100 protein-coding genes and 3 pseudogenes (2 of these 103 only partly in view) are annotated in these 114,915 nt (G+C 67.2%); 58 read left to right on the top strand and 45 right to left on the bottom strand.

Annotated elements, in window-relative coordinates:
* Positions 1-121, top strand: the 3' end of a protein-coding gene (locus WS64_RS30985) for a LysR substrate-binding domain-containing protein (RefSeq protein WP_060968824.1). Its footprint begins 755 nt before the window's first position; the window shows 121 of its 876 coding nt (coding positions 756-876); the start codon falls outside the window, past its left edge; its stop codon occupies positions 119-121.
* A gap of 49 nt (positions 122-170) precedes the next feature.
* On the opposite strand, the gene WS64_RS30980 is transcribed toward WS64_RS30985, so the two are convergent.
* On the bottom strand, positions 171-1,889 hold the full coding sequence (locus WS64_RS30980; protein WP_060968823.1) for a SulP family inorganic anion transporter: 1,719 nt from the start codon (positions 1,887-1,889) through the stop codon (positions 171-173).
* A gap of 454 nt (positions 1,890-2,343) precedes the next feature.
* Between WS64_RS30980 and WS64_RS30975 the strand changes: the two genes are divergently transcribed.
* Positions 2,344-3,585: a mechanosensitive ion channel family protein gene (locus WS64_RS30975; RefSeq protein WP_059639590.1), complete on the top strand. Its 1,242-nt coding sequence runs from the start codon at positions 2,344-2,346 to the stop codon at positions 3,583-3,585.
* Between the two features lie 36 nt (positions 3,586-3,621).
* Here the strand turns inward: WS64_RS30975 and WS64_RS30970 are convergent, their stop codons facing one another.
* Complete coding sequence (locus WS64_RS30970; RefSeq protein ID WP_060968822.1) at positions 3,622-5,043, bottom strand: aminotransferase-like domain-containing protein; 1,422 nt, start codon at positions 5,041-5,043, stop codon at positions 3,622-3,624.
* A 153-nt stretch (positions 5,044-5,196) separates the two neighbouring features.
* Between WS64_RS30970 and WS64_RS30965 the strand changes: the two genes are divergently transcribed.
* Positions 5,197-7,521, top strand: a complete 2,325-nt coding sequence (locus tag WS64_RS30965) for an FdhF/YdeP family oxidoreductase (RefSeq protein ID WP_060968821.1) — start codon at positions 5,197-5,199, stop codon at positions 7,519-7,521.
* A gap of 129 nt (positions 7,522-7,650) precedes the next feature.
* On the opposite strand, the gene WS64_RS30960 is transcribed toward WS64_RS30965, so the two are convergent.
* Positions 7,651-9,681, bottom strand: coding sequence for an FUSC family protein (locus WS64_RS30960; RefSeq protein ID WP_060968820.1), 2,031 nt, complete (start codon positions 9,679-9,681; stop codon positions 7,651-7,653).
* Positions 9,682-9,827: 146 nt separating this feature from the next.
* Between WS64_RS30960 and WS64_RS30955 the strand changes: the two genes are divergently transcribed.
* Positions 9,828-10,730, top strand: coding sequence for a LysR family transcriptional regulator (locus WS64_RS30955; protein ID WP_060310833.1), 903 nt, complete (start codon positions 9,828-9,830; stop codon positions 10,728-10,730).
* A gap of 40 nt (positions 10,731-10,770) precedes the next feature.
* Here WS64_RS30955 and WS64_RS34765 read toward each other — a convergent pair whose 3' ends face one another.
* Positions 10,771-11,136 carry a hypothetical protein gene (locus tag WS64_RS34765; protein ID WP_155720519.1) on the bottom strand — a complete coding sequence of 122 codons (366 nt, stop codon included), beginning with the start codon at positions 11,134-11,136 and terminating at the stop codon, positions 10,771-10,773.
* On the opposite strand from WS64_RS34765, the gene WS64_RS30950 reads away from it, so the two are divergent.
* The 3 genes from WS64_RS30950 to WS64_RS30940 all read left to right on the top strand — a co-directional run bounded on the left by WS64_RS30950 (position 11,135) and on the right by WS64_RS30940 (position 15,025).
* Positions 11,135-12,694: a DHA2 family efflux MFS transporter permease subunit gene (locus WS64_RS30950; RefSeq protein WP_060968819.1), complete on the top strand. Its 1,560-nt coding sequence runs from the start codon at positions 11,135-11,137 to the stop codon at positions 12,692-12,694. The genes WS64_RS34765 and WS64_RS30950 overlap by 2 nt on opposite strands.
* Positions 12,695-12,976: 282 nt before the next feature.
* The gene (locus WS64_RS30945) at positions 12,977-13,309 is read left to right on the top strand and encodes a hypothetical protein (protein ID WP_060968818.1); all 333 of its coding nucleotides are present in this window, start codon (positions 12,977-12,979) and stop codon (positions 13,307-13,309) included.
* 126 nt (positions 13,310-13,435) lie between these two features.
* On the top strand, positions 13,436-15,025 hold the full coding sequence (locus WS64_RS30940; protein WP_060968817.1) for an ABC transporter substrate-binding protein: 1,590 nt from the start codon (positions 13,436-13,438) through the stop codon (positions 15,023-15,025).
* A 111-nt stretch (positions 15,026-15,136) separates the two neighbouring features.
* Here WS64_RS30940 and WS64_RS30935 read toward each other — a convergent pair whose 3' ends face one another.
* From WS64_RS30935 to WS64_RS30920, 4 genes are all read right to left on the bottom strand, one after another.
* On the bottom strand, positions 15,137-16,444 hold the full coding sequence (locus tag WS64_RS30935; RefSeq protein WP_060968816.1) for an Nramp family divalent metal transporter: 1,308 nt from the start codon (positions 16,442-16,444) through the stop codon (positions 15,137-15,139).
* Between the two features lie 97 nt (positions 16,445-16,541).
* Positions 16,542-17,798, bottom strand: a complete 1,257-nt coding sequence (locus WS64_RS30930) for an oxalate decarboxylase family bicupin (RefSeq protein WP_060968815.1) — start codon at positions 17,796-17,798, stop codon at positions 16,542-16,544.
* Positions 17,799-18,136: 338 nt separating this feature from the next.
* On the bottom strand, positions 18,137-19,471 hold the full coding sequence (locus WS64_RS30925; RefSeq protein ID WP_060968814.1) for a type II toxin-antitoxin system HipA family toxin: 1,335 nt from the start codon (positions 19,469-19,471) through the stop codon (positions 18,137-18,139).
* A 3-nt stretch (positions 19,472-19,474) separates the two neighbouring features.
* Complete coding sequence (locus WS64_RS30920) at positions 19,475-19,723, bottom strand: XRE family transcriptional regulator (protein WP_059584978.1); 249 nt, start codon at positions 19,721-19,723, stop codon at positions 19,475-19,477.
* Positions 19,724-19,978: 255 nt separating this feature from the next.
* Here WS64_RS30920 and sapR point away from each other — a divergent pair, with 255 nt between their 5' ends.
* From sapR to WS64_RS30875, 9 genes are all read left to right on the top strand, one after another.
* The gene (sapR, locus tag WS64_RS30915; protein ID WP_059584977.1) at positions 19,979-20,866 is read left to right on the top strand and encodes a sap1 transcriptional regulator SapR; all 888 of its coding nucleotides are present in this window, start codon (positions 19,979-19,981) and stop codon (positions 20,864-20,866) included.
* Between the two features lie 17 nt (positions 20,867-20,883).
* Positions 20,884-21,447 (top strand): D-alanyl-D-alanine dipeptidase, encoded by a 564-nt coding sequence (gene ddpX, locus WS64_RS30910; protein ID WP_060968812.1) that lies wholly within the window; start codon positions 20,884-20,886, stop codon positions 21,445-21,447.
* A 70-nt stretch (positions 21,448-21,517) separates the two neighbouring features.
* Positions 21,518-23,119, top strand: coding sequence for an ABC transporter substrate-binding protein (locus tag WS64_RS30905; protein WP_060968811.1), 1,602 nt, complete (start codon positions 21,518-21,520; stop codon positions 23,117-23,119).
* Positions 23,120-23,129: 10 nt separating this feature from the next.
* A complete protein-coding gene (locus WS64_RS30900) occupies positions 23,130-24,200 on the top strand; it encodes an ABC transporter permease (RefSeq protein ID WP_059584974.1) in 1,071 nt (356 codons plus the stop codon).
* A gap of 66 nt (positions 24,201-24,266) precedes the next feature.
* On the top strand, positions 24,267-25,181 hold the full coding sequence (nikC, locus tag WS64_RS30895) for a nickel transporter permease (protein WP_060968810.1): 915 nt from the start codon (positions 24,267-24,269) through the stop codon (positions 25,179-25,181).
* Position 25,182: 1 nt separating this feature from the next.
* Complete coding sequence (locus WS64_RS30890; protein WP_060968809.1) at positions 25,183-26,097, top strand: ABC transporter ATP-binding protein; 915 nt, start codon at positions 25,183-25,185, stop codon at positions 26,095-26,097.
* Complete coding sequence (locus WS64_RS30885; protein ID WP_060968808.1) at positions 26,094-26,870, top strand: ABC transporter ATP-binding protein; 777 nt, start codon at positions 26,094-26,096, stop codon at positions 26,868-26,870. Before WS64_RS30890 ends, WS64_RS30885 begins: the two co-directional genes overlap by 4 nt.
* A gap of 128 nt (positions 26,871-26,998) precedes the next feature.
* Positions 26,999-27,253, top strand: coding sequence for a GlsB/YeaQ/YmgE family stress response membrane protein (locus WS64_RS30880; RefSeq protein ID WP_059639606.1), 255 nt, complete (start codon positions 26,999-27,001; stop codon positions 27,251-27,253).
* Between the two features lie 364 nt (positions 27,254-27,617).
* The gene (locus tag WS64_RS30875) at positions 27,618-27,947 is read left to right on the top strand and encodes a fimbrial protein (RefSeq protein WP_060968807.1); all 330 of its coding nucleotides are present in this window, start codon (positions 27,618-27,620) and stop codon (positions 27,945-27,947) included.
* 21 nt (positions 27,948-27,968) lie between these two features.
* Here WS64_RS30875 and WS64_RS30870 read toward each other — a convergent pair whose 3' ends face one another.
* The 3 genes from WS64_RS30870 to WS64_RS30860 form a co-directional block, all read right to left on the bottom strand.
* Complete coding sequence (locus tag WS64_RS30870; RefSeq protein ID WP_060968806.1) at positions 27,969-28,841, bottom strand: LysR substrate-binding domain-containing protein; 873 nt, start codon at positions 28,839-28,841, stop codon at positions 27,969-27,971.
* Between the two features lie 106 nt (positions 28,842-28,947).
* Complete coding sequence (bla, locus tag WS64_RS30865) at positions 28,948-29,847, bottom strand: class A beta-lactamase (RefSeq protein ID WP_060968805.1); 900 nt, start codon at positions 29,845-29,847, stop codon at positions 28,948-28,950.
* 206 nt (positions 29,848-30,053) lie between these two features.
* On the bottom strand, positions 30,054-30,926 hold the full coding sequence (locus WS64_RS30860) for a peptidoglycan DD-metalloendopeptidase family protein (protein WP_060968804.1): 873 nt from the start codon (positions 30,924-30,926) through the stop codon (positions 30,054-30,056).
* A 495-nt stretch (positions 30,927-31,421) separates the two neighbouring features.
* Here WS64_RS30860 and WS64_RS30855 point away from each other — a divergent pair, with 495 nt between their 5' ends.
* From WS64_RS30855 to WS64_RS30845, 3 genes are all read left to right on the top strand, one after another.
* The gene (locus WS64_RS30855; RefSeq protein WP_060968803.1) at positions 31,422-32,318 is read left to right on the top strand and encodes a LysR substrate-binding domain-containing protein; all 897 of its coding nucleotides are present in this window, start codon (positions 31,422-31,424) and stop codon (positions 32,316-32,318) included.
* A gap of 46 nt (positions 32,319-32,364) precedes the next feature.
* Positions 32,365-32,751: an ester cyclase gene (locus WS64_RS30850; RefSeq protein ID WP_060968958.1), complete on the top strand. Its 387-nt coding sequence runs from the start codon at positions 32,365-32,367 to the stop codon at positions 32,749-32,751.
* A 500-nt stretch (positions 32,752-33,251) separates the two neighbouring features.
* The gene (locus tag WS64_RS30845) at positions 33,252-35,414 is read left to right on the top strand and encodes a hypothetical protein (RefSeq protein WP_060968802.1); all 2,163 of its coding nucleotides are present in this window, start codon (positions 33,252-33,254) and stop codon (positions 35,412-35,414) included.
* A gap of 83 nt (positions 35,415-35,497) precedes the next feature.
* Here WS64_RS30845 and WS64_RS30840 read toward each other — a convergent pair whose 3' ends face one another.
* Positions 35,498-36,238, bottom strand: coding sequence for a sulfite exporter TauE/SafE family protein (locus tag WS64_RS30840; RefSeq protein ID WP_060968801.1), 741 nt, complete (start codon positions 36,236-36,238; stop codon positions 35,498-35,500).
* Between the two features lie 131 nt (positions 36,239-36,369).
* On the bottom strand, positions 36,370-37,371 hold the full coding sequence (locus tag WS64_RS30835; protein ID WP_060968800.1) for an aldo/keto reductase: 1,002 nt from the start codon (positions 37,369-37,371) through the stop codon (positions 36,370-36,372).
* A gap of 141 nt (positions 37,372-37,512) precedes the next feature.
* Between WS64_RS30835 and WS64_RS30830 the strand changes: the two genes are divergently transcribed.
* The gene (locus WS64_RS30830) at positions 37,513-38,424 is read left to right on the top strand and encodes a LysR family transcriptional regulator (RefSeq protein WP_059639613.1); all 912 of its coding nucleotides are present in this window, start codon (positions 37,513-37,515) and stop codon (positions 38,422-38,424) included.
* 41 nt (positions 38,425-38,465) lie between these two features.
* On the opposite strand, the gene WS64_RS30825 is transcribed toward WS64_RS30830, so the two are convergent.
* Positions 38,466-39,620: a porin gene (locus WS64_RS30825; protein WP_060310814.1), complete on the bottom strand. Its 1,155-nt coding sequence runs from the start codon at positions 39,618-39,620 to the stop codon at positions 38,466-38,468.
* A gap of 381 nt (positions 39,621-40,001) precedes the next feature.
* On the opposite strand from WS64_RS30825, the gene WS64_RS30820 reads away from it, so the two are divergent.
* From WS64_RS30820 to WS64_RS30810, 3 genes are all read left to right on the top strand, one after another.
* On the top strand, positions 40,002-41,099 hold the full coding sequence (locus WS64_RS30820; RefSeq protein ID WP_059585128.1) for an OpgC domain-containing protein: 1,098 nt from the start codon (positions 40,002-40,004) through the stop codon (positions 41,097-41,099).
* Between the two features lie 61 nt (positions 41,100-41,160).
* Positions 41,161-42,096 (top strand): alpha/beta hydrolase, encoded by a 936-nt coding sequence (locus WS64_RS30815; protein WP_060968799.1) that lies wholly within the window; start codon positions 41,161-41,163, stop codon positions 42,094-42,096.
* A gap of 187 nt (positions 42,097-42,283) precedes the next feature.
* Entirely contained in the window at positions 42,284-43,042 is a 759-nt protein-coding gene (locus WS64_RS30810) for an SDR family oxidoreductase (RefSeq protein WP_060968798.1), read from the top strand.
* A 106-nt stretch (positions 43,043-43,148) separates the two neighbouring features.
* On the opposite strand, the gene WS64_RS30805 is transcribed toward WS64_RS30810, so the two are convergent.
* Positions 43,149-43,523 carry a hypothetical protein gene (locus WS64_RS30805; RefSeq protein ID WP_059639618.1) on the bottom strand — a complete coding sequence of 125 codons (375 nt, stop codon included), beginning with the start codon at positions 43,521-43,523 and terminating at the stop codon, positions 43,149-43,151.
* A gap of 317 nt (positions 43,524-43,840) precedes the next feature.
* On the opposite strand from WS64_RS30805, the gene WS64_RS30800 reads away from it, so the two are divergent.
* The 5 genes and pseudogenes from WS64_RS30800 (at position 43,841) to WS64_RS30780 (ending at position 51,521) form a co-directional block, all read left to right on the top strand.
* Complete coding sequence (locus tag WS64_RS30800) at positions 43,841-44,764, top strand: LysR family transcriptional regulator (protein ID WP_060968797.1); 924 nt, start codon at positions 43,841-43,843, stop codon at positions 44,762-44,764.
* A 21-nt stretch (positions 44,765-44,785) separates the two neighbouring features.
* A pseudogene (locus WS64_RS30795) lies at positions 44,786-45,458 on the top strand (response regulator transcription factor).
* A gap of 154 nt (positions 45,459-45,612) precedes the next feature.
* The gene (locus tag WS64_RS30790; RefSeq protein WP_060968796.1) at positions 45,613-48,867 is read left to right on the top strand and encodes an efflux RND transporter permease subunit; all 3,255 of its coding nucleotides are present in this window, start codon (positions 45,613-45,615) and stop codon (positions 48,865-48,867) included.
* On the top strand, positions 48,857-50,062 hold the full coding sequence (locus tag WS64_RS30785; RefSeq protein ID WP_060968795.1) for an efflux RND transporter periplasmic adaptor subunit: 1,206 nt from the start codon (positions 48,857-48,859) through the stop codon (positions 50,060-50,062). The genes WS64_RS30790 and WS64_RS30785 overlap by 11 nt, the downstream gene beginning before the upstream one ends.
* Positions 50,055-51,521 carry an efflux transporter outer membrane subunit gene (locus WS64_RS30780; protein ID WP_060968794.1) on the top strand — a complete coding sequence of 489 codons (1,467 nt, stop codon included), beginning with the start codon at positions 50,055-50,057 and terminating at the stop codon, positions 51,519-51,521. Before WS64_RS30785 ends, WS64_RS30780 begins: the two co-directional genes overlap by 8 nt.
* A gap of 85 nt (positions 51,522-51,606) precedes the next feature.
* Here WS64_RS30780 and WS64_RS30775 read toward each other — a convergent pair whose 3' ends face one another.
* A complete protein-coding gene (locus WS64_RS30775) occupies positions 51,607-52,782 on the bottom strand; it encodes a porin (protein WP_060968957.1) in 1,176 nt (391 codons plus the stop codon).
* Between the two features lie 323 nt (positions 52,783-53,105).
* Between WS64_RS30775 and WS64_RS30770 the strand changes: the two genes are divergently transcribed.
* Both WS64_RS30770 and WS64_RS35045 read left to right on the top strand, forming a co-directional pair.
* Entirely contained in the window at positions 53,106-53,378 is a 273-nt protein-coding gene (locus WS64_RS30770) for a DUF4148 domain-containing protein (RefSeq protein ID WP_060968793.1), read from the top strand.
* A 93-nt stretch (positions 53,379-53,471) separates the two neighbouring features.
* Positions 53,472-53,627 carry a hypothetical protein gene (locus WS64_RS35045; RefSeq protein ID WP_167351653.1) on the top strand — a complete coding sequence of 52 codons (156 nt, stop codon included), beginning with the start codon at positions 53,472-53,474 and terminating at the stop codon, positions 53,625-53,627.
* Between the two features lie 75 nt (positions 53,628-53,702).
* Here the strand turns inward: WS64_RS35045 and WS64_RS30765 are convergent, their stop codons facing one another.
* The 4 genes from WS64_RS30765 to WS64_RS30750 form a co-directional block, all read right to left on the bottom strand.
* Positions 53,703-54,386, bottom strand: a complete 684-nt coding sequence (locus WS64_RS30765) for a response regulator transcription factor (RefSeq protein WP_059639624.1) — start codon at positions 54,384-54,386, stop codon at positions 53,703-53,705.
* Between the two features lie 58 nt (positions 54,387-54,444).
* Positions 54,445-55,776 carry a sensor histidine kinase gene (locus tag WS64_RS30760; RefSeq protein WP_230961890.1) on the bottom strand — a complete coding sequence of 444 codons (1,332 nt, stop codon included), beginning with the start codon at positions 55,774-55,776 and terminating at the stop codon, positions 54,445-54,447.
* A gap of 79 nt (positions 55,777-55,855) precedes the next feature.
* Positions 55,856-56,533, bottom strand: a complete 678-nt coding sequence (locus WS64_RS30755; protein WP_059585125.1) for a response regulator transcription factor — start codon at positions 56,531-56,533, stop codon at positions 55,856-55,858.
* Between the two features lie 255 nt (positions 56,534-56,788).
* On the bottom strand, positions 56,789-56,998 hold the full coding sequence (locus WS64_RS30750) for a hypothetical protein (protein ID WP_059584949.1): 210 nt from the start codon (positions 56,996-56,998) through the stop codon (positions 56,789-56,791).
* A 264-nt stretch (positions 56,999-57,262) separates the two neighbouring features.
* Here WS64_RS30750 and WS64_RS30745 point away from each other — a divergent pair, with 264 nt between their 5' ends.
* Positions 57,263-57,568, top strand: coding sequence for a DUF4148 domain-containing protein (locus tag WS64_RS30745; protein WP_059584948.1), 306 nt, complete (start codon positions 57,263-57,265; stop codon positions 57,566-57,568).
* A 416-nt stretch (positions 57,569-57,984) separates the two neighbouring features.
* Positions 57,985-59,154 (top strand): porin, encoded by a 1,170-nt coding sequence (locus tag WS64_RS30740; RefSeq protein WP_060968792.1) that lies wholly within the window; start codon positions 57,985-57,987, stop codon positions 59,152-59,154.
* A 209-nt stretch (positions 59,155-59,363) separates the two neighbouring features.
* Here the strand turns inward: WS64_RS30740 and WS64_RS30735 are convergent, their stop codons facing one another.
* Positions 59,364-60,365 carry an alcohol dehydrogenase catalytic domain-containing protein gene (locus tag WS64_RS30735; RefSeq protein WP_060968791.1) on the bottom strand — a complete coding sequence of 334 codons (1,002 nt, stop codon included), beginning with the start codon at positions 60,363-60,365 and terminating at the stop codon, positions 59,364-59,366.
* Between the two features lie 135 nt (positions 60,366-60,500).
* Here WS64_RS30735 and WS64_RS30730 point away from each other — a divergent pair, with 135 nt between their 5' ends.
* Complete coding sequence (locus WS64_RS30730; RefSeq protein ID WP_059639630.1) at positions 60,501-61,385, top strand: LysR family transcriptional regulator; 885 nt, start codon at positions 60,501-60,503, stop codon at positions 61,383-61,385.
* A gap of 145 nt (positions 61,386-61,530) precedes the next feature.
* Here WS64_RS30730 and WS64_RS30725 read toward each other — a convergent pair whose 3' ends face one another.
* Positions 61,531-62,448: a LysR family transcriptional regulator gene (locus WS64_RS30725; RefSeq protein WP_059639631.1), complete on the bottom strand. Its 918-nt coding sequence runs from the start codon at positions 62,446-62,448 to the stop codon at positions 61,531-61,533.
* Between the two features lie 117 nt (positions 62,449-62,565).
* Between WS64_RS30725 and WS64_RS30720 the strand changes: the two genes are divergently transcribed.
* Positions 62,566-63,339, top strand: a complete 774-nt coding sequence (locus WS64_RS30720) for an alpha/beta fold hydrolase (protein ID WP_060968790.1) — start codon at positions 62,566-62,568, stop codon at positions 63,337-63,339.
* Here the strand turns inward: WS64_RS30720 and amiE are convergent.
* Positions 63,329-63,460, bottom strand: a pseudogene (amiE, locus tag WS64_RS30715) (aliphatic amidase); the annotation flags it as partial. The gene WS64_RS30720 and the pseudogene amiE sit on opposite strands and share 11 nt — an antisense overlap.
* A 3-nt stretch (positions 63,461-63,463) precedes the next feature.
* On the opposite strand from amiE, the pseudogene WS64_RS35455 reads away from it, so the two are divergent.
* From WS64_RS35455 to WS64_RS34760, 5 genes and pseudogenes are all read left to right on the top strand, one after another.
* A pseudogene (locus tag WS64_RS35455) lies at positions 63,464-63,580 on the top strand (LuxR C-terminal-related transcriptional regulator); the annotation flags it as partial.
* Between the two features lie 655 nt (positions 63,581-64,235).
* Complete coding sequence (locus WS64_RS30710; protein WP_060968788.1) at positions 64,236-65,651, top strand: sugar porter family MFS transporter; 1,416 nt, start codon at positions 64,236-64,238, stop codon at positions 65,649-65,651.
* Positions 65,652-65,706: 55 nt separating this feature from the next.
* Positions 65,707-66,435: an HAD family hydrolase gene (locus WS64_RS30705; protein ID WP_060968787.1), complete on the top strand. Its 729-nt coding sequence runs from the start codon at positions 65,707-65,709 to the stop codon at positions 66,433-66,435.
* A 24-nt stretch (positions 66,436-66,459) separates the two neighbouring features.
* Positions 66,460-66,831, top strand: coding sequence for a hypothetical protein (locus tag WS64_RS30700; RefSeq protein WP_060968786.1), 372 nt, complete (start codon positions 66,460-66,462; stop codon positions 66,829-66,831).
* Positions 66,832-67,024: 193 nt separating this feature from the next.
* Complete coding sequence (locus WS64_RS34760) at positions 67,025-68,017, top strand: hypothetical protein (RefSeq protein WP_155720518.1); 993 nt, start codon at positions 67,025-67,027, stop codon at positions 68,015-68,017.
* A 129-nt stretch (positions 68,018-68,146) separates the two neighbouring features.
* On the opposite strand, the gene WS64_RS30695 is transcribed toward WS64_RS34760, so the two are convergent.
* From WS64_RS30695 to WS64_RS30670, 6 genes are all read right to left on the bottom strand, one after another.
* Positions 68,147-70,471, bottom strand: a complete 2,325-nt coding sequence (locus WS64_RS30695) for a hypothetical protein (protein ID WP_060968785.1) — start codon at positions 70,469-70,471, stop codon at positions 68,147-68,149.
* 58 nt (positions 70,472-70,529) lie between these two features.
* Complete coding sequence (locus tag WS64_RS30690; protein ID WP_060968784.1) at positions 70,530-72,827, bottom strand: LamG-like jellyroll fold domain-containing protein; 2,298 nt, start codon at positions 72,825-72,827, stop codon at positions 70,530-70,532.
* 378 nt (positions 72,828-73,205) lie between these two features.
* Positions 73,206-74,396: a M20 aminoacylase family protein gene (locus tag WS64_RS30685; RefSeq protein ID WP_060968783.1), complete on the bottom strand. Its 1,191-nt coding sequence runs from the start codon at positions 74,394-74,396 to the stop codon at positions 73,206-73,208.
* A gap of 85 nt (positions 74,397-74,481) precedes the next feature.
* Positions 74,482-75,816, bottom strand: a complete 1,335-nt coding sequence (locus tag WS64_RS30680; RefSeq protein ID WP_060968782.1) for a DUF3100 domain-containing protein — start codon at positions 75,814-75,816, stop codon at positions 74,482-74,484.
* A gap of 48 nt (positions 75,817-75,864) precedes the next feature.
* Entirely contained in the window at positions 75,865-77,382 is a 1,518-nt protein-coding gene (locus WS64_RS30675; RefSeq protein WP_060968781.1) for an aldehyde dehydrogenase family protein, read from the bottom strand.
* A gap of 54 nt (positions 77,383-77,436) precedes the next feature.
* Positions 77,437-78,309 carry an NAD(P)-dependent oxidoreductase gene (locus WS64_RS30670; RefSeq protein ID WP_059639640.1) on the bottom strand — a complete coding sequence of 291 codons (873 nt, stop codon included), beginning with the start codon at positions 78,307-78,309 and terminating at the stop codon, positions 77,437-77,439.
* Positions 78,310-78,452: 143 nt separating this feature from the next.
* On the opposite strand from WS64_RS30670, the gene WS64_RS30665 reads away from it, so the two are divergent.
* Positions 78,453-79,361 (top strand): LysR family transcriptional regulator, encoded by a 909-nt coding sequence (locus tag WS64_RS30665; RefSeq protein WP_059584929.1) that lies wholly within the window; start codon positions 78,453-78,455, stop codon positions 79,359-79,361.
* A 160-nt stretch (positions 79,362-79,521) separates the two neighbouring features.
* Here the strand turns inward: WS64_RS30665 and WS64_RS30660 are convergent, their stop codons facing one another.
* Both WS64_RS30660 and WS64_RS30655 read right to left on the bottom strand, forming a co-directional pair.
* Positions 79,522-80,616, bottom strand: coding sequence for a potassium channel family protein (locus WS64_RS30660; protein WP_059639641.1), 1,095 nt, complete (start codon positions 80,614-80,616; stop codon positions 79,522-79,524).
* Between the two features lie 60 nt (positions 80,617-80,676).
* A complete protein-coding gene (locus WS64_RS30655) occupies positions 80,677-82,011 on the bottom strand; it encodes an NAD(P)/FAD-dependent oxidoreductase (protein ID WP_060968780.1) in 1,335 nt (444 codons plus the stop codon).
* A gap of 212 nt (positions 82,012-82,223) precedes the next feature.
* On the opposite strand from WS64_RS30655, the gene WS64_RS30650 reads away from it, so the two are divergent.
* Entirely contained in the window at positions 82,224-82,871 is a 648-nt protein-coding gene (locus tag WS64_RS30650; protein ID WP_059584926.1) for a hypothetical protein, read from the top strand.
* 64 nt (positions 82,872-82,935) lie between these two features.
* Here the strand turns inward: WS64_RS30650 and WS64_RS30645 are convergent, their stop codons facing one another.
* Together WS64_RS30645 and WS64_RS30640 are read right to left on the bottom strand one after the other, a co-directional pair.
* Positions 82,936-83,211 (bottom strand): hypothetical protein, encoded by a 276-nt coding sequence (locus WS64_RS30645; protein WP_060968779.1) that lies wholly within the window; start codon positions 83,209-83,211, stop codon positions 82,936-82,938.
* A 132-nt stretch (positions 83,212-83,343) separates the two neighbouring features.
* Complete coding sequence (locus WS64_RS30640; protein ID WP_059584925.1) at positions 83,344-83,553, bottom strand: hypothetical protein; 210 nt, start codon at positions 83,551-83,553, stop codon at positions 83,344-83,346.
* Between the two features lie 476 nt (positions 83,554-84,029).
* Between WS64_RS30640 and WS64_RS30635 the strand changes: the two genes are divergently transcribed.
* Both WS64_RS30635 and WS64_RS30630 read left to right on the top strand, forming a co-directional pair.
* Positions 84,030-84,884, top strand: coding sequence for a helix-turn-helix domain-containing protein (locus WS64_RS30635; RefSeq protein WP_059639645.1), 855 nt, complete (start codon positions 84,030-84,032; stop codon positions 84,882-84,884).
* A gap of 123 nt (positions 84,885-85,007) precedes the next feature.
* Positions 85,008-86,681, top strand: a complete 1,674-nt coding sequence (locus WS64_RS30630) for an ATP-binding domain-containing protein (protein ID WP_060968778.1) — start codon at positions 85,008-85,010, stop codon at positions 86,679-86,681.
* A gap of 51 nt (positions 86,682-86,732) precedes the next feature.
* Here WS64_RS30630 and WS64_RS30625 read toward each other — a convergent pair whose 3' ends face one another.
* Positions 86,733-88,292 (bottom strand): methyl-accepting chemotaxis protein, encoded by a 1,560-nt coding sequence (locus tag WS64_RS30625; protein ID WP_060968777.1) that lies wholly within the window; start codon positions 88,290-88,292, stop codon positions 86,733-86,735.
* 146 nt (positions 88,293-88,438) lie between these two features.
* Positions 88,439-89,437, bottom strand: coding sequence for a quinone oxidoreductase family protein (locus WS64_RS30620; protein WP_060968776.1), 999 nt, complete (start codon positions 89,435-89,437; stop codon positions 88,439-88,441).
* A 132-nt stretch (positions 89,438-89,569) separates the two neighbouring features.
* Between WS64_RS30620 and WS64_RS30615 the strand changes: the two genes are divergently transcribed.
* The 4 genes from WS64_RS30615 to WS64_RS30600 all read left to right on the top strand — a co-directional run bounded on the left by WS64_RS30615 (position 89,570) and on the right by WS64_RS30600 (position 93,045).
* Positions 89,570-90,442: a LysR family transcriptional regulator gene (locus WS64_RS30615; RefSeq protein ID WP_060968956.1), complete on the top strand. Its 873-nt coding sequence runs from the start codon at positions 89,570-89,572 to the stop codon at positions 90,440-90,442.
* 80 nt (positions 90,443-90,522) lie between these two features.
* On the top strand, positions 90,523-91,083 hold the full coding sequence (locus tag WS64_RS30610; protein WP_059584920.1) for a GNAT family N-acetyltransferase: 561 nt from the start codon (positions 90,523-90,525) through the stop codon (positions 91,081-91,083).
* Positions 91,084-91,092: 9 nt separating this feature from the next.
* On the top strand, positions 91,093-91,941 hold the full coding sequence (locus tag WS64_RS30605; RefSeq protein ID WP_059584919.1) for a MerR family transcriptional regulator: 849 nt from the start codon (positions 91,093-91,095) through the stop codon (positions 91,939-91,941).
* A gap of 123 nt (positions 91,942-92,064) precedes the next feature.
* Positions 92,065-93,045: a sulfonate ABC transporter substrate-binding protein gene (locus tag WS64_RS30600; protein ID WP_060968775.1), complete on the top strand. Its 981-nt coding sequence runs from the start codon at positions 92,065-92,067 to the stop codon at positions 93,043-93,045.
* Positions 93,046-93,131: 86 nt separating this feature from the next.
* On the opposite strand, the gene speB is transcribed toward WS64_RS30600, so the two are convergent.
* Complete coding sequence (gene speB, locus WS64_RS30595; protein ID WP_060968774.1) at positions 93,132-94,100, bottom strand: agmatinase; 969 nt, start codon at positions 94,098-94,100, stop codon at positions 93,132-93,134.
* Positions 94,101-94,457: 357 nt separating this feature from the next.
* On the opposite strand from speB, the gene WS64_RS30590 reads away from it, so the two are divergent.
* From WS64_RS30590 to WS64_RS30570, 5 genes are all read left to right on the top strand, one after another.
* Entirely contained in the window at positions 94,458-95,129 is a 672-nt protein-coding gene (locus tag WS64_RS30590) for a lysoplasmalogenase (RefSeq protein ID WP_060968773.1), read from the top strand.
* Positions 95,130-95,375: 246 nt separating this feature from the next.
* A complete protein-coding gene (locus tag WS64_RS30585) occupies positions 95,376-96,956 on the top strand; it encodes a flavin-containing monooxygenase (RefSeq protein ID WP_060968955.1) in 1,581 nt (526 codons plus the stop codon).
* 21 nt (positions 96,957-96,977) lie between these two features.
* A complete protein-coding gene (locus tag WS64_RS30580) occupies positions 96,978-97,901 on the top strand; it encodes an SDR family NAD(P)-dependent oxidoreductase (RefSeq protein ID WP_059584915.1) in 924 nt (307 codons plus the stop codon).
* Complete coding sequence (locus WS64_RS30575) at positions 97,898-98,803, top strand: metal-dependent hydrolase (RefSeq protein WP_059639653.1); 906 nt, start codon at positions 97,898-97,900, stop codon at positions 98,801-98,803. Before WS64_RS30580 ends, WS64_RS30575 begins: the two co-directional genes overlap by 4 nt.
* Positions 98,804-98,807: 4 nt before the next feature.
* Positions 98,808-99,746 carry an alpha/beta fold hydrolase gene (locus tag WS64_RS30570; RefSeq protein ID WP_060968954.1) on the top strand — a complete coding sequence of 313 codons (939 nt, stop codon included), beginning with the start codon at positions 98,808-98,810 and terminating at the stop codon, positions 99,744-99,746.
* On the opposite strand, the gene WS64_RS30565 is transcribed toward WS64_RS30570, so the two are convergent.
* The 3 genes from WS64_RS30565 to WS64_RS30555 form a co-directional block, all read right to left on the bottom strand.
* Positions 99,707-100,261: a putative glycolipid-binding domain-containing protein gene (locus WS64_RS30565; protein WP_060968772.1), complete on the bottom strand. Its 555-nt coding sequence runs from the start codon at positions 100,259-100,261 to the stop codon at positions 99,707-99,709. The two genes, WS64_RS30570 and WS64_RS30565, sit on opposite strands and share 40 nt — an antisense overlap.
* Positions 100,262-100,513: 252 nt before the next feature.
* Positions 100,514-100,924: a type II toxin-antitoxin system VapC family toxin gene (locus WS64_RS30560; RefSeq protein ID WP_059584912.1), complete on the bottom strand. Its 411-nt coding sequence runs from the start codon at positions 100,922-100,924 to the stop codon at positions 100,514-100,516.
* Entirely contained in the window at positions 100,915-101,169 is a 255-nt protein-coding gene (locus WS64_RS30555) for a type II toxin-antitoxin system Phd/YefM family antitoxin (protein ID WP_059584911.1), read from the bottom strand. Before WS64_RS30555 ends, WS64_RS30560 begins: the two co-directional genes overlap by 10 nt.
* A gap of 458 nt (positions 101,170-101,627) precedes the next feature.
* Here WS64_RS30555 and WS64_RS30550 point away from each other — a divergent pair, with 458 nt between their 5' ends.
* From WS64_RS30550 to WS64_RS30535, 4 genes are all read left to right on the top strand, one after another.
* Positions 101,628-102,518, top strand: coding sequence for an urea transporter (locus WS64_RS30550; protein ID WP_060968771.1), 891 nt, complete (start codon positions 101,628-101,630; stop codon positions 102,516-102,518).
* Positions 102,496-103,269: a class II aldolase/adducin family protein gene (locus WS64_RS30545; RefSeq protein ID WP_060968770.1), complete on the top strand. Its 774-nt coding sequence runs from the start codon at positions 102,496-102,498 to the stop codon at positions 103,267-103,269. The genes WS64_RS30550 and WS64_RS30545 overlap by 23 nt, the downstream gene beginning before the upstream one ends.
* A 65-nt stretch (positions 103,270-103,334) precedes the next feature.
* Positions 103,335-103,523, top strand: coding sequence for a 4-oxalocrotonate tautomerase (locus tag WS64_RS35730; RefSeq protein WP_060968769.1), 189 nt, complete (start codon positions 103,335-103,337; stop codon positions 103,521-103,523).
* A 197-nt stretch (positions 103,524-103,720) separates the two neighbouring features.
* The gene (locus tag WS64_RS30535; protein WP_060968768.1) at positions 103,721-108,562 is read left to right on the top strand and encodes an NAD-glutamate dehydrogenase; all 4,842 of its coding nucleotides are present in this window, start codon (positions 103,721-103,723) and stop codon (positions 108,560-108,562) included.
* Positions 108,563-108,584: 22 nt separating this feature from the next.
* Here WS64_RS30535 and WS64_RS30530 read toward each other — a convergent pair whose 3' ends face one another.
* From WS64_RS30530 to WS64_RS30505, 6 genes are all read right to left on the bottom strand, one after another.
* Positions 108,585-109,445: a class I SAM-dependent methyltransferase gene (locus WS64_RS30530; RefSeq protein ID WP_060968767.1), complete on the bottom strand. Its 861-nt coding sequence runs from the start codon at positions 109,443-109,445 to the stop codon at positions 108,585-108,587.
* 7 nt (positions 109,446-109,452) lie between these two features.
* Positions 109,453-109,803: a VOC family protein gene (locus WS64_RS30525; protein ID WP_060968766.1), complete on the bottom strand. Its 351-nt coding sequence runs from the start codon at positions 109,801-109,803 to the stop codon at positions 109,453-109,455.
* Position 109,804: 1 nt separating this feature from the next.
* The gene (locus tag WS64_RS30520) at positions 109,805-109,981 is read right to left on the bottom strand and encodes a ribbon-helix-helix protein, CopG family (RefSeq protein WP_059639659.1); all 177 of its coding nucleotides are present in this window, start codon (positions 109,979-109,981) and stop codon (positions 109,805-109,807) included.
* Positions 109,982-110,081: 100 nt separating this feature from the next.
* Positions 110,082-110,912: an arylamine N-acetyltransferase family protein gene (locus WS64_RS30515; protein ID WP_060968765.1), complete on the bottom strand. Its 831-nt coding sequence runs from the start codon at positions 110,910-110,912 to the stop codon at positions 110,082-110,084.
* A gap of 126 nt (positions 110,913-111,038) precedes the next feature.
* Positions 111,039-111,728 (bottom strand): hypothetical protein, encoded by a 690-nt coding sequence (locus WS64_RS30510; RefSeq protein WP_060968764.1) that lies wholly within the window; start codon positions 111,726-111,728, stop codon positions 111,039-111,041.
* A 327-nt stretch (positions 111,729-112,055) separates the two neighbouring features.
* The gene (locus tag WS64_RS30505) at positions 112,056-113,540 is read right to left on the bottom strand and encodes an amidase (protein WP_060968763.1); all 1,485 of its coding nucleotides are present in this window, start codon (positions 113,538-113,540) and stop codon (positions 112,056-112,058) included.
* Positions 113,541-113,900: 360 nt separating this feature from the next.
* On the opposite strand from WS64_RS30505, the gene WS64_RS30500 reads away from it, so the two are divergent.
* Both WS64_RS30500 and WS64_RS30495 read left to right on the top strand, forming a co-directional pair.
* Positions 113,901-114,335 carry a universal stress protein gene (locus tag WS64_RS30500; protein WP_060968762.1) on the top strand — a complete coding sequence of 145 codons (435 nt, stop codon included), beginning with the start codon at positions 113,901-113,903 and terminating at the stop codon, positions 114,333-114,335.
* Positions 114,336-114,811: 476 nt separating this feature from the next.
* Positions 114,812-114,915: the start of a hypothetical protein gene (locus tag WS64_RS30495; RefSeq protein WP_059584900.1), read on the top strand. 145 nt of this gene lie beyond the right edge of the window; only the first 104 of its 249 coding nucleotides appear in the window; it begins with the start codon at positions 114,812-114,814; its stop codon lies beyond the right edge, outside the window.

Genomic DNA, 114,915 nt, shown 5'->3' with positions numbered 1-114,915 from the left:
GCCCGCCCTGCCGAATTTCTCGATCAACCTGCACGTGCCGCGCGGCCAGCACACGCCGGCCGTGACGGAACTGGCCCGCTGCCTGCGCAACGGTTTCGCGCGCCTGCGCGCGCTCGCGTAGCGCCGCCGCGCCAGGGCCTGTTCATGCCAATGACAGGCTTGCGCAGGCCCTACACCGTGCCCGGCTCCTGCGGCGCGGGCGTCGTGCCCGCCGCCTCCAGCGCCTGATGCAGCGTGGCAAAGATGCACGACGCGCCGACCACGTCGGTGATCCCGTGACGATCCATGTCAGCGCGCAGATAGCGGCTCACGCGCCCGAACAGCACGCCGACGCCGCGCGCATGCAGCGTCGCGACGAGATCGATCAAGGTCCGCGCGGCCGAATAGTCGACATCGGTGATCGCGCCCGCATCGACGACGAACCAGCGAGGCGGCACCGGCGCCGCCTCGACGAGCGCGGTCACTTCGGCAGCGAACAGATGATCGTTCGCGAAGAACAGGTCGGAGCCGAACCGGTAGACGATCAGCCCGGGCGCCGTCATCGCGCCGCGCCGGGCGGGCACCGGCTGCCACCGCCCGTTGCCGGCGACGGGTTCGAGCACCATCGTGTGCGGCTGGTAGCTGTGACGCACGTGCCGCATTAGCGACAGCGCGACGGCCAGCAGGATGCCCTGCTCGACGCCGACGGTCACGACGGCCGCGGCCGTGACCAGCGCGAGCGTGAATTCGCCAGGACTTTCCCGGCGGATCGCCGCGAGGCTGCGCATGTTGATCAGCCCGAGCGCGATCGTGAACACGATGCCCGCCAGCACCGCGTGCGGCAGGTACTGCAGCGTCGGGCTGAAGAACAGCAGCACGACGGCGACGACCGCGGCGAACGCGAGATGCCCGATCTGGCTGCGCACGCCCGCGCCGTCGGCCATCGCCGTCTGCGTCGGGCTGCCGTTGACGACGAACGCACCGCCGAGCGCCGCCGCCGCGTTCGCGGCCGCGAGGCCGAGGATGTCGGCATTGGTATCGACGGCCTCGCCGTACTGCTGCGCGAACACGCGCGCGGCGGCCGCGCTCTGCGCGATGATCATCACGAAGCACGAAGCGGCGACCGGCACGAGATCGAGGCACTGTTGCCATGTGACGGACGGCCAGCGCAGCGGCGGCAGCCCGCCCGCCACGGGCCCGATCACCGCGATGCCGTGCGCGGCGAAGCCGAATGCGGCGCTCGCGGCGATGCTGCCGGCGACCGCGATCATCGGCATCGGCACGCGCGGCAGGAACCGCTTGCACGCGAGAATCGCGGCGACGACGAGCGCCGCGAGCGCGAACGTCGGCCGGTGCGCGTGAACGAGGTGCGTGACGACGTAGTCGAGTTGCGCGAGGCTGCGCGACGCCGGGTACGGCACGGACAGGCCGAGCATGTCGCCGAGCATCGCGATCGACACCTGCACGCCGACGCCGGCGAGGAAGCCGACCAGCACCGTGCGCGACAGGAAATCGGCGAGAAAGCCGAGCTTGAAGATGCGCGCGAGCAGCAGCATCGCGGCGGTCAGCAACGCGACCATGCCGGCCAGCGCCGCATAGTCGGCGCTGCCGGCCGGCGCCATCGACGACAGCCGGCTCGCGAAAATCGTCGCGGTCGCGGAATCGGCGGCGACGACGAGATGGCGTGATGCGCCGAAGCACGCGAACGCAACGAGCGGCAGGAACACCGTATAGAGCCCCGTGACGGCCGGCATGCCGGCGATGCGCGCGTAGCCGAGCACCTGCGGGATGTCCATCGACGCGAGCGACATGCCCGCGAAGATGTCGCGGATGGCGCCCCCGCGACGGACCGGGAGGATGCCTTTCAGCAGCCGCACGCGCGACGGACGGCTTTCGTTGGAATCTTGCATGCGTGAAATGCGTCAGATCGAAGTGACGGGAGCCACGAACGGGTGCGCGACGGTGTTGCCTGTCGCTCACCGTCGCCGGACGGACTGCGCGCCAATGCGAACGGCATGCCGGCAGCGCCTGCGACGTCCGCATGATTGCATGGATCGCCCATCGAGCGCATCGACGCGCGAAGGCCTGCGTCATGACGTCCGGCCGATCGCCCTCCTGCGTCCGCCATGCCGGGCAACCGGCTCGCACGTCAGCGTGCGGTGATGCGGATTGCCTCTTCCTTCACGTCGATGCAGAGGATACCTGCGCAATGGTGAGCCGATACGGGAGCCGCTCGACATGTATTTGCGATACGCATCCGGAACCCGATGGCACAATCACGGTTCCTTTTTCATATGCCCTTCATCGGGCGCGCGCCGCGTCGCGGCGCCGATTCAACGCACAAGAAGGACCCAGCCTGCCCCTATGACCCTGAACGAATTCTGGCTTTCGCCGCTCGTCGGCATCGTCGTCCTGCTCGCCGCCGCCGGTGCAATCACCGCCGTCGTCCATTTCCTGCTGTTTCGCGTGGTCGCGCGGCTCGCGCGGCTGTCCGCCACGCGCGTCGACGACGCGCTGTTCGAATTCGGCGCCTTCAAGTGGCTGAACCGCATCGTCCCGTTCGTCGTGATCAAGCTCGGGCTCGGCGCGGTGCCCGGCGTTCCCGGCTTCGTCGTGCAGGTCGTCGACAAGGTGCTGTTCGCGTTGATCGTGTTCCTCGTGACGATGACCATCAGCGCGACGCTGTCCGCACTCGAGCATACGCACCGCACGTCCCGACGCGACCAGCCGCGGCTGTCGCTGAAAGGCGCGATGCAGCTCGTCAAGCTCGTGATGTTCATCACGGCCGCGCTCGTCGTGATCGGCGACGCGACCGGCAAGCAGATCGGCCTGCTGCTGTCCGGCATCGGCGCGATGTCCGCGGTGCTGATGCTGATCTTCAAGGACACGCTGCTCGGCCTCGTCGCCGGCGTGCAGTTGTCGTCGAACGACATGCTGCGGATCGGCGACTGGATCACGATGCCGTCGGCCGGCGCGGACGGCACGGTCATCGACATCACGCTGAACACCGTCAAGGTCGCGAACTTCGATCACACGATCATCACGGTGCCGACCTGGAAACTGATCACCGAGAGCTACCAGAACTGGCGCGGGATGACCGAAGCGGGCGGTCGCCGCATCAAGCGCGCGCTGTTCGTCGATGCGACGAGCGTGCGCTTTCTCACGAACGACGAGATCGAACGGCTCGAACGCCTGACGCTGCTGAAGGACTATCTGGCGGACAAGGTCGATGCGATCGAGCAATGGAACGGTACGCTCGGCGCGGCCGGCGAGTGCCCGGCGAACCGCCGCCAGCTGACGAATCTCGGCACGTTCCGCGCATACGTCGCGAACTACCTGAAGGGCCATCCGCGCATCCGCCGCGACATGATGAACATGGCGCGACAGTTGCCGCTCACGGCCGAAGGCATCCCGCTCGAGCTGTACTGCTTCACCGATACGACGACATGGGTCGACTACGAGACCATCCAGGCCGACCTGTTCGACCACCTGATCGCGGTGCTGCCCGAGTTCGGGCTGCGCGTGTATCAGCATCCGTCGGGCTTCGACATGCGGCAGATGGTCGACGCCGCGCAAGCCGGGCCGCACACGCGGCGCGCGGCCTGATACCAGCGGCGGCGGCCGGCCGCCGCGCGGCAACGCTCAGCGCGCCGCGCACTCCGAGGCGAGCCGCCCCAGCACCTTCAGCGCGTCCTCGATCTGCCGCGACCACGGGTAGCTGTAGTTGAGCCGGATGAAGTGCCGGTAATCGGTGCCGGCCGAGAACATGTGCCCGGGCCCGACCGTGATCCGCTGCGCGAGCGCGAGCGTGTACAGCTTCATCGCGTCGACCCGCGGCGGCAGCTCGACCCATAGCACGTACCCGCCCTGCGGCTGCGACAGCCGCGTGCCTTCGGGGAAGAAGCGCCGCACCATCGCGCTCATCAGGCTTGCCTGCTGCGCATACTGCTTGCGCATGCGCCGTAAATGAAAATCGTAGCCGTCGTGTTTCAGATACTCGGCGATCGCGAGCTGCTCGATCGCGGGCGTCGCGAGCGTGTTCAGGAATTTCAGCTTCTCGACCTGGTCCCGGTAACGGCCCGGCATCGCCCAGCCGATCCGGTAGCGCGGCGACAGGCTCTTCGTGAACGACGCGCAATGCAGCACGAGCCCGTCGCGGTCGAACGACTTCAGCGCGCTCGGCGCCGTGTCGCCGAAGTGCAGCTCGTGATAGACGTCGCTCTCGATCGCCGGCACGTCGTGCTTCGCGAGCAGCTCGACGAGCGCGCGCTTGCGCGCATCGGGCATCTGGAAGCCGAGCGGATTCTGGAAATTCGGCATCACCATGCATGCGGCGATGCGCTCGCGCGCGAGGATCCGCTCCAGCGCGTCGAGATCGATGCCGTCGCCCGGGTGCGTCGCGACTTCCAGCGCGCGCATGCCCATCCGCTCGATCGCGTGCAGCATCGCGTAGAAGGTCGGCGACTCCACCGCGATCGTGTCGCCCGGCTTCGCGACCGCCTGCAGGCACAGGTTGATCGCCTCGGTCGCGCCGATCGTCATCACGACCTCGCCCGGCTCGACCGCGACCCCGCGCTCCGCATAGCGCCGCGCGATCTGGCGGATCAGTTCCTGGTTGCCCGGCGGCAGATCGTCGATCACGCCCCAGCGCGTGCGGCGCCGCCCGATCGCCTGCGCGTAGCGCGCGAGGCGCTGCACCGGAAATTGCGATGCGTCGGGGTACGGCGAGCCGAGCGGCACCGCGTCGTCGCGCGCGATCGAGCGCAGCGTCGACAGCACGAGCCGGCTCACGTCCACGGCCGACGGCTCGGCGGCCGGCGCGGAGACATGCAGCTCGGCCTCGGCCGGCGCCGCCGTGCGCGCCCGCACGAAATAGCCCGACTGCGGCCGGCTCTCGATCAGGCCGCGGCTTTCCAGCACGAGGTACGCGCGCAGCACGGTCGTGACGCTGAGCTGCTGCTGCCGGCTCGCGTGCCGCACCGACGGAATCCGCTCGCCGGGCCGGTACACGCCCCGCTCGATCTGCGCCTGGAGATCGTCGGCCAGTTGTTCGTAACGCTTCACGCGCCTCCCTTTCAACTTCCCTTCAGCAACACAGTTGCGATCCGCACGGGATGAATGGCCGAAACTGTACTCTTTTTTGAAGTGAACAGGTGTACACACAGCCGCACGGGCGCCGCGCGTACTCTGCACGCATCGACCCCGACACCCGGCATCATGAAAAAAAAATCCGCCACCGCGCGCATCGAACCGTACACCCACCCGGCCGCCGGCTGGGGCGCGCTGAAAGCCGTCACGATCAACCTGATCAAGGAAAAGGTCGCCGGCGGCAACTACCGTACGCTGCTGCGCCAGAACCAGCCGGACGGCTTCGACTGCCCGGGCTGCGCGTGGCCGGACCGCCAGCACGCATCGACGTTCGAATTCTGCGAGAACGGCGTGAAGGCCGTGGCCGCGGAAGCGACGAGCAAGCGCGTGACACCCGAATTCTTCGCCGCGCACACGGTGACCGAACTGCTCGAACAGTCGGATTTCGAGCTGGAGCAGCACGGCCGGCTCACCGACCCGATGGTGTACGACGCGCGGACCGATCGCTACGTGCCGATCGCGTGGGACGATGCGTTCGCGCTGATCGCGCGCCATCTGCGCGCGCTGCCCGACCCGAACCAGGCCGCGTTCTACACGTCCGGCCGCGCAAGCAACGAAGCCGCGTTCCTCTATCAGTTGTTCGTGCGGCTGTACGGCACGAACAACTTCCCCGACTGCTCGAACATGTGCCACGAGGCGACGAGCCGCGGGCTGCCGGCGTCGGTCGGCGTCGGCAAGGGCACGGTCACGCTCGACGATTTCGAGCATGCGGACATGCTGCTGATCTTCGGCCAGAACCCCGCGACCAACCACCCGCGGATGATGGGCGAGCTGCGCGAGTGCGCGAAGCGCGGCGCGACGATCGTGTCGATCAACCCGCTGAAGGAGCGCGGCCTCGAACGCTTCGCCGATCCGCAAAGCCCGTTGGAGATGCTGACGATGTCGGGCACGAAGATCGCGTCGACGTTCATCCAGCCGACGATCGGCGGCGATTTCGCGCTGATCAAGGGGATGGCCAAGCGCGTGCTCGAACTCGACGACGCCGCGCGCGCCGCCGGGGCGCCGCGCGTCGTCGACACCGCGTTCATCGGCGAGCACACGGCCGGCTTCGACGCGTTCGCCGACGATCTGCGCGCCGAAAGCTGGGCCGCGCTGACCGCCGAAAGCGGCGTGCCGTACGAGCAGATCGATGCGCTCGCGCAGCGCTACGCGCGCAGCGAACGCGTGATCGCGACGTGGGGGATGGGCATCACGCAGCACAAGCATTCGGTCGCGACGGTGCAGATGCTGACCAACCTGATGCTGATGCGCGGCAACATCGGCCGCCCCGGCGCCGGCCTGTGCCCGGTGCGCGGCCACTCGAACGTGCAGGGCAACCGCACGGTCGGCATCGAGGAAAAACCGTCGCAGGCGTTCCTCGACCGGCTCGGCCACGTGTTCGGTTTCGAACCGCCGCGCCATCACGGCTACGACGTCGTCGAGACGATCGAAGGGATGCTCGACGGCCGCGTGAAGGTGCTGATCGGCCTCGGCGGCAACTTCGCGATGGCGACGCCCGACACGCCGCGCACGTGGGAAGGCATGCGCCGCTGCGAACTGTCCGTGCACATCACGACCAAGCTGAACCGCAGCCATCTGATCCACGGCCGCGACGCGCTGATCCTGCCGACGCTCGGCCGCACCGAGATCGACCTGCAGGACAACGTCGCGCAGGGCGTGACGGTCGAGGATTCGATGAGCATGGTCCACGTGTCGTACGGGATGAACAAGCCGGCGTCGCCGAACCTGATGTCGGAGCCCGCGATCGTCGCGCACATGGCGCACGCGCTGTTCGGCAGCGACAAGATCGACTGGCTCGCGTACAAGGACGACTACGCGAAGATCCGCGACGCGATCGAGGCGACGCTCGACGGCTTCTACGACTACAACGCGCGCATCGCGCGGCCGGGCGGCTTCCACCTGCGCGTCGCGTCGCGCGACCGCGAATGGCTGACGCCGACGGGCAAGGCGAACTTCATCGCGCATGCGCTGCCGACCGACACGCCGATCCAGCGCGCCCGCGCGCTGCACGGCGAGCGGCTGATGACGCTGATGACGACGCGCTCGCACGACCAGTACAACACGACCGTCTACGGGCTCGACGACCGCTACCGCGGCGTGTTCGGCCAGCGCCGCGTGGTGTTCGTCAACCGCGACGATCTCGCGATGCTGGGCCTTGCGGCCGGCGAATGGGTCGACATGGAAACCGTGTGGCACGACGGCATCGAGCGCCGCGCGAACGGCTTCCTGCTCGTCGAGTACGACATTCCGCGCGGCTGCATCGGCGCGTACTACCCGGAAACCAACCCGCTCGTGCCGCTCGACAGCGTCGGCGACGTGTGCAACACGCCGACGTCGAAGTCGGTGCCCGTGCTGCTGCATCGCGCGGCCGCGCCGGCCTCGATCGCCGCCTGACGGAGCGCGGCGAGGATCGTTCGTCCGCGCGGGCACCGGCTGCGGAGGCTGCCTGCCCCGAACCGCGAGCCGCTGCCGGCGGAGGCGACGCCCCGGCCCGCCCCACCCGTGTCACCTGACCCACGCCGCTCAATCGCGACGGCCACGCAGGAAGTCGCCATGCTCGGCGGCCGCGTCCGCGATCCGATGCAGCAGGACCACGCCGCTCAGCAACGCATGCGCGGCGTCGCCGTCGCGCGCGGCCGCGCGACGCCGCAACACGCGGGCCGCTGCGGCGCACGTGTGTTCGAGCCGCGCGAAATCCGCCTGCGCGATGCGCCCACGCACCACCGCTGCCGCACGGCGCACGGCCGGTTCGTGCGTGGCCAGTCCGGCGAGCGACAGCAGGCTGTCGCCGAGTCCCCAGATCGCGAGCAGATCGCGCATGTCGCGCTCGATCAGCGTCTGCGGCAGGCTGCCCGCGAAGCCCAGCTCGCGCGCGAGACGGTCGGCCGTGCGGCTCAACCATGCACTCGCGGGCCACGCAAGCGGATCGCGCGCGATCCCGGCCAGATCGCGGCGCACCGCGCGATGCAGGCGGCGCCGGCTGGTGCCGGGATCGCCGGGAAACACCAGCGCGAAGATCAGCGCGCCGAACGCGATACCGAGCAGCGTCGCGAGCGCGCTGTTCAGGAACGCGGTATCGCCGATGCGCGTCGTGTTGTCCGGCGACGTGAAATTCCAGAAGAAGATCGAGAACGCACTGCCCATCGCTGCCGTGCGCGGATGGCGCATCGCGATCCCGGTGCCGATCAGGAATACGCCGAGGATGTAGGCGAGCATCTCGAAGCCCGACACCGCGGGCAGCAGCGCGAAGTTGCAGACGACGCCCGCGACCGCCGCGCATGCGGTGCCTTTCAGAAAACCGACGATCGCCCGCACCGAATTGGGACGTGTCGAGAACAGTGCGCTCACCACGGCCGTGATCGCGACGAACCCGCCGCCCGCCGGCCATGCGGTGAAGATCCAGATCGCCGACGCGGCCAGCACCGCGATGAACGCACGAACGCCGTTGTGGCACGCGAGCACCGGATCGCGGTGGAACGCATAGCGCACGCGCGCGGGCGGCGGCACCGGACGGTCGAGCAATGCCTGGCTCGCGAATGCGCGGCCGAAACCGCCGAGCAGCGCCGACAGCCGGTCGAGCGTGAGCAGGCGCGACGTGTCCGTGCCGGCCGGCACGGCCGCTTCGACACGCAACGCGTCGTCCACGCGCGCGCGTAGCGCCACCATCTCGTGCCCCGAGTCGCCCGACACGGCGACCCGGTCGAGCACGCTTGCCGCCTCGTCGACGAGCGGTTCCCGTGCGTCGCCGCTGCGCGCCGCATGCTCGCGGATCGCCTGCCCGGCGGCCTGCGCGGCGAGCACGCCCAGCGCCGCCACGCGCAGATGGCCGATCATGTTACGCACTGGCGGTGCGCCAGCCGCCGCATATTCGGCTGCCGTATCGAGTTCGAGCGCGTCCGCGAACAGCCGGTGGACGGCCGCGTCGTTCGGCTCGCGGCGCAGCGCGCCCGCGCCGACCGCCGCCGCGCGGTCGAGATAGCGCGCGAGCCGCGTGCGGACCTCCTTCAGCGGCGCGCCCGGCGCGAAGACCGTTTCAAACAGCGCACCGCACAGGATGCCGACCACCACGTACAGAAACCGCGCGACCGCGATGTCGAACGCATGCAGCGGCGCGGATACCGCGTCCATCGCGACGATCGCGGCCGTATAGCCGGCGAGCACCGCCGCATACGCACGAAAATTCCGCTGGAACGTCGCGATGCCCGCGCACAGGCCGATCCACGCGGCGAGCGCGGGCAGGAACAATTGCGGCGTCTGCGCGAATGCGCTCGTCAGCGCGAGCGCCACGGCCGCACCGATCGCGGTGCCGAGAATCCGGTACTGGCTCTTCGACAGCCCCATCCCGCGGCTGCCCTGCGCGACGATCCACACGGTCGACGCGGCCCAGATCGGATCGTCGAGATTCATGCGGAACGCGATATGGAGCGCGAGCAACGACGCGGCGGTATTGCGCAATGCGAAGCCGAGCGCGCCCGGCGGCAAGGTGGGCCACGCATCGCGCAGCGCGGCGCGGATCGCCGCGAGCGACGGCATGCTGGGGAATGCGAATTTCATGCGGGGAGCATACGGTCGCGCGCCGGCCGCCACTACGGGGCAGCGGTGGAATGCGTTATTGCGCCGGGCGGGATAATTGGCTCGACCCGCGGCGATCCGGCCCACAACGGTAAGATGCGCGCATCCCGAACACTGAAACGAATCGCATGGACCTCCAGAGCATCCGGATATTCCTGCGCGTGGTGGAACGCGGCAGCTTCACCGCCGCCGCCACGCAACTCGACATGCCGCTCAGCCGCGTGAGCCGCAAGATCAGGCAGCTCGAGGACGACCTCGGCGTCCAGTTGCTGTACCGCACGACGCGCCGCGTGTCCGTCACCGAAGCCGGGCGCGACTATTACGAACGCTGCCTGCGCGCCGAGGAAATCCTGCTCGACGCGGATCGTCAGGTGCGCGCGCTGCGCACGGAACCCGAAGGCACGCTGCGCGTGCTGGTGCCCTACGCGATCGGCCTGTTCGAGCTGGAACCGGCGCTCGCCGAGTTTCGCCGGCGCTACCCGCTGGTCCAGCTCGTGCTGATCTACGACAACAGCGCGCTCGACCTCGTCGAACACGGCTTCGACGTCGCGCTGCGCACCGGCGTGCTGAACGATTCAGGCTATGTCGCGCGCTCGCTCGGCTGGTCGCACGCGAAGTTCGCGGCAAGCCCGCACTATCTCGACCGCGCCGGCCGGCCGCACACGCCGCAGGATCTCGCCGGTCACGACATCCTGTTCGTCGGCCGCGACACGCCCGGCCTGACCCTGCGCCTCACCAACGCGGCCGGCGACGTGGCCGAAGTACCAGTACGGCCGGTGCTGATCTCGAACGAATCGGTCACGGTGCTGCGCCAAGCCGCGAGCGGCGGCGGCATTGCGCTGATTTCGACCCACTTCACCACCCGGCGAATCGAGAACAACGAGCTCGAAATCGTGCTGCCCGACTGGCATCGCACCGACGACGTCGAACTGCACGCGCTCTACCCGAAGCGCGCGACGCTCGACAGCAAGGTGCGCGCATTCGTCGAGTTCCTGACGGAAGTCTTCACCGCGTGGCGGACCGCACCGTAACGAGCCCGGCACGACCGACAATCGATGCGCGCCCGCTGCATTATTGCGGCGCAAGAAAGGAATTAATGAGCACGCAGGCGTTGATCGCCGTTCGCCGCATCGTTAGCCTGTGGCGATGAAAAACGACCACACATGCTACGGCAGCCACGTGAACGCTGCCCGCCGACGCGTCACGCGCGTCGCGCCTTCCTGACCGGCCTGCCTGCTTGCCGAAGCCCGTCACGGCTTCGCCGATCCGCTTGAACGCCTGAACCGCACGCTGCGCGCGGACGGCCCTCCGCTTGCCGGGCCGCTCGCACGCCGTGCGTGTCCGCCCGCAACGCGGCTCGCCCGCGCCGGCGCCGCACGCGCGTGCGCGACCGCTGGCGCGCACGGCCGGCTCCCTTTCATCACGCAGGAACCCCATGTCATCTCCGTCACCCCAGGCACCGCTGTCGGGCGGCAAGCTCGCGATCGGCACGATCGCGGTATCGCTCGCCATGTTCATGAACGTTCTCGATTCGTCGATCGCGAACGTCGCGATCCCGACGATCTCGGGCGACCTCGGCGTGTCCGTCGATGAAGGCACGTGGGTGATCACGATCTTCGCGGCCGCGAACGCGGTATCGATTCCGCTGACCGGCTGGCTCACGCAGCGCTTCGGCCAGGTACGCCTGTTCGTCGCGTCGATCCTGCTGTTCGTGTTCGCGTCGTGGCTGTGCGGGATCGCGCCGAACCTGCCGACGCTGCTCGCCGCGCGGATCCTGCAAGGCGCGGTCGCGGGGCCGCTCGCGCCGCTGTCGCAGGCGCTGCTGCTCGGCGCGTGGCCGCGGCAGAAGTCGTCGACCGCGCTCGCGCTGTGGTCGATGACGGCGCTCGTCGGCCCGATCGCCGGGCCGTCGCTCGGCGGCTGGATCACCTACGACTACAACTGGTCGTGGATCTTCTACATCAACATCCCGGTCGGCTTCTTCGCGGCGGCCGTCACGTGGTTCGTGTTCCGCGATCGCGAATCGGCCACGCGCCGCCTGCCGATCGATACGGTCGGCCTGCTCCTGCTCGTGCTGTGGGTCGCGTCGCTGCAGATCATGCTCGACAAGGGCAAGGATCTCGACTGGTTCAATTCACCCGTCGTCGTCGCGCTGGGCATCGTCGCGCTGATCGGCTTCGCGTTCTTCCTCGTGTGGGAGCTGAACGAGGCCAACCCGATCGTCGACCTGCGGCTCTTCACGCAGCGCAACTTCGCGGGCGGCACGATCGCGATCTCCGTCGCGTACGGGATGTTCTTCGGCACGCTCGTGCTGCTGCCGCAATGGATGCAGGGCTATCTCGGCTACCGGGCGGTCGATTCGGGGCTCGCCACCGCGCCGCTCGGGCTGTTCGCGATCCTGCTCACGCCGGTCATGGGGCGTCTGCTGCCGCGCACCGATCCGCGCTATATCGCGACGCTTGCGTTCGTCGGCTTCGCGGTCGTGTTCATGATGCGCACGACGTTCTACACCGACGTGTCGCGCTGGGATCTGGTGCTGCCGACGCTGCTGCAAGGCATTCCGATGGCGATGTTCTTCGTGCCGCTGACGTCGATCATCCTGTCCGGGCTGCCGCCTGAGAAGATTCCGGCCGCGGCCGGCCTGTCGAATTTCGGCCGCACGTTCTGCGGCGCGGTGGGGACGTCGCTGATCAGCAATGCGTGGAACGACCGCACGATCCTGCATCACGTGCGGCTCACCGAACAGGCGAGCGTCACCAATCCGGTCTTCACGCAGCAGCTCGACACGACCCGTTCGCTGCTGCACCTGAGCCCCGATTCGGCGCTCGCGTTCTTCAATGCATCGGTCGATTCGCAGGCGGCCGTGATGGGATTGAACGACATCTTCTACGTGTCGGCGGTCATCTTCATCGCGATCATCCCGCTGATCTGGATCACGAAACCGGTGCGCTCGGGCGGCGGCGATGCCGATGCGGCCGCGGCCGGCGCGCATTGATCGGCGTTCGCTGCGCGGGACGCAGCGCCTGCGTCGCGAGGGCGGCGGGACTCGCCCGTCATGGCGGCACCATCGTCAGGCGCCCGTGCGGCAGCGAGCCCGTGTTGTATCGAATCGTTTCAACGCGCCAACGGCGTCGGATGCTGCGGGTATACTCCGTCGTCAGCCGCCTGCCGTCTCGTCGTCCGTCAAAAGCGGCCCGATTCCGGGCGGTTTCGTCGCGAAGCTTCGCGTTTCGCCACCCCGCGCCCCAGCCTCGACACGAGACATCCGACGCCGACCATGAAACGATTCCTGCTGCTCCTTCCCGCCGCGCTGCTCGCCGCCTGCGGTTCCGCGCCCTCGTCCGACTCCGCCGACTCGGGCGCCGCACCGATGATCTACGTGTCGTCGCAACGTCCGGCCTACGCGGTCGCGAACTGCCTCGACAGCCGCCTGTCGGGCACCGAGCAATCGCAGCACAACGGCGTGACCGACATCGCCGTCGGCTCGAATTCCTACTTCGTCACGCTGACGCCGTCGGGCAGCGGCTCGGTGATCAAGGTCGTGCGCGGCTCCGGCAACGAGCCGGCCGAGGAAGCGATGCGCTTCGCGATCGCGCGCTGCGCGATCTGACGCCCCCGGCGCCGGGCGCTCGCCCGGCCCGCCGCTGTGCGCCACCCGGCGCACCTGCCGAATATTTTCATCCGGGTGCCCGTCGATGAGAGAATCGCACCACGATTCCCTTTCGATGGAGCCCGCATGAAGCACCTGCTGTCCCGGCTGTTCGTCAGCGCCGCGCTCGTCGCGCTTGTTCCGGCGCTGCCGGCGCAGGCAGCCACGCCGCCCGGCATCTTCGTCGTCGCCACGCAGCTCGGCGAATTCACGACCCTCGACCCGAGCGGGATCTACGAGCTGGTGCCGTCCGAATACGTCGCGAACACCTACGAGCGGCTGGTGCGCGTCGACCTGAAGGACCCGACGCGCTTCGACGGACAGATCGCGCAATCGTGGACGGTCGGCGCCGACGGCGTGACCTACACGTTCAAGCTGCGCCCCGGCCTCACGTTCCATTCCGGCAACCCGATCACCGCCGACGACGTCGCGTGGTCGCTGCAGCGCACCATCCTGCTCGACAAGGGGCCCGCCGGCGTGCTCGCCGATCTCGGCCTCACGAAGGCGAACGTGACGCAGAAGGTACGCGTGGTCGATCCGCAAACCGTCGTGCTAGAAACCGACCGCAAGTACGCGCCGAGCTTCGTGCTCAACGTGCTGAGCGCATGCCCGGCATCGGTTTTCGACAAGAAGCTGCTGCTGTCGCACCAGCAGGGCAACGATCTCGGCAGCGGCTGGCTGCGCACGAACGACGCGGGCTCGGGCCCGTACCAGCTCGTCAAGTGGACGCCGAACGAGACCATCGTGCTGCAGCGTTTCGACAAATACCGCACGCCGTACCCGATGAAGCGCGTCGTGCTGCGCCACGTGCCCGAAGCCTCCGCGCAACGGCTGCTGCTGGAGAACGGCGACGCCGACGCCGCGCGCAACCTGAGCCCCGACAGCCTCGCCGCACTGTCGAAGGCCGGCAAGATCAAGGTCGCGTCGTGGCCGGTGTCCGCCCTGCTGTACCTGAGCCTGAACACGAAGAACCCGAACCTCGCGAAGCCCGAGGTGCAGCAGGCGATGAAGTGGCTCGTCGATTACGACGGCATCCAGCGCAACATCGTCAGCACGACCTACAAGGTGCATCAGACCTTCCTGCCCGAAGGCTTCCTCGGCACGCTGAACGCACGGCCGTACCGGCAGGACGTCGCGAAGGCGAAGGCGCTGCTCGCGAAGGCCGGCTTGCCGAACGGCTTCGACGTGACGATGGACATGCCGAACGACTATCCGTACCTCGAGATCGCGCAGGCGCTGCAGGCGAACTTCGCGCAGGCGGGCATCCGCGTGAAGCTGATCCCGGGCGACGCGAAGCAGGCGATCGGCAAGTACCGCGCACGCCAGCACGACATCTTCATCGGCGAATGGTCGCCCGACTACATGGACCCGAACAGCAACGCGCGCGGCTTCGCGTGGAATCCGGACAACTCGGACCAGTCGCCGACCAAGATGCTCGCATGGCGCAACGGCTGGGACATTCCGCAACTGACGAAGGACACCGAGGCCGCGCTCGTCGAGCCGTCGCCCGCGAAGCGCGCGCAGCGTTACGAGGCGCTGCAGAAGGCCGTGCTCGCGAACTCGCCGTTCATCATCATGTTCGAGAAGGTCGTGCAGGTCGCCACGCGCCCCGGCGCGACCGGGCCCGAAATCGGGCCGATCAACGACCTCGTGTCGTACCGCACGCTCGCGAAGTAATCGCGGCCGCCCGCGCTGGCCGCGACGCGCGTCGGCGGCCGGCAGTGCCACGCGATCCGGCGGCCGCGCGGGGCGCCGGACATGCGGCAGCAGGCGGCCGCCCGCACCCGTTCAATTGAATGCCGCCCACGCCAGGTATGCATTCAGCCCGACGATCACGACCGTCGCCGCGCCGGCGACGATCCGCAGCGGCATCCGCATCGCGTAAGCGCCCATCACATCCGTGCGCGCCGACAGCAGCAGCAGCGCGATCATCGGCATCGGCAGCACGAAGCTCAACACGACCTGGCTCGCCACCATCGCGCGCGTGACGTCGCAGCCCAATGCCACCACCACGAACGCGGGCGCGATCGTCACCGCGCGCCGCACCCAGATCGACATCCGGCGGTGGATGAAGCCCTGCATCACGACCTGCCCCGCCATCGTGCCGACCACCGAGCTCGACACGCCCGACGTCAGCAACGCGACGAGAAACAGCGCGCCGGCCGCCGGCCCGAGCACCGGGATCAGCGTGTGATAGGCGTCGCCGATGTCGGTCATGCCCGGCGCGGCCGCATGAAACGCGGACGACGCCATCATCACCATCGCGAGATTCACGAACCCGGCGAGCCCGAGCGCGACCACGACCTCGCGGTTCGAAAAACGCACGAGCCGCCGCCGCTCGGCGTCGTCGCGCGGCGCGGTGCGATCCTGCGTGAGGCCCGAATGCAGATACAGCGTGTGCGGCATGATCGTCGCGCCGATGATGCCGACCGCGATCGTCAGCGCCGCATGATCCGGAATCTGCGGGACCACCAGATGGAACGCGGCCGCATGCCAGTCCTGCGGCGCGATCAGCAGTTCGCCGAGATAGCACGCGCCGATCACTCCGACCAATGCGGCGATCGCCGCCTCCAGCGGCCGGAAGCCGCGTTTTTCGAGCGCGAGGATCGCGCAGGTCGCGAACGCGGTCGCGATCATCCCCGCGAACAGCGACAGGTGACACAACAACCCGAACGCGAGCGCGCCGCCGAGGAATTCGGCGAGATCGGTCGCCATCGCTGCGATCTCCGACGCCACCCACATGCCCCACACGACCGGCGCGGGAAAGCGGTCGCGGCACAGCTCGGCGAGATTGCGGCCGGTCACGATGCCGAGCTTCGCCGACATCGCCTGGAACAGCATCGCGATCGCGTTCGCGGCCAGTACGACCCACAGCAGCCGGTATCCGTACGCGGCGCCGGCCTGGATGTTGGTCGCGAAGTTGCCGGGATCCATGTAGCCGATGGATGCGATCACGGCCGGGCCGACGAACGGCAGCAACGCGGCGACGCCGGTGCGGCGCCCTTCCAGCGCGGCACGCGCCGCGCCGTCTGTATGCTCGGTGGACAGGCCCGGCAGCGCAAAGCCGCCGGCAGGTTTGCTCGGGACGGGAATCATGGCAAGTGTTCCGTTCGAATGAGGACGGCTGACTCAGGGATCGCGCCCCGCCACAACCGGCATGCCGCGTGCCGGCCATGGCAGGACGCCGGCGGCGTCACAGCGGCACGACGTCGGGACGGTTGCGCGGAAACCGTGCGATCACGTCGGGCGCGATGTTCAGGTGCGCTTCGACGAGCTTCGGCGGCGTGTGCGCGAGCCAGTCGGACAGCGACACCTCCGCATAGCGGTCGGTCTTGAAGATCTCGAGGAATACGAGGTCGGTCTTGCCGGTGTTCTGCACGTAGTGCCCGAGGCTCTTCTTCACGTAGCCGACGTCGCCCGCGCGGAAGTCGGCCGTCTGCGCCTTCGGCCCCGTGTCGAACACGGTCATCCGCGCCTCGCCTTGCAGGTAGTACTGCCATTCGTCGGCGTTCGGGTGCCAGTGCAACTCGCGCATGCCGCCCGGGTGCACGGTGACGAGCGCCGCCGCGACGGTCGTGGACACGTTGAAGTTGGTGCTGTCCGCGATCCGCACCTCGCCGCCGCGCGTCTTCCTGACCGGTTTCATGTCGCCGAGCGAAAAGACGAACGGATGCGGCGGCGCGCCGGCCGACGCGGCCGACGCACGCTGCGCGTCCGCGAGCGGGCCCGGTTCGTCGCCCTGGAAGATCCACAGGTTGTCGAGCGGCACGTTCCGGAACGCATCGGCCGGCACGCCGAAGTTCAGCGCGAGCACGTCGGGCGGCGTATGCGCGATCCAGTCGGTCAGCAACAGCGTGTTGAATTCCGATGCGCGGCCGTTATCGAATGCGAGCAAGAATTCGGCGCCGTCGCTGCCGATGCCCTGCAGCGAATGCGGCAGGCCGGGCGGGAAATACCAGAGGTCGCCGGTCTTGACGTCCTGCACCGACGGGCGCCCGAGTTCGTCCAGCACCGTGATCCGGCAGCGGCCGTCGAGCATGATCGCCCACTCGGCCTGCTGGTGCCAATGCATCTCGCGAATGCCGCCGCGCGTCAGGCGCATGTTGACGCCGGAAATGGTTTCGGAAATCGCGAAATCGTCCTGCGTGACTTCGCGCGCCCATCCGCCATTTTGAATGCGTTTATGCGCATTATTGAAAGACGCCCAGAATAACGGCATCCCGTTGATATCGGTAGCCGGCGGATCCTGAAAAGACGGGAATTGATTGGCGATGGCCGGATTTTTAGGCCCGGGATCGGTCAGGCTCTGGCGGTTGCGCACATTCACCGCGCCTTCCGGCGGGCTGTCCGGATTACCGAACGAGGCGGCCTTCGCGGTTACCGCGATGCCCGCGGCGGCAATCGCGCCGGCCGTGCTCGTCAACATCTTGCGTCGAGAAAGATTCGTCATGATTTCCTCTTATTCGTGCAATCGAGAGAATTTCCATTACGGAATACTTGCCGCTTTTTCGAATTACCGAAAATCAAACATCCCGTGACGCAAGTTAAATACAAAACCATCTAAAAATTAAATGAATTATTAATCTTGATTGATGAGTTAAACTGATCGACTTTAATTTTGTAATTATTGCGATGCAGCAGGCACTGTAAATGGCGGCAGCTGTGCTCGATATGCGCGCCGCGCGATTTCCGCCCGATGCCATCGATTCGGGTTTCCTGGCGCGCAAACCGGAACGGAAAAATGCGGATGCGCCGGCTTTCACCGGCCCGGAGCGGAACCGGGGCGGGTCACTCCCGCGGCATGTCGGCGAGTCGTTGCGCGGCGAAGCGCAATCCGCCGAGAATGCGTTCGGCGATCCTCGCCGGAAATCCGGCCGGCAACGTCGCGCCGACCGATTCGATCACGTGCGGCGTCATCGCGACGAGCCGTTCGACGATCGGTGTCGCGATATCGCCAAGCAGGCAATGCTTCGCCATCGCAGTGAAGTGCCGGCGCGTGATATCGCGCATCGCGTAGTGCTTGCGCTTGCCGTGCACCGCCATCGCGAGCTTCGCCTTGTGCCACGACCACTGGTTCGCGCCATCTCCCTCGACCGGCCAGATCGACATCACGTCGTAGAGCGGCGTCAGACGGAAGCGGCCGCCCGGCAGCAGGCGCAGACTGAAGTTCTTCGCATGCCCGTCCGGTGCGGCAAGCATCCAGAACACCACCAACGCGGTGAACAACGTGTCGAGGTCGGCCTGCGCCGTTTCCGACCGGCGCAGGATGCCGGCCAGATCGGGCACCCCGGGGCCACCCTGCGATTCGTATTTCAGATGCGGCGGCACGCCGAGCGCCTGACAGAAATCTTCTTGCGGCAAGCGCAACAGCCAGCCGCCGTCACGATGCAGCGCGCGATCGAAGCGCGTGACCGACAGCACCTTGTGTGCGCCGAAACGCACGATGTCGGCCTCCGCCGTCGGCAGGCCGAACGCACGCAGGATCGCGAGGCACAGCCATTCGTTTTCGACGGATGTCGTCAGATCCGCACGCTTGTTGCCGACCAGCCCGAGCGGCAACTTCAGAATATGCGTCGTCGGGGTCGCGCCATGCGGACGCATCCATCGCCCGTCGTGAAACAGCAGCGCGGTCTTTTCCTGCGCGCCGGCCAGCGACAGGCGGAAATCGTCGTCGTCCTGCGCACCGCCCGCCGCCCCGCTCGCCTGATCGAGCACGCGCGCCACCTCGTCGTCGGACAACGGCGTGCCGTCGATCCGGTCATGGCCTGCCGGGGTTTCATCCTCGCCGAGCAACTGCACCGCGCCGACGCAGTCCCGGCCGAGCGCGGCGAGCAGATCGAACGGCTCGATCGTCGCCGTGCCGAACCGCGATGCAAGCCGCCGACGAATTGCATCGCTGTCCGGCAGCAGATTGTCGAAGTAGTGATTGACGCGCGCGCCGCGCAACGGCGCATCGCCGACGCCGAACGGCAGCGACAGCGACAGCGGGCGGCCGGCGTCCGACTGTTTCCATCCGGCGTCGTACAGCAGTTCCATGTCGCCGCGCGCGGGAATCCGCCAGATTCCCACCCGCACGCCGTTGGCCCAGATCGATAGCGCGCGGCCGTGCGATTTGCGTCCCATCGATTACCAGTCGACGTTGGCAGCGTCGCGCCCGTCCTTCGTGCGGATGCTGAGTTCGAGACCGTACAGCGCGGTCAATTCGAGCAACTGCCTGAGCGACAGGCTTTCGGTGCGAGTGGTTTCGAGCGACGACAGGCGCGACTGGCCGACGCCGATGCGCGCCGCCGCTTCGGCTTGCGTCAGCCCCTTGGCCTGACGTGCGGACGACAGGATTTCAGCCAGTTGCACGGGGGTATTGACGATGAGATTCACGGGGCATGGGCTCGGTATACGATCCATGCAGTATATCTCTGTGAGAAATAAACGCAAATTATTCCTGTCAGGCATAAACGCGTAATATGTCTATCAGCAATAATCCGTCATGCGGGCCACCCGTCTCCGCTCATCGGGTGTTTCTCCGCCCCTATCATCGTGAGCCAGCCATAGTTTTTATTCGCTGGCGCCAATGATTTTGGTTTTGTCAGATAGATGACATCGAATCATCAAATGACAACGATCTAACAGCCGATGACCTGCGCGTTCGCCCATACCGTCGAGTCCCGCTATGCCGAGCTGACGCCGACCGCCAAGCGCATCGCGAGCTACATGCTCGCGAACCTCGATCGGCTCGGCCTCGAGACCGCCGACCAGATCGCGCAGCAAGCCGGCACCAGCGGCATTTCGGTCGGGCGTTTCCTGCGCAGCGTCGGCTACCGCAATCTCGACGACCTGAAACGCGAACTGCGCGGCGGCGGCGATCGCCCGTGGATGATCACCGACCGGCTCGACGAGTACCGCCGCGCCAGCGCCACGCAAACGACCGCCGGCGAGCGCGACAGCAACAGCAATGGCAGCACGCTCGCGTCGTCGCTCGAGCGCGAGCTCGACGCGATCCGCCACGTGTACCGCCTGGCCGAAGGCCCGGTGTTCGCGCAGGTGGCCGACCGGATCGCGCATGCCGACGCCGTGTTCATCCTCGGCATCCAGTCGACGCGCGGCATCAGCAACGCATTCAGCAGCTACCTCGAATACCTGCGCCCGCGCGTGTTCTATTCCGACGGCCAGTCGGGTTCGTACGTCGATTCGCTGAATTCCGAGTTCGAACGGCCGTACTGCATCGTCACCGACACGCGCGCGTATTCGCGCAGCGCGCGCCGCTATTGCCAGGCGGCCGCCGAGCGCGGGCAGCCGTTCGCGCTGGTCACCGATCTGTATTGCCCGTGGGCGCGCGAATGGCCGGCGGATCTGCTGCAGGTGAAAACCGACGTCGGTCAGTTCTGGGATTCGCTCGCACCGCTCACCTGCCTGTTCAACCTGCTGATCACGGCCGTGGTCGACCGCCTCGGCCCCGCGATCGACCGGCGCGTCGCGCGCAACCGCGAACTGCAGCGCACGTTCGACCAATTCGAATCCTGAGCGAAGCCGCCCCGCCGATGAACGATCACCGCCTCGTCGAAATCACGCCCGCCACGCATCGCGTCGACATCGATCTCGTCTATGCGACCGACCGCAACCTGACCGGCAAGCCGATCTACCGCCGCGCGCACTGCCTGCTGCTGGCGCCGGCCGAAGCCGCATTGCGCCGCGCGGTCGACGTCGCCGCGCAGGCCGGCTTCACGCTGCGCATCTACGACGCCTACCGGCCGCCGCAGGCGCAGCAGGTGCTGTGGGACTTCCTGCCCGATCCGAATTTCGTCGCCGATCTCGGGCGCGGCTCGAATCACAGCCGCGGCACCGCGCTCGACCTGACGCTCGTCGGCGCGGACGGCAAGCCGCTCGACATGGGCACGGGCTTCGACGAGATGGTCGCCGCGTCGGGTCATTTTCACGCGGGATTGCCCGAACACGTGCAACGCAACCGGCTGCTGCTGCTCGGCGTGATGCACGCGGCCGGCTTCGCGCACATCGACAGCGAATGGTGGCACTACGAACTGCCCGGCTCGCACGCGTTGCCGCAGATCGACAATGCGGCGAGCGGCCCGTGGCGCCTGATGTAGCGGCAGCGCACGCCCCCTTTTTCATGCACGTTCACGTTCAACGACTCAAACGACAGATGGAGAAGCGCCCATGAAATTCCCGACCTCCCGGCTCGTCGCGGCGCTGGCCGCCGCGTCCGTATTCGCCGCCGTTCCGCTTGCCGCCGCCCACGCGGAAACGCCGAAGGACATGTTCGTGATGGCCACGCTGCTCGACGAATTCACGACGCTCGACCCGGGCGAAATCTACGAACTGGTGCCGGAGGAATACGTCGCGAACACGTACGACCGACTCGTGCGCGTCGACCTGCGCGATCCGTCGAAATTCAACGGCGACGTCGCGCAATCGTGGACGGTGAGCCCCGACGGCCTGACCTACACGTTCAAGCTGCGTACCGGCCTGAAGTTCCACTCGGGCAACCCGCTGACGGCCGACGACGTCGCGTGGTCGATCCAGCGCGCGGTGCTGCTCGACAAGGGTCCGGCCGCCGTGCTGACCGGCATCGGCCTCACGAAGGCGAACGTCGTCGCGAACGTGAAGAAGCTCGACGACGCGACGGTGTCGGTCACGACCGACCGCAAGTACGCGCCGACCTTCGTGCTGAACGTGCTCGGCTCGTGGCCCGCGTCGGTGCTCGACCGGAAGCTGCTGCTGTCGCACCAGCAAGGCAACGACTTCGGCAACGCGTGGCTGAAGACCAACGAAGCCGGCTCCGGCGCATACAGGCTCGTCAAGTGGACGGCCGGCGACAGCCTCGTGCTGCAACGCTTCGACGGCTACCGGCTGCCGCTCGCGATGAAGCGCATCGTGCTGCGCCACGTGCCCGAGGCGGCAAGCCAGCGCCTGCTGCTGGAAAACGGCGACGTCGACGCGGCGCGCGACCTGAGCCCCGACGATCTGGCGTCGGTCGTGAAGTCGGGCAAGGCGAAGGTGGCGGCATCGCCGCAGGCGACGCTGCTGTATCTCGGCCTGAACACGAAGAACCCGACGCTCGCGAAACCCGACGTGCAGGAAGCGCTGAAATGGCTCGTCGACTACGCGGGCATCCAGGGCAACGTCGTGAAGACGACCTACAAGGTTCACCAGACCTTCCTGCCCGAAGGCTTCCTCGGCACGCTGAACGCGAACCCGTACAAGCTCGACGTCGCGAAGGCGAAGGCGCTGCTCGCGAAGGCCGGCGTGCCGAACGGCTTTTCGGTGACGATGGACGTGCGCAACGACTATCCGTACACGGAGATCGCACAGGCCGTGCAGGCGAACTTCGCGCAGGCCGGCATCAAGGTGCAGTTGATCCCCGGCGACAACAAGCAGACGCTCGCGAAATACCGCGCGCGCCAGCACGACATCTACATCGGCGAATGGTCGGCCGACTACATCGATCCGCACAGCAACGCGCAGGGTTTCGCGTGGAATCCGGACAACGCCGACAAGTCGAGCTATAAAATGCTGGCCTGGCGCAACAGCTGGGACATCCCGCAACTGACGAAGCAAACCGACGCCGCGCTGGCCGAACCGGCCGCCGCGAAACGCGCGCAGCTTTACCAGACGATGCAGAAGGAAGTGCTCGCGCGCTCGCCGTTCGTGATCATGTTCGAGAAAGTCGCGCAGGTCGCGACGCGGCCCGGCGTGAGCGGGCTCGAAGTCGGGCCGATCAACGATCTCGTGTCGTACCGCAACCTGAAGAAGCAATAAGATTCGCCGCATGTCGACTCCCGCCTCCTCCCTCGAAGCGCTGCGCACGCTGCCTGCGCGGCGCCCGGCCGTACGCTGGGCGCTGCGCGTGCTGCGCTGGGCGATCACGCTCGCCGTCACGTTCGCGGGGCTGCTCGCGCTGACGTTCGTGATCGGCCGCAAGGTGCCGATCGACCCTGTGCTCGCGATCCTCGGCGATCGCGCGTCGGCCGAAGCGTACGCGGCCGAGCGCATCGCGCTCGGGCTCGACAAGCCGCTCGCCACGCAATTCCTGATCTACGCGCGCGACGTGCTGCACGGCAATCTCGGCGTGTCGCTGCTGACCGCGAACCCGGTGCTCGACGATATCCGGCGCGTGTTTCCGGCCACGCTCGAACTGGCGACGATCGCGACGCTGATCGGCATCGCGATCGGCGTGCCGCTCGGCGTCGCGGCCGCGGTGAAGCACAACCGGCCGATCGATCACGTCGCGCGCTTCGTCGGGCTGATCGGCAATTCCGTGCCGGTGTTCTGGCTCGGGTTGATGGGGCTGCTGCTGTTCTATGCGCGGCTGCACTGGGTCGGCGGCCCCGGCCGGCTCGACCCGGTGTACGACGGCATGGTCGATCCGCGCACCGGCAGCCTGCTGCTGGATGCGGCGCTCGCGGGCGAGTGGGACGTGTTCCGCAACGCGGTATCGCACATCGCGCTGCCGGCCGCGATCCTCGGCTACTACTCGGTCGCGTATCTGAGCCGCATGACGCGCTCGTTCATGCTCGACCAGCTGAGCCAGGAATACATCGTCACCGCGCGCGCGAAGGGCCTGTCCGAGCGCCGCGTGATCTGGCGGCACGCGTTCGGCAACATCATGGTGCCGTTGCTCACCGTGATCGCGCTCACGTACAGCAACCTGCTCGAAGGCTCGGTGCTGACCGAGATCGTGTTCGCGTGGCCGGGGCTCGGCTCGTACCTGACCGGCGCGCTGCTGAACGCCGACATGAACGCGGTGCTCGGCGCGACGCTCGTGATCGGCGCGATGTTCATCACCGTCAACCTGCTGACCGACGCGCTGTACCGCGTGTTCGATCCGCGTGCGCGCTGAGGGCCGCTTCGACATGACCGTTTCCATCCTGCTTGTTGCTCCCCCCATGCCGAAGGCGACCCGACCATGAATGCCGAGCGTCTCACCCTGCGCGCGTGGCTGCTTTCCGATGCGCCCGCGTCGCGCTCGCAGGCCGCGTTCGGCCTCGCGTACCGGCGCTGGCGCCGGTTCGCCACGAATCCGCTCAACCTGTTCGGGCTGGCGATCCTGCTTGCGCTGATCGTCGTCGCGATCGTCGGCCCGCTGATCATGCCGCACGATCCGCTGCGCCAGGTGCTGTCCGACCGGCTGCTGCCGCCCGGCTCGCCGTCGCACTGGTTCGGCACCGACCAGCTCGGCCGCGACATCCTCTCTCGGCTGATCGCCGGGTCGCGCCTGACGCTCGGCATCGCGCTGCTCGTCGTCGCGATCGTCGTGCCGATCGGCCTCCTGATCGGCACGACGGCCGGCTATTGCGGCGGCTTCGTCGACAGCGTGCTGATGCGCATCACCGACATCGCGCTCGCGTTCCCGAAGATCGTGCTCGCGCTCGCGTTCGCGGCCGCGCTCGGCCCCGGCGTGATCAACGCCGTGGTCGCGATCTCGATCACCGCGTGGCCCGCGTATGCGCGGCTCGCGCGCGCGGAGACGATCCGCATCGCGCAAGCCGACTACATCCATGCCGCGCGGCTGCAAGGCGCGTCGGGCCCGCGCATCCTGCTGCGCTACATCATGCCGCTGTGCATGTCGTCGGTGATCGTGCGCGCGACGCTCGACATGGCCGGCATCATCCTGACCGTCGCGGGCCTCGGCTTTCTCGGCCTCGGCGCGCAGCCGCCGAGCCCAGAGTGGGGTTTCATGGTCGCGTCGGGCCGCAACGTGCTGCTCGACGCGTGGTGGGTCGCGACGCTGCCCGGCATCGCGATCCTGCTCGTGAGCCTCGCGTTCAACCTGCTCGGCGACGGGCTGCGCGACGTCTTCGATCCCCGTCATGGAGCGTGACATGCCGATGAATTCCACTACCGCGCCGGCGCCGCTCTGCGAGATCGACGGGCTGAAGATCGGCTTTCGCGGGCACGACGGCAGCGTGACCGACGCCGTGCGCGACCTGTCGCTGACCCTCGCGCCCGGCGAACGGCTCGGCATCGTCGGCGAATCGGGCTCCGGCAAGTCGCTGACGGGCCGCGCGCTGCTCGGCCTGCTGCCCGACGCCGCGCGCTTTTCGGCGCGCACGATGCGCTTCGCGGGGCACGACCTGCTCGCGATGTCGCCGCGCGAGCGCCGGCGGCTGTGCGGCAGCCAGATGGGGATGATCCTGCAGGACCCGAAATATTCGCTGAACCCGGTGATGACGGTCGCGAAGCAGATGGGCGAAGCGTTCCGCCTGCACGAGCCCGGCTTGCGCGGCCGCGCGCTGCGCGAACGGATCGTCGAGGCGCTCGCGGCCGTGCAGATCCGCGATCCGGCGCGCGTCGCCGATGCGTATCCGCACGAGCTGTCGGGCGGCATGGGCCAGCGCGTGATGATCGCGATGATGGTGTCGACCGGCCCGCGCCTCTTGATCGCCGACGAGCCGACGTCCGCGCTCGACGTCGCGGTGTCGATGCAGGTGCTCGCGGTGCTCGACGCGATGATCGCGCGCCACGGCACGGGCCTGATGTTCATCAGTCACGACCTGCCGCTCGTGATGTCGTTCTGCGATCGCGTCGCGGTGATGTATGCGGGCCGCGTGGTCGAAACCTGCGCCGCGCGCGACCTGCGCGACGCTTCGCATCCCTATACGCGCGGCCTGCTCGCGGCCAACCCGCCGCTCGCGAACCCGCCCGACGAACTGCCCGTGCTGCGGCGCGATCCGGCGTGGCTCGATTCCGCACCGCCCGCCTTCGCGCCCGCCAACCGACAGGAGCCCGCACGATGATCGACGTCGATCACGCATCGATCCGTTTCCCGACCCGCACGGGTCACGTCGACGCCGTGCGCGACGCGAGCTTCGCGGTGCGCGACGGCGAAGTGTTCGGGCTGGTCGGCGAATCGGGTTCCGGCAAGTCGACGCTGCTGCGTGCGCTGACGGGCCTCGTGCCGCTCGCGTCCGGCAGCCTGTCGATCGACGGCCGCCCGGTGGGCGGCACGCCCGATCGCGCGTTCCGCCGCCGCGTGCAGATGGTGTTCCAGGACCCGTACGCGTCGCTGCATCCACGCTTCACCGTCGATCAGACACTGCGCGAGCCGCTGTCGATCCATGCGATCGACGACCCCGATGCGCGGATCGCCCGCGCGCTCGCCGAGGTCGGCCTCGGTCCCGCGTTCCGCTTCCGCTATCCGCACCAGTTGTCGGGCGGCCAGCGGCAGCGCGTGGCGATCGCGCGTGCGCTGATCGTCGAGCCGCGCGTGCTGCTGCTCGACGAGCCGACGTCCGCGCTCGACGTATCGGTGCAGGCCGAGATCCTCAACCTGCTGCGCCGCCTGCATCGCGAGCGCAACCTGACGATGATTCTCGTCAGCCACAACCTCGCGGTGATCGGCTTCCTGTGCCAGCGCGTCGCGGTGATGCAGCACGGCGAGATCGTCGAGCAATTGCGGGTCGAGGACGTGCGCGCCGGGCAGGTCGCACGCGACTACACGCGCACGCTGCTCAACGCGACCGAAGGCTATCGACGGCTCGATCCGGCGGCCGGTGTGCCGACCGCCTGACATCCGCACGACGCGCCGGCATGCGATACTCGGCACGCCGCGCACGGGTTCGCCGTCGCAGGGAACCCCGGTGCGCCAGGCGAGTCCATTTCCTTTCGTCAACAACTCAACAGCAACAGGGGGCATCCATGCTGCAATTCATCGAAACCCTGGTCGTCGGGCTCATCGTCGGCCTCCTCGCCCGCGCGTTCAAGCCGGGCGACGACAAGATGGGTATCCTGATGACCATCGTGCTCGGCGTCGTGGGCTCACTCGTCGCAGGCTACATCGGCCGCGCGGCCGGCTGGTATGCGCCGGGCCAGGGCGCCGGCTGGATCGCGTCGATCATCGGCGCGATCGTGCTGCTCGTGGTCGTCGGCGCGATCCGCAAGCGCGCGGGCTGAACACCGCCCGCCGCGCGCCAGCGCAACACGGCCGCTCGCCCCGCGCGAGCGGCCGTTTTCTTTTGGCGAATCGTCATTCTCAGGATTGCCGATTCGTTGAGCCCTCAACGATTTACCTGCAAATCCCGCATCCATTGACGGGTGTCCACCGAGCTTACGTCATCGGCAATACCCTGACTTGCGGCCGCACAATTTTGAGATAAATTGATTGAAGAAACACGGCGTCGTTTGCTCGTCGTCGTTATTTCCGGTTTCTCACTCAAGAGGTTCGATGAAGTTGCCGTTTACGCATACAGCACCGCAGCGTTGACGGACTGCCATTCGAGCGGCCTCGCTGCGACGCGCTTCCTCTCTGGAGCCTGTCATGAAGCATCGCCTGTTCGCCGCCTCGTTCGCATTGGCTACCTCGCTTCTGGCGCCTTCCTCGTCCTTTGCCGAAGGCGCATCCGGCATCATCCACTTCACCGGCATGATCGTCGAGCCGCCCTGCTCGTTCGCGCCCGACACGGCCAACGCCGCCCGCATACGCGCCGATTGCCCGCGGCCCGCGACCGGGCAGATCGCGTTCGTCGACGCGGCGAGCCAGCAGGCCGTCAAGACCACGACCTTTACCGAAGCTTCGGGCGCAATCGTTTTACCGAAGCGCGCGGGCAACAGTCGTGCGCCGATGATCGCCGTCGTGACCTACCAGTAAAGCCCGCCGCGGCGCCGCGCGTCAGTCACGATGGCGCGCGATCCAGTCGCTGAACGCGCGAATCTTCTGCTGGCCGCCGAGGTTCTCGGGATAGACGAAGAAGTAGCGCGCGCCCGTCTCGAGCACGATGTCGAACGGCCGTTCGAGCCGGCGCGCGCTGACGTCGTCGTCGACGAGCGTCACGTCGCCGATCGCGACGCCGAAGCCCTGCATCGCCGCGTTCGTCGCGAGATCGAGCGTGTCGAACGTCGGCCCGCGCGCGGGATCGACGCCACGCTCGCCCGCATGGTCGAGCCATGCGCGCCAGTCGCGGTGGTCGCGCGTCGGATGCAGCAGCGTATGGCGCGCGAGATCGCCGACCGCATCGAGCGGCGACGCTTGCCGCAACTCGGGCGCGCAAACGGGTGTCAGCCGCTCGTCGAACAGCGGCAGCGCGACGACGCCCGGGCCGGGCGAGGCCCCGTAGACGATCGCCGCATCGAACGGTTCGCTCGAGAAATCGACGACGTGCTGCCACGCGGTCGTGATCTGCACGTGGAGATCGGGATGTTCGCCCTGGAAACGCATGATGCGCGGCAGCATCCAGCGGATCACGCAGGTCGGCACCTTCAGCGCGAGATCGGTGCGCTGCCGCGTGAGCTTCATCGAGATGTCCTCGATCCGCGCGAAGCTCTCGTCGACCACCGGCAACAACTGCTCGCCCTCGGCCGTCAGCGTGAGGCCCTTCGCATGCCGCCTGAATAGCGGAAAACCGTAATGCGCCTCGAGCGTCTGGATCTGCCGGCTCACCGCGCCCTGCGTGATGCACAGCTGCTCGGCCGCGCGCGTGAAGCTGCGGTGGCGAGCCACCGTCGAGAAGATCTGCAGCGCGTGCAGGGGCGGAAGTCGGCGCATGGCGAACGGGAAACGGGAAACGGCGCGGATGGGCCGCGCGCCGACGCCGGCGCGCGCTGACCGACACGATAAGCCAAACGCCGGCTTTGCGCGAGACGCCGGATGCTCAGGCCGTCGCGGTGAGCGCGCCCGCCGCGATGCGCGCCGCCGATGCGACGACGTCCGCGCGCGCCGCGGCAGTCGCCTCCTGCTGCGTGAACGACACGGCCATCACGATCGGCGCGCGCGACGGCGGCCACAGCACCGCGACATCGGTCGTCGTGCCGTAGCCGCCGGTGCCGGCCTTGTCGGCGACGCGCCAGCCGGGCGGCACGCCGGCCGCGATGCCGGTCGCGCCGCGCGCGCCGCCGACCATCCATTCCGTCAGTTGCGCGCGCTGCGGTTCGCGCAGCGTGTCGCCGAGCAGCAGCCGCTGCAGCGTGTCGACCATCGCGACCGGCGTCGACGTGTCGCGCTCGTCGCCGGGCACGGCCTTGTTCAGCTCGGGTTCCCAGTGATCGAGGCGGAAGGTGGTGTCGCCGCTTTCGCGCGCGAACGCCGTGACGGCCTGCGGGCCGCCGAGCACGCCCATCAGCAGGTTGCCCGCGCCCTTGTCGCCCGACTGCAGCATCGCCGCGCACAGCTGCGCGATCGTCATGCCGGTGTCGACGTGGCTTTCCGTAATCGGCGAGCCGGACACGATTTCATAGCGACGGTACAGGATGCGGCGCGGCAGCAGCGATGCGTCGAGCGCGCCGCGCGCGAGCATCGCGGCGGCCGCCATGACCGCATACGTGCCGCACAACGGGAAGCGCTCGCGCGCGTGGTGCGCGATGCGCACGCCGTTCGACGTATCGAGCGCGGCGACGCCGAGCCGCCCGTTCGAGGCCTTTTCCAGCGCGGCGAGTTCGGCTTGTCCAGTGTGGGCGCGCCCCTGGTCGGCGACCGGCGCGGACGTGCATGCGGCAACGAACGGCGCGGCAACGGCGGCAAGCAACAGCGAGCGGCGTGTCGGAGAATGTTCCATGGATGAGATCTGTTCTGTCGGAAACGGTGGCGCGAAGCAACGCGGCCGCGCATCGGCGACGCGCGACCGTTCACGCCGACGGCCGGCCCGCGACGGCATTCGCCGCGCATCCCCGAAAGACGCCCGTCGGCCCCGCGATGGCGGGATTCGCATGAACACCTAGCGTAGCAGCGACCGCCGCCGCGTTCCAGCGCGACGGCCGCGCTTTACCCTTGCGACGAAGGCAGGTACGGCATCGGGTTCACCGGCTTGCCGTCGCGCCGCACCTCGAACAGCAGCGCGACGCGCGAGTTGTCGAGGTCGCCCATCTCGGCGATCGCATCGCCCTGATGCACGATGTCGCCCGTCTTCACGAGCAGCTTGCGGTTGTGTGCATACGCGGTCAGGAAATCAGCGTTGTGCTGGACGATGATCAGGCTGCCGTAATCGTTCAGGCCGGTGCCCGCATACATCACGCGGCCGTCGGCCGCGGCGCGAACCGGGTCGCCCGGCCGGCCGGCGATCTGGATGCCGCGGTTCTGCCCGGGCCGGAACCCTTCGACGATCTTGCCGGTCGCGGGCCACTTCAGCGCGACGCCCCCCGCATGGCGCTTCGTTTCCTTGACGACCTGGCGGTCGCTCGCGGTCGGCGCGGTGGTTTGCGGATTGGCCGGCGAAGCGGCCTGATTATCCGCCGCGCCATTGCCCGCCACAGCCTGCGTGCCGGCCGCGCCCGCGGGCGGCAGCGGCTGCTGCTTGACGATGCGCAGGACCTGCCCCATGCGCAGCCTGCCGTTCGCGGCCAGCTTGTTCCAGGTGCGCAAGTCGGCCACGCTACACTCGTTCGCGGATGCGATGCCCGTCAGCGTGTCGCCGCGCTTCACGACGTACTTTTTCGCGACGAGAATCGGCGCGGCCGGCTTAGGCGCGGCCGGCTTAGGCGCGGCCGACGGCGCGGCAGGCCGGCTCGAATCGGAAGGCTGCCCCGCCAGCGTGTCGCTCGGCGCAACGGACTGCGTACTTGCACAACCGGCCATGACGAGCACGGCGGCCAGGCCCGACAGCCACGCCGCCTTGCGGTGAATCTCGCGCGTTTTCATGGACGATCCGACTCCGGGTTGACAATCTTTCAAGCATCTCAAAAACGGAACGGCCGACGTGTAACCGGATGCAAACAATGATGACAAACGATCACGGAGCGGATGCCGGCCGGCATGCGTTACCGGTAATACGGTCCGATCCGGAAAAACTTGATGGTCCTTGCGGAGAAAAACGGAAGAATTTTCGTCGCGAAAAACTATGGCAGCTTCGTTTTCATAGACAAACGCGCGACGTTCATCGCAACCATGCGACGAATTGGGCCCCGGCCCACGCGACGCCGACGCACAGGAACAGCAGATGCAGCGCGATCTTGAACGACACGCCCCATGACGAATCGATCCGCATGACGGGCTCCCCGGTTGATGTGCGTTCATGATCGGCCATCGATCGCGCCCCGGAAATGCGGAAGCGGCGAACCGGGTCTCAGGCCAACCCTGAGACCGGCGCCGCGGTTCCTGCTAACTTATCGGCCATTCCCCCATCGCCTTTTCATCATGCGCTTCGACCTGACCGACCTGCGGCTCTTCCTGAACATCTGCGAGGCCGGCACGATCACGAGCGGCGCCGAACGCACGCACATCACGCTGCAGGCGGCGAGCGAGCGCATTCGCGGGATGGAGGACGAACTGGGCGTGCCGCTGCTGCACCGGACCAAGTCGGGCGCGCAGGCGACCGATGCGGGCCGCGCGCTCGAACACCACGCGCGCACCGTGCTGCAGCAGATCGATCACATGCGCGGCGAACTGCAGCAATACGGCCAGGGGCTGCGCGGCCATATCCGGCTGCTGTGCAACACCGCGTCGCTGAGCGAATACCTGCCCGACGCACTGGCCGATTACCTGCCGCGCCATCCGAAGCTGTCGATCAGCGTCGAGGAACGCTCGAGCCAGGAGATCGTGCATGCGATCCGCAACAAGACGGCCGAGATCGGCATCGTCGCCGATTCAGTCGGCCTCGGCGGGCTCGAACAAAAGCCGTTCCGCGAAGACTGGCTGATCGTCGTCGTGCCGGCCGCGCATCCGCTCGCGTCGCACGACAAGGTCGCGTTCGACGACATCGCGGGCGAAGACTTCATCGGCCTCACCGACGGCAGCGCGCTGCAGGTGCATCTCGCCGACCAGGCGCGCGCGCTCGGCAAGCGGATCCGCTATCGCGTGCAATTGAAGAGCTTCGACGCGATCTGCCGCGTGATCGCGAGCGGCGTGGGCATCGGCATCGTGTCGCGGCATGCGGCCGAGCGCGCGATGCAGACGATGGACGTGCGGCTCGTCGAGCTGTCCGATCCGTGGAGCCATCGGAAACTGACGCTCTGCGCGCGGTCGTTCGACGCGCTGCCGAAGTACACGCGCGAATTCGTCGCGTTTTTGTCGGGCGCCACGCCGCCGCGGTAACGCGCACCGCATTCGACTCACCCGATCGACATACGGAGACATGGCCATGACCGATACCGATCTCGCCACCCGCTATCGCGCGTATATCGACTGCCTGAACCGGCAGGACTGGCCTTCGCTCGGCGAATACGTATCCGACGACGTGATCCACAACGACCGGCCGCTCGGCCTCGCCGGTTACCGCGCGATGCTGGAACAGGACTTCCGCGACATCCCCGATCTGCGTTTCGAAATCCGGCTGCTCGTGTGCGAGCCGCCGCACGTCGCGTGCCGCCTTCGCTTCACGTGTTCGCCGAAAGGGACGTTCATGGGGCTCGCCATCGACGGCCGCAAGGTCACGTTCGCCGAGAACGTGTTCTACGAATTTCACGAAGGCAAGATCCGCCAGGTGTGGTCGGTGATCGACAAGGCGGCGATCGAGAAGCAGCTTTGACGTCGTCGGAACGCCAGGTCGTCGCGCGCAGCAGCCGGTGGTCGACGGCCGCTCATGCGCATTTCGATTCTTATGGATAACGTTTTCTCTCTTCACACATCGGGAATCCGTTTCCACGCGTTGCGGCCGCGCGCCGCTTCCAGGCCGTTGTCGCGTCCGATGTCCGCTCGATCATCGACAAAAATCCCGGTGATTTTCGCATAATCCAATTCCCCCTTCCGCACCATTCCTCTCGGCCATTCGGGTTTCTACCGGCGCATCCGACGTGAAAGTTCATTGACATCACGTCGTTCGATGCCTAAATTTGGAAAACGTTTTCCAATGCTCGAACGCGACGCCAGTCACGGCTCGCGCAGGGGGAACGCTCGCCCGCTCGATGTGTGATTCAGGCCGTCCGCCTTCAGGGAATCAGGATTGCAAGGCGGAAGCCGGGTACGGGCCCGAGTGCGGCAACAGCAACCCGTGCCCGTCCTTCATCACTATTCGAAACTGGAGACACCATGCATCCGCGCAGCAGATTCGCGCTCGGCGCCGCGCTCAGCGCCCTTTCCGTCGTGCTCGTCACCGCGTGCGGCGGAAACGACGTAACCGGCACGCCGGCGCCGCCCCCTTCGTCCACCCCGCCCGCGCTCGCACCAAACTCGCTGCAGGCGCTCGTCTATGGCGCGCCCGACACCAGCGTGCCGGCCGGCACGAACGTTCCGGCCACGATGATGGGCCAGATGCGCGCGCTGTTCGACCTGATCCGGAAATCGCCCGACTTCACGCAGGTCGTGATGGATCTCGGCGACGGCACGCCCGTCCACGTGCTCGACACGAACACCGGCGACAAATTCCTGCCCGGCAAGCTGGCGCTCGGCCTGTCGTACATCCTGATCGACATGAAGGCGAAGAACGACCCGCAATACGCGAGCTACCTCGCGACGTACCAGACGATCACGACCGCGATGATGGCGCAGTCGGGCGGCAACTACACGTATGCGAACACGTCGTGGGGCGAGTACTACTACCTCGTCGCGCTGAACAACCTGAAGGCCCACGGGATGCTCAACGAAGTCTTCAGCGACGCGATGCTCGCGACGCTGCAGCAGCGGCTCACCTTCTGCGACATGTTCGGCCCCGATGCGAGCGGCAAGACCAGTACGTGCCCCGCCGCCGGCACGCCGATCGACATCGCGTCGCTCAACACCGCGCAGAACTACTATGCGGTGTCCTACGGCATCGCCGGCCTGCGCCAGAAGCTCGGCTGGAGCAGCCCGTCGTTCGCGTCGAAGACGGACCCGGCCGTCGCGACGATGAGCGCGCGCGATGCGCTGCTGTACACGCTGACGAACCACATCCGCAACGACTCGTCGGGCGGGTTCTCCGACGAAGCGTCGAACACGCACACGACCTACTACGACCAGGCGCGCTTCGACCGCTACAGCACGCTGCTGATCGGCGAAGTGGTCGAACGCACGTTCGAGATGGGCAATGAAGCGAACCTCACGCCGGAGCTGAAGGGCTATCTGCGCAAGTCGGTCGACCTGATCCTGCCGCAGTTGAACACCGACGGCCAGGGCTTCAACTACGGCCGGTCGATCGGCCCGTACGGCGATTCCGCGTTCATGGAAGTGCTGACGGCCGCGGCCAATGCCGGCGTGCTGACCGATCGCGAGAAACAGGTCGCGTACGCATTCATCTACCAGGCCGCGCGCCGATTCGACACGTACTGGTACGACCCGGCGCTGCCGACGCCGTCGGTGAACATGTGGGTCAAGGGCCGCGGCACCGATACGTATCGCGGCAAGCCGCGCGTGATGGGCGAGAACTTCAGCCTGCTGCACCAGTATCTGTACGTGAACGCGTGGTGGAACAAGCTCGGCTTCGGCGGCCAGCCGCCGATGGCCGATGCGGACTACCGCGCGTGGCTCGACGCGCTGCCGCGCTACACGCTCACCTGGTACAACCAGCCGGGCGACGCCGCGCATCCGTACAGCGCCGCGCTGCTCACCGTGCGCGACGGCCGGCGCGTGATCAACCTGAATCTCAGCCAGGCGCCCGACTACAACGCGTACACGCCGTATTACCCGGTGCCGTTCTCCGACAAGCTGATCTATGGCACGACCGACCTCGGCTATGCGCTGCTGCTGCCACAGGTGACGTACAACGCAAAAACCTACATTCCCGTCACGTACTACAAGAACCTGAACGTGCAGCAGAGCAACGGCCAGGTGATCGTGTCGTTCGATACGACGAAGTTCCGGCTCGCGTCGAAGAACGCCGCGTACACGACGGATCTCGACCTGCAGGTGCACACGGTGCTGACGTTCGCGCACGGCATGATTTCGCGCACCGATACGCTGAGTTCGGGCACGCTCGCCGGCAACCTCGCGGTGGAGACGGACTTCACGTCGTTTGCGGATTTCGCGTCGACACAGGCCAATGGCGACGGGATGTCGGTGACGTACGCGAACAGCGCGGCGACCGGCTATGCGGCGTCCGGCTTCGACAACTGCGCGCTGTCCGCCTTCGACACGGCGAACGGCACGACGAACCCGCTGTCGACGACGCCGATCGGGCAACTGCATTCGAACTTCGCGTGCACGACGAAGCCGTTCGCGCTCGGCGCGGGCGCGTCCCGCACCGTCGGGTGGACGCTGAGGTACGCCGATCCGGCGTAAGCGGCACGACCGCCACCCCGCGACCGTTCCCGAAGCCGGCTCCCGAAACCGGCTTCGGGATCATTCTGCGTTCGGGCGCACGTTCACCACCACCCCGACCCCGCCATATACGCGCCGAGCACGATCAGCCCGACGAAGAAGCAACGCTTGAACATCTTCTCGCTCATCACGCGCCGCGCATATTGGCCGCCGGCCATTCCCGCCAGCGCGGGCACGAGCGCGAGCGCCGACACGCCGAGGTCGACCGTCTGCAATGCGCCCGTCACGCGCAACTGCAGGCCGAGCACGATCGTCGACGCGGTAAACAACAGCCCGAGCGCCTGGATCAGATCGTCCTTCGACAGCCGCAGCGCCTGCAGGTACGGCACGGCCGGTACGACGAACACGCCGGTCGCGGCCGTCACGACGCCCGTCAGGTAGCCGACCACGGCCGACAGCCATTTTTCGTGGCGCCCCGGCGCGGGCAGCCGTGCGGCCGCCAGCCCCCATAGCCCGTAAAGCACCAGCACCGCGCCGAGCGCCGCGTGCGTCCACGTGCTGCCGGCCGCCAGCGCCGGCAACCCGCCCGTCAGCGTGCCGACCGTCAGGCCCGCGAGCAGCGGCCACAGCCGGCGTAACAGCGCGCCGAACGACGGGCCGAGCCACAGCTGCCACACGTTGGTGATGAACGACGGGACGAGCAGCAGACTTGCCGCGGCCGACGGCGGCATCGCGAGCGTCAGCAGCCCCATCGCGATCGTCGGCAGCCCGAGCCCGATCATCCCCTTCACCGCGCCGGCCAGCAGGAAAACCAGCACGACGATCGTCAGCGTATGCATTTGCATGGAGGCATTCCGTCCGTTGAGTACGGCGCCGATGGTGCCCGCCTGCCATGCCGCCCGCCATCTGGTTTTGCCTGAGGCTGGCTCGGGCCCGCCGGACGGAGCGCTCAGGCGCGTCGATCCGGCCCCGTGAATCACCCCCGGCCCTGCTCGCTGTCGAGGTGCGCCATCTGCGCTGCCGGATAACGCTCGCCGGCAGCCGCCCCGGCGGGGACCGCCGCTTCGATACGCGCGAGATCGTTGACCGTTAGTTGCAATTCAGTCGCCAGCAAACCGTCCTGCAATTGCGTGCGTTTGCGGGCGCCGACCAGCGGCACGATGTCGGCGCCGCGCGACAGCGCCCACGCGATCGCGACCTGCGCCGGATTGCTGCCCTTCTCGTCGGCGATCGCGCGCAGCGCGTCGACGAGCGCGAGGTTGTGCGCGAGATTCTCGCCCTGGAAGCGCGGGCTCGACGCGCGGAAATCGCGCTCGCCCTGCCGCGCCGCCGTCCAGCGCCCGCCGAGCAGCCCGCGCGACAGCACGCCGTAGGCCGTCACGCCAATGCCGAGCGCGCGGCACACGGGCAGGATCTCGGCCTCGATCCCGCGCGACAGCAACGAGTACTCGATCTGCAGATCGGCGATCGGCGCGACGGCGGCCGCGCGGCGGATCGTGTCCGCGCCGGCTTCGGACAGCCCGATATGGCGCACGTACCCGGCCTTCACGAGATCGGCGATCGCGCCGACCGTTTCCTCGATCGGCACCGCCGGATCGACGCGGGCCGGGCGATAGATGTCGAGGTAATCGGTGCCGAGCCGCTTCAACGAATACGCGACGAAGTTCCGGATCGCCGCGGGCCGCGCGTCGTAGCCGGCAAACCCGCCGGCCGGATCGCGCAGCGCGCCGAATTTCACGCTGATCCGCACCTGGTCGCGCGTACGGCCGCGCAGTGCGTCGCGAATCAGCATCTCGTTATCGCCCATCCCGTAGAAATCGCCGGTGTCGAGCATCGTGATGCCGTGGTCGAGCGCCGCGTGTAGCGTCGCGATGCTTTCGTCGCGATCGGCCGGCCCGTAGAAATCCGACATCCCCATGCAGCCGAGCGCGATCGCCGATACCTGCGGGCCCGTGCGGCCCAGTTGACGCATGTCCATGTCCGTTTCCTTCAAATGGTGAGTGGATGGAACGGATTCTGGCCGCGTGACGCCGCGCGATAAACGCGAAACGCTCCACCAAACCATTCGACGCTGATTAACAATGGAGCCTGTTCCTTTCCCGCCAAGGTTCTCGCCCGCATGGACCATCTGCAAGCAATGCGCATCTTCGCGCGCGTCGCCCATCTCGGCAGCTTCACGAAAGCGGCCGAGCAACTCCAGCTGCCGCGCCCGACGGTCAGCAACGCCGTCCAGTATCTGGAAAAGCACCTGAAGGTCCGGCTGCTGCAGCGCACGACGCGGCGCGTCGCGCTGACCGCCGAGGGCGCGACCTACTACGAGCGCTGCGTGCGGTTGCTGGCCGATCTCGACGACGCGGAAACGCTGTTCGAGGACGCCGGCGCGTCGCCGCGCGGCGTGATCCGCGTCGACCTGCCCGAACGTTTCGCGCTGAATCACGTGATTCCGGCGCTGCCGGATTTCCACGCGCGCTACCCCGACCTGCGCATCGTGATCAGCACGACCGACCGCTTCGTCGATCTCGTCGCGGACGGCATCGACTGCGCGGTGCGGGTCGGCGTGCTGTCCGACACGTCGCTCGTCGCGCGGCGCGTCGGCGAGATGGCCCAGATCAACTGCGCGTCGCCCGCCTATCTCGCGCGCCACGGCACGCCGCGCTCGCCGGACGATTTGCCGGACCACGTCGCGGTTGGCTATTTTTCGAGCCGCACGGGCCGCGAACTGGACTGGGAATATGCGGACATGGATTCGGGCGAGATGCGCACGGTGAAGATGCACAGCGTCGTGTCGGTCAACAGCTCGCAGGCGTATCTCGCGTGCTGCGTCGCGGGCCTCGGGCTGATCCAGGCGCCGCGCGACGGGCTCGCGCCGCTGCTCGCCGACGGTTCGCTGGTCGAGGTGCTGCCGGAATGGAATGCGGCGCCGCTGCCCGTGTCGGTGGTGTTCCCGACCGGCCGGCATCTAGCGCCGCGCGTGCGGATCTTCGTCGACTGGCTCGCGGAAACGCTCGGCGGCACGCACCGGTCGGATTGACGGCGGCCCGTGCCGGGGCATACGCCCCGACGCCGGCGCACTCAGAACTTGTGGCGGATCGCGGCGCGCACCGAGAACTGGTTCGACGACGACGACGGGCCGTCCGTCCCGACGACGTAGCCGCCGTCGGCCGCCGTGCCCGTCTTGTCGCCGGCCACCTTCTGCCACGCGCCCTGCAGGTACACGTCGGTGCGCTTCGACAGGCTGTAGTCGGCCATCAGGCCGACCGTGTGGTACTTCGGCTTGAACGAGCCGGCCGCGGCGTCGTACTTGCCGTCCGTGTACACGTACTGCGCGCCGAGGTAGAAATCGGGCGTGAGCTGGTACTTGCCGTTAACTTCGAAGTTCTGGAACTTCGTCGCGGTCAGCCCGAGGCCGGCGAACGTCGACGCCGGCAGGTAGACCGTCGATACCGGGTTCTTCACGTCGGTCTTCGTATAGACGAAGCCGACCGTGGCCGGGCCGAACGTATAGTTGACGCCGCCGCCGAAGATGCGCAGCCGATCGGCGACGAAGTTCGCGTCGTCGGCCGCGATCGCGCCCGCGTTGCCGATGCCCGGATTGTTCGCCTGCAGGTACGCGGCGGCGACCTGCAGCCCGGCCAGCGAATACTGCGCGCCGATGCTGTACTGGCGGTTGTTCGAGAAGCCCGTGCTGTTGCTGAAGCTGTACGTGCCGCCCAGCGTCAGCCCGTTCCAGTCGGGGCTTGCGTACTTGACCGTGTTGTTGACGCGAAACGAGTTGTCCGTGTTGTCGTTGTCGAACGGGTGCGAGAACAGCGTGCCGCCCCAGTTGCCGTTCGCGGTCAGCGGCGCGAGATAGTCGACGACGGAATCGTACTGGCGGCCGAAGGTCAGCGTGCCGAAGCGCGACTCCGACAGCCCGACGAACGCCTGACGGCCGAACATGCGACCGCCCTGGCCGAGCCGGCCGTTGTTCACGTCGAAACCGTTTTCCAGCGTGAAGATCGCCTTCAGCCCGCCGCCGAGATCCTCGCTGCCCTTCAGGCCCCACCGGCTGCCCTGCGCATAGCCGCTCGCGAGCTGGTAATTGGTCTTTCCGACCCCATTGACGTTGACGTTGTTCGTGTAATTGAAGCCTTCGTCGATCAGGCCGTACAGCGTCACGCTGTTCTCGGCAAAGGCCGGCGCGGCGCAAGCGGCGAGCGCGGCGGCAAAAATGGCGTGCTTCTTCATGACGAATCTCCGGAGCCGGGGGCCGGGCAGGCCAAACGCCCGGCGCATGTTCGATCTGTTGTATGTGTGGCCCGCAGGGCGGACGACGCGGTGTGCGGCCGCGTGAGGACAAAATGGTGTCACGTCGGAAATCGTCCGTCCATCGGGTACCGGTCGTCGCGCGCAAAGCGTTGCGCTCGTCCAACTGCCGGGTTGCGCGCACGGCCCGACCGCGCTTGTCGGCGGCGATGGGCCGGCCCGCCATCCGCGTAAACCCGATGGGCGCCGCATCGGTGGCACAATGCGCATCCGTTCGCCATTTCTTCACGAAGTCATGCTTGACCCCGATTCATGCGCGGCGCGTACCGGCCGTGCCCGCGGCCCGCGCCGAAAGGCGCTCCGATGACCGCGCCGGCCCGGGCCGGCCGCTACGCCGAGCTCGATTTCTTCCGCGGCCTCGTGCTGCTCGTCATCGTCGTCGACCACATCGGCGGCAGCATCCTGTCGCGCGTGACGCTGCACGCGTACGCGCTGTGCGACGCGGCCGAGGTGTTCGTGTTCCTCGGCGGCTTCGCGACCGCCATTGCGTACAACTCGCTCGCCGAGCGGCACGACGAAGCCGCCGCGCGCCAGCGCTTCATCCGGCGTGCGTTCGAGATCTACCGCGCGTTCCTCGTGACGGCCGGCCTGATGCTGCTGATCACCGCCGCGCTGAATGCGCTGGCGATCGACGGCCCGAACATGCCGACCAACGATCTCGACGGGCTGCTGCACAAGCCGCTCGCCGCGCTGCGCGACATCCTGCTGTTCCGCCGCCAGCCGTACCTCGCGTCGGTGCTGCCGATGTACGCGTTCTTTGCGCTGCTCGTCCCGCTCGCGCTGCCGCTCGCGCGCACGCAGCCGTGGCTGATGCTCGCGTTCAGCGGATCGCTGTGGTACGCGGCGCCGCACGTCGCGCGCTTCTTGCCGACCGTCGAAGGCGCGCCGTGGGATTTCAACCCGTTCGCGTGGCAGTTCCTGTTCGTGCTCGGCGTGATCGCGCGCTGCCAGCCCGTCTACCAGACCCTCGCGCCCAGGCCGCAGGGTTGGCTGCTGACGGCCGCGTCGCTCGCGGTCGTCGCGGCCGGCGCATACTACCGGCTGCGCATCGAGCCGTTCCCGACCGATCCGTCGATCAAGCAGAACCTCGGCGCGCTGCGGCTCGTGAACTTCCTCGCGATCGCGTGGCTCGCCGCCAAGCTCGTGCACCTCGGCTGGATGAAGAAGGTCGCGCACGCGATGCCGTGGATCGGCACGATCGGCCGGCAGGGACTGCTGTGCTTCGTCGCGGGCACCGGCATCTCGCTCGCGGTCGATTCGCTGCTCTACCAGGCGACCGAAGGCTATCTCGACGTGCCGCTCGGGCTGGCAGCCGACGCCGTCGCGATCGGGCTGCTGTATCTCGTCGCCAAACTCTACGGGCCGCTCGTCGCGCGGCTGCCGTTCCGTTCGCGGCCATGACGCGCCGCGCCGTCATGCGCCGCTGCGACGATAGCCGGCGCCTCTCCTGAAACGATTCGCCATGCGCCGACTCGCCCTTCCGTTCGCCCTCGCCCTGATCGCCGGCGCCATCGCCACCGCCCATGCCACGCCGCCGGCGCCCGGGCCCTCGGTATCGCCCGCCCCGCCGGCCGTGCAGACCGCGACGACGCCGTCGGCCGCGCAGGAGCCGTCGGTCAATCCGGGCAGCAGCGTCGTGCTGCGCACGTTCCGCTCGGCGTCGCTGAAACGCGACTGGTCGTACACGGTCTACCTGCCGCCCGGCTACAACCCGGAAGGCGCGCGCTACCCGGTGATGTACCTGCTGCACGGCAACGCGGGCAACGCCAACGACTGGGTCACGCAGGGCCGGCTGCAGGCCACCGCCGACACGCTGATCGAACGCCACGACATCCCGCCCGTCGTGATCGTGATGCCGCAGGGCGGCACCGACTGGTACGTCGACCGCAAGGAGAAGATGCAGAGCGCGTTCCTCAACGACCTGCTGCCGGAAGTCGAAGCGCACTTCGCGGTGTCGAACCAGCGCGCGGGCCGCGCGATCGGCGGCGTGTCGATGGGCGGCTTCGGCGCGCTGCGCTTCTCGCTGCTCGAGCCGGGGCTGTTCTGCGGCGCGATGCTGCTGAGCCCCGCGATCTATGCGAACGAGCCGCCGCTCAATTCCGCCGCGCGCTACGTCGGCGTGTTCGGCGACCGGCAGTTCGATCCGCGCGTATGGCACGAGCTCAACTACCCGGCGCTGCTGCGCGGCTATTTCGCGCGCAACTGGCGCGTGCCGATGTTCATCGCGGCCGGCGACGACGACCTGACCATCCAGGCGGAGTCGAGCGTGCTGTACACACAGCTGCGCCGGGCGCAGAACCCGGCCGAGCTGCGCATCGTCGACGGCGGGCATATGTGGGACGTGTGGCGCGGGTTGCTCGGGCCGGGGTTGAAGTATGCGCTGGAGTGTGTGAAGTGACGGCCGGCGGGGCGTTGCTCCGCCCTGCCGCTCGCTCGGCTCCCCGTTGAGCGAAAGCCACGGTATCCAGCGTGCGTTTCACGATGTCGCTTGAATCCGTACCCGCCGCATTTCGACTACATTGCCAAAGTGGCGATGCCATCGGTCATCGCCTGCCTCCCCTACTCGACCCGCAGGAAATCAAGCCATGTCTGACTCGCAGAAATTCGCCGCCGTCACGGGCGCCGGCTCCGGCATCGGTCGCGCAGCGGCCGTCGCGCTCGCCCAGGCCGGTTTCACCGTCGCGCTGCTCGGGCGCACGGAGGCGTCGTTACGCGAAACCCGGGACACCATCCGCACCGCCGGCGGCGACGCGCAGGTATTTCCCGCCGACGTGACCGACGAAGCATCGGTCGACCACGCGTTCGCGCGGATCGCACAGCAATTCGGCCGGCTCGACGTCCTGTTCAACAACGCCGGCCGCAACGCCCCGGTCGTTTCCCTCGGCGACTACGAACTCGACGTATGGAACAGCGTCGTCGCGACGAACCTGACCGGCGTCTTTCTGTGCGCGCGGGCCGCGTGGCGGCTGATGAAGGCGCAAACGCCGCAGGGGGGCCGAATCATCAACAACGGCTCGATCTCGGCGCACGCGCCGCGCCCCGATACGATCGCGTACACGGCGACCAAGCACGCGGTGACCGGGATCACCAGGTCGCTCGCGCTGGACGGTCGCCGGTACAACATCGCGTGCGGCCAGATCGACATCGGCAACGCGGCCACGTCGCTCACGGAACGGATGACGCACGGCGTCCCGCAAGCGGACGGCAGCCTGGCGCCGGAAGCGCGGATGGACGTCGCGCATGTCGCGAACGCGATCGTCCAGATGGCGAATCTGCCGCTCGATACGAACATCCTGAACATGACGATCATGGCGACCGCGATGCCGTTCGTCGGTCGCGGGTAACACGCGCCGCAGCCCGCGCCGGAAGGCAGCGTTCACGTACGGGCGGCGACCGCACCGCGCCGTCGCGACGGCGCTGAAGGCCAGCCCGTCGCGACGCAGATTGGTTTCAGTGAGGCAGGCCGATCGCCTGCCGCTCGTCCTCGAGCAGTTGCGTCAACGAACCGTGCAACCGCTCAACGCTGTGCGGCGGTAGCGCGAAGCTTGCCCAACCGAGCCCGCTGTGACGCAGCAACAGCACCGCGCCGCCCTGCAGCGGATGGCGTTCGGCATACCAGCAGGGGTCCATTTCGGTCACGAATGGCTGCTCGTGCGGCGGACGTTCCGGTACGGCAGGCTGCATCGACGCGCGCAGCAGGCTCAAGTACTGGATGACTGCGTCCACGTCTTCCGGATCGAGCACTGCCGCGCCACGCTCAATCGACATCAGCACGACGAGCTTGCCGTGCTCCTCGATCATCTTGATGCTCAACGGTTGTGCCATCTTCGTCGTCCTTGCCGCGGTTACGAGATCTCATTATCGACCTCGGTACAGGCTGGCCGCCTGAAGATTTGTGATCCATGCATGAATCTTTTTTTAGAAATCTTCAGAAAGCGCGTCGCGCTGTCGTCCATCCGACTCCACCGCTTTCTAAACGAAATTTCATCCGGCCAGCACCGTTTTTTTAGCGTCCCGCCCCCGCGTGCCTTCCATAATGGATTCGCTGCCCGCCCCCGCAGGCGCAGCGCGATGCGTCGACGCAGCCCGCCGAAGACGGACGCGCCGCCCCGTATTTCCGGCAAATCCACTCCTCGCCGATCATGAACCAACTGCAAGCGATGCGTGTCTTCACGCGTGTGGTCGAGTTGTCGAGCTTCAGTCTCGCCGCACGTCAGCTCGGCATGTCGGCCGCCGCGGTCACGCGCAGCGTCGGCATGCTCGAGGCCCATCTGAACATGCGCCTGTTGAACCGGACCACGCGCAGCCTTTCGCTCACCGAGCCGGGCCGCGAATCTCTCGACGGCTGCCGCGCGATCATCGAGAAGCTCGACGAGATCGAATCGAACCTCGCGCAGGTCAATCGCGATCCGCACGGTACGCTGCGCATCGCCGCGTCGGCCACCTCGGTTGCGGCCGGGCTGTGCACGCTGCTGTCCACGTATCGCATCGCGCATCCGCGCGTGCGATTCGACGTGACGACGTTCGATATCCAGGTCGACATGGTGGAAGGCGGCTACGACGTGTGCTTCTGTGACGATCACCGCCTCGTCAACTCGACCTTCGTGTCGCGGACGTTGACGAGCGTGCGCGACGTGGTCGTCGCGTCCCCCGACTACCTCGCGCGGCACGGCACGCCTGCCGAGCCGGTCGAACTGAATACGCACAGCCTGCTGACCGTGTCGAACGGCGCCGCGCGCAACTGGGAGTTCTCGGCTACCGACGGCGCCTGCCGCATCTATACCGGCAATGCGCTGGCATCGACCAGCAACACGATGGTGCGGATCGCGGCACTCAATCACATGGGTATCGCGCAATTGCCGCATCCGCTCGTGGCCGACGATCTCGCACGCGGCACGTTGGTGCCGATTCTCGAACGCTACGAAGCGAACGGCGGCCCGCGCCGCATCTCGATGCTCTACCCGAGCCGCAATTATCTGTCCACGAAAGTACGCAGCTTCATCGACTACGTGGTCGACCACTATCGCACGCCCGAGCGCATCGCCATGCAGCTTGCCGCTGCGTGACTTCGCCGGGTCGCGCACGCCATGGCACATATCCTGACGATCGAAGACGATCCGCTGATCGCGGATCGCATCGCGCACTCGCTGCGTGCCGAAGGCCACCAGATCGACGTCGCGCGCACCGGCCGCGACGGCATGGCCCGCGCGATGAGCGCGCACTACGACGTCGTGACGCTCGATCGCATGTTGCCCGACCTCGACGGGCTGACGATCCTCGCGACGATGCGCGGCGTCGGCCTCGATACGCCGGTGCTCGTGATGAGTGCGATGTCCGACGTCGATCAGCGTATCCAGGGGCTGCGCGCCGGCGGCGACGACTACCTCGTCAAGCCGTTCTCGCTCGAAGAAATGTGCGCGCATCGACGTGCTGATTCGCCGGCGGCCGCGCGGCACGCACGTCGACACGGTGCTGCGCGCCGGCGAGCTGGAGCTCGACCTGGTGCGGCGACGCGCGACGCTCGGCGCGCGCGAGCTCGCGCTGTTGCCGACCGAGTCCCGCGTGCTCGAATTCATGATGCGCAACGCCGGCCGCGTGCTCACGCGCACGATGATCTTCGAAGCCGTGTGGGGGTGCCGTTTCGATCCCGGCACGAACCTGATCGACGTGCACGTCGGCCGCCTGCGCAAGAAGGTGAACCGGCCCGGCGCGGCGCCGCTGATCCGCACGATCCGCGGCTCGGGCTACCTGCTCGGTTGAGTCCGTCCGCCACTTAAAACTTGTTTCATCTTTTTAGCGACCCGCTGTTAGGGGCTGCTCCGCAGAATGCGGTCATCGGATGCGCATCGGTATTTTCCCGAAGACGCGCACGTCCGGCTCTTCTTCACGACGCTTTTGAACGGAGCAGCACCTCATGCTGAAAATTGTCCGGCTCGCGCTCACGCGGCCCTATACGTTCGTCGTACTGGCGCTGCTGATCCTGATCGCGGGCCCGCTCGCGGCGATCCGAACGCCCATCGACATCTTTCCGGACATCCGCATTCCGGTGATCAGCGTCGTGTGGAACTACGCCGGCCTGCAGCCGGACGACATGTCCGGACGCGTGATCACGTACTACGAGCGCACGCTCGGCACGACGGTCAACGACGTCCAGCATATCGAGTCGCAATCGTTCCGCGGCTACGGCATCGTGAAGATCTTCTTTCAGCCGACCGTCGATATCCGCACGGCGACCGCGCAGGTCACGTCGATCTCGCAGACCGTGCTCAAGCAGATGCCGCCCGGCACCACGCCGCCGCAGATCCTCAACTACAACGCATCGACCGTGCCCGTGCTGCAGATCGCGCTGACCAGCAACACGCTCGACGAACAGAAGCTGGGAGATTACGCGGTCAACTTCATTCGGCCGCAGTTGCTGTCGGTGCCCGGCGTCGCGATTCCGACGCCGTACGGCGGCAAGACACGCGAAGTACAGATCGACCTCGACCCGCAGGCGCTGCAGTCGAAAGGGCTGTCGGCGCAGGACGTCGCGCACGCGCTCGCGCAGCAGAATCAGATCATCCCGGCCGGCACGCAGAAGATCGGCCGCTTCGAATACAACATCAAGCTCAACAACAGCCCGCTCTCGCTCGACGCATTGAACGACCTGCCGATCAAGTCGGTCGGAGGCACGACGATTTATATCCGCGACGTCGCCCATGTGCGCGACGGCTACCCGCCGCAGGGCAACATCGTGCGCGTGGACGGCCGCCGCGCGGTGCTGATGAGTATCCTGAAGAACGGCTCCGCATCGACGCTCGACATCATCGCCGGCGTGAAGGCGAAGCTGCCGCTAGTCGAACAGACGCTGCCGCCGGGCCTGAAGCTCGTCACGATGGGCGACCAGTCGACCTTCGTGAACGGCGCCGTGAGCGGCGTGGCGCGCGAAGGCATCATCGCCGCCGCGCTGACCTCGCTGATGATCCTGCTGTTTCTCGGCTCGTGGCGCTCGACGCTGATCATCGCCGCGTCGATCCCGCTGGCCGTGCTCTCGGCGATCGCGCTGCTCGCGGCCACCGGCGAGACGCTCAACGTGATGACGCTCGGCGGCCTCGCGCTCGCGGTCGGGATCCTCGTCGACGATGCGACGGTGACGATCGAGAACGTGAACTGGCACCTCGAACAGGGCAAGGACACGCGTACCGCGATCGTCGACGGCGCGAAACAGATCGTGATGCCGGCACTCGTCTCGCTGCTGTGCATCTGCATCGTATTCGTGCCGATGCTGATGCTCGACGGCATCTCGCGCTTTCTGTTCGTGCCGATGGCCAAGGCGGTGATCTTCTCGATGGTGTCGTCGTTCGTGCTGTCGCGCACCTTCGTGCCGATGCTCGCGCAATACCTGCTCAAGCCGCACGCATCGGCCGGCCATGCGTCGGGCGAACTGGCCGCGGTGATGGATCCGCACGCGGGCCATGGCGGCGCGCACGAGGTCTCGCCGTCGCGCAATCCGCTGGTGCGCTTCCAGCGTGCATTCGAGCGCCGCTTCGAAGCCGTGCGCGCGTCGTACCGGATCCTGCTGGGCCTCGCGCTCACGCGCCGCAAGCCGTTCGTCGTCGCCTTCCTCTGCATCGTGGCCGCGTCCTTCCTGCTCGCGCCGTCGCTCGGTCGCAACTTCTTCCCGACCATCGATTCCGGCGAGATCGCGCTGCACGTGCGCGCGCCGGTCGGCACGCGTGTCGAGGAAACCGCCGCCGAACTCGACCGCATCGAAAACACGATCCGCGGCGTGATTCCGCCCGCGCAGTTGCGCGAAGTGATCGACAACATCGGCCTGCCGAACAGCGGGATCAACCTGACCTACAACAACAGCGGCACGCTCGGGCCGCAGGACGGCGACATCCTGATCTCGCTGTCGCGCGATCACGCGCCGACCGCCGACTACGTGCGCACGCTGCGCGAACGCCTGCCGCGCGCCTATCCGGGCACCACGTTCTCGTTCCTGCCCGCCGACATCGTCAGCCAGATCCTCAACTTCGGCGCACCGGCCCCGGTCGACCTGCAGGTGGCCGGCCCCAACCAGCAGGCCAATCTCGCCTATGCGCGCGAGCTGTACCGCAAGCTGCGCCTGATCGCGGGTGTCGCCGACCCGCGCATCCAGCAGGCCAGCACCTATCCGCAATTCACGGTGACGGTCGACCGCACGCGCGCCGACCAGCTCGGCATCACCGAGCAGGACGTAACGGACTCGGTGGTCGCGACGCTGGCCGGCACCAGCCAGGTCGACCCGACCTACTGGCTCAATCCGCGCAACGGCGTGTCCTATCCGATCGTCGCGCAAACGCCGCAGTACAGGATGACCACGCTGTCGGCACTGCAGAACCTGCCGGTCACCGGCGCGAACGGCCAGTCCCAGTTGCTGGGCGGTCTGGCCACGATCACGCGCGGAGTCGGCAACGCGGTGGTGTCGCACTACAACATCGAGCCGCTGTTCGACATCTACGCGACCACCCAGGGGCGCGACCTCGGCGCAGTCGCGGCCGACATCGACGATATCGTCAAGGCCACCGCGAAGGACGTGCCCAAGGGCTCGACCGTCACGCTGCGCGGCCAGGTGCAGACCATGAACGGCGCGTTCGCCGGCCTGCTGCTCGGCCTCGTGGGCGCGATCGTGCTGATCTACCTGCTGATCGTCGTGAACTTCCACTCGTGGGCCGACGCATTCGTGATCGTCTCGGCGCTGCCGGCGGCGCTGGCCGGCATCGTCTGGATGCTGTTCACCACGCATACGCCGCTGTCGGTGCCGGCGCTGACCGGCGCGATCCTGTGCATGGGTGTCGCCACCGCCAACTCGATCCTCGTCGTCAGTTTCGCGCGCGAGCGCCTGGCCGAAACCGGCAACGCGCTGGCCTCCGCGCTCGAGGCCGGGTTCACGCGCTTCCGCCCGGTGCTGATGACCGCGCTCGCGATGATCATCGGCATGGCGCCGATGGCGCTCGGCCTCGGCGACGGCGGCGAGCAGAACGCGCCGCTCGGCCGCGCGGTGATCGGCGGCCTCGCATGCGCGACGATCGCGACGCTGTTCTTCGTTCCCGTCGTGTTCAGCCTCGTGCATCGGCGCGATGCGCTCAAGCACGACGGTTCCCGCGCTTCCTCCCCTTCCGCGTCCGGAGCTTCCCATGTCCACTGAGATCGATATCAAGTCGCCGAAACGGCTGCCCAACCTCAAGCTCGTCGCCACGCTCACCGCGCTGATCGCGGTCGGCATCGTGGCGACCGGCATCGTCGGCCGCGCGCACGCGAAACAGGAAATGACGACCTGGTCCGCCGAGCAAGCGGTGCCGACCGTGGTCGCGTACACGCCGTCGACCGGCGGCGACGGCGCCACGCTCGTGCTGCCCGGCCATTTGTCCGCATTCGAGAGCGCGCCGATCCATGCACAGGTGTCGGGCTACCTGCATGCGTGGTACACCGATATCGGCGCGCACGTGAAGTCGGGGCAACTGCTCGGGCTGATCGATACGCCCGAACTCGATCAGCAACTGCTGCAGGCGCGCGCCGATCTGCAGAGTTCGCTCGCCAACGAGAAGCTTGCCGCGTCCACGGCCGCGCGCTGGACGAGGATGCTCGCGCAGGATTCGGTGTCGCAGCAGGAAACCGACGAGAAGACCAGCGACCTCGCGGCCAAGCAGGCGATCGTCGCCGCCAACGAGGCCAACGTGCGGCGCCTCGAGGCGCTGGAGGCGTTCAAGCGCATCGTCGCGCCGTTCGACGGCGTCGTCACCGCACGCAAGACCGACATCGGCCAGTTGATCTCGGCCGGCGGCGGCGCCGGCCCGGAGCTGTTTGCCGTGTCCGACGTGCACCGGATGCGCGTCTACGTGAGCGTGCCGCAGAACGAGGCCGCCGCGATCCGGCCCGGCATGACGGCCACACTGACCGTGCCCGAGCATCCGGGCGAGACCTTCCGGGCGACGCTCGCCGACACCGACGACTCGATCGCCGATTCGACCGGCACGCTGCTCGTCCAGTTGATGGTCGACAACCCCGACGGCAAGCTGATTCCCGGCGAATACACCGAGGTGCATTTCGCGCTGCCGGCCGGCAGCAGCCACGTGCTGACGATTCCGGCCAGCTCGTTGATCTTCCGGCAGGCCGGCCTGCAGGTCGCCGTGGTCGGCAAGGACGATCGCGCGGTATTCAAGCCCGTGACGATCGCGACCGATCTCGGCACGCACGTGCAGATCGCGACCGGCCTCGCGCCGGACGATCGCGTGATCGACAACCCGCCCGACTCGCTCGCCGCCGGCGATCCGGTCAGGCTCGCGGCGCCGGCTCGCACCGTCGCGTCGGCCGCGCGCGATACGGAGCGTGCGCATGGCTAACCGGCTTCGGCTTTGCGCGATGCTCGCCGGCGTCGCGTTCCTCTGCGCGTGCTCGTTCGCACCTGCCTATCATGCGCCGCACCCTGCGCTGCCGGCCAGCTTCAAGGAAGCGGGCGGCTGGCAGCCCGCGAAGCCGGCCGACCGCATCGCGCGCGACGGCTGGTGGAAGGCGTTCCGCGATCCCGTGCTCGACCGGCTCGAAGCACGGGTGGCCGCGGCCAACCCCGACGTGGCCGCGGCCGTGGCCCGCCACGACGAGGCAACCGCGCTGTTCGATCAGGCGCGCTCGGGCCTGTTCCCGACCATCGGCCTCGGCGCGCAGGTCTCGAGCAACCGTCAGTCGGCCATGCGGCCGTTACGCGGCTCGAACCAGCCGAACGTCTATGGCGACAACACGCTCGACGCCGGCTTCGACTACGACCTCGACCTGTGGGGCAAGGTGCGGAACGAAGTCGCGGCCGGGCGCGCCGACGCACAGGCCAGCGCCGACGATCTCGCGTCGGTCCGACTGAGCCTGCAGGCCAGCCTCGCGAGCGCGTACTTCAGCCTGCGCGGGCTCGATCAGCAGCAACAGTTGCTGGCCGATACGATCGACACGTATCAGCGCGCGCTGCGCCTCACGATGAGTCGGCACGCAGGCGGCATCGCGTCCGATCTCGACGTGTCGCGCGCGAGGACGCAGCTCGATTCGGCCCGCGCGTCGGCCGAGGACGTACGGGCGCGGCGCGCGCTCTACGAGCACGCGATCGCGACGCTCACGGGTGTACCGGCATCGTCGTTCTCGCTGGCACCGGACCTGAACGCGGCTTATCTGCCGACGATCCCGACCGGCATTCCCGCGACGCTGCTGCAGCGGCGCCCCGACGTCGCGGCCGCCGAGCGGCGCATGGCCGCCGCCAACGCGAAGATCGGCGTGGTGCGCGCGGCGTTCTTCCCCGACGTCACGCTCGGGCTGGTCGGCGGGTACCAGAGCTCGGGCCTCGGCCACTGGCTCCGCGCGCCGAACGAGATCTGGTCGATCGGGCCCAGCCTCGCGCTGACGCTGTTCGACGGCGGCCGGCGCCAGGCGCTCACCGACCAGGCGCGCGCGCAGCTGGCCGAGAACGGCGCGAAATACCGCGCGGTGGTGCTCGATGCGTGCCAGCAGGTCGAAGACAACCTCGCCCTCACGCACCACCTGGGCGACGAAGCCGAGCGCGAGCAGGCGGCGCTCGACGCGGCCGAACGCACGTTGCAACTGTCGATGTCGCGCTATCGGGACGGCGTCGTCAGCTATCTCGACGTGGTGACGGCGCAGACCACCGAACTCGATACGAAGGTTGCGATGCTGGAGCTGGACACGCGCCGGCAACTGGCGGCGGTGGGGTTGATCGCCGCGCTGGGCGGCGGGTGGTCGACCGACGAAGCCGCATCCGGAGCGCAGGCGCCGGCCGCGACGCCGGCCCGTTCAGCGAACTGAATCCCTTGCGGCATGAACGAGGCGTGTCGCATTTCAAGGCACCCGTCGCGATGACGGGTGCCGTTTTTTACGTCGGCCCGGCCGCTCAGAACTTGTGACGGATGCCGGCCGCGACCACCGCCTGACGATCGTTGCCCGATGCCGCCAGGTTGAAGATCCCCGCGTGGCCGAGCACCGCGACGCCGTCCGCCCCCGTCACGCGCTGGTACACGCCTTCCAGATAGAGGTCGGTGCGGCGCGACAGCGCATAGTCGGCCTGCAGCATCAACTGGTTCCACTTCGGCGCGATGCTGCGGCCCGCCTCGTCGAAGCGGCCTTGCGTGAACGTATAGGCGCCGCCCAGCGAGAAAGCCGGCGTGAGGCAATAGCGCGCATTCACTTCGTAGTTGCTGAAGGTCAGCAACTGGCCGTTCACCGTGCCATATGAACCGCCTTGCGACAGTTCTCGCGGGTCGTTCAGGATCGTTCTCGTATAGACCAGGGCGACCGTCGCATGGTCGAACGCATAGTGCGCACCAGCGCCGAACGTGCGCCAGCGGCCACCGGCCAGCATCGCATCGCCATCCGAGCTGCTCAGCGAACCGCCGGTGTTCTGCGGCTTGTTCACGCCGCCCGGCTGGTCCGACTGCAGGTACGCGACGGCGACGGCGACCGGACCGTTCGCATACTGCGCGCCGACGCTGTACGCGTTGTCGTTGCTGAACCCGCCACCCTGATTGCTGAAGCCGTAAGCGCCGCCGAACGTGAAGCCGCCATGGTTCGCACTGCGGAACTTCACCACGTTGTTCATGCGCGTGTCGTTGGCGAGGTTGTCGTTGTCGTACGGATGATCGGCGAGGTTGCCGCCGAATCCCGACCCGGTCGCCGACAGCGGCGCGACGAAGTCGACCAGGAAATCGTACTGGCGGCCGAGCGTCACCGTGCCCCACTGGCGGCTCGCGAGGCCGACCCACGCCTGGCGGCCGAACACGTCGCCGCCGTTGCCGAACTTGCCGTTCGCGACGTTGAAGCCGTTCTCGACGGTGAACACGGCCGCGAGGCCGCCGCCGAGATCCTCGTTGCCGCGCAGCCCCCAGCGCGACGTGCTGACGTTGCCGCTCTGCACGCCATAAGCGGGCCCCAGGCCCGCGGCCGATTTCTGGTTGCTGATGTAGTCCAGGCCCGCGTCGATCGTGCCGTACAGCGTCACGCTGCTCTGCGCATGCGCGGCGCTCGCAAGCAGGCATGCGACCGCCGCCGGAATTGCCAGATATGTCTTCATGATGGTTTCGTTGGAGTGGATCGGTCCGATCGCATCGTCGGCCCGGGCGGCGTGGCCGCTCGTGCGCGATGCGATGGCGCCCAATTTAGGCAGCGGGCATGACAGCGCCGTTATCGAAACGGCCCGCAAAATGAAACCCGCTTCATCTTCACGACATACCTGCTTCATGTCTGCGCGAACGCGCGCCGGTGCATGAATTTCTTTTCACGTTGCGCATGCCGATCCGCTAACGTCCCTCCTCTATGCTTGTCCTCAACCCGCGCGCGGCACCCGCACGCCGCGCGGGGGGATGAACCCAGTCAATCATCATGAGGAATCCCGACATGAAAACCACCAACATCGCCGCCGCCGCCATGCTCGCCGCGATCGGCACGCTGTCTGCTCCCGCGTTTGCACTGACCGGCAGCCGGCCGATCCACATGTCCCCGGCCGCCACCAAGGACGGCGCACCCGGCGCTCAGGCTGCCGGCCAGTGGGTGCCGCCTTACGGCCAGCCGATCCACGAGAAGACGCGCGCCGAAGTCCATGCCGAGCTCGTGCAGGCCGAACAGGACGGGCAGCTCAAGTACCTGAACTCCACGCTCTATGCGCATTGAGACGCGTGACGGTGCGGCCGGGCGCGGCGCCCCGCTCACGCGGCCCGCGTCACCAGCGGCGACACCACGCGTCCTCCCGATTGCTCGCCATCCATGAAGCTTCGTTCGTTGTTCGCTCGTTCCGCCCGTCTCGCGTTCCTCGCGATGGCTGCCTGCGTCGTGTTGTCCGGCTGTGCGTCCGCGCGGCCCGACGGCCCCGGCGATTGCGTCGGCCCGGCCGATTTCTGCGTGCCGTTCTTCGGCTCGTAAACGCACGAGACGGGCGCGCTGCCGGTGGCAGGGCGCCCGTCATGTCATGTTCGTCGCGCGGCCGGAACCGCGCGCTCAGGCGTCCGGCAGCGTTACCTGATAGCCGTAGCGGCTCACCGTATCGATGCGGACGTCGGGCAGATGCCGCGCGAGCTTGCGGCGCAGCCGCGACACCACGAGATTGACGCTCGATGGATCGACATCCTCCTTGTCCTGCCAGACATACCGGATCAATTGGTCGCGTGGCACCGGCGCGTTCGGATGGCGCATCAGGCATTCGAGCAGCAGGAATTCCCGGCGCGTCACGGCCACGCGCAGCTTGCCGTCCTTGAGTTCGCGCGCCAGTGTCTCGACCGCGGACGCACGCGCGACCGGCCGGTCCGCATCGCGCGGCCCCGCGAGCCGCTGCAACGCCTGCATGCGTTCGTGCAGTTCGATGAACGAATACGGCGCGCAGAAACACGCATCGGCACCCGCGCGCAGCACATGAATGCGTTCGCGCGCCGACGCCTCGCCGATCAGCACCACGAGCGCGGCGCCGCCGCCGTCGGCAACGAAACGCGGCAGCATCGCGATCAGCGCGGCATCGCTGCCGGGTTCGAACGCGGTCGCGACGATCGCGTCGAACGCCTCCTGCGAGGCGAGGAACAGGCCGTCGCGCGGATCGTCGGCGCGCTGCACGCTGTGCCCGCTTTCCTGCAGCGCCTTGTGCAGCCACGACGCTTCCGGATGCGGCGAAGTCACGAGCAGGACACGCATCGTCAACCGGCCTCGCGGCTGGAATACGCAGGCACATGCGGCCTCGTCCGGACGGCCGTCATCCCAGCGACCTCGGCCAGCATTCGATCGTCACGCGCGTGCCGGGCTCGGCATTGCCTATGCGCAACGTGAAATCGTGCACGTTGACGACCGTCGACACGATGCTCAGGCCGAGCCCGGCCCCGGCGAGATGCCCGGTACGGCGGCTGCGGTACCGATACCGCAGCACCGCCTCGCGCTCGTCGGCCGCGATGCCCGGGCCATTGTCGATCACGTCGATGCGCGGACCGCACGGCGTGTCGTGAAGTTCGAGGCGTACCGTATCGCCCGACGTCGTGTACTTGAGCGCGTTGTCGAGCAGATTGCTCAGTGCCTCGAACAAGAGGGCGCGATCGCCGTGTATCCGCGCGACCGGTTCGACGGCCTGCACGAAGCGGATCGCGCGACTGTCCGCGAGCGGTTCGAACAACTGCCCGACGTCCAGCACCAGATCCTCCAGCGACAGCTCCGCGAATCCGCCTCGCCGCTGCAACGAGCCGATTTCGGCGATACGCAGCATCGCGCGGAAACGGCCGAGCAACACGTCGGTCTCGTTGCGCGCACGCGAAACGAGATTCGCCAGCACGGCATCGTCGAACCGCGCCGCACGCTGCGCCGCCTGCGCGAGCAGCGTGTGCACGTGCGCGAGCGGGGTTCGCAAGTCATGCGCGATGCCGTCGCAGACACCCTTGACCTCGTTCATCAGGCGCTCGATCTCCTCGAGCATGTGGTTGACGAGATGGGACAGCAGATCGATCTCGTCGTGTCCGCCGACCGGCAGCCGCTGGCCGAGGTCGCCCTGCGCAATACCCTGCGTGATGCGCCGGACCTCCTTCAGACGCCGCATTTGCCGCACGCTCAGCATCAAGCCGCCCACGACGCCCGCGCCCAGGCAAAGCAGCCCGCCGCCGACCAGCGCCTGGATGATCGCCGCGCGGATCCGCAGGATATGTGTGAGGTCGCGACCGAGCACCAGCACGTCGCCGTTCGCACGCCGCTCCGCCATCGCGCGCACGACCGGCGGCACCTGGTCTCCCGAGATCGGCATCGTGTGATCGAGCGTCACGCCGTTGCGGGTCGGCCGCATGCCCGCCGGCAACGCCAGCACATCGCCGGCAATATGCCTGCCGTCCGCGGTAAAGAGTCCGTAGTAGTTGGTGTGCATTCGCTCGTGCTCGATCCGGTGCTGGATCGCGGCGGGAAGCTGGCCGTCCTGTATCGAATCGAAGTAGATCATCTGCCAGTCGATCACCGTATCGGTTTCCCGCTCCATGTCATGCGTGATCACCGATGCGATGAAACCGAGCAGCAGCATGACCGACACGGAGAACGTGACCGCATAGACCGACACGAGCCGAAACGTACTCGAATACCAGCGTCGCGCGGGTGCCGGGTGGACGTGATGCGCGACGGACGCCACGGGATCCGGCTCAGCCAAGGCGATACCCTGCACCGCGTACCGTCTGGATCATCTGCTTCGCATCGGGTGGATCGATCTTCCGGCGCAACCGGCCCATGTGCACTTCGATCAGGTTCGTGCCGGGATCGAAGTGATAGCCCCATACGGCCTCGAACAGCATCGTCCGCGTGATGGTTTGCCCGGCATTGCGCATCATGTATTCGAGCACGCGATATTCGGTCGGCAGCAACACGATTTCTTCGCCGTCGCGAAACACCTTGCGCGAGATCAGGTCGAGCTTGAGCGGACCGACGACCAGCGTCGTGTCGAGCGCGGCCGGCGCGGCGTGGCTCCGCCGCAGCAGCACCTCCAGACGAGCGGCCATTTCCTCGGGATCGAACGGTTTGGTCAGGTAGTCGTCGCCGCCCGCGCGCAACCCGCGAACCCGCTCGTCGACATCGCCGAGCGCACTCAGCATCAGCACGGGGGTGCGCACGCCGACGCTGCGCATCGTGGTCAGGATCGTGAGACCATCGACGACCGGGAGCATCCGATCGAGCGTGATCACGTCGAACTCGTTGCCGAGCGCGCGGACCATGCCGTCGCGCCCGTTCGCCACCCATTCGACCGTAAAGCCACGCCTCTCCAGCTCCCCGACTATTTCGTTCGCGGTGATTTCGTCGTCTTCGATCGCGAGTACGTGTGCGATGGCCGCTCGGCCCTCGGCCGGCTCGTCGGGCAGCGCGGGCTCGTTGACCGGGAAAGCTGATGATGCCATGTACGATTCTCGTCTTCGTCGAAAGGGAGTTGCGTGTCGATACCCAACGGTCGAACGCGCTCGAGTCGAGCTTATACGCGCACGCGTAAAGGATGCGCATCCGCTTCATGAAGAAAGTTTCATGTCCGGCAACATGGCGCGCCGGCCGTCGTGGACACGCGCCGTACGAAGCGCCGCAACGCGACATCAGCCCGGGTGCGATCGTGTGCCCGATTTGTCCGCGCGATGCGATGCGAGATCACGTGCGGCATCGCTCGCACGATCCCGCTGTTCGGCTTTCGCGTGCGCGAGCGTCACATCGGCGACCGCGAGCCCGGTGCCCTGCACCTTCGCGAACGCCGGTAGCGACGCACACGCCAGCGCGACGAGTCCAGCCATCATGACGATTGACTTCATTGCATTCCCTCCTTGTGCGCGGCATCGATCGATGGGTCGCTCGACGATACGCCGCTGTTCCTAACCATCCGGAAACACGCGCATGAAGGATTCTTTAACTTCCCATGCATGCGGCAGCCCGTGCATGGCACGATCCGGCTTGCCTAAAACATGTTTCATCATCGCGCTGCGGTTTAGATAGCCCTGCCTCCGTAATCTTCGTCCTGCGGCCGACGCAGGCTCCCTGCCGTGCGGCCTCGACCCAACGCTATCCAGGAGCCGAAGATGAATCACCCCGTCCGTTACCTCGCTTGCGCCGCGATGCTCGCATTGAGCGTCTCCGCACATGCCGAGACGAAACTCACGTCGGCGCAATGCCACGACTATCCGTTCGTGCACGCGAAAGGGCCGGTCTCGCACCGGCAGCTCGTCAATGAACTGAACGAGCTGGAGTCAGTCGGCTACAACCCGTCGTCCGGCGACGAAAGCAGCTATCCCGACGATATCGATTCGGCACAGGCGCGCCTGATGCAGAAGTACCGGCAGGATTGCGTCGGGGCCGCCAATACCGTCGCGTCGAGCGGTAACTGAATCCTCTCCGGCAACCGTTCTCCGAGTTTGCGCGCGAGCCTCGCGGCCGCGCGCTTTTTTTGAATTGATCCGACTCGATCGTCGACGGTGATCGGCAGATCGCCACGTGGATCGACTTTTCCGACATGCCGACGTTTCACGCGAATAAAATCTCGATGTCAACCGGAGGAAAATTTAAAACAACACGTCGCCAAGCGTGTGATCGCCATCGAGGCTCCAAGACACTCCATCTTTTCGCACGACATTTAGCGGTACATGACGCTTTCGAATACTGAAAGATTGTCTTTCCGTGCACGTTGCGGCGACCGCTTTTCCTCTGCCTACACTGCCTCGTCCTCCGATATCGCATCTCGGGACGACATCGACGTCAGCGCTATCCGGTGCCGACTATCCAACCACACCATCAGAGCAACTAAATGAAACGTCAATCGATGAAATTGCGCTGGCTCGCATTCGCGCCGGCACTCCTGCTCGCCGGTGCGGCGCACGCACAGCAGAGCGTCACGCTATACGGGCTGATAGACGAAGGCCTCAACTTCACGACCAACGCAGGCGGTCATCGCGCATGGCAGCTGTCGAGCGGAGACACCTTCGGCAGCCGCTGGGGCTTGAAAGGCAGTGAAGATCTCGGCGGCGGCGACAAGGCCATCTTTCAGCTCGAAAACGGCTTCAACGCGAACAGCGGCAAGCTGGGTCAGGATTCGAGCATGTTCGGCCGTCAGGCGTTCGTGGGCCTGTCGTCTTCACGGTATGGCACGCTCACGCTCGGACGCCAGTACGACACCAGCGTCGACGCGCTCGGCTTCGGCGGCATCACGGCGGCCGGCAACTGGGCGGGCGACATCGCGACCCACCCGTTCGACAACGACAATACGGACTGGGATTTCCGCGTCGACAATGCCGTCAAGTATGTGACCCCGACATACCGGGGACTCACGGCCGAAGCGATGTACGGCTTCAGCAACCAGCCCGGCGGATTCTCGAACAATCGCGTGTGGGGCGCCACGCTGAACTACCAGAACGGCAACCTGACTGCGGCGGCTTCCTATCTGAAGCTCGACAATCCGGGGCTCACGGCGGGTGGCGCGGTCACCGGTGGCGATCTCTTCAACGGGTCGTCGCAGCAGGACATCGGCGCGGCGGCTTCCTACCAGTTTACCCACGTACTCGTCGGCGCCGCGTGGTCCCATGTCGATGTCTACAACCCCGTCGGCAACGCATGGATCGACAATACCGCCCTGCGCAATGGCGCGACGTGGAATGCATGGAAATTCGACAACTTCGAACTCAACACGCAGTACTACTTCACGCATGCCATGTGGCTGGGAGCGGCCTACACGTTCACCATGGCGCATCTGTATACGTCCGACACGAAATATGTGCCCAAGTGGCACCAGATCGCCCTGATGCTCGACTATGACCTGAGCAAACGCACTTCGTTGTATCTGCAAGGTGCGTGGCAGCATGTCGTCAGCGCGCGTACCGGGACCAGCTTCGACGAGGCACAGATCGTGGATGCGTCGGCTGGCGCGTCGTCAGGGCCGAACCAGATGGTCTATCGCATGGGCATGTTGCATCGTTTCTAGCCGCCGGACGCCCGCACCGGAACTTGCGCAGCGCGGCGCCGGTGCGGGCGCGGGCGGGTCAATCGAAATCGATGCGAATCGGCATCCCGGCCAGGATATCAAGCACGGTCGGCCTGACTTGCCGCTGCCATGAAACACCGGCTTCCCGACCATCGCGTGGCACACGCATCGACGGGCGAACCCGAAACCGATACGCCCCATCGATGGCTTCACGATCGACTTGTCAGCACCGCCTTTCGACCGTCGATCGATTCGTACGCCATGGCGTCGTCAATCCGATCAAGGCTGAATTCCTGGCCGACGCGCGTCCTGAACACCGGGTCGCCGATCATGCCCTCGAGCGCACTCAGAGCAGCCACCAACCTGTCATGCTCTCGCACCGTCCGGCTTTCGAAATTGCTGAAACGCCGCATCGATAGATCCTTCGTCATGAAAAGCGGCGCCGACACGGGAAACGGAACGGGGCCGGCCATCGTGCCGTAGAAATATATCGACGAGCGCATCGGCAAACAGGTTGCCATCTGGCCGGTCAGCACACCGCCCACGCCATCGAATACAGCCGTCGTTCCAAGCTCGCAGGACAGCTTTCCGAGCGTGTCGACAAAGTCTTCATCGGTGCGCACGACATGCTCGATACCGCAGCGTTGCAGCGTTTCCTGCGCCGCCCGCCCCCTCACCATGGAGATCGTCGGCATGTTTCTCCGACGGGTGAGTGCCGCGAGCGCCAGCCCGGTTGCCGAGTTCCCCGCCGTGGCGATCACGCCCCGGTGCCCGGCCTCGGCAATCGTTTCGAGAAACGCGTAGGCCGTCATCACGTTCACGAGCGACCCGCAGTAGTCGCGTACGCTGACGTGTTCAGGCAAGATCAGGCAGCTCGTGTACGGCACCTGTGCTTTTTCGCACCACAGCCCGATGTTGTACGCGCTACGGTTCAGCGAGCGATAGATCGCGACGCGTCTACCCATATAACGCGCGGGAACGCCGGCCCCCGTCGCCACCACCGTCCCGGTGCCGGAAGCGCCCCACACGCCGTACTGGCTCGCCGCGAGCGCGGTGCTACCGTCGGCACGCGCACGCAAAAACAACTTGTCGCCATGGTTGATCGCAGATGCCTCCATGTCGATCAGCAAATGGCCTGCTTCCGGCCGGCTCGGCGGCCGGATATCCCGTACTTCCAACGAGCGTTCAGCGGTAACGCAGATAGCTTTCATGACGCGTTTCTCCAGCGGCAAACAGTGATGGCGGTAACTGCACAGGCCGTAACTTAAACAAGTGCGCCTGTTGCCGAAACGCGGCCGCCCGGCATACCATCGATTCCAGTACAGAATGGATCGATACGAATACCCATGGATCGCCTGAATGCAATTCGCCTGTTCGTTCGACTGGTCGAATGCGGCAGTTTTTCCGCTGTAGGGCGAGAGGAAGGCATTGGACAACCGACCGTAAGCAAGCAGATTGCCGCGCTGGAGGAGTATCTCGGCGCTCAGTTGGTGTTGCGAACGTCGCGTCAGGTAGTGATCACCGCGGCAGGCCACGCGTTCTATGAATCGGCCAAGCCCTTGATGGAGGGCTTCGATTCGCTGGAATCATCGGTCGGGACGCGACAGCAATCTCCACAAGGCCTGGTTAAATTGACGACGGCGCCCGCCTACGGCCGCCTATGCGTGACGCCATTGCTTCCCGGTTTTTTTCGACAATATCCGCACGTTGCGCTCGAATTATCCGTATCCGAGCGACAGGTCGATCTGGTCGGCGAAGGATTGGACCTGGCGATCCGCCATGGGCCGCTGATGGATTCCTCGCTGACAGCGAGAAAACTATCGGAGACGGAATCGCTGCTCGTCGCCAGTCCGGGCTATCTCGCGGCCAAAGGCAGGCCTACCCGGCTGGCCGATCTGGACGGACATACAGGCGTCGTCTTCGCTCGAAACCACGAGCGCCGCCCTTGGCGCTTCAAGGTCGGAAGGGAAACCGTTCATCGGGTTCCGCAGGGATCGTTTTTGACGGGCGACGCAGAGCAGGTGCGCGCAGCGGTCCTGCACGGGCTCGGCATTGCGCAGGCCCCACGATGGCTGTTCGGAGCCGAAATCGATGCCGGACAAGTCGAAGTCCTCCTGCCTGAATTTCAGCCGGAACGCATGGCAACCCACCTCGTCTATCCAGCCGGTCGACGCGTACCGGCGCGAGTCAGGGTGGTGATCGATTATTTGATGTCGACGCTCGGAACGTGACGGTGGTACTTGCAAGCGCAAGGCGTCAGCAATCGGGGACGACAAACCCCGCTTCGTCCTCGTATCGAACCACGTCGGGCCGCACTCGAAACGGCTTGTATACGATAGGGGTTACACGCCCTTGTACCGATCGCCGGAAACACGACTACCCTTTCATACTTCGATCCCAAGGTGGCTCGTTGCCGAACGCTGCGGTCAGGTAGTCAACGAACCGTCGAACCTTGAGCGGTATGCGCCGCGCACTCGGGTACACCGCCTGTATCGCCAACTCGGTCGCTCGGTAGTTTGGCAGCAGGGCGACGAGTTCGCCTCGCCGCAGATGCTCCCCGAAGACGAAGGTGGGGCCGTACGCGACGCCAGCGCCCGCCAACGCGGCAGACATGAGCATTTGGGTGTTGTTGGCGGCGACTCGACAGGGCCCTTCGATCACATGCGCGCGGTTTTTCGCATCGAATAGCGTCCAATCTCCGGCCGAGACGGCTTCGCTGAAGACGAGCCGCTGCGCATGACGTAAATCACTTGGCCTACGCGGTGTTCCATGCCGCTCGATGTACGCGGGGGACGCGCACATAACCATTCGACATGGCGCGATGCGACTTGTAACGAGCCCGTTGCCCTGAAGCTTCCCGATCCGGATGGCGACGTCGATACCGGCCTCCAGGAGGTCGACATAACGGTCGCCGAGCAGCACTTCCACGTTGACCTGCGGGTGGTCCTCGAGATAGCGGGCAGTGACCTCGCCCAAGTGCATCGCACCGAACGTGACAGGCGCCGCGATTCGCAACACGCCGCGCGCCGTGCGTTGCGAATCGTGCGCTTCCCGGCCGGCGTCTTCAAACGCTTCCAGAATTTGCTTGCTGCGAACGTAGTATGTCTGACCGATATCGGTCAGACTCAAGCGCCGCGTGGTTCGTTGTAGAAGCCGCGCATTCAGTTGGGCTTCGATCGCACTCACATGTTTTCCCGCCATGGCCGGCGACAACCCGAAACGCCGCGCGGCCGCAGCCAGACTGCCCTCTTCGACCGCAGCGACGAACACGCCAAGGCTGGTCAATCGGTCCATTTTTGCATCAAGCTGATTCGATCACGCCATTATCGACTGCCGCTATCCCGCGCGCAATTATCAAGTTGCAGGCTCGACGCTACGATTGCCTCATCCAACCGAGAAGAGGCAGCGCAAATGGAAATCGAAGTGAATGGCACGCGAATCCACGTCACCCAAGCCGGCCACGGCGATCCTGCCCTGGTGTTCCTGCATTACTACGGCGGCTCGTCGCGGACATGGCAACGTGTGACAGACCGGTTATCGAGCCGATATCGCACCGTTGCCACCGATCATCGGGGCTGGGGCAAGTCCGCTGCACCAGCGGATGGCTATGGCATTGCCGATCTCGCGGCAGACGCCGAGGGCATCATCGAGACATTGGATTTGCAACGCTACGTACTCGTCGGTCATTCCATGGGCGGCAAGGTCGCGCAGTTCATCGCGTCGCGACGGCCGAACGGGCTTCAAGGCCTCGTGCTCGTCGCGCCATCACCCCCGTCGCCGATGCTGCTTTCCGCTGAAGAACGTGCGACGCTGACGGGCGCCTATCGATCGCGCGAGTCGGTCGAATTCGTCATCGACCACGTACTGACCGCCAAACCGCTCGACGCCGCCTGTCGTGAAATGATCATCGAGGATAGCCTGAACGCTGCGCCGCAAGCTAAAGCCGCTTGGCCGGAGGTGGCAATGCGCGAGGATATCCGTGCCGCGGTGGCTTCGATCGACGTTCCGACGATCGTCATCTCCGGCGAACTGGACCAGGTGGATCGCGTGGTCACGTTACGGACGGAACTGTTGCCGCGCATTCCGCAGGCGACCATGCACGTTCTTCCCGGTGTCGGCCATTTGGCGCCGCTAGAGGCACCGGCCGAAGTTGCACGAATCATTGAAAACTTTCTTGCTGCATGATCTCGCCGCGATTGTCGATCAGCACGAGCGTGTTGTACGGTACCTCGCGTGGGCGCACTTCGTGGCGCTCGCCCGTGATCGAGAACACACCCCACACGTTGGCCTTGCGGCACGCCGCCGCGATCTCGGCATCGCCCCGCGCACGGTGAACAAGCATCTCGAACACCTGTTCCGCAAGTTGCATGTCGAGACCCGTGCGGGGCCAGCCGCCGCGGCGCTCAAGATGCTCGAGCGCACGTGAAAGGATCGGATCGCGGGATTGCCCCGCTCCCTGCCCCGGGCTGCTCGCTCGACATGATTTTGTAGACTTGATCTTTTGCTCCGTTTCTGGATAATTGTTCATGCCTCGCGCGACATGCTCCTTTGCATCGCTCGCCACGAGACCCTAGCCCGCCAGCCCCTCCCGGCTGGCATCCCCTGTTTCGGCGCCTGACCGACCGGTCCACCGAAATACCGACACGATTCCATCCGGCAACGGCGGAATCGTTCGCCTGCAACGCAGGCCGTGAAGCGCCAGAGGAGACACTGGCGCCTTGCTCCAAGTGCGGCTTCAGATCGTGCTCAACCAGAGGAATCGTCGCGCCCTCGATCCAAACCGGTTTGGATGAGCCGTGAGCGATTTCCCCACTCGGTGACCGACATGACCAGGCAATCCCCCCCGTACAAACCGGGAGTCCTTCGCATCGGCGCGTGCCATTTGCCCGGCGCGGCGGCATGCCGTTCTGCCACGTCCACGTCCACGCGCTCGCCTGAGCGTCCGTCCGCGCCGTCCCGCTGCGCGACTCGATCGAAGCGCCGCCGCACGTGCGGTGGCGACTGTTGCCGCAGCGGACACATGCCGTCACGTCACGCGTTCGTTCGCCCATGCAACGAACCGCATCACAAGGAAAACCGTCATGGCTTCTGATTCCGCCCTTCCCGACACACCCGCGGCCCGCCCCCGGCCCACGCCGTCCGCCTACATGCGTACGGTCGCATCGATCGCGGCGATCGCCGGCGGGCTCTATGGATACGACACCGGCATCATTTCGGGCGCGCTGCCCCTCATCGCGCGAGACTTCGGCCTCGACTACCGCGCGCAGGAACTCGTCGCCGCGGCGATCCTGCTCGGCGCGGTGATCGGTGCGCTGGCCGGCACCCGCATGTCGGCCGCGCTCGGACGCCGCAAGACCATCACGATCGTCTCGGCGATCTATGCGGCCGGCGTGCTGGCCGCCGCGCTCTCGCCCGACGTGTGGTCGCTTGCCGCTGCCCGGCTCGTGCTCGGATTCGCGGTCGGCGGCTCGACGCAGATCGTGCCGACCTACATCGCCGAACTCGCGGAGCCGGACAAGCGCGGCCGCCTGGTCACCTACTTCAACGTGTCGATCGGCATCGGCATCCTGCTCGCGGCATTGATCGGCGTCGCGGGTAACGACCTGTTTTCCTGGCGGGCGATGATCGGTATCGCGGTCGTCCCGTCAGTGATCCTGATGGTCGGCATGACGCGGCTGCCGCGCAGCCCGCGCTGGCTCGTGGAGCAGGATCGCATCGCCGACGCGCATGGCGAGTTGTCGAAGGTGCGGGAATCTCAAGCTGCCGTCCGGCACGAGATTGCCGATATTCGGGATGTGGTCGAGCGACAGCAGAACAGCGCGACATCGGGCTGGCGCACGATGCGCGAGCCCTGGGTGCGCCCCGCCCTCGTTGCGGGCCTCGGCGTCGCCGCGTTCACCCAGCTCAGCGGCATCGAGATGATGATCTATTACACGCCGACGTTCCTTCGCGACGCGGGGTTCGGCGCGTCGGCATCGCTCTGGGCCGCGCTCGGCGTCGCCATGACGTATCTCGTGATGACCTTCATCGGCAAGCTGATCGTCGACCATGTCGGCCGCCGCACGCTCAGCCTGGCGACGCTGCCCGTCGCGGCAGCCAGCCTCGTGCTGCTTGGCTGCCTGCTGCGCGGCGACGTCGCCTTGCCCATGCAGCAACTGTGGATCGTCATCTGCCTGATCGCGTTCATGGTGTTCAACGCCGGCGGTATCCAGGTCATCGGCTGGCTGACGGGCGCGGAAATCTACCCCGTCGTGATCCGCAACCAGGCCACCGGCGCGCACGCCGCGATGCTGTGGGGCTCGAACCTGCTGCTGACCGGCACGGCGTTGACCGTGACCCAATGGCTCGGTGTCGGCGGGGCGATGTGGGCGTACGCGTGCCTCAACGCGCTCGCATGGGTGTTCATCTACTCGATGGTGCCGGAAACGCGCGGGCGCAGCCTCGAGGACATCGAACGCGCATTGAAGCGCGGAACGTTCGGGCCGCGCCATTCATGAGCGAACCGGTTCAAGCGAGCCGCGTCTTTCCCGCCTTCTCGTCACGGAAACCAACATGAACGAACTCATTGCCACGCGCCAACTTTCGGATCATGCGCTGATCAGCGATTGCGACGGCGTGCTCGTCGATAGCGAGGCCATCGCCGCACGCATCATCGTGACGCGCCTCGAGCGTCTCTGGGGCCTCGCCGGCCTTCGCGACGTCGTGCGTCCCCTGCTCGGCATGCGAGCCGAGCAACTGCTGCGCACGGTCGCAACCATCGTCGATCGGCCGCTCGACGACGACACGGTCGACGCGATCCGCATGGACGTGCATGCAAATGCGGTGAATGCGCCGGCCATCGACGGCGTGCGCGACGCGTTCGCCGCCATCCCGCTCGTCAAGGCGTGCGCGAGCAACAGCGATCTTGCCTACGTGCGCAGCGTGGTCGACCGGATCGGCCTGGCCGACATGTTCGGCGAACGCCTGTTCACGGCCGACCAGGTGCCGTCGCCCAAGCCCGCGCCTGACGTCTATCTGTCCGCCGCCCGTCGCATGCATGTCGCGCCCGAACGGTGCATCGTCGTCGAAGACAGCGCGACGGGGACGGCCGCCGCGATCGCCGCCGGCATGACCGTGCTCGGCTTCGTGGGCGCCGCGCACGCGGCACGAACGCAAACGGACAAGTTGCACGCCGCGGGTGCATACGTCGTCTTCGACGACATGGCCGCGCTGCCGTCGCTCGTCGAACGCTGGCTGCGCCGCATGCACGACACGACGCCCGCCTTGCGCGAACGCGCCTGACCTTCCTCATCGAGAAACACCCGGTTGCTGCGCGTCGCGCACGACGGCGCGTCGAAGATCCCGGTGTTTCATGAAAAGACCATCGGGGCACTGCTCGCGCGCAACGGCGACATGCGCCGTGAAGCCCTGCTGCTGGCCTGCTTCCAGCATTACCTGCAGGGTGTCGACGATCTCGGCAACGCGTTCGTCGTCAGTGAACCGCAATTCGATGCAGCGGATCTCGAGCCCGTGCGAAGCGGCGACCCGCTCGCGATCCTCGACTCAAAGCCGTTCGCCACACTCGGGCTCGATCCCAACGCGGGATTCGTCGGGCTATTCCGCACGATGCAGACAGCCGTGGCAACACGCAGGACGCGCGATGCGATCCGGCTGGCGCTCGATTCTTCAGACGCCTGAACAACGTATCGCTTCCCGAACATCGTTGGCGCGGACGCCGCTGTCGGACCCATGCGGCCGCGCCTCTCCGGCTTCCAGATTGAAGCGTTCTCTGGTTCGCATTTCATGCTTTTACTGCGCGTGAGTGAGGCTTCCGGGTGGGCATACATCACTAATATCGGTACTACATCTTGTATTAACCGGAGAAGCCCACATGAACGGCAGCAACAGCTTTCCTCGAGTTACGTACGGCCACAACGCTTACACGACTGATTTTCATGAGCCGTACCCGGCGCCCGGCTCGGGGCAAGGGTCGGGGGCCTGGCCTGCCTCCAACCCGCAGCCTCCCGTCCATGGGATGCCGCCGGCATTCCACGGGCGCCCCTCTTCTGCGCCAACGACGACCGATCCCGCGTTTGCTGCGCCCTATAGCAGCGTAAGGCGACACGGTATCCTTCCTCAAAACCAGATGCGAGCGCAGAACATCGCATTTAATCAATCGCACGACGGTCACGTGGAGCGCAACGATATTGACGTCACCCGGATACCGGGTAGCTCGGATCCTCAACAGAGGGCGCGCGCCGCGCGCATGGCTCTGGAAAACCCTGCGCATGGGGCGCTGTCCGTCGCGCTCGAGCGCCATGGATACGGCCCGCTGCATACTGAAACACACGCGCCCTCAACGGAAGAATTGCTTCGCTCGTTGAGTCCCGAACAACGTGAAGAGTTTAATCAAGCGGTGCAGTACGGTATGAAGCCTGAGGAGATTCTCGCGATGATGGCGACGAATCAACAAACAACAAGCTTGTCACCGCACGGGCAATCGCAGGCCTACCATCGGATGCAAAATACTTTTATGGTGACAGCGCACGCAAGTGCCCCGGCGGCACATGCATCCCCGTACGAAGAAACCCGTCAGAGTATTCCGCCGTCAGCGTTTCGTGGCGTTTACGTCCCGGAACAGCATGCGCACATCGCTCGCCAAGTTGATCGGGAATTAGCCGCGCGTCAGCCGGTACATCCGCGGGCCGTAGCCGTGCCGGATCGGCCCGGAATGAACCCACATTATCAGGCGCCGAATGGGAACGGGCATCAGATCCATGGTGTTCAAGCGCCTGACTATTACAATGCCCTTAGAGCCCAGCTCAGTTCCGAGGACGACTATGACGCGCACATCGTGAAGACCGGCATTCAGCGCGGATGGTAAGAACGCCTTTAGCGAATCGGCAAGGAACGTCGGGCGCGTAAGGCATGACGTTAAAGCGAGAACCCGAAAGGCCGGCTGATCTCCGTCCGGTTGCAAACCGCAACCGGACGGTCGACAGGCCGATCAACCTCAATTGCTGAAGATCAGACCGCGAGCGGCACCATTGACGTAAATCCGGCCATATGTGTTCCAGTCGCCGGCCATCGCGCTCGAGTCGCCGAACTGGTGCGCGTCATCGTTGAAGCGCGCCCACGTCGCGCCACCGTCGTCGGAATGGTAAATGCCCCAGACGCCGTTCAACGTGCCTTCCACATAGACCGCGGCCGAGTACGGCGAACCGGTCGGCGCCTTGCCCAACGCGATCACGGTAGCGCCCGGCGTGTCGCTGGTCGACGCAAAGGCGCCGAGCTTCGTCCACGTCGCCCCCGAGTCCACCGAGTGGTACACGGCCGTGCCGTCGGCCAGCCAGAGATCGCCCTCCGCGTTCGGATTGACCGCCATCGACGTATCCCGCCACGCATTCCAGGCCAGGTTCGCGTTCACCGAGCCCTGGCTCAACGTGAACGTGTGGCCGCCGTCGTTCGACACGTAGACCTTCCCGCGCTGCCAGCTCCACGGTGCGCCGCCGGAATCGTAGGCATAGACCTTGTTCGGGTTCTTGCGGTCCGCGGCCAGGCGGTAGGCACGCGGGAAGCCGTTCCAGGTGGCACTGAACGCCGGCAGGTTGGTCGCCGTCCAGCTTGCGCCATTGTTTGTCGTGAACGACGGGACCGAGTCCGGCGGCGCCCAGGTCACGTTGTTGCGCGACGGGACGACCAGGTTGCCCACGTGGCTCTGGCTTGCCGCGGCGCCGTTGGGCAGCGACGCGAACGTCGCCCAGCTATTGCCGCCGTCGCCCGACCAGAAGCCCCTGGTGGCATGGCCGTTGGCGTTGTCGACGCCCGCGGCGGCGATGTACGTCGGATCGGACCACGACATGTCGGCCGAATTACCGTTGCTCCACGTGTTCAACGGGCCTTTCGTCGGCCTCGTCGAGAGATCCGTATTGACCCACGTGCCGATGTCGCCGGCGCTGTTGATGAAGTTGTACGACGCACCGGGCGGCGCCGTGACGAGGGCCAGCGTCACGGTTTCCTCGAGGTTGTCGACCTTGGGGCTCCAGGTTGGCGTGGGCGACGAGGCGTTCATGGTTTCACAGATGCCGCCGCCGTGGACGTGCATGATGTGATCGCGATTGGCGGGGTCGATGGTGACGCCTTCCACCCAGCCGGCGCAGCCATCCGGGGCAATGCCGGTATGCGGCATGCCGGCCTCGATTTCGCGCCACGTGCTGCCGCCGTCATCGGATAGCTGAATGGTCTTGCTGGTGTCGCTCCAGCCGGTCATGCCCAGTGCGATGCGGGCGGACGCGCCCAGACCGGAAACGGACAGGCCGCCAAAGCCGTTGCCGGTGGAGCGGTTGAGCAGCGTCCAGTTGCCGTTGTTGCTGCCGCCGAACCTGTAGAGATAGCTCGGTCCGCCGATGCCCTGGCCGACGCCCGCGTTGAACACCACGTAAAAGTTGCCGTCGGAAGTGCGCACGACGTGCGGGATGTAGTAGCCGGACACCGTCGGCGGGACGGGCACCGGCGTCCACGAGAAGCCGCCGTTGGTGGACTTGTACAGGGTCGACGTCAGGCCCGCCGCGTTCGCGTAGTCGGGGGCGACGGTGGCCCACATGATCCAGGTCGGCTGGCCACTGCCCTTGCCCGACGTATCGAAGATCACCTGTTCGACGCCGATCGGGGAACCGCCGCCGCTGATCGTGGCGGAGGACAGGCCCGAGACCTGCGCCCAGGTGCGGCCCGAATCGGCACTCTTCCACAGGCCGGCCGTGCGCGATCCGTAGAACAGCGTCGACGGATGGTTCGGATCGACCTGCAGGCGCTCGCCGGTGGCCCGGCCGTTGTCGTTGCCGCCGACCGGGAACGGCACGTCATAGTGCGTCCAGGTGTTGCCACGATCGCTCGAGATGTAGATGCGTCCGTTGTGACCCTGCGTCACGGTAATGCCGGTCATCATGTAGACGAGCTGGTCGTTGTTTGGATCGAGCGCGAGACTTTCGACGCCGTGGAAATCGCCCTCGCCTGCGCCGAAACCGATGCCGTCGGTGATGGGCGTCCACGTCGAGTTGGTCGCGTTCCAGCGGTACGCGCCGCCGACGTCGGTGCGTGCGTACAGCAGGCCCGCGTTGGTTGGATGGTAGATCAGACCGGTGACGTAGCCGCCGCCGCCCCACTTGACGCTGGTCCAGCTGGCCGCCGGCAGGTTGCTGCCGCCGCCATTTGCGCCGGTCTGGCTACGGTTGGCGGCAAAATTGGTCACGCCTGTCGTGCTATCGGACCCGCCTCCGCAGCCCCATAGCGTACACGCCATCGCCGCGGCGGCGATCCATCGTTGTGAAAACACGGTCATCGAAGAAGTCCTGAAAGAAAGAGGTCCATTGCAGGGCCCGCCATCGGGCCCTGCACGATCAATTCGCCATGAGCGATGCAATCTGCGCAGCGCTGAGCGCGCCGCGATAGAGGCGGAAATCGTCGATCAAACCGTTGAACGTGGCGTCGGCACCGTATTGCGATTTGCCCAGCCAGTTCTGCGTGGTGCGGCCAAGACGGAACGGCGCCTGGAACATCGCCGTGTTGGTGCTGACGGGCGTGCCGTCCACATACATCGTGCCGGTCGAACCCGATAGCGTGACGGCCACGTGCACCCATCGCTTGCTCGGCAGCGCGGTGGGGGCGTCGATGATCTGTTCCGGAGGGCCGTCGCCGGGGCCGTTGGCCGTCATGGCGAAGCGCATGCCGGCCCAGCCGGTGCGCGACTGCCCGCGCGGCGTGAACATCATGTAGCGGTGAAAGCCGGTGCCGAAGTCGAACAGGCGTGCCCACGTTTGCGAACCGTTCCAGAACACCCAGCTCGCGATGGTGAAGTCCGACACATCGGCCAGCAGACCGTCGGGCAACGCCACATACGCGCCCGAGCCGTTGAGCGAGACCGCGTTGCCGCTGCGCCCCACGGCCCACGTTGCGCCGTTCAGCGTGCCATTGCGCCCGTTGCCCGAGCTGTCGGCGGCCGTGACGCCGCCGCCTTCATCGAATGCGAGGTGCGCGAGCAGTTGCTGCGCCGTGATCACTTTCACTTCGTTGGAGAGCGCCGATTCGCCCGCAATCGTTTGCGCCGTCACGACATAAAAATACGTGCCGGCGCCGGCGGGCATATCCGTATAGGTGAGCAGATCAGTGATGCCGCTCTGGATGGTTTTGTACGGCCCGCCGGCCATGGTGGCGCGCTTGACGGTGTAGCTGACGGCGTTGCTGCTGCCCCACCACGACAGCACCACCTTGCCCGCGCTGGCATAGCCGGTCAGGCCGGTCGGCGTTGGGGCCGGGGCGCCGGGATCGAGCGTGCAGGTGAGCGTGCCGTAGCCGAGCTGGTCGAAGCCGCCACTGTTGGGGCCGTAGTTGCCGCCGCCGCCTTCCGGCGCCACCAGCTCGGCGGCGCGCCTGGTGTAAGGCGCCGCCAGACCTTTGCGGTTGATGTAATGGTTGGCCACCAGCGCCCAGCAGGGCCGCCCGAGGGCGCCGCCTTGCCCGCCGGTGGAGAACTGCGTCTGGATGACGCCGGCGCTGTTCTGGTACGTGACGAAAGGCACCGTGTAGAACGCGCCGTCCGCCTGCTTCAGGTTGGCCTTGGCCACGTATTCCGCACCCGCCAGAAAGCGATTGTTGTCATAGCCGTACAGGTCGATGCCCTGATTCCACGCCATCTCGCAAATGGCGCCCGTCAATGCAATGCCGAGCGTGCTGTGGCCCTGGTCCCGGCCGGCTTCCTGCCATTGCCCGAGGTTGCCGGGGTGCAGGTAGTACACGGCTTGCCGGATACAGCCATTACTGCCACCGGTCTTGAAATGGGTGACGGCCTCGTCGACGAGTTCGGCATCGTCGCACAGCACGCCGATGGCCAGGACACACGCGATGTTGGCCAGGCCCCAGTTGGCCCAGTAGTGCGTGTCCATCGCGGTGTCGATACGGGTCAGGAAAGCATGGCTGACCGGGTAGAAGACAGTGCGCATCATGGCCTGAAACGCGGCGAGTCCGGCTGGACTCCAGCCGCTGTAACCGCGCATGATTTCGGCTGCGTTGGCGAACTCGTAGCCGTAGATGCCGGCGGCGAGCGCCACGTCGCTGCCGCCAAGCGTCGTCAGCGTCGACGCCCATTGGTCCAGATACTCCACGGCCTTGTCGGCATAGCGTGTGTCGTTCGACACCTTCCAGCGCAGCGCGTCGCCATAGGCGGCGGCGATGTCGTTGTAGAGGGCGCCGTAGTTCTGACCATGCGTCGGATCATTGCCGCGATAGATGCCGACCTGCGGGTTCGGCTTGTTCGTCAGGCGCGTGTGACCGTTGGCGACGAGCACGTTCCAGCTATCGATCCACGGGGAAGCCTGCGCGGCGACTTTAGCGCGCATGCGTTCGAAATCAGCGTCGGTATGCAGCAAGCCAGGATGCGTGAAGGTGCGGGTTTGGGCGGTGCCTGCCGACTTCGCCCCTGCGCCGCTACCGTCCGAAGCCGGAGCAACTCCGGACGCCTGGCCGCTGCTGGTTGCCGATATACGATCGCTGTCTGTAACCGCGCTACCTCCGTCGCCGCCGCATCCGGCCACAAGCGTTGCACCGAGCCCCATCACGAAATGGCGTCGTGCAATATTCTCGATGCCGCCGAGTGGAACGATTTCCTCGGACAGCAGCGTCGCTGCTCCCTTGTCTCGCATGTCTGGATCCTCTGTTTTTTTGCTATGGTCGAAGCGACAAAATGTACTAACCATTCCGTATTTATCGGAACGGGTAGCATTCTATCCAGTGCGACCGGGATCCAATCAAGCGAAAAAAAACAAATTCATCAATGACACGAACGTGTCACATCGGTGATGCAGGGATCGAGGGATGCGCGAAGTGGTTGGGCAGAACCAAGCAAAGGTTGCCACCGTTTGCGGAGTAAAAATGTCACTTCATCGGTCGACACCGACGCGGAATCGGTAAACTCTCCCGGAATCGTGTCTTTTCGTTGGACGAAATAAAATCGTCAGCAACCGCGGTGTCGCGAAGAGCGGTGTCGCCTCCGCCTCCGCTGCCGTGCCTGCATCACCGCCCTACCGCCCCAGAACCCGCTCCACCAACTTCACGAAATAACTCGCCCCCACCGGCAGCAACGCATCGTTGAAGTCGTAACTGGCGTTATGCAGCAGGCACGGCCCGCCGCTGTGCCCATGCACGCGATGATCGCCCGCCCCATTCCCAAGGAATGCATAACAACCCGGCTTCGCGCGCAGCATGAACGAGAAATCCTCCGCCGCCATGGTCGGATCGACGGCTGCGTTCACATGCGCGTCGCCCACCAGCTCGCGCATTACCGCCACCGCCACCGCCGTCTGCTCGGCGTCGTTCACGGTGGCCGGATACTGGCGCTGGAAATCCACCTCGCTCTCGCAATCGAAGGCAGCGGCCGTCGCGGCCACCACGGCGCGCATGCGCGTCTCGATCAGGTCGAGCGTCGCATCGGAGAAGGTGCGCACCGTGCCGCCGAGCCAGGCATCGGTCGGCACCACGTTCATCGCCTCGCCTGCATGCACCTGCGTGACCGACAGCACCGCACCGTCGATCGGATTGCGGTTGCGCGTGACGATTCCCTGCAGGGCGCTCAGCACCTGCCCCGCCGCGAACACCGGATCGCGGCCCAGGTGCGGCATGGCCGCATGGCAGCCGGCACCGCGCAAGTCGATCCGGAACAGGCTGGTCGACGCCATCAGCGGCCCCGGCCGCACCGCGAAATCGCCGGCCGCGATGCCGGGCCAGTTGTGCAGCCCGAACACGGCATCCACGGGGAAACGCTCGAACAGGCCGTCCTCGATCATCGCGCGCGCGCCGCCGCCCGCTTCCTCGGCCGGCTGGAAGAACAGCTGCACGGTGCCGTCGAACTCGCCATGCCGCGCCAGATGGCGCGCGGCCCCCAGCAGCATGGTGGTGTGCCCGTCGTGGCCGCAGGCATGCATCGCGCCGGGCACCGTCGACCGATGCGCGAAGGTGTTGGCCTCCTGCACGGGCAGCGCATCCATGTCGGCGCGCAGGCCGATCGCACGCGCACTGTCGCCGCGCTTCAAGGTGCCGACCACGCCGGTGCGGCCGACGCCGCGCGTGACGGCATAGCCCCATTGCTCGAGCCGCCCGGCAACGAGTTCGGCGGTGCGGAACACGTCGTAGCCCACCTCGGGATGAGCATGGATATCGCGGCGTAGCGCCGTCAGTTCGTCGGCGTGCGCGACGATGGAATCGATCAGTTTCATGCGGATGGGAGCGCTTTTGTCAGGTCGTCGCGGCGCGGCGGCGGGCCGGCCCATGCCGCCCGCCGCCGTGCCGCGAGGCATCAGATCAGATATGGAACAGTTGCGCCACCAGGGTCGCGCCGATGAAGGTGCCGGCATTGGCCACGAAGGACACCAGCACGATGCGCCAGCCGAGCCGGCGGAAGGCCGGGATGTCCTTGGCGATCGACAGCCCCGCGAACACCAGCATCGGCGTGGTCACCCCGAGGAAATCGTTGTGCGAGCTGAGCGCGGCGATCTGCGATGCCCACGGGGACCACGGCGAGGTCAGGAACATCGCCACCACCGACACCCAGCAGACCGCCGGAATCCGCCGCCCCGTCACGCGCGCCTGCGCATCGCCGACGATCGTCGCGCCCACCATGATCGCGATTCCCGGCAGTCCCGCCAGCGGTGTGGTGCCGTGGGCGATCCAGTCGCACACCAGCGCCATCGCGGCCGTCACGATCCAGGCGAGCAGCTTGCCGCCGTAGCCGAGCGCGGGCGCCTCGGTCCGCACCTCGCCCAGCGACGGGCTGGCCGCCTCGGGCTGCGCCGAGGCCTTGGTGGTGCGGCCGATCAGCGGCTCCAGCACGCGATAGCCCCAGACCGCCAGCGGCAGCGAGATGAACAGCGTGAAGTACGTGCCGATGGTGGTGGTGATCAGGTTGCTGGCCGCGGCGAACGCGAGCACCGATTTCGCCGTCTCCGGGTCCTGCTGCGCGGCGATCGCGCCCGAGGCGGCCGCCATCATGCTGCCCGAGCCGACACCCGAGCCCATCGCCAGCGCGAGCGGATCGAAGATGCCGAGGCTGGTCACGAAACCCGCGAACACGGCGATGAACACCGCACCGAACACGGTGCCCGTCAGGTACTCGGCCAGCACGCCGCGGCCCTCGGCCGAATCCATGCCGTATTTCTCGCCGATGATCGCCAGGCTCGGCTCGCGGCCCACCGAGAACGTCGCGCCAATCGCCTCGCGCTTGATGCCGAGCAGCAACGCGAGCGGCAGGCCGAGCAGGATGGTGCCGACGAAGTGGCCGAATTCCTGGAAGGCCAGCGCCCAGCCCGCCGACGCCAGCTTGGGCAGCGCGCTGCCCACCATCAGCCCGAGCTTGGAGACGAACAGCAGCAGCGCCGGCTGCAGGATCGCCGCCGCGAAGAACTGGTCGGGCACGCTCAGGCGCGCGCTGCCGTTCCAGCGCGCGCTGGCGAGCCCCACCGCGGCGCCGAGCAGCAGCGCCCAGATCATCGGCAGCAGCACGACCTTGCCTGGGCCGAGCTTGAACGTGAACGAGCCGATCCATTCGGCGACCAGCAGGATGCCGGCCGCGTAAAGCAGGACCTTGGCGGTGGCCGCGCCGCCCAGCTCGCGGCGCTCGATACCCAGTGCGTGTTCCATGACGAGTCTCCCCTTGAAGCCCGGCTGCCGTCGAATGCGGGCCGGTGGTTACAGATAACCGAACGCGGTGGGCGGCGCTTCGGCCGTCTCGACCCACACGCTTTTGGTCTGCGTGTATTCGTATAGCGCCTCGACCCCGCTCGAGCGGCCGTAGCCGCTCATGCCGTAGCCGCCGAACGGCGACGCCACATTGATGGTCTTGTAGCCGTTGACCCAGAAGGTGCCCGCATTCACCTGCGCGGCCACGCGATGCGCGCGCGCCACGTCGGTGGTCCAGGCCGCGCCGGCCAGGCCGAAGTCGGTGTCGTTGGCGATCGCGATCGCCTCGTCCTCGGTGTCGAACGGGATGGCGGCCACCACCGGCCCGAAGATCTCGGTGCGCGCCACCTCCATCGCGTTCGACGCGCCGGCCAGCACGGTGGGCGCCACGAAGTAGCCGCCGCGGCCCTCCGCGACGCGCTCGGCCGAGCCGCTGGCGAGCGTGGCGCCAGCGGCCACACCGCGCTCGATCATCGACATCACGTGGTCGTACTGCTTGCGATTGTTGATCGGGCCCACTTCGGTCGCCTCGTCGAGCGGCGCGCCGACACGGATCTTCTTCGCGCCGGCCGCCACCATCGCGACGAATTCGTCGTAGACGGCGCGCTGCACCAGCAGGCGCGAGCCGGCCACGCAGCTCTGGCCCGCGCCGGCGAAGATCGCCGCCTGGGCGGTCAGCGCGGCGCGCTTGAGGTCGGCGTCGGCGAACACGATATTGGCCGACTTGCCGCCCAGTTCCAGCACGCAGGGCAGCACGCGCCGCGCGGCGGCCTCGGCAATGCGCGCGCCGGTGGCCGGCGAGCCGACGAACACCACCTTGCCGACCACGCGATGCGCGATCGCGGCCTGCCCGGCGGTGTGACCGAAGCCGGCCAGCACGTTGACGAGGCCGCGCGGCAGCCCGGCCCGCTCGCCGAGCCGGGCGACCGCCAGCGACGTGAAGGGCGTCAGCTCCGAGGGCTTGAGCAGCACGCCGTTGCCCATCGCCACCGCGGGCGCCACCTGCCAGCCGCAGGTGAATACCGGCGCGTTCCAGGGCGTGATCTGCAGCACCACGCCGGCCGGCTCGCGGCGCGTGTAGTTGAGGTGCGAGGTCGGCACCGGAATCACGCTGCCGTAGAACTTGTCGGTCCAGCCCGCGTAGTACTCGAACATTTCGGCGACCTTGCCCACCTCGCCGCGGCAGTCGCGAATCGGCTTGCCCGAACCCAACGCCTCCAGCCGCGCGATCGCCTCGGCCTCGGCACGGATCGCGCGCGCCACCTCCTGCATCACGCGGCCGCGCGCGGCATGCGTGAGCGCCCACCATTCGCGCTGCGCGCGGCGCGCGCTTTCTGCGGCATGGTCGATCACGGCTGCGCCGGCGTCGCGATAGGCGAGCGTTTCGTCGCCCGTCGCCGCATCGTAAAGCTGGATCGTGTCGCCGTGGCCGGCGACGAGTTCGCCGTCGATATACGAGCCGATCGTGGCGGCACCGGGGAAGAAATGCGCGAAGGCGGCGAGCAACTGGTCTGCGTGCTGGGTCATGTCGGGTTTCCGTACAGGTGAGTCGAGCGGGATCGTGGCGCGGGCGGCCCGGCCTCAGGCCGGGTCGAGGAAGTCGACGATGCGGTTGAAGTCTTCGCCGTCGGCGACGGATGCCTCGCTGGCGGCCCACACGCGCGCCGCCTCGCGCGCCACCGGCGCGACGCTGTCGAACTGGTCGAGCAGGCCCAGCGCGAGCCGCACGTCCTTGCGCATCAGCTTCATCGTGAAACCGGAATCGAATTTGCCGTTGAAGATCCAGGTCGGGTAGTTGGTCAGCGTCGCGCTGTTGCGGCCGGAGCCGCCGTTGAGCGCCTCGACCAGCTTTTCCGGATCGACGCCGGCCGCGCGCGCGGTGCGCACCGCCTCGCTGGCGGCCAGCAGGTGCACGCCGGTCAGCAGGTTGTTGAGCAGCTTGGTGACGTGGCCGGCGCCCACCGGGCCCACGTGCACGCGCTTGGCGCTGATCGTCGCGAGGATCGGCTCGATGGCCGCGATATCGCTGTCCGAGCCGCCCAGCACCATCGTCATGGTGGCGGTGGCCGCGCCCTTCGGGCCGCCGCTCACCGGGCCGTCGACGAAGCCGATGCCGCGCTCGGCCAGCGCCGCCGCCACGCGCCGCGTGCTGTCCGGATCGGCCGTGGTGGTGTCGATCACGATCGTGCCCGGTCTCGCGCTCTCGAGCACGCCGCCCGCGCCCAGCACCACCGCCTCGACCACCGCCGAGGTCGGCAGCGACAGCAGCAGCACGTCGGCGTCGCGTGCGATCCCGGCCACCGAATCGCGCGCCGACAGTACCGCCTGTTCGGCCAGCGCGAGCGCCACGCCAGGCGCCGCGTCGTAGCCGAGCACCGTGTAGCCGCCGCGCCGCAGCGAGCCCGCCATGCCGCGCCCCATGTTGCCCAGACCGATCACCCCCACCGTTTTCATCCGACGACCCCCGATAGCTGTTGGTTCGAGGCCGGCGCGCCAGCTTGCGCCCGCCTTGCATGACCACGATGTTCGGCCCGGCGATCCGTATAATCAATCAACGCCAATATTGAGATTGTTCTCTTTTTTAGAACGCCAGGATCATGAGCGAGACCCTTACCGACAGCCGCATCGTCTATTTCTACGAGGCCGTGCGCTGCGGCACGATCCGTGCCGCGGCCGACTGGCTCGACGTGGCGCCCTCGGCGGTGAGCCGCCAGATCGGGTTGCTGGAGAAGGAGCTCGACGCCACCCTGGTGGAGCGCCACGCGCGCGGCGTGACGCCCACCGAAGCGGGACGCTGCGTGATCGAGTATTTCCGCGAGCAGCTCGCGCACCGCGACGACCTGATCTCGCGCCTGCAAGAGCTGCGCGGGCTCAAGACAGGCGAGGTCAGCCTGGTGCTCGGCGAGGGCTTCGTCTCGGATCTGCTGGCCGGGCCGATGCAGCAGTTCTGCCGGCAGTTCCCGGGGATCCGCGTCAACCTCGACGTAGGCAGCACCAACGACGTGATCCGCAAGATCTCGAACGACGAGGGCGAGATCGGCCTGGTGTACAACCCGCCGGCCGAGCCCAAGGTGGTGTCGCGCGCGTCGAAGCGGCAGCCGATGATGGCGATCGTCGGCCCCGATTTCCCGCGCCGCACCCACAAGGTGCTGACGGTGCAGCAGCTCGCCACCTACCCGCTGGCGGCCACTCACCCGTCCTACGGTACGCGGCAGATGATGGAGGCCGTCGAATACGCCGAGCGCGTGCGGCTCACGCCGGTCGTCACCACGAATTCCTTTGCGATCCTGAAGGAGTTCGTGAAATCCGGGCTCGGTATCTCGGTGATGCCGGCCTTCGCGGTGACGGCCGAACTGCAGGCCAAGGAGTTGTTCGCGATCGAGATCGCGCATCCGATCCTCGAGAACGCCGAAGCGCACATGGTCACGCGCGTGGGCCGCAAGCTCTCGGTCGCCGCCAACAAGATGCTGCAGATGATGACGGGGCAGATGCGGGCGTTCCGTTAGCGGCGGCGGCTCGTACGCCGTCCGGCGACGCGAGGCCGGGCTTGGAGACGGTTTGCCCAAGACCGCTGATTCCGCTGCAAGGTGTTCCGGCAGATCACAGCTGCAGCCGAATTCGAGAAAAGCTTCATGGTCATGGGCACATAACCAAAGTCAAACGCCGTCAAACATCCGGATCCTGAATCCGCGCCGACTGAATCACCACCAGCGTATCGCCCGCCTCGATCCTGCACGGCGGATCCTCGTAAAACGAATAAATCTTCCCGCAGCGATCGAGCCCGACCACGATCGCGCCCGGCACGACATTCGTCAGGCAGCCGATCTCATGCGGCAACGCCTCGCGCTCCAGCAGCGTCGCGCGCCCGCGCGTCGACAGCATGTCGTTCACGAACGGCACGATGTAGCGGCTGTGGACCGCATCCGCGAGCAACAGCGCGCCGATCTTCGTCGACGACACGATCACGTCCGCGCCGGCCTGCCGCAATTGCCGCTGGTACAGGTTCTCCTGGATCCGCACGACGATCTTCGTATCGGGCGCGATGCTGCGCACCGACAGCGTCAGCAGGATCGCGGTCGGATCGTCGGTCACCGAAATGATCACAGCCTTCGCCGCGCGCACCTGCGCCTGCTGCAGCAGATCCTCGTGCGCCGGATCGCCGAGCAATCCGGTCACGCCGAGCGACGTCGCCGCCTCGAGGGCCTGCTGCTGCGAATCGATCACGATGATCGTCGCCGGATCGACGCCGCTTTCCAGCAACTCGCGCACCGCGATCGATCCCGACAGGCCATAACCGCACACGACGATGTGATCGGACAGTTGCTTCTGCAGGCGTTTCATGCGGAATTCCTCGATGACGCGCTGGATCACGAACTGATACGCCGTGCCCAGGAAAATGAACCAGATGCCGATACGGATCGGCACGATGAAGAACGCATCGAGCAGGCGCGCGCGCGCCGTGACGGGCACGATATCGCCGTAGCCGACCGTCGCGACCGTGACCATCGTGAAATACACGAGATCGGCCACCGTCATCGGCGTGCTCTTGGTCGAATCGCGCAGGCCGTCGCGATCGAGATACAGCACGAGGAACGCAAGCGTGCACAACAGCACGACCGCGCCGAGACGGAACAGCAGCGTGCGCCGCGGCGACGTCGCGGGGCGCGTGAACAGCGTGCGCGCACGCGGCGCCTGCCACGGGTTGCGGGCGCGACGCAGGCGCATGCGCAACGAGCGGCGCTGATCGGATGGCGTGGCCAACGGGGAATCTCCTGAAGGATGCGGGCTCGATTCTACGACGGGAACGCACGCGCGCAGCCGTCACAGCATGCTGCGCGGCCGCACCATCGTCCCGTCGACGAAACGCCGCGCGCGAAACGCCGACAGGTCGAGCGACGGCGCGCCCGTGTCGATCCATTCGGCGAGCAGCCGGCCGACGATCGGCCCCATCGCGAAACCGTGCCCGCAGAACCCCGTCGCGATCGCGAGCCCCGACGGCGTACCCGGTGCATCGATCACCGGAATGCCGTCGGGCAGCACGTCGATCAGGCCGGCCCACGCCTCGACGATCTGCGCATCCTTCAGCGCGGGAAAGATCGCCTTGAGCTTCGCGAGCGCGCGCGGCGCATGCGCGCGATTCGGCTGCGGCTGCGGATCGCGCGGCTCGATCGGCCCCGTCGCGCCGCCGATGCGCGCGAGCACGTCGCGCCATGCGGACGCATTCAGGTGCAGCCGGAATTTGTCGCGCTGCGACCAGAATTGCGGCCAGAAGAGGCTCAACCCGCGCAGATGGCCGAGCGTCAGATCGACGTCGACCTGCATGTCGTCGGCGAGATTGATCGCGCCGTTCGTGCGCTGCCGGATGCCGAGACCATGGCCCCACATCGTCGCCGCGGACACCGGCGGAACCACGTTGGTGCGCATGCAGGTGCCGCGCACGGCCTGCTGCGGCAGCCGGATGCCGACGCCGGCGAGCAGCCGGAAACTGGTCGCGCCGGCCGCGCAGATCACGCGCCGCGTGCGGATCGTGCCGCGCTCGGTCGCGACGCCGACGACCGCGCCGCCCGCCGTCTCGATCGCCGTCACGCCGCAGCCTTCGAAGAAACGCGCGCCCGCCTCGGTCGCGCGCGCCGCGAATGCGGGGGCCACGCGACGCGGCTCGGCCTGCCCGTCGGTCGCCGTATACAAGCCGCCGAGAGTACGCGCGTGCGTCGACAGCCCGCTCACGCGTTCGTCGATCTGGGCGCGCGTCAGCGTGCGCGTGTCGAGCCCGTGTTCGCGCGCCACGGTGAGCCACGCCTGGAACGACGCCCAGTCGTCTTCGTTGTCCGCCATGTAGAGGCAGCCGCCCTGCCGCCATTCGAGATCGAAACCGAGCGCCTGCTCCAGGCCTTCCCAGATCCGCATGCCGGCCATCATCAGCGGCACTTCGGCGGATTCGCGCCCCTGCTGCCGCACGAAGCCCCACGCGCGCGTCGATTGCTGGCCGGCGATGCGCGACTTGTCGAGCACGACGGCTTTCAGGCCGCGCAGGCCGAGGTAGTAAGCGGCCGCGCAGCCCATGATGCCGGCGCCGGCGATCACGACGTCGGCTTCGGTCGGAAACGCCGTTTCGGCGTGAGTCAATGCGTCGTGCAGCGGATAGGTGGTGGTCATTGTTTTCTGTCGGGAATCGGTGCATGGCCGGCAAAGCTTATCGCGGCAACGCCATCCGATGAAGCGAGCGTCGCGCAACGATCCCGGGCGCCTTCCGCATCCATAGACGACAGCTCGCTCGCGTCTTTCCGGCCGTCCCCGTTTTTTCGGCTTGACGCCTCCGTATCGCCACGCGACGATACTGGATATCCATACAGTATCGTCGCAGCAAAATGATCCTCCCCCCATTCGATCCGCCCAAGCTGAACGACCTCACCGAATGGTGGACGCAGTGCACCTACGCGGACGTCCAGCGTCTGATACTCGAAGTGCAGCACCTCCGCCTGACGCTGTGGGAGTTGAAAGCCCACGTCGCGGACGCATCGCGCCGCATCCGCGTGCTCGATCCGGACATGCTCGCGCATGGGTCCGCGCTTCGGCGGCTCGGCTACCTGCTCGACAAGGAGATCGAGCGCGCCAATCCGATCGGGCGCACGCGCGACGTGTATGCGCCATTTTCGGACGAGTGGCGGGCTCGCGCGGCACTGCGCTGCGCATTGCGCGGGCAGCCCGAGCCGGCCGACGCAGGCACGCTGCCGCGCGCGATTCCGGAATTTCAGCGCATCACCTGGGCCGAGCTTCGCGATCGCTGGCGTCACCTGAGCGACAGGAAATCGAATCGGCAGAACGTCGAGCAACGGATGGTGCTCGAGATCGCCCGTCAGCGAACCGTGATCCTCGCGCGGGCGCGCAAGCTGGTCGACGCCGCGATCGCCGAGGCGGCGGCAGAGGGAAACCGGTTGTTCGCGCTGGATCAGCTCCAGCGGCTCCTGGCGGTCGAGCGGGAGGACGGCGAGCCGTTCATGTACATGCCGCCGTAGCGCGAACGCACCGTCAATACGGATCGGCTCGACGGCGACATGCTCCGCCGCCCAGCAAGCGCGATCAGTGCGAATAGCGCGCCCGGGCACCGATCGCGCGGTCGAACGGCTGCAGCCTCGCAAGCTGCTCGATCGACATCGTGACGACTTCGAGCACGTGCCGCGCGATTTCGTCGTCGGTCATGCCGGCGTTGACGTACTGCTCGATGCGCATCGTACGGGGCGGGTAGCGGCCGGCTTCGTCGTCGACGATATCGATCCTGGCTGTACGCTGCTCGGGCGACAGCACGACCTGGACAGTTTTGCCGTGAACGACGGTCTGCATGCACAAAGTGGACATTCGCAGTCTCCAATCGCGTTGCCTTCGGACGATCGATACCTCACGACGGGAGTCGTCAATCTACAAATTTCCGGGGGCATTCGCAATATTCAGGCAGGAATTCCGGCCGTTCGGGGCGCCGCACGCGCTGCACTACGCATAGCGGCTCAGCCATTCTTCGGAGAATCGTTTCGCGTACGCGACGGCCTCGGCTTCGGTGTCGAATTCACCCAGCTTGCGGAACGCGGCTTCACGGCTGAAACCCACCTTCGTGACCTCGACCTGCGCGGCGTATTTGCCGGCCTCCGTCACGCGCGGCTCGCAGTTCATTTCGTAGCCGCGCATCAAGAATTTCTTCTGCATCGGTTCAACACTTTTTTGAGACGGCGAAATCGTAGCACGCAGCGTGACGGGTGCCAAAAAATGTATCCGCGCTGGTTTCACTAGAAGAAACCATCGATTGTTCGTCCTGCAGGTGCTTCGGCCGTTCGCCGCGCGATATCCTCCGAACATCTCGGCCCGGGCGTGATCGCGCCCTGCGTTGGTGCGTCGCGTTGCGATTACCTGCCGCCGCGTGGGGAATCACACGCCGGCCCATGGGAATGCAGCCCAAAGGTGCCGAACGCACCGTCGCGCGCACGCGCCGACGCAGGCCCGGCGTAACTTCATGACACACCTTTCACACAAACGCACCTTTCACCACACTGAATGACGACCATTTTGCGGTAAAGTTATCTTTTCCGTGCGTGGCCGGTCGGCTCGCCATTGGACGTCATGAAGACTGTCCGCCGAGACTGCCGCAAGGCGTCGTTCTGAACGTCACGATCCGTTCCCGTAGCATGACCACTGAAGCAATCACCACGGATTCCCTCGCGGTTGCCGAGCGCGTGCGCGAGCTGATGACCCGCAACGGCATCGGCAAGCGCCAGCAGACCACCGAGCTGTGCCGCATCCTCGATCTGAGTTTCTCCCAAGGCCACCGCAAACTGCGCGGCAGCAGCCCCTGGACGCTCGCGCAGATCAAGAAAGTCGCCGAAGCGTACGGCGAACCCGCCGCCCAGCTGTTCGGCGCGCAAACGCTCGACCCGGGCATGGTCGGCGCCTATAGCCAGGAAGCCGTCCTGTATGCGGGCGTCGCCGAGATTCCATGCACCGCCTGGATCGGCGCGCCGCTCGAAGCCGGCGCGCGCCCCGAGTTCGTCGCGTACGAACAGAACGGCCGCTGGCGCGTGCTGCGCCATACCGGCGTGCTGTACCAGAACGCATACGACGTGCACAAGATCGAGATCTATCCGCGCCGCGCGGAAAGCGACAAGCTCGTCGTCGCGGTAATCGACCCCGATCGCGTCAGCGCAACCGAGCTGTGCCGCTATCTCGAACGGCAGGGTTTCGCGACGGCCGCGTTCGACGGTCTCGCGGCATTCGTCGACGCGCTGCAGGGTCAGGCTTTCGACGCAGTCCTGACCGAATGGCTGTTCGACGACGGCACGGCCGCCACCGCGATCAAGGCCGTGCGTACGTCCGACAACCCGGGCGCGCCGATTTTCGTGCTGACGGGCGCCCTGCTCACCGGCCGCGCGAGCGAAGCCGACATCAGCGAAGTGATCCGCGCGTTCGATGTGGTGTGCTACGAAAAGCCCGCGCGCATGGCGATCCTCAGCGCCGATCTCGCGAAGCGGCTCGCGCGCGGCTGACGTTCGCCGGGCCGGCCGCCCGTCGAACGGCCAACGCCCACGCGGCGCCGCGGGCATGAACCGGTTCCTCAGTACAATAGCCGCACCCGTTCACGCCCACGCCGGCATCCGCCGCCCGACGCCATGGCCCGCCTCATCCCCGACGACTGGAAAAGCCTCGCCGCGACCGGCGCGGCCGAACGCGAGCGCGAAACGCTCGCCGCGCTCGAACACGCGCTGCCCGACAGCTACACCGTGTATCACGGCGTCCACTGGACGCGCGCCGATCAGGCGTTTTCGGTATTCGGCGAAGCCGCGTTCGTCGTCGTGAGCCCGGCCGGCCGCGTGCTGCTGATCGAGCAGAAGGCCGGCTTCCTGCGCGAGACCCCGAAAGGGCTCGTGAAGGTCTACCTGCAAAAGGAGCGCAACGTCCCGATCCAGCTCGCGCGCACGCAGGAGACGCTGCACCGGCGCCTGACGGCCGCGCTCGGCGCGGGCGTCTACGGCGTCGAGGCGCTGCTGTACTGCCCCGACTACTCGATCCGCGACGCGTCGATCGCCGGCGTCGCGCCCGAGCGCATCGTCGATGCGTCGCGCAAGACGCAGCTCGCGCAAGTGATCCTGCAGATCCTGCCCGAGGACGACGAACACTTTCCGAACGCGCCGAAGCTCCACCATTTCCTCGCGGACGAGCTCGCGCTCACGCCCGACACGAGCGCGCTCGTCGGGCAGGCCGGCACGCTCGTCACCCGGCTGTCGGGCGGGCTCGCCGCATGGGCGCGCCAGCTCGACTTCGCGCCGTTCCGGCTGCGCGTGACCGGCACGGCCGGCTCGGGCAAGACCCAGCTCGCGGTCCAGGTGATGCGCGACGCCGTCGCGGCCGGCAAGCGCGTGCTGTATGTGTGCTTCAACCGGCCGCTCGCCGACTACATCGCGCGCATCGCGCCGCCCGGCGCGAAGATCGCGAACTACCATCAGCTGTGCGACTGGGTCGCGCGCGATGGCGGCTATACGCCCGACTTCCAGGCGCCCGGCGAATTCGAACGGCTCGAGGCGCGTTTCGCGCAAGCGCCGATCCCCGAGCGCTGGCGCTTCGACGTGCTGGTCGTCGACGAAGGGCAGGATTTCCACGCACCGTGGGCGGCCGCGCTCGAGCGGCTGCTGGCGCCGGACGGCGCATGGTGGTGGCTGGAAGATCCGCTGCAGAACCTGTACATGCGCGAACCCGTCGCGCTGCCCGGCTGGGTCACGCTGAAGGCGCTCACGAATTACCGCAGCCCGCGCGACCTGCTCGAATTCGTGCGCGACGTCGTCGGCCGCGTCGAGCCGCTCGCGGCCGAACTGCGCTCGGGCAGCCCGTTCGACGGCTCCGAACCGTCGGTGTCGGCCTACGGCGAAGACGGCGCGTCGGACGACGCATTGGCGCAAGCCTGCATCGATGCGACCAAGCGCGCGATCACGCATGCGTTGTCGCTCGGCTTCCGCAAGCAGGACATCGCGGTGCTGTCGTACCGCGGCCGCGAAGGCTCGGTGCTTGCGCCGCTCGACCAGCTCGGCCCGCACCGGATCAAGCGCTTCACCGGCAAGTACGACTTGTTCGGCAATCCCGAGTATCGCGAAGGCGACGTGCTGCTCGATTCGATCTACCGCTTCAAGGGTCAGTCGGCGCCGTGCGTGATCCTCACGGAAGTCGACTTCGACGCGCTCGACGCGCGTGCCGCGCGCAAGCTGTTCGTCGGCGCGACGCGCGCGACGATGAAGCTGCTGATCGTCGCGTCGTCGCGCGCGGCCGCGCAACTGGCGGACGCGACGGGTTGACGCGGCGGGCGGGCGAACGCCTGTCCGTTACCGCGCCGCCGTCATTTCGATTCAAGCCACCCGGAACGCCCCCACCGCACGCCGCAACCCATCCGCCTGTTCCTCGAGCGACGCGGCCGCGGCCGCCGCCTGCTCGACGAGCGCCGCGTTCTGCTGCGACACCTGATCCATCTGCGACACCGCGCGGTTCACCTGCTCGATCCCGTCGCGCTGCTCGCTCGAGGCGGCCGCGATCTCCGTCATGATGCCCGTCACGCGGCCGATCGCCTGCTGGATGTCCTGCATCGTCGCGCCGGCCGTACTGACGAGCCGCGAGCCCGTCGCGACACGCTCGACCGATTCGCCGATCAGCGTACGGATTTCCTTCGCCGCGGACGCCGAGCGCTGCGCCAGCGTACGCACCTCGCCCGCGACCACCGCGAAGCCGCGGCCCTGCTCGCCCGCCCGCGCGGCTTCGACCGCCGCATTCAGCGCGAGGATGTTGGTCTGGAACGCAATTCCCTCGATCGTGCCGATGATGTCGGCGACCTTCTGCGAGCTCTGGTCGATCTCGTTCATCGTGCCGATCACCTCGCCGACGACCGTCGCGCCGCGCGTCGCGATCTCGCTCGCACTGTCCGCGCAGGCCTGCGCCTCGAGCGCGTGGTCGGCATTCTGCTTCACGGTCGCCGTCAGTTGCTCCATGCTCGCGGCCGTCTGCTGCAGCGCCGACGCCTGTTCCTCGGTGCGCTGCGACAGGTCGGTGTTGCCGGCCGCGATCTGGTGCGTCGCCGTCGAAATCGCCTCGGAACCCTGGCTGACCTGGCGCACCGTGTCCGCGAGGCTGCGCTGCATGCCCGTCACGCCCTTGACCAGTTCGGCCATCTCGTCGCGCGACGACCAGCGCAGTTCCGACGTGAGATCGCCGTCCGACAGCCGGCGGAAATGCGACAGCAGGCGATTCACCGGTTGCGTGATCGCGAAATGCAGGCCGATCGCGCAGCCGAGGCATGCGGCCAGCCCGAATGCGATGCCCGCGATCGCGCCGATGCGCATCCAGCCGTAATAGGTCTGCGCGGTGTCGTACACGTCCTTGCCGCGTGCCGCCTGGTACGTATCGAGCGCGTCGGTCGCCTGCGTGAGCGCGACCGACAGCGGCGGCGCGACCGTCATCAGCAACCGGTCGGCTTCGTCGCGCCGCCCTTCGCGGATCGCATCGATCATCGGCTTCAGCGCCTGCCCGATCAGCGCCTGGCGCGCGGCATCGAGGCGGCTCGCGAGCGGGCCCTCGTCGCCGTCGTGCGGCATCGCCGCGTAGTTGCGCCATGCCGTGTCGGCCTTCGCGAGGTAGCCCTCGGCCTTCTTCACGAGATCGGGAACCTCCGCCGCGTCCGGATGCAGCAGCGCACGGTCGAGCGTCGTGCGCACGATCGTCAGGTTCAGGCTCGCCGCGGACAGCGCGGTCTTCGCCGCCAGTTGCCGCGTATAGGCCTCGTCGAGGGCGCGATTGGAACTCTGCATGCCCGCGAGGCCGATCAGCCCCGACACGACGAGCAGCGCGGCGACGAGGCCGAGCGTGGAAAAAATCCGCGTACGGATCGAGAAACGGGAAAACAGGGCGTTCAGGTTCATGACGGCACGTGAGCGATGAAAAATGCCGCGGCAATCGGTCCGCGGCCCTCTGTATTACGGTTTGCCTGCACAAAACTTGAGTCCGTCCCTGCTTCGCGGCTGATCGTCGTCAATTTTTCGGGCAGGCAAGCCGCCCCCGCCCGCCGTCACGCCAGCAGCACGACGCCGCCCGTGGTCGCGCGCGACTCCAGCAACCGGTGCGCATCGGCCGCTTGCTCCAAGGGCAGCCGCGCGCCGATCTCGACGTGCATCCCGCCCGCCAGCCGGTCGAGCGTCGCGCGCGCGGCGTCGCGATACGCGCCGGGGTCGCGCGCGATGAAACCGAGCACGCTCGGCCGCGCGAGCGCGATCGAACGCGCCGGGCCCAACTCGTCGAGATCGAACGTCTGTCGCGCGCCGATCGCGGCCACCTGCCCGATGCTCGCGACCATCCCGAACGGACGAATCGCCCCGAGCGTGCGGGTCAGCACGTCGCCGCCGATGCCGTCGATCGCGTAGTCGACGCCCGCACCGCCGCCGAACGCACGCGCCGCCGCGACGAAATCCTCCTCGCGATAATCGACCACCGCTTCGGCGCCGTGCGTGCGCACGAGCGCGGCCTTCGCGGCCGAGCCGACGGTGCCGATCACCCGCGCGCCGAGCGCACGCGCCCATTGCGTCGCCAGCAGCCCGACGCCGCCGGCCGCTGCATGCACGAGCACCGTATCGCCGGCGCCGACCTGCCGCACGCGATGCAGCAGCATGTACACGGTGATCCCCTTCAGCAGCCCGGCGGCAGCGGCTTCGTCGCTCAGGCCGTCGGGAATCGGCAGTACGCGCTCGGCCGGCATCGTGCGCAGGCTCGCATAGCTGCCGGTCGGCATGCCGGCATAGGCGACGCGCCGACCGGGCACGAGATCCGGCACGCCCGGCCCGACCGCGTCGATCACGCCGGCCGCCTCGACGCCGAGCGCCGCCGGCAGCGCAGGCAATGCATGCGCGCCCGTTCTGAAATAGATGTCGACGAAATTCACGCCGATGGCGGTCTGGCGAATCCGCACTTCGCCGGCGCCGGGCGGCGCGACAGGCGCGTCGACGCGCCGCAGCACGCCGGCGTCGCCGTAACGGTCGATCCCGATCCGGATGGCTTGGGTGGTTTGGGACATGACGTTCCTCGCTATCGAGTGGAAGTGACACGATCATCCCATCGTGCATAATTCGACGGAATTCACGTTGAACGCCCACCTACTGTGCAAAATTCGACCGACCGCGATCCTGCCGTCTCGCCCGTGCTGCCCATGAGCTGGGACGACATCCGCTACTTTCTGGCGGTGATGCGCGGCGGCAGCCTGTCGGCCGCCGCCCGCGCGCTTCAGGTCCAGCATTCGACGGTCGCGCGGCGCATCGACGCGCTGGAATCGGCGCTCGGGATCCGGCTGTTCGATCGGCTGCCGCGCGGATGGCCGCCGACCGACGAAGGGCTGCACCTCGCCGAGCACGCCGCACGCCTCGAAGCCGACGCGCATGCGTTCGCGCGCGCCGCGCAGGGCGCGGGCGCGCTCGACGGCGTCGTTCGCGTATCGGCGTCGCCGGTGTTCGCGAGCCATTTCCTCGCGCCGCGCCTGGCCCGTGCGCAGCGCGCGTGGCCGGCGCTGCGGATCGACCTGATGGGCGAGATGCATGCGGCGAACCTGTATGCGCGCGAAGCCGATCTCGCGGTGCGGCTGTCGCGGCCGAGCGAGCCGGGGCTCGCCGCGCGCCGGCTCGGCACGATGCGCTTCGCGCTGTGCGCGGCACCGGAATGGGCGGATGCGCCGCCCGACACCTGGCCGTTCGTCGGCTACGACGACGCGCTCGCGCAAACGCCGCAGCAGCAGTGGCTCGAACGCTTCGCGGCCGGGCGCCGCTTCGCGTTCATCGCCAACGATCTGGCCGCGCAACATCGCGCGTGCGCAGCCGGGGCCGGCGTCGCGCTGCTGCCGCGCTTTCTCGTCGACGATCCAACGGCGCACGCCGGCGCGCCGCTCGTCGAGCTGACGGCCGCCCCGCGTTGCGACATCGAGCGCGAGATCTGGCTCGTGGTTCATCCGGACGTGCGCCGATCGCCGCGCGTGCAGCGCGTCGCCGACGCGATCGCCGACGCGGTGCATGCGGCGGACGGCCGGCTGTAAGCCGCCGAAACCGCAAACGGCTTTGCCACGCGCGTCGGCGGCCGGCATAGTAGCGCTTTCACTTCACTCGCCCTGCCGCCATGTCCACCGCCTCCGCCTGCGTCGTGCGTGACGCGACCGACGCCGACCTCGATGCCATCCATGCGATCTATGCGCACCACGTTCGCCACAGCGTCGCGTCGTTCGAGGAAACGCCGCCCGACGTCGCCGAACTGCGCGCACGCCGCGATGCGGTGCTGAACCACGGGCTGCCGTACCTCGTCGCCGAATGCGACGGCCGCGTGGCCGGCTACGCGTACGCGACGCCGTACCGCACGCGCAGCGCGTACCGCTTCACGATCGAGGATTCGATCTACATCGACGATGCGCAACGCGGGCGCGGAATCGGCCGCGCGTTGCTCGCGGCGCTGATCGCGCGCTGCGAAGGCGGCCCGTGGCGGCAGATGATCGCGGTGATCGCCGACGGCGGCACCGGCGGCTCGACGTCGCTGCATCGCGCGTTCGGTTTCGAGCCGGCCGGCCTGTTGAAAGCGGTCGGCTTCAAGCACGGCCGCTGGATCGACACGGCGTTGCTGCAGCGCCCGCTCGGCGACGGCGCGAACACGCGCCCCGCCTCGCCCGAGCCTGCCGCGGCGCGCTAGAATGGCCGCATGTCAAAACAGACTCATTCCACGCCCGACGAGGCCGCGCCGGATTCCCGCAACGAGTACACGGTCGACGAGCTCGCGCGCGTGTCCGACACCACCGTGCGCAACGTCCGCGCCTACCAGGATCGCGGGCTGCTCGCGCCGCCGGAGAAACGCGGGCGCGTCGGCATCTACGACGACACGCACGTCGCGCGTCTGAAGCTGATCAACCATCTGCTCGCGCGCGGCTACACGCTGTCGAACATCCAGGACCTGATCAAGGCGATCGACGAAGGCCACGACCTGCGCTCGATCCTCGGCCTCGAGAACGCGATCGGCGGCCGCTGGTCGCACGAGTTGCCGAAAACCTACTCGCTCGCGCAACTCGCGCAGATGTTCGGCCCGCAGGCGACCACGCAACTGTCGCGCGTGACCGAGCTCGGGCTGCTCGAACGGCGCGGCCTGTCGTTCGTCGCGAAGAGCCCCGCGCTGCTCGAGGCGGCGGCCGCGATGACGAAGGAAGGGATTCCGCCGCGCGAGCTGCTCGACGTGATCAGCCTCGCGCGGCCGCATTTCGACGCGATCGCGCGGCTGCTCGTCGACCTCGTCGTGAAGCGGCTCGACCGCTACGACGCCGGCACGCTGCCGCCGGCCACCGACGTGCCCCAACTGGTCGACGCGATCTGGCGCCTGCGCCCGCTCGCGGCCGTGTTCGTCGAAGGCGAGACGAACCGCGCGCTCGAAACCGCGGCCGGCGCATATCTCGGCGGGCGGGTCGCGACGATCCTCGACAAGAAGCTCAGCGACGAAGCAGCGCGGCAGTCCGGCACGACGGACACGCCCGATCCGGCGGGCGGCGGCGACAAAGCATAGGCCCGACGCCGTCATATCCATATCGGCAATGCTTCGTTTGCGGGTGCGATCTCCCATGCGACGATTCTTCCAACCGAGCGGCGCCAGCCGCTCCCCGAAGATGCCTCGCATGGAGTTCGTTCGATGATTCGTTTCACCCGCTGGATCGCCCGCGCCGCCGCCGTCTCGCTCGTTGCCCTGTCCGCCGCGTCGGCGTTCGCGCAAGGCGGCGCCGACAAGATCGTGCGCATCGGTTATCAAAAGGCCGGCCTGCTGTCGGTCGTCAAGGCGCAGGGCGCGCTCGAAGCGCGGCTCAAGCCGCTCGGCTATGGCGTTCAATGGTTCGAATTCCCGGCCGGCCCGCAACTGCTCGAGGCGCTGAACGCGAACAGTATCGACTTCGGCTACACGGGCGCGCCGCCGCCCGTGTTCGCGCAGGCGGCCGGCGTGCAGTTCGTCTATGTCGGCGCGGAACCGCCGGCGCCGCACAACGAAGCGGTGTTCGTGAAGGCCGATTCGCCGATCCGGACGGTGGCCGGCCTGCGCGGCAAGAAGGTCGCATTGCAGAAAGGCTCGAGCGCGAACTACCTGCTGCTCGAGGCGCTGAAGAAAGCCGGCGTGCGCTATGACGAAATCCAGCCGGTGTATCTCCCGCCGGCCGATGCGCGCGCCGCGTTCGAAAGCGGCAACGTCGACGCGTGGGCCGTGTGGGATCCGTACTACGCGGCCGCGCAAAGCGCGCTGAAGGTGCGCACGCTGTCCGACTACACGGGGCTCGCCGCGACCAACAATTTCTACGAGGCGACGCGGAGTTTCGCGCAACAGCATCCCGACGTGGTCGGCGCGATCCTGAAACAGGCGCGGGAAACGGGCCAGTGGGTCAACGCGCATCCGGCCGACACGGCCGCGCTGCTTGCGCCGAAGGTCGGGTTGCCGCAGGCGCTCGTCGAGACGTGGATCAAGCGCGTGCCGTTCGGTGCGGTGCCGATCGACGAACGCATCGTCGCCGCGCAGCAAGGTGTGGCCGATGCGTTCCACGCGGCGAAGCTGATTCCGCAGAAACTGAGCGTGGCCGAAAACGCCTGGGTCGACAAAAGCGTGGCGGGTGCGCTGGCGGCGAAATAACGCGCGCGGCCCCCTCCATCGGCAGGCAGGCCGGGCGCGATGCCCCGCCGGCCGCTGTCGCGTGCCGCGCGCCACGCGCCACGCGCTCAACGCAACGCCGCCGCCACCTTCTTCTGCCGCCACAGACACAGCAGATCGCACGCCACATGCGCGGCCGCGATCGCCGTGATGTCCGCGTGATCGTACGCCGGCGCCACCTCCACGACGTCCGCCCCGACCAGATTCACCGCCCCGAGCGCGCGCACGATCGCCAGCGCCTGCGCGGACGACAACCCGCCCGCGACCGGCGTCCCCGTTCCCGGCGCGAACGCCGGATCGAGGCAATCGATATCGAACGTCAGGTATGCAGGCCGCGTACCGACGATCTCGACGATGCGCTCGACCGCCGCCCGCGCACCCTGGTCATGCACCCACGCGGCATCGAGCCGCTCGATCCCGAGAAAGTCGTCGTTCCACGTGCGGATGCCGACCTGCACCGACGTCGCGGGATCGATCAGCCCTTCCTTCACGGCCTTGTAGAACATCGTCCCGTGATTGAGGCTGTCCGGGTGGTCGTCGGCCCACGTATCGCAGTGCGCGTCGAAATGGATCAGCGACAGCGGCTTGCCGTAGCGCTCCGCGTGCGCGACCAGCAGCGGATACGTGATGTAGTGGTCGCCGCCGAGCGTCAGCATCTTCGCGCCCGAGCGCAGGATCGTGCGCGCATGCTCGACGATCGCCGGCTTGATCGACAGCGGGTTGTGCGCGTCGAACCAGCAGTCGCCGTAGTCGACGGCCGCGAGATCGTCGAACGGATCGAAGCCCCACGGATACGGATGGAGCTCCGCGAGCTGCACGCTCGCCGCGCGGATCGCGGCCGGCCCGAGCCGCGCGCCGGAGCGATAGGTCGTCGCGAGATCGAGCGGCACGCCGGAGATCGCGACGTCGACGCCGTCGAGCGCGCGCGAGTAATTGCGGCGCATGAACGACAGCACGCCCGCATAGGTGTTTTCGATCGAGGAACCGTACGGCGTCGTGCGACGGATCGCGCCGTCGCCGTGGAGAAGTTCGGTCATGGTCGGACCTGTTTTCGTGGCGGCCGCGCCGCCCCGCTTCGAACGAGCGCGCAGGCCGGGCACGGCGGGGATTCATCGGGCATGCATCGGCTCGCGCATTCAGTCGCGAGGCGACGCGGGACATCGACAGCGACAACGGCAATACCGCAGCGATCATAGCAAGCCGAATCGCAGCCGTTGCCCCGGTTCCGCCGGGGCAACGCGCGGAAAAATCCGGTGCCGCAGCGCGGGCCGCCGCCGTCGTTTACTAGAAGGATTCGCCGGTTTTGGCGTGCCCGTTCTTCCGGATAATGGCCGGCAGCCGCGCCCCCGACGGCGCGTCGTCCACCGCAGACGACAACAAACGGAGACACCGCCTTGATCGCCACGCTTCCCGCCACCTACCGCCGGCTCTGCCCGCTCGCCATCGCCGCAGCGCTGCTGTACGGGCTGTCGCTCGCCGCCGCTCCCTATCCGGGCCAGGCCGCCGCGAAAGCCGCGATGGGCCTCCTGCTGCTCGCGGCGGGCAGCACCTGCGGCGCGCCGCGCGAACGCGCATGGCTGTGCGCGGCGCTCGCGGCCGCCGTGCTCGGCGACGTGCTGCTCGCGCTGCCCGACTGGCCGCTGTCGTTCGTCCTCGGCCTCGGCGCATTCCTGCTCACGCACGCGTGTTATTGCGCGATCTTCTTTCGATGGCGCGCGCGGCCGCACGGCTGGCGCATCGTTGCGCTCGTCGGACTGTGGATCGCCGCGCCGGGGTTCTATGCGGCGTTCTTCCCGCACCTCGGCGAGCTGCTGGCGCCGGTCGCCGTCTACATGCTCGTGCTGTGCGTGATGGCGAGCTTCGCGCTCGCCGCCCGCACGCGCGACCCGCTGGTCGCCATCGGCAGCCTGATCTTCGTCGGCTCCGACACGCTGATCGGCGTCGGCCGCTTCCTCGGCGTTTTTCCGGGCATCGACTATCTGATCTGGGGCCTCTATGCGCTCGCGCAGGTCACGATCGTGGCCGGGGTTTTCCATGAGATCGCCGGCCGGTCGATCAGCCCCTGATACCGTTTCAAACGGGCCGCCGCGCGTGGGCGGCCCCGGTGTTCCCCTGTCTTGCCCTGCCGACGGCCTTTTCCGCTCATCCCGCATTGCGGAAGCCGGACCGTTCCAAACCCCGCTCAGCCTTTTCCCGTCTGGCTTCCGGCCCTTAGAGCGCCGCCTCTAGCCTCTTGCGGTTTCCGGGTTCACCCACTATCGTTACATCAACCAATGTAACATTAAAAAATGAGCCAGATCGGAGGCACCCGGATGAATGCTCGCACGTTGCCTTTCGGTCCACCCGGCCACGACGGCCTGGACGAAACCATCGACATCGCCATCATCGGCACCGGCTTTGCCGGCCTCGGGATGGCGATCCGCCTGAAGCAAACGGGCGTGACCGACTTCGTCGTCCTCGAGAAGGCCGCGTCGGTCGGCGGCACATGGCGCGACAATCATTACCCCGGGTGCGCATGCGACGTGCAATCGCACGTCTACTCGTTCTCGTTCGCGCCGAACCCGCGCTGGACGCGCATGTTCGCGCCGCAGCCGGAGATCCGCGCGTATCTGGAAGACTGCGTGCAGCGCTTCGGCATCGGCCCGTACCTGCGGTTGAATCACGAGTTGCAGCGCGCCGAGTACGACGAAGCCGCGCAACGCTGGCGCCTCACGTTCGCGAACGGGAAGCGGCTGTCCGCGCGCGTGCTGGTGTCGGGAATGGGCGGGCTGTCGCGCGCCGCGCTGCCGGCGATCCCCGGCGTCGAAACCTTCCAGGGCCGCGCGTTCCATTCGCAGCAGTGGGATCACGACTACCCGCTCGAAGGCAAGCGCGTCGCGGTGATCGGCACCGGCGCGAGCGCGATCCAGTTCGTGCCGCAGATCGCGCCGCGCGTGAAGTCGCTCGCGCTGTTCCAGCGCACGCCGCCGTGGATCATGCCGAAGCCCGACCGCAACCTCACCGGCTTCGAGAAATGGCTGTTCCGCACGCTGCCGTTCACGCAGAAGGTCGTGCGCAGCGGCATCTACTGGATGCTCGAATCGCGCGTGCTCGGCTTCGCGATCCATCCGTCGCTGATGAAGAACGTGCAGAAGCTCGCGCTGCGCCACATCCGCAAGCAGATTCCCGATCCGGAACTGCGCAAGGTGGTGACGCCGAACTACACGCTCGGCTGCAAGCGCGTGCTGATCTCGAACGACTACTATCCGGCGCTGTCGCGCAAGAACGTCGACGTGATCACGACCGGCATCGACCATATCGAAGCCGACGCGGTCGTGACGACCGACGGAAAGCGCCATGAAGTCGATTGCCTGATCTACGGCACCGGCTTCCAGGTGGCCGACCCGTATCCGCGCGGCGCGATCGTCGGCCGCGGCGGCCTCGACATCGTCGACGCCTGGCGCGACGGCGCGCACGCGTATCTCGGCACGACGCTGCCCGGCTACCCGAACTTCTTCATGATCGTCGGCCCGAACACGGGCCTCGGCCACAACTCGATGGTGTTCATGATCGAGTCGCAGATCGAATACATCCTCGGCGCATTGCAGGCGATGCGCCGCGAGCACGCGGATGCGATCGAGGTGCGCCCGCTCGTCGAGGCCCAGTTCAACAACGATCTGCAGGGCAAGCTGAAAAAGGCGATCTGGTCGACGGGCGGCTGCAAGAGCTGGTACCTCGACCCGCGCACCGGCAAGAACACGACGCTGTGGCCGGGCTTCACGTGGCGCTTCCGCCAGGCGACCGCGCGCTTCTCGATCGCCGATTACCACGCGTATCGCGCACCGCACGACACGACCGCGCGGCCCGCCGCCGCGCCGGCCGCTTCCGCTTCCACGTCCGCCGAAGCGGCCTGAGCCAGACAAGGAGCCACCGACATGAGAGATTTCGCCAACAAGGTCGCCGCGATCACGGGCGCCGGCTCGGGCATGGGCCGCGCGCTCGCGATCCAGCTCGCGCAGGCCGGCTGCCACGTGTCGCTCGCCGACAAGAACGGCGTCGGCCTCGCGGAAACCGAACGGATCGTCCGCGCGATCGCGCCGAACGTGCGCGTGTCGACGCGCGTGCTCGACGTCGGCGATCGCGACGCGATGTTCGCGTGGGCCGACGACACCGCGCGGGAGCACGGCAAGGTCAACCTGATCTTCAACAATGCGGGCGTCGCGCTGTCGAGCACGATCGAAGGCATGGACTACGGCGATCTCGAGTGGATCGTGAACATCAACTTCTGGGGCGTCGTGCATGGCACCAAGGCGTTCCTGCCGCACCTGAAGGCGTCGGGCGAAGGCCACGTGATCAACACGTCGAGCATCTTCGGGATCTTCGCGCAGCCGGGCATGAGCGGCTACAACGCGACCAAGTTCGCGGTGCGCGGCTTCACCGAATCGCTGCGCCAGGAACTCGACATGATGAAGTGCGGCGTGTCGGCCACGTGCGTGCATCCGGGCGGCATCCGCACGAACATCGCGCAGTCGAGCCGCGTCGCGAAAAACATGGTCGGCTTCATCGTCGAGAGCGAACAGCAAGGCAAGGACAGCTTCGAGAAATTCTTCATCACGAGCGCCGACGACGCCGCGCGCACGATCCTCGCCGGCGTGCGCAAGAACAAGCGCCGCGTGCTGATCGGCCGCGACGCGAAGGGCGCGGACTGGATGGCGCGCATCCTGCCCGCCGCCTACCAGGCGCTCGTCGTGCTCGCGACGCGCCGCGAGGCCGCGAAGGCCCGCCGCGCCGCACGCGGCACGCCGGCGCCGGTGCACGCCACCTACAACAATGCAGGCAATCAGGGAGAACAATCATGACGACACCGAACATGATGCCCGTGCGGCGCGACATCCGTTTCGCGCTGCCGCCCGAACGCGCGAAGGACTGGCATGTGCAGGGCGTACCCGTCACGCACTTCATGAATGCGCTGTCGCTGCTGTTTCCGGCCGGCGAACGCTTCTTCATGGATTCGGTGCGCCACTACCGCGACCGGATCGAGGATCCCGAGCTGAAGAAGCAGGTGCTCGGCTTCATCGGCCAGGAAGCGATGCACACGCGCGAGCACATCGAGTACAACGACCTGCTGCAGGCGTCCGGCCTGCCCGCGCACAAGCTCGACAAGCGGCTGTGGACGATCCTCGGCTTCTTCAAGAAGACGCTGCCGCATTCGATGCAGCTCGCGATCACGATCGCGCTCGAGCACTACACGGCGATCCTCGCGAACCAGTTGCTGTCGGGCCACGAGCACCGGATCGACGGGTCGGTCGAAGGCTATCAGCAGATGTGGATGTGGCACGCGATGGAGGAAACCGAGCACAAGGCGGTGTCGTACGACGTGTGGAACGTCGTGATGAAGCCGGGCCTCGGCAGCTACCTGCTGCGCACCGGCACGATGCTGCTTACGACCGTGATGTTCTGGACGATCGTGTTCGACTTCCACGTGCGGCTGATGCTGTCACACCGTCGCAAGCATGGCAAGTTCGGCGGCATGTGGCGCCTCGTGAAGTATCTGTACAGCCCGAGGAATGGCGTGTTCCCGAGCATCGCGCGAGAATGGCTCGACTACTTCCGCCCGGGCTTCCATCCGTGGGACCACGACAACCATCAGTATCTGCAGGGGCTCGACACGCTGCTCGCCAACATCGACGCGACCAACGCGCGTTATGCGGCGCAGGCAGCGCCGCGCCGCGTGCCGCTGCATCCGGTTGCGCAGGCATGACGCGATGGCGCCCCCTCACGAGATGCTGACCGTCCCGTCCGGCGACGTGAAACTCGCCGTCTACGTCAGCGGGCCGCGTCGCGCGCCGCCGCTGATCCTCGTGCATGGCTACCCCGACTCGGCAGCCGTGTGGGCGCCGATCCGCGCGCGGCTCGCGAAGCGCTACCGCGTGATCGCGTACGACGTGCGCGGTGCCGGCGCATCCGATGCGCCGCGCCGCCGCGCCGACTACACGCTCGAGCGGCTCGCCGGCGACCTGAAGGCGGTGGCCGACGCGACCTGCGGCGGCCGGCCGTTCCACCTCGTCGGCCACGACTGGGGCTCGATCCAGTGCTGGGAGGCCGTGACCGACCCTGCGTTGCGCGGCCGCATCGCGTCGTACACGTCGATCTCGGGCCCGTGCCTCGATCACGTGTTCCGCGCGAAGATGCGGCTCAAGCAGAGCCTGAAATCGTGGTACATCGCGTTCTTCCATCTGCCGCTCGTACCGTCGCTGGTGTGGCGGCTCGGCGGCGCCGCGCTGTGGCCGCGCTGGCTGCAGATCACCGAGCGCGTGCGCGCCGAGCGCGATCCCGCGCAACTGAAGAACGCGCTGAACGGGATGCAGATGTACCGCGCGAATTTCATCGCGCGGGCCCGCAAGCCGCGTGAACGGTATGCGCAGGCGCCGGTGCAGATCCTGGTGCCCGTGCGCGACCGCTACGTGACGCCCGAGATGTCGGCCGACCTCGACCGCTGGCTCGGCGAGCACGTGCGCGAGGAAATCGACGGCGCGCACTGGATCGTGCTGCGCCATCCGGACCTGATCGCGTCGCGGATCGACCGGTTCGCGTCGGCGCATGAAGGGGCCGCGGTCGCGGCAGTACCGGCGGCGACGCCGGCCATGCGGACGGGAGCGGCCATTCAGCGCAGCGGCGGCAAACGCTTGAACAACGTTTCGTAGTCGATCACGAGCCCGTCGTCGTCGATGTCCATCTCCGCCGTGAAATTCCGGAAGATGCCTTCGTATCGGTAGCGACGGCCCGGTTCGATGCACGCATAAGCCTGCTTGACCGGCGTGACCTTCAGATCCGGCGTCGAGATGTACGCGACGTCGATCGGCCGTCGCTCGCCGCGCGCGAGGCCGAGGCGGCCGATCGGCAGCGAATTCGTGAACGGCGTCGCCGCGATGTCGATGTCGATGCAGCCGTCGAGCTCGTGCAGTTCGCGGCCTGAACCGTCGCGCCAGTGCCCGGCCCCGTCGCCGCGCAGTTCGAGCGTGCCGCCGCCCATCACCTTGAGCACCGCGTAGGTCACGCGCCATTGCGCATCGCACTCGACGCGATACGCCAGCCCGTATGCACGGCCGTACCGCTGGCCGACCACCGCGCTTTCGACGACGATGCCGGAATCATTCCGGTCAAACGTCAGATGTTCGATTCCGTCGCCCTCGAGCGACGCCCACCGCAGTTCGCGCATTCTGCTGCCTCCTTGTCACCGCACATCGAGGCATCGTCACACAAATCGCGGCTATCGAGAATGCCGCCGTCGACGAGTCCAGCGCGCGTCATTCGTGTTCGGCGGCTATTGCCAGCCCCTCGAACGCCGATCGGATAGCTTCCACGACTCGCGCCGCTCCGCGCTCATCCTCGAACGGCGAACGCGGTCCACCCGGTGGCTGGCGCACCGTCCAAGGTTCAGTCCAGATTCACGCTCGCCACTCGTTCACGTTCAAGCATGTGGCACGCGCACGGTTAGCCCTGGCAAATCAGCGAAATCCGCGACGTTCAGCGTCATCAGCGCATAGCCGTGCTCAATCGCCTGCGCTGCAATCCACAGATCGTTGTAGCGCGGCCGCGGCGAGCGGCCCGCCTGCTTGACAGCAGCAGCCAGCACCCCGAAAGCGGCCGCAGTGTGGCGCGTGACTTCAAGCACAGGTCGGCGCTCAAGTTGGCGCAAATGGGCGGCGCGCCGCGCGCGTTCGGCAGCGTCCGCGCAAGCCTGCACGCCGAATGCCAGTTCGCCCAACGAAATCGTCGAGATGAACACAGGCGCATCGCCCGCCGTGTCGATCACGGCACGCGATTCGATCGTGCCGCCGGCCAGCCCCACCCACACGCAACTGTCGATGATCATGCCCACGGATCACGAACTCCGTCTTCGAAGCCGCTGCGACTATCTCGCAGCCAACGGGCTGCGTCCTCGGCGTCGAAACTTGCAGGCAGGCCTTCGAGCGCTTGTGCGGCGTCCATAACGGGCTCGGCCGGGACCAGCCGCGCGATCACGGTCTGGTTGCGTTCGACCACGATCGTCTCACGGCGTTGGGCGACCTGATCGAGGATCTGGCGAGTATGGCGGGCCAGTTCAGTTGCGGTAATGGTGACCATGGCGTCTCCGGGACGAGTAATACGTATTGTACGTATTATACGCATTCAATGCCCGGTGCGAGAACGAATGGCTGAACGTGGTGGGCTTCGTGGGCGAGTCGAGACCCAGAGTCCCCTTGCCGCACGGTTCTACAACAGCGCATTCGCGAGAGCAGACCTCGCTATCGAGCTTCGGTCCGCGTCCGGCGAGCGTGGTCGAACCGCAACCATATCGCCTTGAGATCACAGCCTGGTCGGGCTCTCGGAGCGATACGCGATTTCGTCCAACGTTGGGTCGTCGTGGTCAACATGACCGGGGCGCTGAGCCGCTCGGCGAAATCGACTACACCCGCGCGGAATACACACCGACCATGCCCCACATCAGCGCATTCGCCACAAATCCCGACTATCCAGAATTCCCTATTCCGGTGCATCGAAACGTGCCCTATGCTCGCGGCTTGTCCTGCTCCGCCGCCATCATGCCTACCGCCCGCCCCGCCTCGCCGTCGATCGACCTGCGCATCCTGCTGCGCGGTATCGGGCAGATCGTGCTGCAGGCGAATGCGCTCACCGGTACGTTGCTGCTCGCCGCGCTGGCGCTGACCGACCTGCGGCTCGCATGCGCGGCGCTGGTCGGCTCGGCTGCCGCCAGCATGACGGCCGTGCTGGCGGGCGCCGAACGCCGCGACGTCGAACAGGGGCTGCACGGCTTCAACGGCGCGCTGGCCGCGCTGATCGCCGTCCTGTTCGCGCCCGGTCAACTCGCCGCCGTCGCGCTGGTGCCGCTGCTCGCGATCGGCGCGGCGCTCGTGCAACGCGCGATGCGGGCGCCGCTCGCCCGCTGGCGCCAGTGCCCGTATTCGAGCCCGTGCCTGGCCGTCACCGCGCTGTGGCTGCCGTTTGTCGCGTCGCAGCATGCGGACGGCGCGAGCGCCGGCCCCGTGCCGACGCTCGCTTCCGCAACCGACGCGCTGCTGTCGGGCGTCGCTCAGACCGCCTTCGCACAAGGCGCCTGGGCCGGCGCGCTGGTCGTCGCCGGTCTCGCCGTCGCGTCGCGCCGCGCGGCCGCGTTCGCGCTCGGCGGTGCGATTGCGTCGACCGTGCTGCTCGTCGCGCTCGGCGCGAGCGACGCATCGCTCGCCGATGGCCTGCTCGGCTTCAACGGCGCGCTCGCCGCGCTCGCGCTGATGTCGCGCGGGCCGCGTGCGGCGCTCGCGGCCGCCGCCCTCGCCGCGCTGATCCAGTGGCTCGCGATGCGCGCAGGCATTACCCTGTTCACGGCCCCGTTCGCGCTCGCGTCATGGGTGACCGTAGCCGTCGCGCGCCGCCTCACCCTCGGAGAACCCGATGTCATTCGCACACCGTCCTGATGCCGTGAAGCCCGGCGGCCCGATCTCGGACGCCGAACGCAAGCTGCGCGTCGACCTCGCCGCCGCGTACCGGCTCGTCGCGCTGAACGGCTGGGACGATCTGATCTACACGCATCTGTCCGCAACCGTGCCGGGCGAGCCGGGCCACTTCCTGATCAACCCGTTCGGCCTGACCTTCGACGAGGTCCGCGCATCGAACCTTGTCAAGATCGATCTGGCCGGCAACCGGATCGGCGACGGCGAGCACGCGGTCAACGTGACGGGCTTCGCGCTGCATGCGGCCGTGCACGCCGCGCGCGCGGACGCCGTCTGCGTGATGCACCTGCACAATGCGGCCGGCATCGCCGTGTCGATCCAGCGCGACGGGCTGTTGCCGGCGTCGCAGCACGCGCTGCGCTTTCATGGCGATCTCGCGTACCACGACTACGAGGCGCTCGCGTTCTCGCCGGACGAAGGCGCGCGGCTGACGGCGAGCCTCGGCGCGAAATCCGCGATGCTGCTGCGCAATCACGGCACGCTGACGGTCGGCCGGACCGTCGCCGAAGCGTACGTGCTGATGGATACGCTGATCAAGGCGTGCGACATCCAGTTGCGCGCGCAAGCAGGCGGCGGGCGGCTCGTGCTGCCGGAACCGGCCATCGCCGAGCGCACCGCCGAACAACTGCGCGACGGCGGCGCGATCGAAGGTGAACTGGAATGGCCGGCGCTGCTGCGCCGGCTCGACCGGATCGATCCGTCGTATCGCGACTGACGCCGCATCCGCACCGTGCCGAATCGCTCGTCTTCAATCGTTCAATCCCAACCGGAGCATGTGTCATGCCGACTTTCAATATCCAGCTGTTCGAAGGCCGCACCGTCGAGCAAAAGCGCGCATTCGTCGAAGCAATCACGCGCGTCACGTGCGAGACGCTCGGGTGCGCGCCGGACTCGGTCGATATCATTCTCACCGACGTGAAGAAGGAGAACTGGGCGACGGCCGGGAAGCTGTGGAGCGATCAGGGTTGAGCGACACGGGCGGCGTCGCTTCGGCGCCGTCTGCCCGGTGCCGCACCCTAACCCTACCTCACGGCGCCCGCGACAGGCGCCGCACGCGGGCGCCTTCGCCCGCCGCCGTTGTGCGCCCGCACATCGCTTCGTCACGCAATCGGCGCATAATGCGGGACAGACGCAGCAGCCGATGGCCACCCGACGAGGAGACCGCCATGGAAGCGAAGAACGAGGAAGTCGTCGCACACCTGCTCTCCGATGTCGTCGAATTCGCGCGCGCTCGCCTGCCCGACGCCACGTTCCGGATCGTCGAACCCTTCCTGCGTCATTACTACGACTTCGTCGATGCGGACGATCTGCAGAGCCGCGGCATCGCCGACCTGTACGGCGCCGCGATGGCGCACTGGCAGACCGCCCAGAAATTCGTGCCCGGCAGCGAACGCCTGCGCGTGTACAACCCGATCCTCGAACAGCACGGCTGGCATTCCGACCACACGGTGATCGAGATCGTCAACGACGACATGCCGTTCCTCGTCGACTCGGTGACGATGGCCATCAACCGTCTCGGGCTCGCGCTGCATTCGGCGCTGCATCCGGTGTTCCGCATCTGGCGCGGCGCCGGCGGCGGCATCGAGCGGGTCGACGCGGGCGGCGCGACGTCCGGCGACGGCCAGTCGCAACTCGCGTCGTTCATCCATTTCGAAGTCGACCGCTGCGGCGACGCCGCGTTGCTCGACACGCTGCGCGAGGACATCGCGCGCGTGCTCGGCGACGTACGCGCGTCGGTGGAAGACTGGCCGAAGATCGTCGACATCGCCCGCGCGACGATCAAGGAGATGAAGGCGCGCGAATCGACCGCGGAGGACATCGAAGCGCGCGCGTTCCTCGAATGGATGGCCGCCGATCACTTCACGTTCCTCGGCCAGCGCGACTACGCGCTCGTATCGGACGGCACGGGTTTCGGCCTGCGCGGCATCGAGGGCTCGGGCTTCGGCATCCTGCGCGAATCGTTGCGCACGTCCGGCGCGCCCGACGTGACGCCGCTGCCGCCGGCGGCGGCCGAGATCATCACCGGCCCCTGGCCGATCTTCCTGACCAAGGCGAATTCGCGCGCAACCGTGCACCGGCCCGGCTATCTCGACTACGTCGGCGTGAAGCTCGTCGGTGCCGACGGCAAGGTCACCGGCGAGCGCCGCTTCATCGGCCTCTACACGTCGACCGCCTATTTCGGTTCGTTCACCGAGATCCCGATCGTGCGCCGCAAGTGCGCGAACATCGTGCGGCGTGCGGGCTTCCTGCCGAAGGGGCACCTCGGCAAATCGCTCGTGACGGTGCTCGAAACCTATCCGCGCGACGAACTGTTCCAGGCCGACGAAGACCGGCTCTACGACATCGCGCTCGGCATCCTGCGCCTGCAGGAGCACCAGCGCACGCGGCTGTTCGTGCGCCGCGACCGCTTCGACCGCTTCGTGTCGTGTCTCGTGTTCGTGCCGCGCGACAAGTACAACACCGATCTGCGCCGCCGCATCGCGAAGCTGCTGGTCGATGCGTACAACGGCGTGAACGTCGAGTTCACGCCGCTGCTGTCGGAATCGGCGCTCGCGCGCATTCATTTCGTCGTGCATGCGGAACCGGGCACGATGCCCGACGTCGACACGCGCGAGCTCGAAACGCGGCTCGTGCAGGTCACGCGCCGGTGGCAGGACGATCTCGCCGACGCGCTGCTCGACACATTCGGCGAAGAGCAAGGCAACCGCCTGCTGCAGCGCTATGTCGATTCGTTCCCCGCCGGCTATCGCGACGACTACCCGGCGCGCACGGCCGTGCGCGACATCGAGCTGATCGAGCGCGTGAAGGACTCGGGCCAGCTCGCGATGAACCTGTACCGCCCGATCGAGGCCGAGCCGCGCGCGTTCCGCTTCAAGGTGTATCGCGCGGGCGACCCGATCGCGCTGTCGCGCAGCCTGCCGATGCTCGAACATCTCGGCGTGCGCGTCGACGAGGAGCGGCCGTACCGGATCCAGACGCAGGACACCGCGCATGCATGGGTACACGATTTCGGCCTCGAGCTCGCCGACGATACCGAGTTCGACATCGAGCGCGTGAAAGGCCTGTTCGAGGACGCGTTCGACCGGATCTGGAGCGGCCGGATCGAAAACGACGACTTCAACCGTCTCGTGCTGCGCGCGCACCTGAGCGCACGCGAAGTGACGATCCTGCGCGCGTATGCGAAATACCTGCGTCAGGTCGGCTCGACCTTCAGCGACGCGTATATCGAACGCGCGCTGACCGGCAATCCGGCGATCGCGCGGCAACTCGTCGAGCTGTTCCTGCTGCGCTTCGACCCGCGCATCGGCGACACGCGCGACGTGCAGGCCGAAAGGCTGCTGAAGGCGATCGAAGGCGCGCTCGACCAGGTGCCGAACCTCGACGAGGACCGCATCCTGCGCCAGTTCCTCGGCGTGATCAACGCCACCGAGCGCACGAACTATTTCCTCGCCGACGCGAACGGCGAATCGAAGCCGTACCTGTCGTTCAAGTTCAACCCGGCGAAGGTGCCCGGCCTGCCCGAACCGAAGCCGATGTTCGAGATCTGGGTGTATTCGCCGCGCGTCGAGGGCGTGCACCTGCGCGGCGGGCGCGTCGCGCGCGGCGGCCTGCGCTGGTCGGATCGCCGCGAGGATTTCCGCACCGAGGTGCTCGGGCTGATGAAGGCGCAGATGGTGAAGAATGTCGTGATCGTGCCGGTCGGCTCGAAAGGCGGCTTCGTCGTGAAGAACCCGCCGCCGCAGACCGATCGCGAAGCCTGGATGCGCGAAGGCATCGCGTGCTACCAGACGTTCCTGCGCGGGCTGCTCGACCTCACCGACAACCTCGCCGGCAACGCGATCGTGCCGCCGCCCGACGTCGTGCGCCACGACCCCGACGATCCGTACCTGGTCGTCGCCGCCGACAAGGGCACGGCCACTTTCTCCGACTACGCGAACGCGATCTCGCACGAATACGGCTTCTGGCTCGACGATGCGTTCGCGTCCGGCGGCTCGGTCGGCTACGACCACAAGAAGATGGCGATCACCGCGCGCGGCGCGTGGGAATCGGTGAAGCGGCACTTCCGGGAGATGGGCATCGACACGCAGACGACCGACTTCACCGTGGTCGGCGTCGGCGACATGTCGGGCGACGTGTTCGGCAACGGGATGCTGCTGTCGCCGCATATCCGGCTCGTCGCCGCGTTCGATCACCGGCACATCTTCCTCGACCCGAACCCCGACCCGGCGACGAGCTTCGCGGAGCGCCAGCGCATGTTCGCGCTCGAACGCTCGAGCTGGGCCGACTACGACGCGGCCGCGATTTCGCCGGGCGGCGGCGTGTATCCGCGCACCGCGAAGACGATCCCGCTGTCGCCGGCGGTACAGGCCGCGCTCGGCATCGACGCGCACGCGCTGCCGCCGACCGAGCTGATCCGCGCGATCCTGCAGGCGCCGGTCGACCTGCTGTACAACGGCGGCATCGGCACCTACGTGAAGGCCGCGCGCGAAACCCACGCGCAGGTCGGCGACCGCGCGAACGACGCGGTGCGCGTGAACGGCGCGGACCTGCGCTGCAAGGTCGTCGGCGAAGGCGGCAATCTCGGCTGCACGCAGTTCGGCCGCATCGAGTTCGCGCAGCGCGGCGGCCGCATCAACACCGATGCGATCGACAACTCGGCCGGCGTCGATTGTTCGGATCACGAAGTCAACATCAAGATCCTGCTCGGGCTCGTCGTGTCCGACGGCGAGATGACCGAGAAGCAGCGCAACGCGCTGCTCGCCGAGATGACCGACGAAGTCGGGCTGCTCGTGCTGCGCGACAACTACTACCAGACGCAGGCGCTGTCGATCGCGGGCCGCCATGCGGTCGAGCTGCTCGACGCCGAGGCGCGCCTGATGCGCTGGCTCGAACGCGCGGGCCGCCTGAACCGCGTGATCGAATTCCTGCCGACCGACGACGAAGTCGCCGAGCGGCAGGCCGCGAAGCTCGGCCTCACGTCGCCGGAGCGCGCGGTGCTGCTCGCGTACAGCAAGATGTGGCTCTACGACGCGCTGCTCGAATCCGACGTGCCGGAGGATCCGCTGGTAGCGGCGATGCTCGTCGACTACTTCCCGAAGCCGCTGCAGCAGCGCTTCAGCGAGCCGATGCGCCGCCATCCGCTGCGCCGCGAGATTCTCGCGACGCACCTGACCAACGCGCTCGTGAACCGCGTCGGCTGCGCATTCGTGCACCGGCTGATGGAGGAAACCGACGCGAAGCCCGGCGACATCGTGCGCGCATGCATCATGGCGCGCGACGTGTTCGACCTCGATGCGGTGTGGCGCGACATCGACGCGCTCGACAACCGCGTCGCCGACGACGTGCAGGCGCGCATGTTCGTCGACGTCGCGCGGCTGCTGGAGCGCGCGGCGCTGTGGTTCCTGCGTCACCTGCAAGCGGGCGCGGTGGCCGACGGCGGCGTCGCCGAGCTGATCGCGCGCTGCCGCGACGCCGCACAGCGGCTCGCGCCGCAACTGCCGTCGCTGCTGCCGGCGGACGATCTCGATGCGCTGTCCGAGCGCCAGCGCGTGCTTGTGGATGCCGGCGTCGACAGCGCGCTCGCGGTACGCGTCGCGAGCGGCGACATCTCGGCCGCGCTGCTCGACATCGCCGAAGTGGCCGCGACCTGCAACCGCAGCCTCGAACTCGTCGCGGGCGTCTATTTCTCGCTCGGCACGCTGCTCAATTACGGATGGATCGGCGAACGCGCGGCGACACTACCGACGCCGACGCACTGGGACATGCTCGCGCGCGCCGCCGCACTCGCGGAAGTCGCGCGGCTCAAGCGCACGCTCGCGACGAGCGCGCTCGCGGAATCGCCGGACTCGACCACGCCGGACACGATCGTCGGTGCGTGGCGCGCGCGCCGCGAGGCCGCGCTCGCGCGTTACGAGCACCTGCTCGCGGATCTGCGTGCGTCGGGCGGCGCGAGCCTCGCGGTGCTGCTCGTGGTCGTGCGGGAAATGGCCGTGCTCGAACGCGCGTGACGGCAACGACGGGCGCGACGGGTCAGACCGTCGCGACGAGCAATTCTTCCGCGCGGTTCGGCGGCCGCAGGCCGTCCGTGCGCGCGGCGAAATAACGCCGCGTCAGCTCGGCGGCCGACACGTGTTCCGCCTTCGCGAAGCCGGCCTCCAGGGCGAGCGCCTGGATCTGGTCCGGCATGAAGAAGCTGATGAACGGCGTGCCGCTCGCGTGCGCGCCCTTCGCGGCCATTTCCATCCCCGGGCGCACGTCCGAATCTGCATTGTTCAGCGGCAACAGGAACGTCATCGCGAACGTCGAACCGGGCGCGAGCGATGCGACTTCGCGCAGCGCGGCCGCATTCGCTTCGCGCGTCAGGTACATGCTGACGCCGGTGGACACCACGACCGCCGGTTTGCCCGCATCGAAGCCCGCGCCGACGAGCGCGTCGCGCCACGACTGCTTCGCTTCGAAATCGACCGGCACGAAGCGCAGCCAGTCGGGCACGCCGAAGCCGAGTTCGACGAGGCGCCGCTGCTTCCAGCGCTGCGGCGCCGGCTGGTCGACTTCGAATACCGTCACGCACGACGCCATGTCCGGCCGGCGCTGCACGAAGCTGTCGAGCCCCGCGCCGAGGATCACGTACTGGCTCACGCCGCGCGCGGCCTGCTCGGCAACGAGATCCTCGATGAAGCGCGCCCGTCCGACGATCGATGCGCGAAACGGCCGCGTGAACTGCGGATCCATGTCGCCGCGCCGCTGCCAGCCCGGTTCCGGCGCGAGCAGTTGCAACCCGATTTCGTCCGTGAACACATGCGGCGGCGCGTCGAGCTCGACGTGCAGCGCACGCCACAGCGCGACGCGCGCGGCCGTGCTGTCCGGGGCGTCTTCGCGGATAGCGGTCATGTCGGCCTCACTCCGGCTGCTTGCCCGGCGCCTGCAGACGCCACACGCGGCCGTCCGGATCGCGCACGGTCATGTCGCGCGTGCCCCAGTGCGTGTCCTCGAACGGCGTGACGACATCGACGATCGGCTGAGGCTGCACCGCCTGCTCGTCGGGCACCTTGAGCACGACCTGCATGTCGGGCTTTTCGGTCGGCGGCACTTCGGCGATGAACAGGAACGGACCATCGCCGCTGCGCAGTTGGCCCGAGTGGTGATCGGTTTCGAACTCCAGCCTGAAGCCCAGCGCCTGGAAGAACTTCGCCGACTTGCCCCAGTTGTGCGTGGTCAGGTACACAGCTTCGATCCGCTCGGACGACATGTCACTCCTCCTTGTTGGACGGCTCCGCGCCGGGCGGCGGCGCGGCCAGATACGCGCGCAACGCGTCGGCCACCAGCGCGGACAGCGATTGCTCCGTCTCGATGGCGCGATGCTTGACCTGCCGGATCAGGCCGAGCGGCAGGTACACGTTGAATTGCTTCACTTCTTCGTCGGTCATGGATACTAGTATGCTAGTAATCTAGCAAAAGTCAACGGAGGACGATGGCGGGATGATCGCGGCCCATGTGCGAGCCGCCGTCGGATGTCGTGCGTCCGCGTTACCTCGCGCTGCGCGCCGCAAGCCGCACGAACAGCGCGTCGAGATCGAATCCCGCCGTATCGATGCCGATCGTGTCGCGCAGGCACGCGGCCCAGTCGGCTGTATTGTCGAACGCGATCGTGCGCCCGGCCCCCGCCGCGTCGCGCAGCGTCAGCACGGTATTGAGCAGCGCCGCGCGGCCGTCCGGCAGCACGCGGCACGCGATCAGGTCGTTCACGAAGATCGATTCGGGATACGTCGACGTGAACCAGTTCGCGGCTTCGTAATCGATCCATTCGGCCGGCTTCAGCGAGAAGCGGTAAGTCGTCTGCCAGCCGTCGGGAATTTCGAACTGCATGTCGAATTCGCCGTCGACCGGTGCGTCGACCACACGAAACGCGCCGTGCGGCGTCAGTTGCCGCTCGCCCGGCGCGAAGCGCAGCGGCGCGGTCAGCGTCGCGCTGCCGAAGCCGATGTCCGCGAGCCACGCCGCGCCGTCGACGTCGATGCGCAGCAGCATGTGCGTCTGCGCGGTCACGATTTCGGGCGGCCGCATCCAGCGCACGCGCGCGATCAGCGGCGTCACGCGAAAGCCGATCGTCGTGAGCGCGGTGTAGAACAGCTTGTTGAGTTCGAAGCAGTAGCCGCCGCGGCGGCGCTCGATCAACTTGTCGACGATCGCGGGCAGGTCGAGCGCGACGCGCGCGCCGGTCAGCGGGTTGAGGTTTTCGAACGGAATCGCCTGCGGATGCAGCAGGTGCAGCCGGCGCAGCACGTCGAGCGTCGGCTCGGCCGGGCCGTCGTAGCCGATGCGGGAGAAGTAGCGCGAGAGGTCGAACGAGTCAGTCATGAACCGGCACCGATAAGAGGGACCCGCCACGATAGCATCGCGCGAAATCCCCATGTTGGGCGGGACGATCGTTCGTGGCCGGCGCGCGCGATGCCGGCGACGCATCGCGCACGCATCCGCGCGACGTTACGGCAGCAGCTTCAGTGCGGACGACGCAACCGACGGCACCGAAATGCCCTGGCTCGTCGCGAACTGCACGGCCTGGCTGAGCGTCGCCGCGAGCGATTGCAACTGGCTCGGCGCGCTTTGCGCGATATACGACGCGGCCTGCATGTTCTGCGGATTCAGGCCCGATTGCAGCAGCGACGCGGCGCTCGTCGAGCCGAGATTGCCGAGCCCCGACTGCAGTTGCGAATACTGCGTGAGCCCCTGCCCGAGCGATGCAAGCCCGTTGCTGAACGCCTGCTTGTCGATCTGGCCGTGCGTGGCGCCGCCGCTCGCGAACGCCTGGCCGAGCGCCTGCGACACCGATTGCTGCGCACCGCCCATCTGCGACAGCACGGCCGGCGACAGCGCGTCGCCGCCGGACAACTGGCTCGCGGCCTGCTGCGCCTGTCCGGCCGCCCCCGTCAGCCCCATCGCCGACGCGAGCGACGACTGGCCGTTCAGCACCTGCTGGTTCGCGCCGACATAGGCCTGCAGCAACTGCGCGACACCGCCCTGCGCCGGCGCTGCCGCCTGCTGCTGCCCGCCGCCGAGCAGCGACGCGCCGATCGACTGCAGGTCGAGCTGCGCGTGGGCGGTGCCGCTCACCAGGATGCCGAATGCGATGCCTGCCGAGGCCAGATACCGGCCCGTCGCGCGAATGTGCTTCATGTGTTTCCCTCGTGCCCGAATGATCGAGGCAATATTGTCGAAGCGCGTCGCGCGCCGCCGCAACGACTGAAACACATCGAAACGAAATCACGCCGCGCCGCCGCTTGCAATTCGGCAACCGACGGGTCCCGTCGCGCGGATTCGCGTACGTTTGCCGCGCGATGCCGTGCACGCGTTGCGATTCTTTCTCCGGTTGCATCAATGGATGCCGGTTCCAGCCTGCGCCGGCGCGCTTCACGTCGAACGATGCAAAACGAAACGGGCAGCTCGCCGCCGCCCGTTTCGTCACCCGCCTACCCGGCTACCGGCTGCCTGCCGCCCGCGGTGTCACGCCGCCATCCATGCCGGCACGCGCCGCGCCACCCAGTCGGCCGCCTGCTCGTAGCCGTGCGCAAGCTGCAGCACCGCGAGATCGGCGCGCGGACGCCCGATCAGCTGCATCCCCATCGGCAACCCCGCGTCGTTGAAGCCGACCGGCACGTTGATCACCGGGCAGCCGGCGAGCGTCCACGGCACGACCGTTTCCATCCAGCGGTGGTACGTGTCCATCGCGCGCCCCGCGATCTCCTGCGGCCAGCGCTGTTCGACGTCGAACGGGAACACCTGCGCGGTCGGCGCCGCGATGAAGTCGTAACGGTCGAAGAAGCCCAGCACCGCCTGATGCCACGCGGTGCGTTCGACGCTCGCGTCGAATACCGCCGCGCCCTGCATCGCGAGCAGCCCTTCGACCTCGTAGATCGCCTCGGGCTTCAGCAGCGCGCGGCGCGCCGGGTCGCGATAGTGCGCGAGCAGCCCGCCGCCCGACAGCAAGTGCCGGTGCGTGAGCCACAGGCGCCAGATCCGGTCGGGCGCGAACGCCGGCAGCGCGGCATCGACGTCGCAGCCGATCTCGCGCAGCGCCGCCAGCCCATGCTCGCACTGCGCGAGCACGCCGGCCTCGGTCGCGAGATAGCCGTTCCAGTCGCCGACCCACGCGATGCGCTTGCCGCGCAGATCCGCGTCGAGCGGCTGCGCGAACACGGCCGGATCCTCGGCGAGCGACAGCGGATCGTTGCGGTCGTAGCCGGCCTGGATCGCGAGCAGTTGTGCGACGTCGCCGACGGTGCGCCCCATCGGCCCTTCGATGCCGAGCTGCTGCATGAACACGTCGACGCCCGGCCAGCGCGGCACGCGGCCCTGCGACGGACGGAAGCCGTAGACGTTGCAGAACGCGGCCGGATTGCGCAGCGATCCGCCGAAATCGCTGCCGTCCGCCACCGGCAGCATCCGCGACGCGAGCGCGGCCGCCGTGCCGCCGCTGCTGCCGCCCGCGCTCTTCGTCAGGTCGTACGGGTTGCGCGTCGCGCCGTAGACCTCGTTGAACGTGTGCGAACCGAGGCCGAACTCCGGCGTGTTGGTCTTGCCGATGAAGATCGCACCCGCCGCGCGCATTCGCGCGACGCCGACGGAATCGGCCTGCGGCACGTTCTCGCGGAAGATCGGCGAGCCGTAGGTCGTCCGCAACCCCTTCGTCATCGCCAGATCCTTCGGCGCCTGCGGTATCCCGTGCAGCCAGCCGCGGTACTCGCCGCGCGCCAGCGCCGCATCCTTTTCCGCGGCTTCGGCCAGCAGCGCATCGGGCTCGCGCAGCGCGACGATCGCGTTGACCGCGCCGTTCACACGCTCGATGTGATCGAGATACGCACGCATCGTCTCGACGCACGAAACCGCCTTGCTGCGGATCGCCGCCGCGAGCTCGCCGGCCGACAGGCGCACGATCGGATCGACGGAAATGGAAGCGGGAGCGAGAAACTGCGGGGCGCCGTGCGGCATGCGAGGTCTCCTGGAATCGGAATGGAAGGCTCGACGGCGCTCGCTCCCATGCCAGCCGGGAGACGGTCGCGCCGCGGCCGATGCTCTACTCTACGTGACGCCGGATGCTCGACCTCCGATATTTTCCGTCGCGATTCATTGAGGATTCGACTAAATCCGGGCGCCCGACGCCGCGCTGCCCAGGCCGCCACGCCCGATGAAATCGTTTATGCGCATAAATTTAAATTTCTTATATTTCTCATAGACGCGTCATGTGCCGGCGCCCGTTAACGACATTTTTACGCGGCCGCGCGATCTCTTTAGATGGCCTGGCCCGGCCGCGCGCTACGCTGGAAGCATCCCGTTTCCTGGATATCGCTCATGCTCAAGCTGCTGGTTCCGGTCGGCCATTCGCCGCGCTCGCTTCAGGCGGTTCGCCACGCGACATTCCTGTATCGCGAGCGCTGCGCATCGGAGGTCGTGCTCATCAACGTGCAGGCGCCGCTCGAATCCACGCGGCTCGAGGCCTATCACCCGCTGTCGCGGTTGCGCGCGATCGAAGAAAAATTCGCGGCCGGCGATCTGGCGATGGCAGAGCGGATTCTGAAGGAAGCCGGCGTCAAATACACCGTCGAGGTGAAGGTCGGCCCGGTGGCCGACACGATCGCGGCCGTGGCGGCCGAGACCGGTTGCGACGAGATCGTGGTGGTCGCGCCGCGGCACGATCCGCTGCACGCGCTGATGTCGGTGTTTCGGCGCAGCGTGATGGGCCGGCTGATGCGGATCTCGAATGTGCCGGTGACGGCGGTGCAATGACGGCAACGGCGCGTCACGCGTGCGCCCCCGGCGCACGCTGTCGCGCAGCGTTTATTTGATGGCCTTGCGCCAGAACACGAAATAGGCGGCCGCCGAAGAAGCCAGCAGCAGGATGGCCCACATCGGGGCAAGACTGATCAGGACGGAAGAGACGTTCAACATTTGGATTCCTCACTATTTCGACAGCGATATTCAACATTTGCCTGCTTGCCGGACCCGATGGGTCGACGCCGCATCGCGTTCCGTCAAATCATGCATTCATGCTATCGCTTTGAACGGCCGCGCGACCGCCGTCGCCCGCCCGTACCCTGACATTCGTCAAACTCGCGCGCATTGCCCGCCTCTCCAGCAACGGCGGAAAAACAGGACGGGATCGCCCTGCCCCGCCACCGCTTTCAGCAGACGTTTACCGGGGGAAGCCCCAAGTGCTTCGTCGAACGTGTCCGCGTTACGCTTGAGCGACGAGGAGACGAACCATGAGACGAGCCGTACATATCGCCGTTTTCGCACTGCTGGCCTATCTCATCGGCGATCGCGCGATCCTGCACGCGCAGGGCCGCGACGCCAGCCCGCTCGCATG

Origin of the sequence: Burkholderia anthina, assembly GCF_001547525.1 — a bacterium.
In the GTDB taxonomy this organism is placed as follows: domain Bacteria; phylum Pseudomonadota; class Gammaproteobacteria; order Burkholderiales; family Burkholderiaceae; genus Burkholderia; species Burkholderia semiarida.
The sequence above is the reverse complement of the archived record's forward strand: the minus strand, read 5'-3'. Positions and strand labels throughout refer to the sequence as shown.

What these genes read in the sequence shown, in the direction of transcription:
- WS64_RS30575 (WP_059639653.1), top strand. Translation starts at nt 97,898, where the DNA reads ATGACGACACCGAACATGATGCCCGTGCGGCGCGACATCCGTTTCGCG.
- WS64_RS30720 (WP_060968790.1), top strand. Translation starts at nt 62,566, where the DNA reads ATGGAAATCGAAGTGAATGGCACGCGAATCCACGTCACCCAAGCCGGC.
- WS64_RS30810 (WP_060968798.1), top strand. Translation starts at nt 42,284, where the DNA reads ATGTCTGACTCGCAGAAATTCGCCGCCGTCACGGGCGCCGGCTCCGGC.
- WS64_RS30855 (WP_060968803.1), top strand. Translation starts at nt 31,422, where the DNA reads ATGCGCTTCGACCTGACCGACCTGCGGCTCTTCCTGAACATCTGCGAG.
- WS64_RS30935 (WP_060968816.1), bottom strand. Translation starts at nt 16,444, where the DNA reads ATGATTCCCGTCCCGAGCAAACCTGCCGGCGGCTTTGCGCTGCCGGGC.
- WS64_RS30545 (WP_060968770.1), top strand. Translation starts at nt 102,496, where the DNA reads ATGTCATTCGCACACCGTCCTGATGCCGTGAAGCCCGGCGGCCCGATC.
- WS64_RS30785 (WP_060968795.1), top strand. Translation starts at nt 48,857, where the DNA reads ATGTCCACTGAGATCGATATCAAGTCGCCGAAACGGCTGCCCAACCTC.
- WS64_RS30695 (WP_060968785.1), bottom strand. Translation starts at nt 70,471, where the DNA reads ATGACCGTGTTTTCACAACGATGGATCGCCGCCGCGGCGATGGCGTGT.
- WS64_RS30730 (WP_059639630.1), top strand. Translation starts at nt 60,501, where the DNA reads ATGGATCGCCTGAATGCAATTCGCCTGTTCGTTCGACTGGTCGAATGC.
- WS64_RS34765 (WP_155720519.1), bottom strand. Translation starts at nt 11,136, where the DNA reads ATGGGGTTCCTGCGTGATGAAAGGGAGCCGGCCGTGCGCGCCAGCGGT.
- WS64_RS30975 (WP_059639590.1), top strand. Translation starts at nt 2,344, where the DNA reads ATGACCCTGAACGAATTCTGGCTTTCGCCGCTCGTCGGCATCGTCGTC.
- WS64_RS30940 (WP_060968817.1), top strand. Translation starts at nt 13,436, where the DNA reads ATGAAGCACCTGCTGTCCCGGCTGTTCGTCAGCGCCGCGCTCGTCGCG.
- WS64_RS30620 (WP_060968776.1), bottom strand. Translation starts at nt 89,437, where the DNA reads ATGTCCCAAACCACCCAAGCCATCCGGATCGGGATCGACCGTTACGGC.
- WS64_RS30505 (WP_060968763.1), bottom strand. Translation starts at nt 113,540, where the DNA reads ATGCCGCACGGCGCCCCGCAGTTTCTCGCTCCCGCTTCCATTTCCGTC.
- WS64_RS30500 (WP_060968762.1), top strand. Translation starts at nt 113,901, where the DNA reads ATGCTCAAGCTGCTGGTTCCGGTCGGCCATTCGCCGCGCTCGCTTCAG.
- WS64_RS30610 (WP_059584920.1), top strand. Translation starts at nt 90,523, where the DNA reads ATGTCCACCGCCTCCGCCTGCGTCGTGCGTGACGCGACCGACGCCGAC.
- WS64_RS30585 (WP_060968955.1), top strand. Translation starts at nt 95,376, where the DNA reads ATGAATGCTCGCACGTTGCCTTTCGGTCCACCCGGCCACGACGGCCTG.
- bla (WP_060968805.1), bottom strand. Translation starts at nt 29,847, where the DNA reads ATGGAACATTCTCCGACACGCCGCTCGCTGTTGCTTGCCGCCGTTGCC.
- WS64_RS30655 (WP_060968780.1), bottom strand. Translation starts at nt 82,011, where the DNA reads ATGACCACCACCTATCCGCTGCACGACGCATTGACTCACGCCGAAACG.
- WS64_RS30685 (WP_060968783.1), bottom strand. Translation starts at nt 74,396, where the DNA reads ATGAAACTGATCGATTCCATCGTCGCGCACGCCGACGAACTGACGGCG.
- WS64_RS30550 (WP_060968771.1), top strand. Translation starts at nt 101,628, where the DNA reads ATGCCTACCGCCCGCCCCGCCTCGCCGTCGATCGACCTGCGCATCCTG.
- WS64_RS30870 (WP_060968806.1), bottom strand. Translation starts at nt 28,841, where the DNA reads ATGCGCCGACTTCCGCCCCTGCACGCGCTGCAGATCTTCTCGACGGTG.
- WS64_RS30925 (WP_060968814.1), bottom strand. Translation starts at nt 19,471, where the DNA reads ATGGGACGCAAATCGCACGGCCGCGCGCTATCGATCTGGGCCAACGGC.
- WS64_RS30705 (WP_060968787.1), top strand. Translation starts at nt 65,707, where the DNA reads ATGAACGAACTCATTGCCACGCGCCAACTTTCGGATCATGCGCTGATC.
- WS64_RS30850 (WP_060968958.1), top strand. Translation starts at nt 32,365, where the DNA reads ATGACCGATACCGATCTCGCCACCCGCTATCGCGCGTATATCGACTGC.
- WS64_RS30675 (WP_060968781.1), bottom strand. Translation starts at nt 77,382, where the DNA reads ATGACCCAGCACGCAGACCAGTTGCTCGCCGCCTTCGCGCATTTCTTC.
- WS64_RS30525 (WP_060968766.1), bottom strand. Translation starts at nt 109,803, where the DNA reads ATGTCGTCCGAGCGGATCGAAGCTGTGTACCTGACCACGCACAACTGG.
- WS64_RS30640 (WP_059584925.1), bottom strand. Translation starts at nt 83,553, where the DNA reads ATGCAGAAGAAATTCTTGATGCGCGGCTACGAAATGAACTGCGAGCCG.
- WS64_RS30565 (WP_060968772.1), bottom strand. Translation starts at nt 100,261, where the DNA reads ATGCGCGAACTGCGGTGGGCGTCGCTCGAGGGCGACGGAATCGAACAT.
- WS64_RS30605 (WP_059584919.1), top strand. Translation starts at nt 91,093, where the DNA reads ATGTCAAAACAGACTCATTCCACGCCCGACGAGGCCGCGCCGGATTCC.
- WS64_RS30535 (WP_060968768.1), top strand. Translation starts at nt 103,721, where the DNA reads ATGGAAGCGAAGAACGAGGAAGTCGTCGCACACCTGCTCTCCGATGTC.
- WS64_RS30635 (WP_059639645.1), top strand. Translation starts at nt 84,030, where the DNA reads ATGACCACTGAAGCAATCACCACGGATTCCCTCGCGGTTGCCGAGCGC.
- WS64_RS30965 (WP_060968821.1), top strand. Translation starts at nt 5,197, where the DNA reads ATGAAAAAAAAATCCGCCACCGCGCGCATCGAACCGTACACCCACCCG.
- WS64_RS30875 (WP_060968807.1), top strand. Translation starts at nt 27,618, where the DNA reads ATGAAGCATCGCCTGTTCGCCGCCTCGTTCGCATTGGCTACCTCGCTT.
- WS64_RS30515 (WP_060968765.1), bottom strand. Translation starts at nt 110,912, where the DNA reads ATGACTGACTCGTTCGACCTCTCGCGCTACTTCTCCCGCATCGGCTAC.
- WS64_RS30740 (WP_060968792.1), top strand. Translation starts at nt 57,985, where the DNA reads ATGAAACGTCAATCGATGAAATTGCGCTGGCTCGCATTCGCGCCGGCA.
- speB (WP_060968774.1), bottom strand. Translation starts at nt 94,100, where the DNA reads ATGACCGAACTTCTCCACGGCGACGGCGCGATCCGTCGCACGACGCCG.
- nikC (WP_060968810.1), top strand. Translation starts at nt 24,267, where the DNA reads ATGAATGCCGAGCGTCTCACCCTGCGCGCGTGGCTGCTTTCCGATGCG.
- WS64_RS30960 (WP_060968820.1), bottom strand. Translation starts at nt 9,681, where the DNA reads ATGAAATTCGCATTCCCCAGCATGCCGTCGCTCGCGGCGATCCGCGCC.
- WS64_RS30645 (WP_060968779.1), bottom strand. Translation starts at nt 83,211, where the DNA reads ATGTCCACTTTGTGCATGCAGACCGTCGTTCACGGCAAAACTGTCCAG.
- WS64_RS30905 (WP_060968811.1), top strand. Translation starts at nt 21,518, where the DNA reads ATGAAATTCCCGACCTCCCGGCTCGTCGCGGCGCTGGCCGCCGCGTCC.
- WS64_RS30835 (WP_060968800.1), bottom strand. Translation starts at nt 37,371, where the DNA reads ATGGACATGCGTCAACTGGGCCGCACGGGCCCGCAGGTATCGGCGATC.
- WS64_RS30885 (WP_060968808.1), top strand. Translation starts at nt 26,094, where the DNA reads ATGATCGACGTCGATCACGCATCGATCCGTTTCCCGACCCGCACGGGT.
- WS64_RS30650 (WP_059584926.1), top strand. Translation starts at nt 82,224, where the DNA reads ATGATCCTCCCCCCATTCGATCCGCCCAAGCTGAACGACCTCACCGAA.
- WS64_RS30805 (WP_059639618.1), bottom strand. Translation starts at nt 43,523, where the DNA reads ATGGCACAACCGTTGAGCATCAAGATGATCGAGGAGCACGGCAAGCTC.
- WS64_RS30725 (WP_059639631.1), bottom strand. Translation starts at nt 62,448, where the DNA reads ATGGACCGATTGACCAGCCTTGGCGTGTTCGTCGCTGCGGTCGAAGAG.
- WS64_RS35045 (WP_167351653.1), top strand. Translation starts at nt 53,472, where the DNA reads ATGAAGCTTCGTTCGTTGTTCGCTCGTTCCGCCCGTCTCGCGTTCCTC.
- ddpX (WP_060968812.1), top strand. Translation starts at nt 20,884, where the DNA reads ATGAACGATCACCGCCTCGTCGAAATCACGCCCGCCACGCATCGCGTC.
- WS64_RS30710 (WP_060968788.1), top strand. Translation starts at nt 64,236, where the DNA reads ATGGCTTCTGATTCCGCCCTTCCCGACACACCCGCGGCCCGCCCCCGG.
- WS64_RS30780 (WP_060968794.1), top strand. Translation starts at nt 50,055, where the DNA reads ATGGCTAACCGGCTTCGGCTTTGCGCGATGCTCGCCGGCGTCGCGTTC.
- sapR (WP_059584977.1), top strand. Translation starts at nt 19,979, where the DNA reads ATGACCTGCGCGTTCGCCCATACCGTCGAGTCCCGCTATGCCGAGCTG.
- WS64_RS30930 (WP_060968815.1), bottom strand. Translation starts at nt 17,798, where the DNA reads ATGACGAATCTTTCTCGACGCAAGATGTTGACGAGCACGGCCGGCGCG.
- WS64_RS30900 (WP_059584974.1), top strand. Translation starts at nt 23,130, where the DNA reads ATGTCGACTCCCGCCTCCTCCCTCGAAGCGCTGCGCACGCTGCCTGCG.
- WS64_RS30880 (WP_059639606.1), top strand. Translation starts at nt 26,999, where the DNA reads ATGCTGCAATTCATCGAAACCCTGGTCGTCGGGCTCATCGTCGGCCTC.
- WS64_RS30770 (WP_060968793.1), top strand. Translation starts at nt 53,106, where the DNA reads ATGAAAACCACCAACATCGCCGCCGCCGCCATGCTCGCCGCGATCGGC.
- WS64_RS30790 (WP_060968796.1), top strand. Translation starts at nt 45,613, where the DNA reads ATGCTGAAAATTGTCCGGCTCGCGCTCACGCGGCCCTATACGTTCGTC.
- WS64_RS30800 (WP_060968797.1), top strand. Translation starts at nt 43,841, where the DNA reads ATGAACCAACTGCAAGCGATGCGTGTCTTCACGCGTGTGGTCGAGTTG.
- WS64_RS30570 (WP_060968954.1), top strand. Translation starts at nt 98,808, where the DNA reads ATGGCGCCCCCTCACGAGATGCTGACCGTCCCGTCCGGCGACGTGAAA.
- WS64_RS30615 (WP_060968956.1), top strand. Translation starts at nt 89,570, where the DNA reads ATGAGCTGGGACGACATCCGCTACTTTCTGGCGGTGATGCGCGGCGGC.
- WS64_RS30510 (WP_060968764.1), bottom strand. Translation starts at nt 111,728, where the DNA reads ATGAAGCACATTCGCGCGACGGGCCGGTATCTGGCCTCGGCAGGCATC.
- WS64_RS30820 (WP_059585128.1), top strand. Translation starts at nt 40,002, where the DNA reads ATGACCGCGCCGGCCCGGGCCGGCCGCTACGCCGAGCTCGATTTCTTC.
- WS64_RS30745 (WP_059584948.1), top strand. Translation starts at nt 57,263, where the DNA reads ATGAATCACCCCGTCCGTTACCTCGCTTGCGCCGCGATGCTCGCATTG.
- WS64_RS30950 (WP_060968819.1), top strand. Translation starts at nt 11,135, where the DNA reads ATGTCATCTCCGTCACCCCAGGCACCGCTGTCGGGCGGCAAGCTCGCG.
- WS64_RS30945 (WP_060968818.1), top strand. Translation starts at nt 12,977, where the DNA reads ATGAAACGATTCCTGCTGCTCCTTCCCGCCGCGCTGCTCGCCGCCTGC.
- WS64_RS30980 (WP_060968823.1), bottom strand. Translation starts at nt 1,889, where the DNA reads ATGCAAGATTCCAACGAAAGCCGTCCGTCGCGCGTGCGGCTGCTGAAA.
- WS64_RS30690 (WP_060968784.1), bottom strand. Translation starts at nt 72,827, where the DNA reads ATGCGAGACAAGGGAGCAGCGACGCTGCTGTCCGAGGAAATCGTTCCA.
- WS64_RS30765 (WP_059639624.1), bottom strand. Translation starts at nt 54,386, where the DNA reads ATGCGTGTCCTGCTCGTGACTTCGCCGCATCCGGAAGCGTCGTGGCTG.
- WS64_RS30825 (WP_060310814.1), bottom strand. Translation starts at nt 39,620, where the DNA reads ATGAAGAAGCACGCCATTTTTGCCGCCGCGCTCGCCGCTTGCGCCGCG.
- WS64_RS34760 (WP_155720518.1), top strand. Translation starts at nt 67,025, where the DNA reads ATGAACGGCAGCAACAGCTTTCCTCGAGTTACGTACGGCCACAACGCT.
- WS64_RS30530 (WP_060968767.1), bottom strand. Translation starts at nt 109,445, where the DNA reads ATGACCGCTATCCGCGAAGACGCCCCGGACAGCACGGCCGCGCGCGTC.
- WS64_RS30890 (WP_060968809.1), top strand. Translation starts at nt 25,183, where the DNA reads ATGCCGATGAATTCCACTACCGCGCCGGCGCCGCTCTGCGAGATCGAC.
- WS64_RS30670 (WP_059639640.1), bottom strand. Translation starts at nt 78,309, where the DNA reads ATGAAAACGGTGGGGGTGATCGGTCTGGGCAACATGGGGCGCGGCATG.
- WS64_RS30630 (WP_060968778.1), top strand. Translation starts at nt 85,008, where the DNA reads ATGGCCCGCCTCATCCCCGACGACTGGAAAAGCCTCGCCGCGACCGGC.
- WS64_RS30580 (WP_059584915.1), top strand. Translation starts at nt 96,978, where the DNA reads ATGAGAGATTTCGCCAACAAGGTCGCCGCGATCACGGGCGCCGGCTCG.
- WS64_RS30680 (WP_060968782.1), bottom strand. Translation starts at nt 75,816, where the DNA reads ATGGAACACGCACTGGGTATCGAGCGCCGCGAGCTGGGCGGCGCGGCC.
- WS64_RS30625 (WP_060968777.1), bottom strand. Translation starts at nt 88,292, where the DNA reads ATGAACCTGAACGCCCTGTTTTCCCGTTTCTCGATCCGTACGCGGATT.
- WS64_RS30775 (WP_060968957.1), bottom strand. Translation starts at nt 52,782, where the DNA reads ATGAAGACATATCTGGCAATTCCGGCGGCGGTCGCATGCCTGCTTGCG.
- WS64_RS35730 (WP_060968769.1), top strand. Translation starts at nt 103,335, where the DNA reads ATGCCGACTTTCAATATCCAGCTGTTCGAAGGCCGCACCGTCGAGCAA.
- WS64_RS30830 (WP_059639613.1), top strand. Translation starts at nt 37,513, where the DNA reads ATGGACCATCTGCAAGCAATGCGCATCTTCGCGCGCGTCGCCCATCTC.
- WS64_RS30840 (WP_060968801.1), bottom strand. Translation starts at nt 36,238, where the DNA reads ATGCAAATGCATACGCTGACGATCGTCGTGCTGGTTTTCCTGCTGGCC.
- WS64_RS30750 (WP_059584949.1), bottom strand. Translation starts at nt 56,998, where the DNA reads ATGAAGTCAATCGTCATGATGGCTGGACTCGTCGCGCTGGCGTGTGCG.
- WS64_RS30815 (WP_060968799.1), top strand. Translation starts at nt 41,161, where the DNA reads ATGCGCCGACTCGCCCTTCCGTTCGCCCTCGCCCTGATCGCCGGCGCC.
- WS64_RS30600 (WP_060968775.1), top strand. Translation starts at nt 92,065, where the DNA reads ATGATTCGTTTCACCCGCTGGATCGCCCGCGCCGCCGCCGTCTCGCTC.
- WS64_RS30520 (WP_059639659.1), bottom strand. Translation starts at nt 109,981, where the DNA reads ATGACCGACGAAGAAGTGAAGCAATTCAACGTGTACCTGCCGCTCGGC.
- WS64_RS30860 (WP_060968804.1), bottom strand. Translation starts at nt 30,926, where the DNA reads ATGAAAACGCGCGAGATTCACCGCAAGGCGGCGTGGCTGTCGGGCCTG.
- WS64_RS30665 (WP_059584929.1), top strand. Translation starts at nt 78,453, where the DNA reads ATGAGCGAGACCCTTACCGACAGCCGCATCGTCTATTTCTACGAGGCC.
- WS64_RS30555 (WP_059584911.1), bottom strand. Translation starts at nt 101,169, where the DNA reads ATGGTCACCATTACCGCAACTGAACTGGCCCGCCATACTCGCCAGATC.
- WS64_RS30845 (WP_060968802.1), top strand. Translation starts at nt 33,252, where the DNA reads ATGCATCCGCGCAGCAGATTCGCGCTCGGCGCCGCGCTCAGCGCCCTT.
- WS64_RS30735 (WP_060968791.1), bottom strand. Translation starts at nt 60,365, where the DNA reads ATGAAAGCTATCTGCGTTACCGCTGAACGCTCGTTGGAAGTACGGGAT.
- WS64_RS30955 (WP_060310833.1), top strand. Translation starts at nt 9,828, where the DNA reads ATGGACCTCCAGAGCATCCGGATATTCCTGCGCGTGGTGGAACGCGGC.